89 protein-coding genes and 1 pseudogene are annotated in these 109560 nt (G+C 42.5%); 49 read left to right on the top strand and 41 right to left on the bottom strand.

Annotated features, from left to right (window positions below; all coding sequences use genetic code 11):
• Nucleotides 1–203: 203 nt before the first annotated feature.
• From ald to HMPREF0106_RS05055, 5 genes are all read right to left on the bottom strand, one after another.
• Nucleotides 204–1310, bottom strand: coding sequence for an alanine dehydrogenase (gene ald / locus HMPREF0106_RS05035; protein ID WP_009040811.1), 1107 nt, complete (start codon nucleotides 1308–1310; stop codon nucleotides 204–206).
• Between the two features lie 130 nt (nucleotides 1311–1440).
• The gene (locus HMPREF0106_RS05040) at nucleotides 1441–2124 is read right to left on the bottom strand and encodes a WG repeat-containing protein (RefSeq protein ID WP_009040810.1); all 684 of its coding nucleotides are present in this window, start codon (nucleotides 2122–2124) and stop codon (nucleotides 1441–1443) included.
• A 443-nt stretch (nucleotides 2125–2567) separates the two neighbouring features.
• Nucleotides 2568–3905, bottom strand: coding sequence for a RagB/SusD family nutrient uptake outer membrane protein (locus tag HMPREF0106_RS05045; protein WP_009040809.1), 1338 nt, complete (start codon nucleotides 3903–3905; stop codon nucleotides 2568–2570).
• 10 nt (nucleotides 3906–3915) lie between these two features.
• Nucleotides 3916–7263, bottom strand: coding sequence for a SusC/RagA family TonB-linked outer membrane protein (locus tag HMPREF0106_RS05050; RefSeq protein ID WP_004321435.1), 3348 nt, complete (start codon nucleotides 7261–7263; stop codon nucleotides 3916–3918).
• A gap of 32 nt (nucleotides 7264–7295) precedes the next feature.
• Nucleotides 7296–9929 carry a zinc-dependent metalloprotease gene (locus HMPREF0106_RS05055; protein WP_009040808.1) on the bottom strand — a complete coding sequence of 878 codons (2634 nt, stop codon included), beginning with the start codon at nucleotides 9927–9929 and terminating at the stop codon, nucleotides 7296–7298.
• Nucleotides 9930–10127: 198 nt separating this feature from the next.
• Here HMPREF0106_RS05055 and HMPREF0106_RS05060 point away from each other — a divergent pair, with 198 nt between their 5' ends.
• The 3 genes from HMPREF0106_RS05060 (at nucleotide 10128) to HMPREF0106_RS05070 (ending at nucleotide 15357) form a co-directional block, all read left to right on the top strand.
• Nucleotides 10128–11780: a M23 family metallopeptidase gene (locus HMPREF0106_RS05060; protein ID WP_032851594.1), complete on the top strand. Its 1653-nt coding sequence runs from the start codon at nucleotides 10128–10130 to the stop codon at nucleotides 11778–11780.
• Nucleotides 11781–11808: 28 nt separating this feature from the next.
• The gene (locus HMPREF0106_RS05065) at nucleotides 11809–13452 is read left to right on the top strand and encodes a C69 family dipeptidase (RefSeq protein WP_032812112.1); all 1644 of its coding nucleotides are present in this window, start codon (nucleotides 11809–11811) and stop codon (nucleotides 13450–13452) included.
• 159 nt (nucleotides 13453–13611) lie between these two features.
• Nucleotides 13612–15357 (top strand): phospho-sugar mutase, encoded by a 1746-nt coding sequence (locus HMPREF0106_RS05070; protein WP_004300737.1) that lies wholly within the window; start codon nucleotides 13612–13614, stop codon nucleotides 15355–15357.
• 385 nt (nucleotides 15358–15742) lie between these two features.
• Here the strand turns inward: HMPREF0106_RS05070 and HMPREF0106_RS05075 are convergent, their stop codons facing one another.
• The 7 genes from HMPREF0106_RS05075 to cdd form a co-directional block, all read right to left on the bottom strand.
• Nucleotides 15743–16918, bottom strand: coding sequence for a DUF418 domain-containing protein (locus tag HMPREF0106_RS05075; RefSeq protein ID WP_007749594.1), 1176 nt, complete (start codon nucleotides 16916–16918; stop codon nucleotides 15743–15745).
• 106 nt (nucleotides 16919–17024) lie between these two features.
• Nucleotides 17025–17819 carry an NAD(+) diphosphatase gene (gene nudC / locus HMPREF0106_RS05080; protein WP_255342290.1) on the bottom strand — a complete coding sequence of 265 codons (795 nt, stop codon included), beginning with the start codon at nucleotides 17817–17819 and terminating at the stop codon, nucleotides 17025–17027.
• A 430-nt stretch (nucleotides 17820–18249) separates the two neighbouring features.
• Nucleotides 18250–19950 carry an ABC-F family ATP-binding cassette domain-containing protein gene (locus HMPREF0106_RS05085; protein WP_009040805.1) on the bottom strand — a complete coding sequence of 567 codons (1701 nt, stop codon included), beginning with the start codon at nucleotides 19948–19950 and terminating at the stop codon, nucleotides 18250–18252.
• A gap of 379 nt (nucleotides 19951–20329) precedes the next feature.
• On the bottom strand, nucleotides 20330–21703 hold the full coding sequence (locus tag HMPREF0106_RS05090; protein WP_009040804.1) for an FAD-dependent oxidoreductase: 1374 nt from the start codon (nucleotides 21701–21703) through the stop codon (nucleotides 20330–20332).
• A 99-nt stretch (nucleotides 21704–21802) separates the two neighbouring features.
• Complete coding sequence (locus tag HMPREF0106_RS05095) at nucleotides 21803–22384, bottom strand: DUF417 family protein (RefSeq protein WP_004304234.1); 582 nt, start codon at nucleotides 22382–22384, stop codon at nucleotides 21803–21805.
• Between the two features lie 88 nt (nucleotides 22385–22472).
• Nucleotides 22473–23312: an AraC family transcriptional regulator gene (locus HMPREF0106_RS05100; RefSeq protein WP_004304233.1), complete on the bottom strand. Its 840-nt coding sequence runs from the start codon at nucleotides 23310–23312 to the stop codon at nucleotides 22473–22475.
• A 2-nt stretch (nucleotides 23313–23314) separates the two neighbouring features.
• Nucleotides 23315–23797, bottom strand: coding sequence for a cytidine deaminase (gene cdd, locus HMPREF0106_RS05105; RefSeq protein ID WP_004304232.1), 483 nt, complete (start codon nucleotides 23795–23797; stop codon nucleotides 23315–23317).
• A 110-nt stretch (nucleotides 23798–23907) separates the two neighbouring features.
• Between cdd and HMPREF0106_RS05110 the strand changes: the two genes are divergently transcribed.
• The 26 genes from HMPREF0106_RS05110 to HMPREF0106_RS05235 all read left to right on the top strand — a co-directional run bounded on the left by HMPREF0106_RS05110 (nucleotide 23908) and on the right by HMPREF0106_RS05235 (nucleotide 61105).
• On the top strand, nucleotides 23908–24813 hold the full coding sequence (locus HMPREF0106_RS05110) for a glucosaminidase domain-containing protein (protein ID WP_009040803.1): 906 nt from the start codon (nucleotides 23908–23910) through the stop codon (nucleotides 24811–24813).
• An 81-nt stretch (nucleotides 24814–24894) separates the two neighbouring features.
• Complete coding sequence (locus tag HMPREF0106_RS05115; RefSeq protein WP_004311329.1) at nucleotides 24895–26292, top strand: NAD(P)/FAD-dependent oxidoreductase; 1398 nt, start codon at nucleotides 24895–24897, stop codon at nucleotides 26290–26292.
• A gap of 233 nt (nucleotides 26293–26525) precedes the next feature.
• Nucleotides 26526–27773, top strand: coding sequence for an efflux RND transporter periplasmic adaptor subunit (locus tag HMPREF0106_RS05120; protein WP_004311328.1), 1248 nt, complete (start codon nucleotides 26526–26528; stop codon nucleotides 27771–27773).
• 17 nt (nucleotides 27774–27790) lie between these two features.
• Nucleotides 27791–28456, top strand: coding sequence for an ABC transporter ATP-binding protein (locus HMPREF0106_RS05125; protein ID WP_004311327.1), 666 nt, complete (start codon nucleotides 27791–27793; stop codon nucleotides 28454–28456).
• Between the two features lie 67 nt (nucleotides 28457–28523).
• Complete coding sequence (locus HMPREF0106_RS05130) at nucleotides 28524–29150, top strand: GIN domain-containing protein (RefSeq protein WP_009040802.1); 627 nt, start codon at nucleotides 28524–28526, stop codon at nucleotides 29148–29150.
• A gap of 96 nt (nucleotides 29151–29246) precedes the next feature.
• Nucleotides 29247–30536: an ABC transporter permease gene (locus HMPREF0106_RS05135; protein WP_009040801.1), complete on the top strand. Its 1290-nt coding sequence runs from the start codon at nucleotides 29247–29249 to the stop codon at nucleotides 30534–30536.
• A gap of 29 nt (nucleotides 30537–30565) precedes the next feature.
• Nucleotides 30566–31819 carry an ABC transporter permease gene (locus tag HMPREF0106_RS05140; protein ID WP_009040800.1) on the top strand — a complete coding sequence of 418 codons (1254 nt, stop codon included), beginning with the start codon at nucleotides 30566–30568 and terminating at the stop codon, nucleotides 31817–31819.
• Nucleotides 31820–31903: 84 nt separating this feature from the next.
• Nucleotides 31904–34513 (top strand): PAS domain-containing sensor histidine kinase, encoded by a 2610-nt coding sequence (locus HMPREF0106_RS05145; protein WP_009040799.1) that lies wholly within the window; start codon nucleotides 31904–31906, stop codon nucleotides 34511–34513.
• A gap of 129 nt (nucleotides 34514–34642) precedes the next feature.
• Nucleotides 34643–36121, top strand: coding sequence for a TolC family protein (locus HMPREF0106_RS05150; RefSeq protein WP_009040798.1), 1479 nt, complete (start codon nucleotides 34643–34645; stop codon nucleotides 36119–36121).
• Nucleotides 36122–36422: 301 nt separating this feature from the next.
• Nucleotides 36423–37772, top strand: coding sequence for a sigma-54-dependent transcriptional regulator (locus HMPREF0106_RS05155; RefSeq protein WP_008644665.1), 1350 nt, complete (start codon nucleotides 36423–36425; stop codon nucleotides 37770–37772).
• A 54-nt stretch (nucleotides 37773–37826) separates the two neighbouring features.
• Nucleotides 37827–39119, top strand: coding sequence for a sensor histidine kinase (locus HMPREF0106_RS05160; RefSeq protein ID WP_008644667.1), 1293 nt, complete (start codon nucleotides 37827–37829; stop codon nucleotides 39117–39119).
• Between the two features lie 97 nt (nucleotides 39120–39216).
• Nucleotides 39217–41769: a DUF5686 and carboxypeptidase-like regulatory domain-containing protein gene (locus HMPREF0106_RS05165; RefSeq protein WP_009040797.1), complete on the top strand. Its 2553-nt coding sequence runs from the start codon at nucleotides 39217–39219 to the stop codon at nucleotides 41767–41769.
• 108 nt (nucleotides 41770–41877) lie between these two features.
• Complete coding sequence (locus tag HMPREF0106_RS05170; protein ID WP_004314280.1) at nucleotides 41878–43167, top strand: inositol-3-phosphate synthase; 1290 nt, start codon at nucleotides 41878–41880, stop codon at nucleotides 43165–43167.
• A 161-nt stretch (nucleotides 43168–43328) separates the two neighbouring features.
• Complete coding sequence (locus HMPREF0106_RS05175; protein WP_004326579.1) at nucleotides 43329–43808, top strand: phosphatidylglycerophosphatase A; 480 nt, start codon at nucleotides 43329–43331, stop codon at nucleotides 43806–43808.
• Nucleotides 43809–43822: 14 nt separating this feature from the next.
• The gene (locus tag HMPREF0106_RS05180) at nucleotides 43823–44290 is read left to right on the top strand and encodes a GtrA family protein (RefSeq protein WP_081104589.1); all 468 of its coding nucleotides are present in this window, start codon (nucleotides 43823–43825) and stop codon (nucleotides 44288–44290) included.
• Between the two features lie 103 nt (nucleotides 44291–44393).
• Nucleotides 44394–45044, top strand: a complete 651-nt coding sequence (locus tag HMPREF0106_RS05185) for a CDP-alcohol phosphatidyltransferase family protein (RefSeq protein WP_009040796.1) — start codon at nucleotides 44394–44396, stop codon at nucleotides 45042–45044.
• A gap of 153 nt (nucleotides 45045–45197) precedes the next feature.
• A complete protein-coding gene (locus HMPREF0106_RS05190) occupies nucleotides 45198–46115 on the top strand; it encodes a phosphatase PAP2 family protein (protein WP_004326585.1) in 918 nt (305 codons plus the stop codon).
• 108 nt (nucleotides 46116–46223) lie between these two features.
• Nucleotides 46224–47234: a lysylphosphatidylglycerol synthase transmembrane domain-containing protein gene (locus HMPREF0106_RS05195; RefSeq protein ID WP_032851591.1), complete on the top strand. Its 1011-nt coding sequence runs from the start codon at nucleotides 46224–46226 to the stop codon at nucleotides 47232–47234.
• Nucleotides 47235–47367: 133 nt separating this feature from the next.
• Complete coding sequence (locus tag HMPREF0106_RS05200) at nucleotides 47368–48540, top strand: iron-containing alcohol dehydrogenase (RefSeq protein ID WP_004314277.1); 1173 nt, start codon at nucleotides 47368–47370, stop codon at nucleotides 48538–48540.
• A gap of 219 nt (nucleotides 48541–48759) precedes the next feature.
• Nucleotides 48760–51897: a SusC/RagA family TonB-linked outer membrane protein gene (locus HMPREF0106_RS05205; protein ID WP_008648740.1), complete on the top strand. Its 3138-nt coding sequence runs from the start codon at nucleotides 48760–48762 to the stop codon at nucleotides 51895–51897.
• A gap of 8 nt (nucleotides 51898–51905) precedes the next feature.
• Entirely contained in the window at nucleotides 51906–53465 is a 1560-nt protein-coding gene (locus tag HMPREF0106_RS05210; RefSeq protein WP_004304210.1) for a RagB/SusD family nutrient uptake outer membrane protein, read from the top strand.
• Nucleotides 53466–53477: 12 nt separating this feature from the next.
• A complete protein-coding gene (locus tag HMPREF0106_RS05215; protein WP_004314272.1) occupies nucleotides 53478–54203 on the top strand; it encodes a DUF4843 domain-containing protein in 726 nt (241 codons plus the stop codon).
• A 9-nt stretch (nucleotides 54204–54212) separates the two neighbouring features.
• Nucleotides 54213–55853, top strand: a complete 1641-nt coding sequence (locus HMPREF0106_RS05220) for a PKD-like family lipoprotein (protein WP_008016860.1) — start codon at nucleotides 54213–54215, stop codon at nucleotides 55851–55853.
• A gap of 55 nt (nucleotides 55854–55908) precedes the next feature.
• Nucleotides 55909–56865: a fimbrillin family protein gene (locus HMPREF0106_RS05225; protein ID WP_004314313.1), complete on the top strand. Its 957-nt coding sequence runs from the start codon at nucleotides 55909–55911 to the stop codon at nucleotides 56863–56865.
• Between the two features lie 42 nt (nucleotides 56866–56907).
• Nucleotides 56908–59475 (top strand): zinc-dependent metalloprotease, encoded by a 2568-nt coding sequence (locus tag HMPREF0106_RS05230; RefSeq protein ID WP_008016862.1) that lies wholly within the window; start codon nucleotides 56908–56910, stop codon nucleotides 59473–59475.
• Nucleotides 59476–59749: 274 nt separating this feature from the next.
• On the top strand, nucleotides 59750–61105 hold the full coding sequence (locus HMPREF0106_RS05235) for an ATP-binding protein (protein WP_004314315.1): 1356 nt from the start codon (nucleotides 59750–59752) through the stop codon (nucleotides 61103–61105).
• A gap of 127 nt (nucleotides 61106–61232) precedes the next feature.
• Here the strand turns inward: HMPREF0106_RS05235 and HMPREF0106_RS05240 are convergent, their stop codons facing one another.
• The 5 genes from HMPREF0106_RS05240 to HMPREF0106_RS05260 all read right to left on the bottom strand — a co-directional run bounded on the left by HMPREF0106_RS05240 (nucleotide 61233) and on the right by HMPREF0106_RS05260 (nucleotide 64904).
• A complete protein-coding gene (locus tag HMPREF0106_RS05240; RefSeq protein WP_004314316.1) occupies nucleotides 61233–61682 on the bottom strand; it encodes an N-acetylmuramoyl-L-alanine amidase in 450 nt (149 codons plus the stop codon).
• Between the two features lie 72 nt (nucleotides 61683–61754).
• On the bottom strand, nucleotides 61755–62048 hold the full coding sequence (locus HMPREF0106_RS05245; RefSeq protein ID WP_008648736.1) for a hypothetical protein: 294 nt from the start codon (nucleotides 62046–62048) through the stop codon (nucleotides 61755–61757).
• Between the two features lie 121 nt (nucleotides 62049–62169).
• Entirely contained in the window at nucleotides 62170–62664 is a 495-nt protein-coding gene (locus HMPREF0106_RS05250; protein WP_004314318.1) for an HU family DNA-binding protein, read from the bottom strand.
• A 189-nt stretch (nucleotides 62665–62853) separates the two neighbouring features.
• Nucleotides 62854–64233, bottom strand: a complete 1380-nt coding sequence (dnaB, locus tag HMPREF0106_RS05255) for a replicative DNA helicase (RefSeq protein ID WP_004314319.1) — start codon at nucleotides 64231–64233, stop codon at nucleotides 62854–62856.
• Nucleotides 64234–64280: 47 nt separating this feature from the next.
• The gene (locus HMPREF0106_RS05260; protein WP_004314320.1) at nucleotides 64281–64904 is read right to left on the bottom strand and encodes a hypothetical protein; all 624 of its coding nucleotides are present in this window, start codon (nucleotides 64902–64904) and stop codon (nucleotides 64281–64283) included.
• A 41-nt stretch (nucleotides 64905–64945) separates the two neighbouring features.
• Between HMPREF0106_RS05260 and HMPREF0106_RS27210 the strand changes: the two genes are divergently transcribed.
• Complete coding sequence (locus HMPREF0106_RS27210; protein ID WP_153882625.1) at nucleotides 64946–65251, top strand: hypothetical protein; 306 nt, start codon at nucleotides 64946–64948, stop codon at nucleotides 65249–65251.
• A 156-nt stretch (nucleotides 65252–65407) separates the two neighbouring features.
• Here the strand turns inward: HMPREF0106_RS27210 and HMPREF0106_RS05265 are convergent, their stop codons facing one another.
• The gene (locus HMPREF0106_RS05265) at nucleotides 65408–65677 is read right to left on the bottom strand and encodes a DUF4248 domain-containing protein (RefSeq protein WP_004300655.1); all 270 of its coding nucleotides are present in this window, start codon (nucleotides 65675–65677) and stop codon (nucleotides 65408–65410) included.
• 202 nt (nucleotides 65678–65879) lie between these two features.
• On the opposite strand from HMPREF0106_RS05265, the gene HMPREF0106_RS05270 reads away from it, so the two are divergent.
• The gene (locus HMPREF0106_RS05270; RefSeq protein WP_004314322.1) at nucleotides 65880–66824 is read left to right on the top strand and encodes a tyrosine-type recombinase/integrase; all 945 of its coding nucleotides are present in this window, start codon (nucleotides 65880–65882) and stop codon (nucleotides 66822–66824) included.
• Between the two features lie 371 nt (nucleotides 66825–67195).
• The gene (locus HMPREF0106_RS05275; RefSeq protein WP_009040794.1) at nucleotides 67196–70225 is read left to right on the top strand and encodes a hypothetical protein; all 3030 of its coding nucleotides are present in this window, start codon (nucleotides 67196–67198) and stop codon (nucleotides 70223–70225) included.
• A 430-nt stretch (nucleotides 70226–70655) separates the two neighbouring features.
• On the opposite strand, the gene HMPREF0106_RS05280 is transcribed toward HMPREF0106_RS05275, so the two are convergent.
• The 6 genes from HMPREF0106_RS05280 to HMPREF0106_RS05305 form a co-directional block, all read right to left on the bottom strand.
• Nucleotides 70656–71105, bottom strand: coding sequence for an N-acetylmuramoyl-L-alanine amidase (locus HMPREF0106_RS05280; RefSeq protein WP_009040793.1), 450 nt, complete (start codon nucleotides 71103–71105; stop codon nucleotides 70656–70658).
• A 3-nt stretch (nucleotides 71106–71108) separates the two neighbouring features.
• Nucleotides 71109–71432, bottom strand: a complete 324-nt coding sequence (locus HMPREF0106_RS05285) for a hypothetical protein (protein ID WP_004314756.1) — start codon at nucleotides 71430–71432, stop codon at nucleotides 71109–71111.
• Between the two features lie 259 nt (nucleotides 71433–71691).
• The gene (locus tag HMPREF0106_RS05290; RefSeq protein WP_009040792.1) at nucleotides 71692–72216 is read right to left on the bottom strand and encodes an HU family DNA-binding protein; all 525 of its coding nucleotides are present in this window, start codon (nucleotides 72214–72216) and stop codon (nucleotides 71692–71694) included.
• A 190-nt stretch (nucleotides 72217–72406) separates the two neighbouring features.
• Nucleotides 72407–73768: a replicative DNA helicase gene (gene dnaB / locus HMPREF0106_RS05295; RefSeq protein WP_009040791.1), complete on the bottom strand. Its 1362-nt coding sequence runs from the start codon at nucleotides 73766–73768 to the stop codon at nucleotides 72407–72409.
• A 16-nt stretch (nucleotides 73769–73784) separates the two neighbouring features.
• The gene (locus HMPREF0106_RS05300) at nucleotides 73785–74405 is read right to left on the bottom strand and encodes a hypothetical protein (RefSeq protein ID WP_009040790.1); all 621 of its coding nucleotides are present in this window, start codon (nucleotides 74403–74405) and stop codon (nucleotides 73785–73787) included.
• Nucleotides 74406–74984: 579 nt separating this feature from the next.
• The gene (locus HMPREF0106_RS05305) at nucleotides 74985–75260 is read right to left on the bottom strand and encodes a DUF4248 domain-containing protein (protein WP_008644351.1); all 276 of its coding nucleotides are present in this window, start codon (nucleotides 75258–75260) and stop codon (nucleotides 74985–74987) included.
• A 279-nt stretch (nucleotides 75261–75539) separates the two neighbouring features.
• Between HMPREF0106_RS05305 and HMPREF0106_RS05310 the strand changes: the two genes are divergently transcribed.
• Both HMPREF0106_RS05310 and HMPREF0106_RS05315 read left to right on the top strand, forming a co-directional pair.
• On the top strand, nucleotides 75540–76802 hold the full coding sequence (locus tag HMPREF0106_RS05310) for a putative DNA modification/repair radical SAM protein (protein WP_004314762.1): 1263 nt from the start codon (nucleotides 75540–75542) through the stop codon (nucleotides 76800–76802).
• Nucleotides 76803–77009: 207 nt separating this feature from the next.
• Nucleotides 77010–77783, top strand: a complete 774-nt coding sequence (locus HMPREF0106_RS05315; RefSeq protein ID WP_008644354.1) for a TIGR03915 family putative DNA repair protein — start codon at nucleotides 77010–77012, stop codon at nucleotides 77781–77783.
• Between the two features lie 86 nt (nucleotides 77784–77869).
• Here the strand turns inward: HMPREF0106_RS05315 and HMPREF0106_RS05320 are convergent, their stop codons facing one another.
• Complete coding sequence (locus HMPREF0106_RS05320) at nucleotides 77870–78538, bottom strand: MgtC/SapB family protein (protein WP_004314765.1); 669 nt, start codon at nucleotides 78536–78538, stop codon at nucleotides 77870–77872.
• 175 nt (nucleotides 78539–78713) lie between these two features.
• Here HMPREF0106_RS05320 and HMPREF0106_RS05325 point away from each other — a divergent pair, with 175 nt between their 5' ends.
• A complete protein-coding gene (locus tag HMPREF0106_RS05325) occupies nucleotides 78714–79079 on the top strand; it encodes a DUF2809 domain-containing protein (RefSeq protein WP_009040789.1) in 366 nt (121 codons plus the stop codon).
• Here the strand turns inward: HMPREF0106_RS05325 and HMPREF0106_RS05330 are convergent.
• The 5 genes from HMPREF0106_RS05330 to HMPREF0106_RS27960 form a co-directional block, all read right to left on the bottom strand.
• The gene (locus HMPREF0106_RS05330; protein WP_009040788.1) at nucleotides 79074–79382 is read right to left on the bottom strand and encodes a HigA family addiction module antitoxin; all 309 of its coding nucleotides are present in this window, start codon (nucleotides 79380–79382) and stop codon (nucleotides 79074–79076) included. The genes HMPREF0106_RS05325 and HMPREF0106_RS05330 overlap by 6 nt on opposite strands.
• A gap of 12 nt (nucleotides 79383–79394) precedes the next feature.
• Entirely contained in the window at nucleotides 79395–79709 is a 315-nt protein-coding gene (locus tag HMPREF0106_RS05335) for a type II toxin-antitoxin system RelE/ParE family toxin (protein WP_009040787.1), read from the bottom strand.
• Between the two features lie 91 nt (nucleotides 79710–79800).
• Nucleotides 79801–80649: an ion transporter gene (locus HMPREF0106_RS05340; RefSeq protein WP_009040786.1), complete on the bottom strand. Its 849-nt coding sequence runs from the start codon at nucleotides 80647–80649 to the stop codon at nucleotides 79801–79803.
• A 130-nt stretch (nucleotides 80650–80779) separates the two neighbouring features.
• Nucleotides 80780–81760, bottom strand: a complete 981-nt coding sequence (locus tag HMPREF0106_RS05345) for a lytic transglycosylase domain-containing protein (protein WP_008021109.1) — start codon at nucleotides 81758–81760, stop codon at nucleotides 80780–80782.
• A 21-nt stretch (nucleotides 81761–81781) separates the two neighbouring features.
• Nucleotides 81782–82012: a hypothetical protein gene (locus HMPREF0106_RS27960; RefSeq protein ID WP_032851589.1), complete on the bottom strand. Its 231-nt coding sequence runs from the start codon at nucleotides 82010–82012 to the stop codon at nucleotides 81782–81784.
• Between the two features lie 60 nt (nucleotides 82013–82072).
• Here HMPREF0106_RS27960 and HMPREF0106_RS05350 point away from each other — a divergent pair, with 60 nt between their 5' ends.
• Complete coding sequence (locus HMPREF0106_RS05350) at nucleotides 82073–83386, top strand: TIGR01777 family oxidoreductase (protein WP_009040785.1); 1314 nt, start codon at nucleotides 82073–82075, stop codon at nucleotides 83384–83386.
• Between the two features lie 178 nt (nucleotides 83387–83564).
• Nucleotides 83565–83840, top strand: a complete 276-nt coding sequence (locus HMPREF0106_RS05355) for a GNAT family N-acetyltransferase (RefSeq protein ID WP_004314771.1) — start codon at nucleotides 83565–83567, stop codon at nucleotides 83838–83840.
• An 85-nt stretch (nucleotides 83841–83925) separates the two neighbouring features.
• Here the strand turns inward: HMPREF0106_RS05355 and HMPREF0106_RS05360 are convergent, their stop codons facing one another.
• From HMPREF0106_RS05360 to HMPREF0106_RS05370, 3 genes are all read right to left on the bottom strand, one after another.
• On the bottom strand, nucleotides 83926–84192 hold the full coding sequence (locus HMPREF0106_RS05360; RefSeq protein WP_004314772.1) for a zinc ribbon domain-containing protein: 267 nt from the start codon (nucleotides 84190–84192) through the stop codon (nucleotides 83926–83928).
• 118 nt (nucleotides 84193–84310) lie between these two features.
• On the bottom strand, nucleotides 84311–85042 hold the full coding sequence (locus tag HMPREF0106_RS05365; RefSeq protein WP_008644364.1) for an SDR family NAD(P)-dependent oxidoreductase: 732 nt from the start codon (nucleotides 85040–85042) through the stop codon (nucleotides 84311–84313).
• A gap of 20 nt (nucleotides 85043–85062) precedes the next feature.
• Entirely contained in the window at nucleotides 85063–85362 is a 300-nt protein-coding gene (locus HMPREF0106_RS05370) for a nitrous oxide-stimulated promoter family protein (RefSeq protein WP_008021113.1), read from the bottom strand.
• A gap of 184 nt (nucleotides 85363–85546) precedes the next feature.
• Between HMPREF0106_RS05370 and HMPREF0106_RS05375 the strand changes: the two genes are divergently transcribed.
• Both HMPREF0106_RS05375 and HMPREF0106_RS05380 read left to right on the top strand, forming a co-directional pair.
• Complete coding sequence (locus tag HMPREF0106_RS05375) at nucleotides 85547–85750, top strand: hypothetical protein (protein WP_008771178.1); 204 nt, start codon at nucleotides 85547–85549, stop codon at nucleotides 85748–85750.
• Between the two features lie 120 nt (nucleotides 85751–85870).
• Nucleotides 85871–87244, top strand: a complete 1374-nt coding sequence (locus HMPREF0106_RS05380) for an MATE family efflux transporter (RefSeq protein WP_009040784.1) — start codon at nucleotides 85871–85873, stop codon at nucleotides 87242–87244.
• 96 nt (nucleotides 87245–87340) lie between these two features.
• On the opposite strand, the gene HMPREF0106_RS05385 is transcribed toward HMPREF0106_RS05380, so the two are convergent.
• Both HMPREF0106_RS05385 and HMPREF0106_RS05390 read right to left on the bottom strand, forming a co-directional pair.
• Complete coding sequence (locus HMPREF0106_RS05385; RefSeq protein WP_004304818.1) at nucleotides 87341–88324, bottom strand: fimbrillin family protein; 984 nt, start codon at nucleotides 88322–88324, stop codon at nucleotides 87341–87343.
• A gap of 71 nt (nucleotides 88325–88395) precedes the next feature.
• Complete coding sequence (locus HMPREF0106_RS05390) at nucleotides 88396–90234, bottom strand: RluA family pseudouridine synthase (RefSeq protein WP_009040783.1); 1839 nt, start codon at nucleotides 90232–90234, stop codon at nucleotides 88396–88398.
• A gap of 119 nt (nucleotides 90235–90353) precedes the next feature.
• On the opposite strand from HMPREF0106_RS05390, the gene HMPREF0106_RS05395 reads away from it, so the two are divergent.
• Both HMPREF0106_RS05395 and HMPREF0106_RS05400 read left to right on the top strand, forming a co-directional pair.
• Nucleotides 90354–90881, top strand: a complete 528-nt coding sequence (locus tag HMPREF0106_RS05395) for an SGNH/GDSL hydrolase family protein (RefSeq protein ID WP_008644372.1) — start codon at nucleotides 90354–90356, stop codon at nucleotides 90879–90881.
• Nucleotides 90882–91001: 120 nt separating this feature from the next.
• Nucleotides 91002–91466, top strand: a complete 465-nt coding sequence (locus HMPREF0106_RS05400; protein ID WP_004308264.1) for a MaoC family dehydratase — start codon at nucleotides 91002–91004, stop codon at nucleotides 91464–91466.
• A gap of 115 nt (nucleotides 91467–91581) precedes the next feature.
• Here the strand turns inward: HMPREF0106_RS05400 and HMPREF0106_RS05405 are convergent, their stop codons facing one another.
• On the bottom strand, nucleotides 91582–92562 hold the full coding sequence (locus HMPREF0106_RS05405; RefSeq protein ID WP_009040782.1) for a linear amide C-N hydrolase: 981 nt from the start codon (nucleotides 92560–92562) through the stop codon (nucleotides 91582–91584).
• 158 nt (nucleotides 92563–92720) lie between these two features.
• Between HMPREF0106_RS05405 and HMPREF0106_RS05410 the strand changes: the two genes are divergently transcribed.
• Nucleotides 92721–93395: a MarC family protein gene (locus tag HMPREF0106_RS05410; protein WP_004304823.1), complete on the top strand. Its 675-nt coding sequence runs from the start codon at nucleotides 92721–92723 to the stop codon at nucleotides 93393–93395.
• Between the two features lie 28 nt (nucleotides 93396–93423).
• Here the strand turns inward: HMPREF0106_RS05410 and HMPREF0106_RS05415 are convergent, their stop codons facing one another.
• From HMPREF0106_RS05415 to bla, 3 genes are all read right to left on the bottom strand, one after another.
• The gene (locus HMPREF0106_RS05415) at nucleotides 93424–93951 is read right to left on the bottom strand and encodes a hypothetical protein (protein WP_004325104.1); all 528 of its coding nucleotides are present in this window, start codon (nucleotides 93949–93951) and stop codon (nucleotides 93424–93426) included.
• A 21-nt stretch (nucleotides 93952–93972) separates the two neighbouring features.
• Nucleotides 93973–95385 (bottom strand): GNAT family N-acetyltransferase, encoded by a 1413-nt coding sequence (locus tag HMPREF0106_RS05420; protein ID WP_009040781.1) that lies wholly within the window; start codon nucleotides 95383–95385, stop codon nucleotides 93973–93975.
• Nucleotides 95386–95455: 70 nt separating this feature from the next.
• Complete coding sequence (bla, locus tag HMPREF0106_RS05425; RefSeq protein ID WP_032851588.1) at nucleotides 95456–96337, bottom strand: class A beta-lactamase, subclass A2; 882 nt, start codon at nucleotides 96335–96337, stop codon at nucleotides 95456–95458.
• 263 nt (nucleotides 96338–96600) lie between these two features.
• On the opposite strand from bla, the gene HMPREF0106_RS05430 reads away from it, so the two are divergent.
• The 3 genes and pseudogenes from HMPREF0106_RS05430 (at nucleotide 96601) to HMPREF0106_RS05440 (ending at nucleotide 102042) form a co-directional block, all read left to right on the top strand.
• The gene (locus tag HMPREF0106_RS05430; protein WP_009040778.1) at nucleotides 96601–98346 is read left to right on the top strand and encodes an SWIM zinc finger domain-containing protein; all 1746 of its coding nucleotides are present in this window, start codon (nucleotides 96601–96603) and stop codon (nucleotides 98344–98346) included.
• 86 nt (nucleotides 98347–98432) lie between these two features.
• Entirely contained in the window at nucleotides 98433–99317 is an 885-nt protein-coding gene (locus HMPREF0106_RS05435; protein WP_009040777.1) for a HEPN domain-containing protein, read from the top strand.
• A 634-nt stretch (nucleotides 99318–99951) separates the two neighbouring features.
• A pseudogene (locus HMPREF0106_RS05440) lies at nucleotides 99952–102042 on the top strand (BT4734/BF3469 family protein).
• A gap of 100 nt (nucleotides 102043–102142) precedes the next feature.
• Here the strand turns inward: HMPREF0106_RS05440 and HMPREF0106_RS05445 are convergent.
• Entirely contained in the window at nucleotides 102143–102577 is a 435-nt protein-coding gene (locus tag HMPREF0106_RS05445) for a DUF6078 family protein (protein WP_008021146.1), read from the bottom strand.
• A 261-nt stretch (nucleotides 102578–102838) separates the two neighbouring features.
• Between HMPREF0106_RS05445 and HMPREF0106_RS05450 the strand changes: the two genes are divergently transcribed.
• Genes HMPREF0106_RS05450 through HMPREF0106_RS05460 form a run of 3 tightly spaced genes read left to right on the top strand, consistent with a single transcriptional unit; the run spans nucleotide 102839 to nucleotide 108406 of the window.
• A complete protein-coding gene (locus HMPREF0106_RS05450) occupies nucleotides 102839–105556 on the top strand; it encodes a DEAD/DEAH box helicase family protein (protein WP_008021148.1) in 2718 nt (905 codons plus the stop codon).
• 7 nt (nucleotides 105557–105563) lie between these two features.
• Nucleotides 105564–106994 carry a class I SAM-dependent DNA methyltransferase gene (locus HMPREF0106_RS05455; RefSeq protein ID WP_008651258.1) on the top strand — a complete coding sequence of 477 codons (1431 nt, stop codon included), beginning with the start codon at nucleotides 105564–105566 and terminating at the stop codon, nucleotides 106992–106994.
• Nucleotides 106994–108406 carry a restriction endonuclease subunit S gene (locus HMPREF0106_RS05460; protein ID WP_009040776.1) on the top strand — a complete coding sequence of 471 codons (1413 nt, stop codon included), beginning with the start codon at nucleotides 106994–106996 and terminating at the stop codon, nucleotides 108404–108406. The genes HMPREF0106_RS05455 and HMPREF0106_RS05460 overlap by 1 nt, the downstream gene beginning before the upstream one ends.
• 30 nt (nucleotides 108407–108436) lie before the next feature.
• On the opposite strand, the gene HMPREF0106_RS05465 is transcribed toward HMPREF0106_RS05460, so the two are convergent.
• Nucleotides 108437–109240 carry a tyrosine-type recombinase/integrase gene (locus tag HMPREF0106_RS05465; protein ID WP_008651262.1) on the bottom strand — a complete coding sequence of 268 codons (804 nt, stop codon included), beginning with the start codon at nucleotides 109238–109240 and terminating at the stop codon, nucleotides 108437–108439.
• Here HMPREF0106_RS05465 and HMPREF0106_RS27515 point away from each other — a divergent pair.
• On the top strand, nucleotides 109217–109560 hold a 344-nt coding region (locus HMPREF0106_RS27515), incomplete at its 3' end, for a restriction endonuclease subunit S (RefSeq protein ID WP_009040775.1). The two genes, HMPREF0106_RS05465 and HMPREF0106_RS27515, sit on opposite strands and share 24 nt — an antisense overlap.

The following is a 109560-nucleotide window of genomic DNA, read 5'->3' as shown; positions in this document are numbered from 1 at the left end:
GCCCTGAAAGGGCATAATTGTATACAGTTCCGCCCTTTCAGGGCTTGTGGCTGGTGTGTTTTTTTCGTAGGGCGTTGCCCTACGCTATATAATTAAGCCCTTTCAGGGCACCCCAATAAATATATAATTGTAAGGCTTTCAGCTTAACCGCTAAATTCTCATTCAACCGCTAAATTCTCATTTAACCGATAAATTCCCATTTATTATAGGCTGACAGGTTCGTATTTCAAACCAAATACATCGGCTACAGCTTTATAAACGATTTTTCCTTCTACAATATTCAGTCCAAGAGCCAATGCCGGATTATCTTTGCAGGCTTTTTTCCATCCCTTATTTGATAAAGCGATCACGTAGGGGAGGGTAGCATTAGTCAGTGCAAGAGTGGAAGTATAAGGTACGGCTCCCGGAATATTAGCTACTGCATAATGAACGATTCCGTCTACAATATAGGTCGGTGCACTGTGGGTGGTTGGGTGAGAAGTCTCGAAGCATCCTCCCTGGTCAATTGCTACATCTACTAATACTGTGCCGGGTTGCATCATCGAAAGCATCTCTTTAGTAATCAGATGTGGTGCTTTATCGCCGGGAATCAATACGGAACCGACAACTAAATCAACATCCGGCAATTCTTTTCTGATTCTTAGTTCGGATGCATACAATGTCTTTACATTCTTAGGAAGTGTTTCACTCAAATAGCGCAAACGTGCCAGATTTATATCTGTGATAGTGACGTCTGCCCCCATTCCCGCAGCCATTTGCGCAGCATTGCTACCTACGATTCCGCCACCTAAAATTAATACTTTAGCCGGTTTAACACCTGGTACACCTCCCAAAAGAATACCTTTTCCACCTTGCGGCTTTTCCAAGAAACGGGCACCTTCCTGAATAGACATACGTCCGGCAACTTCGCTCATCGGAATTAATAAAGGTAGTGTATGGTCTGCTTCTTCTACAGTTTCGTAAGCCAGGCATATTGATTTGTTGGAGAGCATGGCAAGGGTTAACTCCCTGTCGGAAGCAAAATGGAAATAAGTGAATAGTAACTGTCCTTTTCTTATTAAGTTATATTCAGTGATTATCGGCTCTTTCACCTTTACGATCATCTCGGCAGTAGCGTAAATATCTTCTATTGTTGGCAGGATATGTGCGCCGACAGCTTGATATGCTTCATCCGGAAAACCGCTATTTATTCCCGCTGTATGTTGGATAAATACCCGATGCCCTTGTTTTACCACTTCAGCCACTCCCGAAGGTGTCATGCCTACACGGTTCTCATTGTTTTTGATTTCCTTTGGTACTCCGATAATCATAATGTTGCGTATTAAAGATTTAACATGTTCGAAAGTACGAAAAATCCCCTTACGTTGTTGTTCGTAAGGGGATGTTTTAGAACAGAATGTCTTCGCGTGTTGAGATGAATAAATGCGTAGAGTGGTTGTTTTATAGACATTCACTGCCCTGCTTGTTGATTTTCATGCTTTTTCCATAGAGACCCACTCGAGCTATGTTGTTATAAAAGGGTTCTGCAATATCGTACTTAAAAGGAAGTACTTCTTCATTATCTTTGTTTATGTATCCCCACTTGGACGACTGGCTTTCAATGCAAACGGCAGCTAATCCTTCAGAAAAAGAGCATCCATTATCATATTCCAGCGGAATGACAACTTCTCCTTTCTTATTAATGAATCCAACTTTGTTGTGTAGTGAGACGAGGGCTAATCCTTCCGCGAATTGCTCCATTTGACTGTAAGTCGGTGGAAGAATGTAGTTTCCTTGTCTGTCAATCAGTCCCCATAATCCATCCTGACATACTCGCGCACATTCTTGCTCAAACGAGTGAGCGGCTGCGTATTTAAACGGAATCCGTATTTGTCCGGTATGGTCGATAAATCCGTATTGAGAATTGAGTACTACCATCCCTAATCCTTCTTTAAACGAGAAAGCCCGTTCATACATTAGAGGAATGACAATGTCATATTCTTTATTAATGTATCCCCATTGGATTTTTCCTTTAACCGGTGCCAATCCTTCAGAGAAACGGCCAATGGCCGAGAAGCGCTTTTTCTTATTAGCTACCCCATAAGCTAAAAAAGAAGCGAAGAACTTTGTAATAGTGCTGCTCATTTTCTTTATTGTTTGTGTGGTAAGCGTCCGGATACCATATATATACAAGAGAAGCGTGGACGTCGTTAGTTCATTCTATTCAAGGCTCTGGTAAACCTATTGGGAAATGAACAACAGAGTCCACGCCCTTGCATATAACAAAGACGTGAACGCTTAGTTGCCATTATCTCCCCAATTAAAGAATTTACCAGATTCTGAATAGAGATAATATTCTAAACGCTTCTACGTTATTAATCGTAATAAGTCGCTACAAAGATATGGATTTTCTGTTAATCGGCAATTCTTTTGAGGGATAAAGATTTAGCGATGGACGAGATGTGTAGATAAAATATAAAGTAGTTAGTGGACAGAATAAAAAAACTCCCCTTACGCTTTTGGTAAAGAGAGTTTTTTATAGTTTGTTATTTAGTGATATCTATGAGAGTATAGATGGTAATATGTTATTAGTTTAATAATCCAGGATTGGCATCAATTGCATCTTGTGGAATACGCAATGTGTAACGGGAATCATCTTGTACAAGTGTGTAGGTTACATCTTCAATTTCTTTTTTGATTTCCGGTCGGGTAGTTCGGCGTAAATCAAACCAACGATGGCCTTCAAAAGCAAGCTCGCGAGCACGTTCTTTCAGAATTTCTGTGACTAGCTTTTCTTGGCTCATCGCATTTATTTCATTCTTTTTCTGCTCATAACCTTCTGATGTATAACGATTCTCTATTAGTTTCAAGAGCCGGGTACGTGCTTCAGGTAATTTGTTTAAATGTGCAGCAGCTTCTGCTGAATTTAAATAAAGCTCTCCGGTGCGGAAAGTACATTTGAATTTAGATTCACCACTTTTGATGGAAGTATAATTTCCATTTTTATTTGCTTGATAATACTTGTTTGGACGTAGATCTTTTCCTTCCTCATATTCTTGTAAAAATGAAGGGTAAAGTAAGAGTGATCCGGCATAATCGCTATTTGGAAAAACTTCATAGGCAGTGATCATTTCTACAGATGTAAATTCATTAGGAAGTTTGTCTCCTTCATCGTTTAGGTTCACTAATGTTGATTTTCCGGCTAGTACACGTTCCGAAGATTCATAAGATTTGTCCCATTCACCCATGTATAAATATACCCGTGATTCCATAGCATCTACTGACAATGTTGAGAAACGGTATGAATATTGAACTTCCCATTCTTTTTTATTAATCAGTTTCCTTGCTGTTTCTATATCAGACAATATGGAGGTATATATTTCTTTTACAGTGTTTCGTGATGGTATTTCTTCTAAATCAGTATTGAGTTTGAGGGGAACTGCTTTGGTTTCTAATGCTCCGGCAGCTGTATAAGGTTGTCCATAAAGATTGACCAATATAAAGTGCATATATGCTCTCATGAGGTAAGCTTCTCCAACTAATTGATTAATATCTTCTTGGCTTCCTTCTGATATTTCATCTTTTTTATCGATGATTGCGTTGGCATAATAGATATTGGTATAATAGGCCGCCCATCCAAATTGTCTCGTACTTGCATTCGGATTAACATCATTCCATTTTTCAACATCTCCTAAAGAATTTTTGGAAGTGGCATCAGACTGTAATATGGTTGCGATATCTGTTCTGATTTCGCATATTCCTCTGTCATTGAGTGCTGTATTGTAAGCTGTTGTGAATAAAGCTCTGTATTCAGCTAGCGTATTGGGAATTACTTGGCCTACTGGTTGTATGTCCAAATAACTATCACAGGAAGATAATAACAGGCTTCCTATTAATGTGAATATATAATATATTTTCTTTGTCATAATATATTTTTTAAAAGTTAAGACTTAGATTGAAGGTAATGGATTTGGGAACTGGGGTAGAGTATAGGTTGCCCATTGATTCCGGATCCATATAATTATCATAATTAGAGCTGATAACGAATAGGTTACGAGCCTCTAATCCTACAGTTGCTCCGCCGATACTTAGTTTATGAAGCCATTCGGATGGAACCCGGTAAGCAAGACGTATATTTTGTAGACGTACAAAGCTTAGCTTTTTTACCCAGATATCCAGTGATCTGTAAATGTCATTTCGAGTACTGAACAAGTAGTAGTCGGCCGGATTGTAATTGTACGTTGCTAATGCAGGGAACTTTCCTGTTGTATTTTCCGGTGTCCATCTATCCAGTATGTCTCTATTCATATTGCGCCCTGGGTCTAAGTCAGATACATTATAACTTGGAGTTGTTTTTACGTGTGCTCCAAAATTATATGAAAAATTCAGATTCAGTTCCCAATTTCGGTAATTGAACGTATTTAGAAAACCGCCTGTGTAGGGAGCATCTGACGTTCCAACATAGCTGTAAAAGTCTCTTTGTTCTTCAGTACTTGGTCCTATTTGGTAAGTGCCAAGACCATCTTCATTCGATGTCATTCTGAATAACTCTTCTACAGTGACAGCTTTCCCCTCTTTATTCTCAAGATAGATTTGTCCTGTATCAGGATTTATACCTTTTGTTTTTAGTGCAAAGATTGCACCTACGGGATATCCTTCCAGACTAGGAGTCACTTGGCTTTTATCTGTAAGTACTTTTAGTACTTTATTTTGATTATATGCGAAGTTGAAAGTAGTGTACCAAGAGAAGTTTTTAGTGGTGATATTACGTGTCTGCAGGTTTATTTCTACACCTTTATTTTCCATACTAGCCCAGTTTATAGACATATTAGTGAATCCATTTTCTAAAGCTAATGCTTTAGAACCAATTAAGTCTGTTCCTTTTCTATAGTAGTAATCTACACTAAGATTGATGGCTTGATTGAGTACAGAAAAATCTATTCCTAGATTGTAAGATGCTGTTTTTTCCCAGCGTAATTTACTGTTGGGAGCACTATTGATAATAATATTTTCTTCACTGTAACCTGGTAAAATATTCACATTATCATATTTTCCGACTAGGAATGGAGAGGTTCCCTTATCAATATTTCCTTGTAAGCCATAAGAAAGGCGAAGAGCTAAATTATCAATCCATTTGTATTGTCTAATGAACGATTCATTAGATAAACGCCACAAACCGCTTACCGAATAGATTGGTAAGAAACGGTATTTCTTATCTACTCCGAATAAATCAGAACCATCCATGCGCACACTTCCTCCCAATGTATAACGATTCATTAAAGTATATGAACCATTGGCAAAGAAAGAAGCAAAAGCGTTTTCCTTGTACGATTTAGTTTTTAGATTCCAATCATTGGCTTGTGCTTCATCTTTAAATATGAGATTCTGGAATGTTAGTTTCTTGGGATCATATCCGTATCCGGTTGAGGCTTGGTTGTCTACCCAGTTTTTGCGAATTTCCGAACCAGCCATTATTTGTATGTCATGTATATCCCCAAATGTGTTTTTGTATTCTCCTTGGATTTTCCATGTGAGTTGTGAGGTTGTACTATTAGTTGTTTTAAGCATGCCTCCTTCTGGTATAAGATAGGTTTGTACACCATTTTTCCAATATTTATTGGTTTCACGTATATTCCTAATATTATATGAATTTATCCCGGCATATTCTTCTTGCGACAATTGATCCCATTGCACACCAATCTGTGAATAAACTTTCCACTGATCGTTAAAACGTAGCTGAACATCAAAGATAGAATTGATGGCTGTGGTGACAGATTCTTTATTGGTGTTTGCTCGTTCTTCGAATATATTAAAGCCTTGCTTTTCATCTGTTTCATTACTTCTGACTACGTCGTAATCGTAAAGGTAGTTTCCTTGTTCGTCAAACGGAGCAAAGTAAGGGTTGGCGATACGTGAATAATATATAGGGTTAATAAGTCCGTAAGTATCAGTCATAAATGTGTTATTCTTGCGTCTGTTGGCAAAAATAGACATTCCAATTTTTAATATTTTGTTGATTTGGTAAGACGTTTTACTGGTCAGATTAAAACGGCTCATGCTTACACCTGGTACATTTCCGTTTTCTTTGACATAACCAAGTGAGTTGTAATAAGTAACCTTTTCACTACCACCGGAAATGCTAAAGTTATATTCTTGCGTGAAAGCATCTCTGAATAATATATCATTCCAGTCTGTATTGATTGTTTTCAGTTTGTTTATAGCATTTTGGGCTTCAGGTGTCAGTCCGTTCCACCCCTGTTCTTTATAGATGTCTATTAAGTTATATTGTTTCATGATAGCAGCAACTTTTCCTTTTTCAGGAAATACCGGTATCGGATCTGTTAATCCCCATAATATGTCAAACCGTGCTTCTTTTAATAATTGAAGTTCCAAATCGACTTTCTCTTCCGAGTTTAGTAAGTTGAGCCGTGAAGTATTGAGATTTGGAGTATAAGTCAATTTAGTATTGAAGTTAATAACAGGTTTTCCGGTTTTTCCTCTTTTGGTTGTTACCACAATTACACCATTTGCAGCACGTGCGCCATAAATGGCAGTAGCAGCTGCATCTTTTAATATCGTAATGCTTTCAATGTCGTTTGGGCTCAAACCTGCGATAGAAGATTGTGACATATTTACAATGTCATTATCGTTATCTTTGTTAATCTCTGGAATATCTGTCCCCTCCAAAGGTATTCCATCCAATACCCATAATGGGTCTTGTGTTCCATTCAATGAAGCTGTACCACGAATACGAATACGTGCAGGAGCTCCTGGTGCACCGGAAGTTGTCGTAACGGCTACACCCGCCACTTGTCCGGCTAATGCCTGGTCGATGCTTTTTGCTGCGCCTACCATTCCGTCTGTAACGTCTACTTTAGCGATAGCGGCAGTCAGTTTACGACGTTCCAGTTCTTGATAACCAGTTACTACTACGTCTCCTAGTGTGTGTGATGAAGCTTGAAGGACAATACGATAAGTATCTTTTCCAGCTTGCAACACGATATTTTGTTCTTCAAAACCTATATAACTACAATGTAGTCTGGTCACCTTTTCCGGAATGGAAATGGAGAATTTACCATCCATATCAGTGATAGTACCTAGAGAAGTCTGTGATACTCCGGCTTTTTTCAAATCGTCTGCATTAACATATACAGAAGCACCGATTAGAGGTTCATTGTCTTCACCGGATATGACGACTCCGGTGATTGTGCGATTAGCAGCGTTGGCTGTAGCCAACGTGCTAACAAGAAAACATATAAGAACGTATAAATATTTTTTTCTCATCAATATAGATTGTTAAAGTGATTGATTTTGTTTTATTTGATTCCCAAAGCCGTATTAATACGTAGAATCATATCCTCATAATGATAGCGTGCAGCAGTATCAGAAGTGCCGAGACGGCTCTGCAACAATTTCTTGATACGTAATAGCTCTCCGCGTTTCACCGAGATAGCATCAGAAATACGGTTGAGCTGACTACCATAGAAGTTAAGCACACGTGGAGCGCCCATTCGGTCTTCTTGGCGAAGTGCCCGTTGTTCGGCTGCATAACAGCTGCAGAAAGGAGTGGCATGGTCAAGCAGGAAATGCTCATTTGCAATCTTCTTGTTGATTTTTACAGCTTCGGGTTCTGCGGCTGCTGTAAGTAATGCATCGAGGAAGTTTTTCTGCAAAGAACGTTCCATTACGTTGGGGATGCCACCACGTTCGGTAATACCGAAAATGTTTTTATGAAGTCCGTCCATAAGCTCCACTACTGTGAAGGCTTTTTTTCCGTTGACAGACTCATTCTCTATCATACGCATCAAACGGGTGTTGCCTAGTAAATCCCAAAGGATATAGGCTTGGGCGTTCTTTAAGATTTGCGTAGGAGCATTCTCCTGTTTTCCGATGGGAGTATTACGAAGTAGATAAGTATATTGTCCTACTTCCGTGTCAAACAGCCATTTAGGATATGTTAATACTTCATCCATCAGAAATTTTAGTGAAGCTTGTTGTTTCTCTTTCTCAACGAATGTATAAGTCTTGACGCCATCTCCAACAATTGTATTTTCAATGTAGATACCGCCAATATTGGCAAGGACATGATATAAATAGTTGTTCCATTGGTTGATTACTGCATAGTAGAGGCGTGATGCTTCTTCATAAGTTTGTCCTTTCTCGCCGGTAGTAGTCCATTGAAGAATTTGCGGAACAATACGTTTCAGATTCTCAATGCCAAGTAAAGAAGAACGAACCGGATCATCACCTAAATCTTCGTTCTGTGCACGTGGATCTACCGCATCACGTACATCCTGTGCTTCACTATATTTATAAAGACGATCAGTATGTTTGCTCAAAAAATCGAATAAAACATCCTTTTCTTCTTCCGGAGTCTTCTTTCCGTACCAACGATAACCATATTCGATAGCAAACATGTCATAAGGACCGATATGCGGAGAAAGAACTTTCACGCCATCTCCTGGTTGTGCGATATAATTGAATCGTGCATAATCCATGATAGATGAAGCGGTAGAATTCATTCTGGAAGTGAATGCTTCGGAACGTAATGAATCCGTCGGGAAAGCCCATGATCCCATCATATTGTGACGGAGTCCCAATGAGTGGCCTACCTCATGGCAAGCAACGAATCGGATGGCATTTCCCATTAAAGCATCGGGTAATTGCACATTGCGTGCTTCCGGACACACAGTTCCAGTTTGCACAGTGATCCATTCGCGTACCATAGAAAGCACATTGTGCCACCACATAATATCAGCTTCCAGAATTTCTCCGGAACGTGGATCTAACAGAGAAGGTCCCATTGCATTTTTCTTTTCTGAAGCTGCATAAGTCAGTACGGAGTAGTTGACATCGTCCATATCTACATGCATACTGTCCGTGATTTCCTTGGCGATAATCGCATTCTTGAAACCAGCCTTTTCAAAAGCAATCTGCCAGTCCTCAATACCTTTCTTAATGTACGAACGCCATTGGTAAGGAGTTGAATTATCAATGTAGAAGACAATCGGTTTGGCAGGTTCTACCATCTGACCTTTCAGATAAGCCTCCCGATCTTCCGGTTTGGGTTCCATACGCCAGCGGGTGATATACTGTGTCTTATCCGTACGCTGCTGCGCATCACTGAAACTTAATAACGGATTCGTGAAATAACCGACCTTCTGATTGTCGAATCGTCCCATCATCGGCTTCTCGGGCAATAAGAGAATAGAAGAACTAACTTCCACCGTTACATAAACAGTAGTAGTACCTTCCGTTACCCGGGTAGTCAACTCGGAAGTTGCCACGACATTGTTTGAAAAGGATTTGATGGATAGAATACGTGATAAATTCTTGATAGCCGAAGTACCCAGATTAATATTGGTAAATACGTTATTGATACTGGTTTCCGTACCATCATAAATATCATTCACCTTGATTACTAATGCCGTAGAATCTGCATTGACTGCTTCGATCTTGAATGCGGCAATCAGCGGAGAGATAAAATTATCCTTTACCGAACGGAAGATAGCGTCCGTTTGGGGGGCCAGAGGTAATGGACGTTGTTGGCGTAACATTAGTTTGCCCGTCGCTTTGTCCCATTCCATGCAAACCATCTGGTTTTCATAGTTTACTCCGCGGTTTACACCCGCATCATTAAGTTCGGCAGGAACTCGTTGCAGCTTATTGACAACTAATAAGTCACGTCCCAAAAGTGAGGTGGGAATTTCAAAATAATAATCATTCTTCTTTTGATGTACAGCAAACATCCCTTTGGTCGTTTTACTGTCTTCCACTAATTTCTCGTAGTCGCTTTTACTCTTCTCTTCTTTCTCTTCTGGTTTTTTCTTTTTCTTTTTAAACCAACTCAGATTTTCTGTAGCGGGGGTAGTTGCAAATGCCGAGAGCGCTTCTCCACTCAGCAATATACATGCAATGACCGCTGCCATTACTTTTACATACATTCTCATTGAGTTTCTAACTTTTAATTATAATTAAAAAACGGCTACAAAAGTACTAATATAAATAACATAATGACTACTAATTTGCAATGAATATAACATTAAAAAGAAATATTAACTAGTATCTACGGTCATCATTCTCCTCGGATATTTCATAGTTTAGTGGGAATAGTGTACATTTGCGGGAGTAAAAAAGTGAACGGAATGATGAGACGATATATCACTGCTTTGATGCTGGCTTGCTGCATCGGAGGGTATGGACAAGAGAAGAAGCAAGTAACCTTTGTACCTCCTTTTGACTTTCCTCTTACATTGAGTGGGAACTTTGGAGAAATCCGCTCCAATCACTTCCACGGCGGACTGGATTTTAAGACAGGCGGAGTTATCGGTAAACCCGTTCGTGCTCTCGCTGATGGCTATATTTCGCGTATTCGCGTCACGAATGGTTCGGGATATGTACTTGATGTCTGTTATCACAATGGCTATTCAACGATCAACCGCCATTTGAGTGGTTTTGTTTCTCCCATTGCCGAAAGGGTGGAGAAACTTCAATATGAAGAAGAAAACTGGGAAGTAGAGATTGTTCCCGAACCGGGAGAATATCCAGTAAAAGGAGGCCAGCAGATCGCATGGAGCGGAAATACCGGATATTCGTTCGGTCCGCATCTTCACCTGGATGTATTTGAAACGGAATCGGGAGATTATATTGACCCTATGCCTTTCTTTCAATCGAAAATAAAAGATACGCGTGCTCCGAAAGCGGATGGTATCCTATTTTTTCCACAACTGGGTAAAGGAGTAGTGGATGGAAAGCAAGAGAATAAAACCATCCTTCCTAATAGCGAGCGTCCGGTGGAAGCATGGGGAGTGATAGGTGTGGGGATCAAAGCATACGATTACATGGATGGAGTGAATAACCATTATGGAGTTTATTCGGTTGTGCTTACGGTAGATGGCAATGAAATATTTCGCAGCACCGTAGATCGCTTCTCGCAGGAAGAGAACCGGATGATTAATTCCTGGACTTACGGGCAATATATGAAATCATTCATTGATCCGGGCAACACTTTGCGTCTGCTAAAAGCATCAAATGATAACCGTGGCTTGGTGACGATTGATGAGGAACGGGACTATCAGTTCTTATATACATTAAAAGATGCTTTCGGAAACACTTCCAAATATAGTTTCACCGTACGGGGTCGGAAACAGCCGATTGAACCGTTGAATCATCGGGAGAAATATTATTTTACCTGGAATAAGACTAATTATCTGCAAGAACCGGGATTGAACCTGGTTGTTCCGAAAGGAATGTTGTATGATGATGTTCTCCTCAATTATCAGGTGAAGGCGGATAGTGGTGCCGTTGCTTTTACTTATCAGCTGAATGATAAGGCGGTTCCGCTGCATGCAGCTTGTGAACTGTGTATCGGGTTGCGTAGAAAACCAATTGCCGATACGACGAAATATTATGTGGCCCGCATAACTCCCAAAGGAGGAAAGTACAGCGTAGGCGGAAAGTATGAAGACGGATACATGAAAGCATCTATCCGGGAGTTGGGAACTTACACTGTTGCCATCGATACCATCCCGCCGGAGATTATCCCTGTCAACAAGAATCAGTGGGGAAGAAACGGAAAAATTGTCTATCGTTTGAAAGATCAGGGCGCGGGAATTGCTTCCTATCGTGGAACGATTGACGGAAAGTATGCGCTTTTCGGACGTCCCAATATTGTGAAATCATACTGGGAATGTACGTTGGACCCCAAACGCGTAAAGAAAGGAGGCAAGCATACTGTTGAATTTACAGTGACCGACTATTGTGGGAATGAAACAGTGGCCCGTGAAAGCTTTGTTTGGTAAATTATTAAAAGTGAATCATATATTTATTATGAAGAGAAGAATTATTCTTTGTGCCGCCGTATTGATGGCGGCTGTGGCGAACACCTTCGCCTGCACCAACCTAATTGTCGGAAAAAATGCGTCTGCCGATGGCTCGACGATTGTTTCCTATTCTGCCGACTCGTATGGCTTATTCGGAGAACTTTATCATTATCCGGCTGCTACCTATCCAAAAGGTACGATGCTGAAAGTTTATGAATGGGATACTGGCAAGTATCTGGGAGAAATAGAGCAGGCACGCCAAACTTATAATGTAGTTGGTAATATGAATGAATATCAGGTTACCATTGGTGAGACAACTTTCGGCGGACGTCCGGAATTGGCCGATTCTACAGGGATTATCGATTACGGAAGTCTGATTTATATCGGTTTGCAACGTTCGCGCACTGCCCGTGAAGCTATTAAGATCATGACCGACTTAGTGCAGCAATACGGCTACTATAGCGAAGGAGAATCCTTTACTATTGCCGATCCGAACGAAATATGGATTATGGAAATGATTGGTAAAGGTCCCGGCATCCGTGGAGCAGTTTGGGTAGCTGTACGTGTGCCCGATGATTGTATTTCGGCCCATGCCAACCAGTCACGTATCCACCAGTTTGATATGAACGACAAGGAAAACTGTATGTACTCTCCGGATGTCGTTTCTTTTGCCCGTGAGAAGGGATATTTTAATGGAGTAAACAAAGACTTTAGCTTCTCATTAGCCTATGCGCCTCTTGATTTTGGTGCACGTCGTTTCTGTGAGGCTCGCGTGTGGAGCTATTTTAATAAGTTCACAGATAACGGAAAAGATTATCTTCCTTACATTGAGGGAAAGACCAATACGCCGATGCCTCTTTTTGTGAAACCGAAACATAAGTTATCCGTGCAAGATGTGAAAGATATGATGCGCGACCATTATGAAGGAACGCCTCTTGACATCTCCAATGATTTCGGAGCCGGACCTTATAAGACACCTTATCGTCTTTCTCCTCTGAACTTCAAAGTAGACGGCCAGGAATATTTCAACGAACGTCCGATTTCCACTCAACAAAGCGGGTTTGTATTTGTTGCACAAATGCGGGCTCATAAGCCGGACCCGATAGGCGGTGTACTTTGGTTTGGCGTGGATGATGCGAACATGGCTGTATTTACCCCGGTTTATTGTTGTGCTACTAAAGTGCCGGTATGTTATACCCGTGTAGATGGGGCCGATTATATTACTTTCTCCTGGAATTCTGCTTTCTGGATTTTCAACTGGGTATCTAATATGGTCTATCCGCGTTATGATTTGATGATCGGTGATGTACGGGAAGCGCAGAAAGAAATGGAAACTACTTTCAACAATGCACAGGAAGGCATTGAAGAAATGGCTGCCAAACTGCTGGCAAAAGATAAGAACGCAGCGGTTGACTTTCTGACAAACTATACAAATATGACCGCACAGAGCACTTTCGATACTTGGAAACAATTGGGTACATTCTTGATTGTGAAGTACAATGATGGAGTGGTGAAACGTGTTAAAGACGGTAAGTTTGAGCGTAATTCTATCGGACAACCTGCCGGAGTGATGCGTCCCGGATATCCGAAAGAATTCTTGCAGGAATATGTCAAGCAGACTGGTGACAGATATAAAGTGCCACAAGAATAGATATTAAGTATGAGATATTAGGTATTAAGTATATCGCTTTTTAATTCTTAATTCTCAAATTTCAATTAAAAGAATAGGAATTATAAACTTATTATTTTACATTTGTGTGCTCAAGAAATTGATAATAAATAATTCATTAACCAATAAATAACAATCGAAATGGAAAATCAGGAACTTATTAAACAGGTCACTGAAAAAGCCGAAAAATGGCTAACCCCGGCTTATGATGCTGAAACCCAGGCTGAAGTGAAACGTATGTTGGAAAACGATGATAAAACCGAACTAATTGAAGCTTTCTACAAAGATCTTGAATTTGGTACTGGTGGTCTGCGTGGTATTATGGGTGTAGGTAGCAATCGTATGAATATCTATACGGTAGGTGCTGCCACTCAAGGACTTTCCAACTATCTGAAAAAGAACTTCAAAGACCTGCCGCAGATTTCTGTAGTAGTAGGTCACGATTGCCGCAACAACAGCCGTTTGTTTGCGGAGACTTCTGCTAATATTTTCTCTGCCAATGGTATCAAAGTATATCTGTTTGACGACATGCGTCCGACACCGGAAATGTCTTTCGCCATCCGTCACCTCGGTTGCCAAAGCGGTATCATTCTGACTGCTTCTCACAATCCGAAGGAATACAACGGTTACAAGGCATATTGGGACGATGGTGCACAGGTATTGGCTCCACACGATAAAGGTATCATCGACGAAGTGAATGCAATTGCTTCTGCTGCCGATATTAAATTCCAGGGAAATCCGGATTTGATTCAGATTATCGGTGAAGACATCGATAAGATTTATTTGGATATGGTGAAAACTGTTTCTATTGATCCGGCAGCTATCGCCCGTCACAAAGATATGAAGATTGTCTATACTCCGATTCATGGTACAGGTATGATGTTGATTCCTCGTGCATTGAAAATGTGGGGATTCGAAAACGTATTTACTGTGCCCGAACAGATGATTAAGGACGGTAACTTCCCGACTGTCGTATCTCCGAACCCGGAAAACGCCGAAGCTCTTTCTATGGCTGTAAACCTTGCCAAAGAAATTGATGCTGATCTCGTTATGGCTTCCGACCCGGATGCTGACCGTGTGGGTATTGCTTGCAAGGATGATAAAGGCGAATGGGTACTGATTAACGGTAACCAGACTTGTATGATGTACCTTTATTATATTCTGACACAGTACAAACAACTGGGTAAGATTAAAGGTGGCGAGTTCTGCGTGAAGACAATCGTTACAACTGAACTAATCAAGAAAATCGCAGATAAGAACAATATCGAAATGCTTGACTGCTACACCGGATTTAAATGGATTGCCCGTGAAATCCGTCTGCGTGAAGGCAAACAGAAATATATCGGTGGTGGTGAAGAAAGCTACGGATTCCTTGCCGAAGATTTCGTTCGCGATAAAGATGCCGTATCAGCTTGCTGTTTGATTGCTGAAGTTGCTGCATGGGCAAAAGATAATGGTAAATCCTTGTATCAGTTGTTGCTGGATATCTACGTAGAATACGGATTCTCTAAAGAGTTTACTGTAAACGTAGTGAAACCGGGTAAGAGTGGTGCAGAAGAAATCAAAGCTATGATGGAGAACTTCCGTGCCAATCCTCCGAAAGAATTGGGTGGCTCTAAAGTGATCTTGAGCAAAGATTATAAGACACTGAAACAGACAGATGATAAAGGTAACGTAACTGCAATCGATATGCCGGAACCATCTAACGTACTTCAATATTTCACTGAAGACGGTAGCAAAGTTTCTGTTCGTCCTTCAGGTACAGAACCGAAGATTAAGTTCTATATGGAAGTTCAGGGTGAAATGGGTTGCCGCAATTGTTATGCTTCTGCCGAATCTGCTGCAATGGAAAAGATTGAAGCAGTGAAGAAATCATTGGGTATCTGATTTTGTTTCTTCTGAAATTTCAGATATAGATAACGAAAGATAAATAAATAGCGCCTCCATGGTCTTTTCGAAGATTATGGAGGCGCTTCTTTTTCTCTATACATAGCTCTGATTCTGCCTATTTTCGGGCTTTTTCCCCAACTTGGCACAGTTCTTTCATTTCCTTTGCATTCTTTAAGTCCACTTGCTAATCCTTCTTGCCCGAATCTTGTTGTATTGACATCATCTCAATTTCAACCCGCAGGCTGCGGATACACATGTTTTGTTGATGCTTTAGAGTGATACGTTCAGTTTCATATTCGTAAGTTGTTCGTTTGTAGTTATGTGTATTTCGTGGCCTGCTTTTTTAGTCTATTTTTCAGTCAGTGCTATTTCTTTTTTTCTGTTATTTCTTCGTGCCTATCCAAGTCCATTTATGCCATATTGTTTCCAATGGTCCTTGTTTATGTTTAGACAGCCACCATTTGCAGAACCGAACCTGCGCCAGGAAAAGAATAATACCGATAATCAGGCTAAGAGTATATCCACAGTAAGGAGCAAGATAGAATCCGAATGGGAAATAGATAATGGCTCCCAAAATAGATTGAGAAATATAATTGGTCAAACTCATTTTTCCGTAGAATCGCAGATTAGATACAGTTTTCTTGAACTGATCCTTCTGATAAAGCAACACGAAAGAAGCAACAAGTACAATCGTAAATGCAAATTTCTGCCACATATCAAAGGCAGTACCTACCGTTTGCTGAATTAAACTGCTGTCACTTTGCATGATCTGTTCTTTCAGAGAATACAGTGGCGCGAAACTGATAGCTGCAATAATAAGTGCTTTCATCCAGAACTTCAAATGAGATTCGGTAGTTACGAACAATTCTTTGCGTCCGATATATAAGCCAAACAGGAAAAGTCCGGCAGTCTGCAAGAAACGTCCGGCACCGATAGCCCAAAACAAGCTTGCTTTCTGTCCTAAAGTAACATTGCCTATCAGAAAATCCCAAAAGTTTCCGGCTTTGGTGTATTCTGCTACTTCAGCATACATGGCTCCGACATTCAAATCGGGTAGGGTATAGGCAGGATTGAAAAGGCTCATTATATAATGAAACCATTCAATCGGTTGCAGTGAAAACAAGATGGCGGTGATTAGAATCGCTTTGTCACTCCATTTACGTACGATAAACAGCACAAGACTGACTACAACAAACAGAAGCAGGACATCTCCTGCCGGGAAGAAAGCGGCATTCAAAGTGGCGAATCCTGCCAGTAATATCATTCTCCATAAAAAGCGGTAACCAAAATCTTTTCCTTTCAACTGCTGGTTGTGCGACTGGATATAGAAAGTGAATCCGAAAAGCAGAGCGAATATGGCATAAGACTTTCCGGCAAGCAGTGAAAATGTCGCATTAAATACTCCGGCATCCAAAATGGTGAGCCATTCAGGAGAACTTTCCGGATATACGGGGAAAATGAAATGCTCCAGGTTATGAACCAGAAGGATGGCCATTACAGCAAATCCTCTAAGAGCATCTACTACTTCAATTCGGGGTGTTTTTGTTGATAATTCCATGGGGCTAATTTATGATTGTTTTTAGTAAATGTTCATTTTACCCATCTCTAAGCAGGCTTCGGGAACATACTGACGGATTCCTTTGATGATATTTTCCATGTTTGATTTATTCATTTGGATGCTCTATCCACCAATCAATCATCTTTCGGGCAAGACTAAGTTTTCTGGGAAGTTCGGGTAAATTGTCTCTTGTATAAAAGTCTCCCGAACTCAATTCTTCATCTTGGAGGTTGATTTCCCCTCCGGCATAATCAGCAATAAAGCCGACCATTAGTCCGCTGGGATAAGGCCAGGGCTGATTACCGAAATAAGTGATATTCTTTACATCCAGTCCGGTTTCTTCTTTCACTTCACGTGCTACACATTCTTCTAGCGTTTCTCCGGTTTCCAGAAATCCGGCAACGAGACTGTTGAATGTTCCTTTAAAATTGCGGGCGTGCACTAAAAGTAGTGAATCTTTTTTTCTCACTAATACAAGAATCGCTGTGGAAATGGAAGGATATACTTCCCGGCCACATTTCGGACAACGCTTCATGATAGATTCTTTCTGTTCCATAGGCGTGCCGCAGGCGGAACAAAAGCGGCTGTTTCTATCCCAATGCAGAATCTCATGTGCTTTTCCTGCTGTCTGATAATGAGACAAAGGAAGATATTCATAGGAGGCACGAAGCCCTATCATGATCCATTGCTCCGATTCTTCAATGGGAGAGGAGAGGGAGAAAGCCTTGCAGTTTTTCCTTTCTAGTGTGGTGATATTGTGTACGGTTGTTTTTTCTTTAATAACAATAGGAGAGCTTTCTCCACACGGGACGGTATATATACCATCCTCTTTTTTCTCAAGAAGCAGTTGGTCTTTGTAAAAGATAAACCACCATGATTGTGCTGTCTGATTCATTTTAATTCTAATTCTTGATCTTCGCGCTGCGAAGTTATAAAAAAACTAGATTGATATTTAGACTTATCAGATAAAATACAGTGCAACCGCACCAAAATTTGATTCATAACTGTGCAGAAACGAGTTAAACGTTGCGCTAATGAATGGGTCCAGGGTGAGGGGTGGTGAGGGTAGATTTATAACTTTCGTATTTTTTTTTGAGGATAAAAAAGGAGATAGTATAGAAAATAAAATAATAAAAGGTTATAAATCTACCCTCACCACCCCTCACCCTGGACCCATATCTTATAATAAAAAGATAACGGGGAATCTTAAAAACTCAATCATCTTTTTCAGATTTACCACAACGTTTCCAGAATACTCCATTATTTTATTCAAAACTGTGCGAATATGAATTAAATATTGGTGCGGTTGCCCTGGATAAAATATCAATAGACTAACTCAATAAAATGCATTGTTCGACACCAATTTCCTGAATAAAATAATTGTCGTGTGAGATTGCTATCACAGTACCTGCATAATTTTTGATAGTAGCAGTGATAATTTCAATACTTTGTATGTCCAAATTGTTGGTAGGTTCATCCAGGATAAACATATCAGGGGTATTGTTACTAATCATCAGACAGCAGAAAGCGAGACGCATTTTCTCACCACCACTAAGTTTCCGGCAGGATTTGTCCCATTCGGATGCAGGAAACAAGTAACGGTGTAGAATAATCTTTATTTCATGCTCCGGCAGATTCCGGCTGTTGAAAGCGTAAGCCTGTTCAAGAATACTGTTCCGGTCGTCAATGATCGAATACTCTTGATTCAAATAGACATAGCTAAAGTCCGTCCGTGTCAGGGTTCCTTCCTGTGGTTGAAGTTGGCCGGTGATTAATTTCAATAGAGTTGTCTTCCCGCTACCGTTGGCTCCTTCTATACGGAGGCGGTCTCCGCTCTTTAGCTGAAAACTGACAGGAGCTTGCCAAAGCTGTTGTTTTGAGATACTATTTTCCTGAATATCATTGCTATTCGGATTGGGAAGATAACCTGTGTCAGACGAATTTATTTCATTATTCGTCAGAATATCATTGTTAACCGAATTGGAATGATAACTGAAGTTAATCTCTTTTGCTGTCACTAATATCTTCCCGGTATGAAGCGAGGAACTGTTGAAGTCGGTTTTTAATGCCGCAGTCGGAGAGAGCGAACCTCGAAGCTGGTTGCGTTCATTTGTTAACTTCTCGGCTTTTTCCTGATGAACGCCAGTCAGTTTACTAGTGCTCTTCTCGGATTTCCCTTGGAGTGCGTTCAATACAATGCGTGGAACTCCTTTTCTTATATTACTCTTTTCGCCGCGTACATTCTGTTTGTCCCTGCGTTCGGCCGTTTCGCGAGCCACTTTACGGGCAATACGTAGTGCCTTTTCTTTTTCTTCAATACGTTGTTGCAATGCTTCCTGCATCAGCGTTTTTTGTTCTTTGTAGAATTCGTAATTTCCGCCATAATAATTGATTTGATGCTTCTCCAGTTCGCAAATCTCGGGGAGAAGATTGAGCAGGGTACGGTCATGACTTACCACCAACAGGGTGGAACGATATTTCTCTACCCAGTCATATAAACGTTGTCTGCCGGAAGAATCGAGATGATTGGTCGGTTCATCCATAAGTACGACAGATGGGTGATGAATGTCCATCCCTGCCAGAAATACACGGGTCTTTTCACCGCCGCTAAGCAAATTCATCGGGTAGGATAGAGTAAACTGTCCTAGCCCCCATAAATCGAGAGCGGCAATGGAACGTTCTTCAATATTCCAGTCATCATCCAGGATGACGAAATTTTCGTTTGAGGCATCTCCTGACAGGATAGCATGTAAGGCTTGTTGCTTACGTTCTATCTGGAGTGCTTGAGCGATAGTCAATGAATCATATTGCCCGAAATGTTGCGGGATATAATATAGGTCGTCCAGACGGACAATGACACCGGAAGAGGGTGAAAGTTGTCCGGCAATAATTTGCAGCAAAGTAGATTTACCGCACCCATTGTTACCGACTAATCCCAGTTTCTGCCCCTTACTGATGGCGAAATTGAGATCACTGAATAATACTTCTTTATCCGGATGGATATAGCTGATTTGCTGAATACTTATAGACATAATGATCTATTGGGTTTGAGGTTGAAAATAGAGTGAGGGAAAATCACAGGATAGGGGGGAACGACAAACACAATACTGGCTAAACAACACGGATTTCGTGATGCTTAACGAAATAGAAAAAGCATATAAGAAAAGTGATGTTTACTTAGAAGTGTTGTCTTACTTACTAATTCTCATTGCGGTAGGTATATAGTTTAACTTGGTTGCAAAGATAACACTTTCTATTAGATTTCACTCTATTAAGACTGAAAAAGAATGAGTTTCATTTATTTAGAGGCTCCGTTTACCTCATTCAGAGCCTCCGATTACTCCAAATAGAGCCTCTGTTTACCCTATTCAGAGGCTCTGTTTTAGAAGTGAGTTATATTCTTTCTTATTCTTATACATCAAACAGTTGATTTAATCCCTCACTCATACTGGGATGCGTGAAGATAAAATCGCGCAAGAATGTAGAGGTTTGCCCTGTTTTTATCGCCATAGCTACGATATTGATGATTTCTGAAGCATCGGCACAGAATAGAGTACAGCCCATAATCTTCCCGTTATGATTATTGATGATAGCTTTTAGCATACCATCAGTCTGCCTTAATGTGCGGGTACGAACGATAGAGGAAGCCGGCAACCGGGAAACCTTAAATGAATATCCTCTTTTCAGAGCTTCTTCTTCACTGATTCCGATATGTGCCAATGGCGGATCAATAAACACTGCATATTGCACAGGATCACGGTCTCCGATATCACGTTTCTTGTCACCGAAGAGCTGGTCACGGATAATCTGGAAATCATCTAGCGAGACATAAGTAAATTGCGATCCGCCTTTCACATCTCCCATTGCCCATATATGAGGAACAGTAGTGCGTAACTGATCGTTTACGATGATAGCTCCGTGAGCATCAACTCCTACACCCGCTGCTTGCAGATTCAATCCTTCAATCATCGGTTTACGTCCCGTTGCGATAAGAATGGCATCTCCATCTACATAATAAGGAGTACCGTCGGATATGTCCGAGTAAGTCAGTGTCACTCCGTCATTCGTGTCATGGATAGACTGTGCACGCGCGTTCAGATGGATTTCAATACCTTTCTTCTCCATCACTTCTTTGACGCTGTTTGCAATATCCCGATCTTCGCGAGGCATAAATTTGTTTCCTCCTTCGAGTATCGTCACTTTACTGCCGAAACCGGCATACATAGAAGCGAACTCCAGTCCGATATATCCTCCACCTATGATAATCAGGTGATGAGGAAGTACACTTAAGTCCAAAAGCGCACTACTGGTATATACGTGCTGACTTTGCTGAATACCATCTATTGCAGGGATAATAGGAGTAGACCCCGTGTTGATAAATATCTCTTTTCCTTTCAGTTCGATTTCTCCTTCGGGAAGTTCCACTTTTATGGTATCGGCGGATATGAAAGACCCCGTTCCAGTATAGATAGTCACATTAGGACGTTTGCTTAGTCTTTCGTAATTATCATTCCTAAGAAAGGAAGTGAGGCGGTTCTTTCGGCCGATGGCCTGTTTGTACATATTCGCCTGCTTCGGAAAATCATCGTGGTAAAGCAAAGCGGAAACCTCGGCTTCATGCACCAGCGTCTTTGTTGGGATACAGGCTACATTCGGACAGCTTCCTCCATACATCATGTTGGAACGTTCTACGATGGCCACTTGCCATCCGCGGTTGGAAAGTTCGGCAGCCAGGGTTTTCCCTGCCTTGCCGAATCCTATAATAATTGCATCATATTGTTTCATAACTTCTTGTATTAATGATTTGTATGAGACTATATAACAGTCTGAAAATACGATTTGTTCCGCAATGGCAAGAAGTCAGAATCCTCTTTAGTGGTTGTCTTAGTCTTTTTTAAGTGTTTTGAGTACGCGTTGTGACGAGTCGGATAATAACACTACGGCACTGGCCAGGATCACAATGTCTTTAATCACCAACCGCCCTGCACCGGATAGTAATGGGAAACCGAATTCTCCGCTTCCCAAGTCGGGAACCCAGACTTCCGGGGTGGTGACAAGAAAAGAAAGTGTGCCGAGCGTCATGATAATGGCGAGGGTGTCGCCTGCCAATCCCACTTTTGGGAAAAAGATTCCCAAGAATACCAGTATGCCGATCCCCATAATAAGAGCTCCCAGTCCGTAAGAGAAAGTATAAGTGCGGTTTGCTTCGTGCCATGCACGATTTTCCGGGACAAAAGCACCTTCCGCATTTTTATGTTCTTTGTATTCGGGTGCACCTTTAGCATAGAAGAAACTCATAAAAGGACTGTTGGCAACAAACGGAACAATCCCGTCGGCTTCATAATGGAAATACTTCAATCCGCCTATCCATACAAATACTACCAGGATGGCAACGCGGATAAATTTCATACCAAAACTTTTCAGACTTGAAGTGAAGGTCAGTAAAGCGATCAATTTCTCTTTCATTTTGTTGGGGTTTTAATGGGTTTATCTTATGTTGCAAAGGTCGTCCATTTCCACTACCCCCAAAATAGCAATACTTCCGTATGCCTTGTCAATTTTTCCCTTCCTGTGTGTTTCTGAATTGCACGGCGCTCTGTCCAGTCATATTTTTGAAGAAACGGCTGAAAGAAGCCTGGTCTTCAAATCCCAGAATATCGGCAATCTCTTTGGCGCTTTTGTTGCTGTAAAGCAGGAGACGTTTAGCTTCCGCTTCCACCCGTTCGTGGATAACCCGAAGCGGCGAAGGCAGTTTGCAGGTAGAAAAGATGTTCGATAGTGTCTTGGGAGATTTATGCAACATATCGGCATAGTCCTGCACCTGTTTCTTCGTCCGGTAATGCTCGTCGACCAAGTTATAGTATTGGCGGACAATCTCAAAACCGGATTCTTTTTCACGGGTGATATTCATGCGGTGACGTGCAATTCGGGTACATTGGATAATGAAACGTTTTAGCAGGATGCGTAGCATCTCCTCCTGCAGGCTGTCGGAAACGGTAAACTCGTTTTCCAGTGCTTCGGTAATGGTGTCGAGTTCTTTACGTTCTTTTTCATTCAGGGTAAAACGGATCAGGTGAGAAGAACCGTTGAACAGGAAACCGCTGCATGACACTTCATGGTCGTTGCCATAGATACAATAGAAATTGCTGTTGAACAACAAAGTCAGGTATTCACCATCAATCGATTTAAATTCGAGGTGTTGCAGATGAGTGAGTGAAATCACTTCATCTTGGGTAAGTATCATTTCCTGATGGTCGATTTCTACTGTGATGCTTCCGTTGCGTACCCATATAAATTTATAAAGCCCTTTTTCTTTTTGCAGTGCTTTTTCTGTCAGATAAGAGTCTGTAAGTGCGAGTGTTCCTTTTAGTTTCGTGTGATATTGTTGTAACATAATTAATCCTCCATTGCTGATGCGTCAAATGATAACGGCAGTAGATCGCCTATACTTTTTACTTCGTAGATACATTCTTTGCCATATAATAGGATGCGGATGGGTTGTTTGTAACGCTTTTCCGTTTCCAGAATCACTTGCCGGCAAGCACCGCAGGGAGGAATCGGATGGTCGATGAAGTCCTTTTCCGTTCGTGCCGCAATGGCAAGAGTGACAACCGGTTGGTCGGGATATTGGGAGTTGGCATAGAATAGGGTAGTACGTTCTGCACAAAGCCCCGACGGATAGGCCGCATTTTCCTGATTGGTTCCTGTCACTACTGTCCCGTTGCCCAATAGCGCAGCGGCACCTACGGAGAAATGGGAGTACGGAGAATAACTACGAGCTGTTGCCTCCATGGCAGTCTTTATAAGTGACCGATCGCCCTCATTCAACTCATCATATTGATATACTTTAATAATAGCGGTAATTGTGAGGTCTTTCATATACGTCAGGGTATTGGTTTCTACAATTAATGTTACAAAGTTAGGAAAGAGATTGATAATCCCAATTATTTTTCAGATTTTTGTGCCATCTAATTCACATCTGAATAAAAATGGAGAATAAACTGCATAGACTTATCTTTTTAACCGTTGTTTTTTTCTTTGCCGTAGGAGTGCAGGCACAGAAACGGAATGCCCGTTACGTCGAGTATATAAATAAGTATAGTGATTTGGCTGTTGAACAGATGAAGCTTCATAAGATTCCGGCGAGTATTACATTGGCACAAGGATTGCTGGAAAGCGGTGCCGGATACAGCCAGTTGGCACGAAAGAGTAATAACCACTTTGGTATTAAGTGTGGTGGCAGTTGGTGGGGACGTACGGTTCGTCATGATGATGATGCCCGTAACGAATGTTTCCGTGCTTATAAGCATCCGCGTGACTCTTACGAAGATCATTCCGACTTCCTTAGAAGAGGTGCCCGTTACGCTTTTCTTTTTAAACTGGACATCACCGATTATAAAGGCTGGGCGCGTGGACTGAAAAAAGCAGGCTATGCTACCGATCCTTCTTATGCTAATCGTCTGATTACAATTATCGAAGATTATGACTTGTATAAATACGACCGTAAGGGGGTATATTCGGAACGGAAACTGAAAAAGAATCCTTGGTTGATGAGCCCGCATCAGGTGTATATCGCTAATGATATTGCTTATGTGGTAGCCCGCAACGGTGATACCTTTAAAGATTTAGGCAAGGAATTCGATATTAGTTGGAGGAAACTTGTGAAGTACAACGACTTGCAGCATGATTATACCTTGATGGAAGGAGATATCATCTACCTGAAGAGCAAGAAGAAAAAGGCTTCCAAACCTTATACTGTATATGTTGTGAAAGATGGAGATTCCATGCATGGCATCTCTCAAAAATATGGTATCCGCCTCAAAAATCTGTATAAGATGAATCGTAAGGATGGTGAGTATGTTCCGGAAATCGGAGATAGATTGCGTCTGCGGTAGAGACTTCTCTCAAAAGTTTCGAATTTCGGAAACTTAATGACTCATTCATGTGTTATTATCTTGATAAAACATGATTAGAATATGAGTCTAAACATTGCAAAAAGTAATAAGAAACGTGTCGTCATAGTAGGCGGTGGTTTCGGTGGCTTGAAACTGGCTAACAAGCTGAAAAAGTCAGGCTTTCAAGTCGTATTGATAGATAAAAACAACTATCATCAGTTTCCTCCTTTGATTTATCAGGTGGCTTCGGCTGGTATGGAGCCAACTTCCATATCCTTCCCCTTCCGTAAAATATTCCAGCATCGGAAAGATTTCTTTTTCCGTATGGCGGAAGTACGTGCCATTTTCCCGGAAAAGAATATGATACAGACTTCCATCGGAAAAGCAGAATATGACTATCTGGTGTTAGCAGCAGGTACTACAACCAACTATTTCGGTAATAAACATATCGAAGAGGAAGCCATGCCGATGAAAAATGTGTCAGAAGCGATGGGATTGCGAAACGCTCTTCTGGCTAATCTGGAACGAGCGCTGACCTGTTCAACGAAGCAGGAACAACAAGAGTTATTGAATATTGTAATTGTGGGAGGTGGAGCTACCGGGATAGAAGTAGCCGGAATACTTTCCGAGATGAAGAAATTTGTCTTGCCGAATGATTATCCTGATATGTCCAGCAGTCTGATGCACATCTATTTGATTGAAGCCGGGCCGCGATTGCTTGCCGGAATGTCGGAAGAATCATCTGCACATGCTGAACAGTTTCTCCGTGAAATGGGAGTAAATATCCTGTTGAATAAACGCGTTGTGGATTATCGTGACCATAAAGTAGTACTCGAAGATGGTACAGAGATTGCCACGCGTACTTTTATCTGGGTGAGTGGTGTCACCGGTGTGACTATCGGAAATCTGGATGCCTCTCTGATTGGGCGTGGAGGACGTATTAAAGTCGATTCATTTAACCGTGTAGAAGGGATGAATAATGTGTTTGCTATTGGCGACCAATGTATTCAGTTAGCTGATGAAAATTACCCGAACGGGCATCCTCAACTGGCACAAGTGGCGATCCAGCAAGGAGAACTATTGGCAAAGAATCTGATTCGTATGGAGAAAGGACAGGAAATGAAACCTTTCCATTACCGCAATTTAGGTTCGATGGCGACTGTCGGGCGCAATCGTGCCGTAGCAGAGTTTAGTAAAGTAAAGATGCAGGGATGGTTTGCCTGGGTGATGTGGCTCGTTGTTCATCTGCGTTCTATCCTTGGAGTACGCAATAAGGTTATTGTACTCTTGAATTGGGTATGGAATTATTTCACTTACGATCAGTCTATGCGTATGATTGTCTATGCCCGTAAAGCAAAAGAGATTCGTGATCGTGAAAAGGTGGAGGAAACTACCCATTGGGGAAAAGAACTGATACAGGAACCGAAGCAACACTCTCCGCAGGAGATTCAGCAAGCTTCCGAACAAGAGAAAAAATAGTCAATGAGAAGTCATTATACCGTAGTTGACAATCCGGCATTATCCAGGTATACTGACCTTCCGCCGACAGGTGGATAGATTCATATTCTGAACAGTAAATTCGTACAGGGTGTCCGATATCGGACACCCTTTGTTTTTTGTTACATTCTATTTATCAATTACTTATGATTTTGGCATAGATTTGGTATATGAAATGCTAAATTGATACATGATAAAATCGTAAACGATCAGATATGGACAGAGAAATTCCTAAAGAAATACGTCAGAAAGAACGTAACAAGAAGATCATTCGTTATTCATCCATCGGGGTGGCAAGTATTGTTGTCATTGGTGTACTTATATCTGTACTAAGGGCAGGAGTGGAGGCAAAAGATCTTGTCTTTTCCACAGTCGATACAGGAGTTATTGAGGTAAGTGTCAGTGCTTCCGGCAAGGTGGTTCCTGCATTTGAAGAAATAATCAATTCTCCAATCAACAGTCGTATTCTTGAAGTTTATAAAAAAGGAGGAGATAGCGTAGATGTAGGTACTCCGATTCTGAAACTAGATCTTCAGAGTACGGAAACCGAATATAAAAAGTTGCTGGACGAAGAGCAGATGCGTCGGTATAAGCTCGATCAGCTTCGTGTCAATAATCAGACGAAGCTTTCCGATATGGCGATGCAGATTAAAGTTTCGGCAATGAAATTGAGTCGTATGAAAGTGGAGTTGAGAAATGAACACTATCTGGACAGTCTCGGTGCAGGAACAACGGATAAGGTACGCCAGGCTGAATTGAGCTATAATGTGGCTCAATTAGAGTACGAACAACTTCAGCAACAATATAAAAATGAGAAGGAAGTAGCTGCTGCCGAACTAAAAGTTCAGGAGCTTGATTTTAATATCTTCCGCAAGAGCCTTTCCGAAAAGAAACGTACTTTGGATGATGCGCAAATCCGTTCTCCGCGCAAAGCTATTCTTACCTATATTAATAACCAGATTGGTGCGCAGGTTTCCGAAGGCGGACAAGTCGCTATCATTTCCGATTTAAGTCATTTTAAGGTAGAAGGCGAGATTGCTGATACGTATGGCGACCGTGTGGCAGCTGGAGGAAAAGCAATTGTTAAGATAGGAAGCGATAAACTGGAAGGAACGGTCAGCAGTGTAACACCGTTATCCAAGAATGGCGTCATATCATTCACGGTTCAGTTGAAGGAAGATAATCACCGTCGTCTGCGCTCCGGATTGAAGACAGATGTTTATGTGATGAATGCCGTGAAGGAAGATGTGATGCGTGTTGCCAATGGCTCTTTCTATGTGGGGCGTGGTGAATACGAATTGTTTGTCTGCAACTCTGACAATGAACTGGTCAAACGTAAGATACAGTTGGGTGATTCAAACTTTGAATATGTAGAAGTTTTGAGTGGATTGCAACCGGGTGACAGGGTAGTGGTAAGCGATATGAGTGCATATAAGAACAAGAATAAGCTGAAGATTAAATAATTTAAATACTAGAAGTTATGATAACATTGAACTCTCTTTCCAAAATTTATCGTACTGATGAGATTGAAACGGTAGCGTTGGAAAATGTGAATCTGACGGTAGAACGTGGAGAATTCCTAAGTATAATGGGACCTTCCGGGTGCGGAAAATCTACATTGTTGAATATAATGGGATTACTTGACGCACCTACCATGGGAATAGTGGAAATCAATGGAATACGTACCGAAGGAATGAAAGACAAAGAATTGGCCGTTTTTCGTAATAAAACGCTTGGTTTTGTGTTTCAGTCTTTTCATTTGATTAATTCGTTGAATGTGATGGATAATGTGGAGTTGCCTTTACTTTATCGCCGTGTTGGCAGTAGTGAGCGAAAGCGGTTGGCGCAAGAGGTATTGGAAAAAGTAGGGTTAAGCCATCGTATGAGACATTTTCCTACACAACTTTCCGGTGGGCAGTGCCAACGTGTAGCTATTGCCCGTGCTATTATCGGTAATCCCGAAATAATCCTTGCCGATGAGCCGACAGGTAACTTGGATTCAAGGATGGGAGCCGAAGTCATGGAACTGCTTCACCGACTGAATAAAGAAGACGGACGCACCATCGTCATGGTTACCCATAATGAAGAACAGGCGAAGCAGACTTCGCGTACCATCCGTTTCTTTGACGGACGTCAGGTGCAGTAGAACCTGCGTTTTATACATGAAACTAAATAGAAAAACAGATTAATATTTCTCTAAATTAAAAACCACCATGACAAAGAATATTTTTATCGTTGCGATAGCTGTCCTGTTAAGTGTTGCTTTTTGTTCGCTATCGGCACAAAATGTGAGTAAAGATTATAATGTAGGCGACTTCTTTGCCATCAACCTGCAATCTGTCGGAAATATTATTTTCGCTCAATCGGCAGAATGTACCTGCCGTTTGGGAGGGCCTTCTGAATTTGTAGAGAAAACCCGGGTAACGGTGAAGAACGGCACACTGGTTATCGATTATAAAGAGAAGAACGTAAAGAATGTCAAGAATCTGATTTTTTACATCACTGCTCCCGATTTGAGTAAAGTGAAAATCGACGGGGTAGGGAACTTTGATGCAAAGGAAAAATTGAATCTTAAAAATATAGCTTTCGAACTTGACGGAGTGGGAAATTGCAACGTGAAAAATCTTCATTGCGATGAACTGAAACTCGATGTCGACGGAGTAGGCAATATGAAAATGAATGTTGACTGTGGCCTTATCAAGGCTAAAGTGGATGGAGTAGGTAATATCACTTTATCGGGTAAGACTGATACTGCATTCTTTAAAAAGGATGGTGTTGGTAAAATCAATCACAAAAACCTGAAATGTAAGGATATAACAAAGAAGGGATGGAATTTCTAATATGGAACGTTCTTTGACGAACTTCTGTGGAACCTAATCGAAGAAGAATAAAAAAGACGGGTAAGAAATATACTGAACTCTATACTGGTAACGATCATGATAAAACTCTATTTTAAACAAGCATTCCATCTGTTGGGAGAAAATAAACTGCTTTCTTCTATTTCTATTATTGGTACAGCTTTGGCTATTGCTATGATAATGGTAATTGTGATTACTTTACGTGCGACTATTGCTCCCTTTGCACCGGAAACCCATCGTGACCGGATGCTTATTTTCCGGTTTGCCGGACTTCAAAGTAAGTCCAATGTGAATTGGCAAAGCAATGGCCCTATCGGATACAATACGGCAAAGGCTTGTTTCAAAGCAATGACAATTCCCGAAGTTGTTTCCATAACCAATATCTGGCAGGAAACAATGCTGGCTGCTAAACCGGCAGGTGAGATGGAAAGTTGTAGTGTGTTGCAAACAGACGATGCCTTCTGGAAAATATTTGAATTTGAGTTTCTATCCGGTAAACCGTATGATAATGCCGATTTTGATGCCGGAGCAGCAAAAGCTGTGATTTCCGAAGATACGGCTCGCCGTTTGTTCGGAACGTCAGAAGTGGTTGGAAAGACATTCCTTCTGAACCATTCGGCTTATATTGTTTGCGGAGTGGTACGTCCGGTCTCTAAACTGGCGAAATACGCCTATGCGCAAATTTGGATTCCTTTGAGTTCAACAAGTGCCTTCACAGCCACTTGGGGCGATGACAATATCATGGGTATGACTGCCGTCTATATACTGGCTAAATCGAAAGATGATTTTCCGGCTATTCGTCAGGAGGCAGACCGCTTGCGGGCTATCTTTATGGCAGGGCATCCCAATTTCGATTTACTCTATCGCGGACAGCCTGATACTTATTTCGTAGCCGCGCAACGCTATTCCGCCAACAATCCTCCTGCTGTGAAAGAAGCAGTACGGCAATACATACTGACATTACTTGTCTTATTGATTGTTCCTGCCGTCAACTTGTCCGGACTTACTTTGTCACGCATGCGTAAGCGTATCTCCGAAATAGGAGTGCGAAAAGCCTTTGGTGCCCCCAGACGGGAGCTTATGATGCAGGTACTATCCGAAAATATGCTTTATTCCCTGTTCGGAGGAATTCTCGGACTGGTATTAAGTTATGTCGCCGCTTTCCTTTTGGGAGGAATGCTTTTTTCCGTAGACTTTGTATCCAATGGTGTGGAGGATTTGCGGACCATGTGTGTCGACTTACTGTTCGATCCTACCGTATTCCTGCTGGCATTTCTGGCTTGCTTCCTACTCAATTTATTAAGTGCCGCCATTCCGGCATGGAGAGTAACTCGCACCAATATTGTGGATGCCATCAACGAAAGATAATTCTTCAACTCATCTAAATTCTAAAGAAAATGCAACTATTAAAACAAATATGGAACGAGCGCCGGTCAAACGGATGGTTGTGGTCAGAACTATTAATTGTTTTTGTGGTCCTGTGGTATGTGGTCGACTGGACGTATGTGACAGCGTGTACTTATTACGAACCGGTAGGATTTGATATTACCGATACGTATTATTTGGAGCTAAGCCTGAAAAACGACAAGAGTAATTCCTATCTTTCGAAAGAGCAAAAGAGTACATCTTTAGGACAAGATATTATCGAGTTGACCAATCGTCTCCGGAGATTGCCGGAAGTGGAGGCCGTTTCAATATCCAATAATGCGCGTCCCTATATCGGGAGTAATTCCGGTAGTATGTTGCGTATCGATACATTGGTTAGTAGTCCGCTACGGCGTTCGGTAACCCCTGACTTTTTTCAGGTCTTCCGTTATCAAAGTGCTGATGGGCGTGGTTATCAGCCGTTGGTGCAAGCTTTAAGGAATGGCAATGTAGTTGTTGGTGAAAATTTCTGGCCCAAAGATTATAAAGGCGATCGTACGCTGTTGGGTAAAGAAATGGTCGATGTGGATGATTCTACAAAAGTGTACAAGATAGGGGGAGTTTCGAAGAAAGTGCGTTACAATGACTTTTGGCCTAACTACAGTGACCGGTATGTAGCCATTGAACTTACTGAAAAGATAATGGTCGAACTTGACGATGAACTTTATCCTTCGAGTGTAGAAGTTTGTCTGCGGGTGAAACCGGGGACTTCCAGAGACTTTGCGGAACATTTGATGAAATTGTCCGCCAACCAGTTGAGTGTCGGTAACTTATTCATCCTGAAAGTGCATGATTATGAAGATCTGCGGAATGACTTCCAGCAAGGAAGTTATAATCAGGTACAGGTACGTTTCTGGATGATGGGCTTCTTATTGCTTAATATCCTGTTGGGTATTGTCGGCACCTTCTGGTTCCGTACGCAGCACCGTCGTACCGAGTCTGCGCTTCGTATAGCAGTCGGGTCCAGCCGGATGCAGCTTTGGCAACGTTTAAATAAAGAAGGATTGCTATTATTGACTCTGGCTGCTTTGCCTGCCGCCGCCATCTGTTATAATATCGGCCATCTGGAGTTGACTGAAGGGTATATGGAGTGGGGAGTAGTACGTTTTCTTATTACATTTGTCATAACCTACTTCCTGATGTCTTTAATGATTCTTATAGGTATTTGGTTTCCTGCCCGTCAGGTAATCCGCATACAGCCTGCCGAAGCGCTGCGCGAAGAATAAAAAACTTGGGCTATCTATTTGTTTTCAATAGATTTAACGTATCTTTGTCGGCATAATATTGAAAACACCGCAGGTTTTAACTATATGAATCGACGCTATTATTGTATGTTTATAGTTCTGTTTTTTGCTGTTCTTACGCAGGCGGCGGCAGCGGAACGTACATTCAATATCCTTTTTATACAGTCTTACACCTCGCAGACTCCTTGGCACAGTGACCTTAATCAGGGCTTGGCTAAAGGGTTTAAAGAGAGTGGTTTGAAGGTGAACATAACAACGGAATATCTTGATGCGGATTTTTGGGCATTCAATTCCGAGAAGGTAATCATGCGTCGTTTTTGTCAGCGTGCCCGCGACAGGCAGACAGATTTGATTGTAACTGCGAGTGATGAAGCTTTTTATACCCTTTTTGCGTGTGGAGATTCGTTGCCTTTGCAGATTCCGGTGGTGTTTTTCGGTATTAAGTATCCTGATACGAAGTTGATTACTGCTCATCCCAATGTTTGTGGATTCACAGCCAATCCGGATTTCGACGTCATATTACGTCAGGCACAAAAGATATTTCCCCGCCGGAAAGAAGTGGTTTGTGTGATAGATAACAGCTTTTTAAGTAACAAAGGGCTTGAAGATTTTGAAGAAGAGTGGAAAATCTTTCAGAAAGATAACCCGGATTATAGAATGAAAATCTATAATACCCAAAATCATACGACTAGTCATATCATTGCGGCAATTTGTTACCCTCGTAACAGCTACGAACGTTTGGTTGTTGCTCCTAAATGGTCGCCTTTCCTTTCATTTGTAGGTAAAAACTCAAAAGCTCCCGTATTTTCAACTCAAAATGTAGGATTGACTAACGGTGTGTTTAGCGCTTATGATGCCGACAGCTATACTTCTGCATCATTGGCTGCTCAAAGGGCTGCTTCGGTCTTAAAAGGTACCTCTCCCCGGGATATAGGAGTGACGGAAATTACACAGGGATTCATCTTTGACTACAAGCAATTAGATTTTTTCCATGTCGACTCTGATAAAGTATCCTCTAGCGGAACCATAGTCAATGAACCATATTGGGAGAAATATAAATACCTTTTTATACTTCTCTATCCGTCTATCCTCGCATTGTTGATAGCCTCTATCGTGTGGCTGATGCGTGCCAACCGGCGTGAATCCAAACGACGGATTCAGGCACAGACCCGTCTGCTGGTACAGAATAAACTGGTGGAACAGCGTAATGAGTTTGATAATGTATTTCATTCCATCCGTGATGGTGTGATAACGTATGATACCGATTTGCACATTCATTTCACAAACCGTTCCTTATTACAAATGCTTCATTTGCCGTATGAGGCAGGTGGGCGTTTTTATGAAGGAATGATGGCTGGCAGTATCTTTAAGATCTATTATAACGGTCAGGACATTCTTCATAAAATGCTGAAGCAGGTAGCTTCAAAAGGAGAAAGTGTGAAGATACCGCAGGGAGCTTTCATGAAAGAAGTGCATAGTGATAAGTACTTCCCTGTGTCGGGGGAAATAGTTCCGATCCGTTCAAAGGACGCGATTACCGGTATGGCACTTTCTGCGCGGAATATTTCGGATGAAGAAATGCAGAAACGTTTCTTTGATATGGCGGTAGACGAAAGCTCCATATATCCGTGGCAGTTTGATATGGAAACGAACTGTTTTATTTTCCCGCAAGGTTTCTTGAAACGTCTCGGATACGATGAATCGGTTACTACCATCCCCCGTGATGAAATGGATCGCACTATCCATCCTGACGATTTGAAAGAAATAAGACCGTTGTTTAACAGAGCATTGACCGGGGAAGATTCCAATACCCGTCTGAACTTCCGTCAGCGGAATGTCAACGGAGAGTATGAATGGTGGGAATATCGTTCTTCCGTAATCACGGGATTGACACAAGATTCATTGTACAATATATTAGGTGTTTGTCAGAGTATCCAGCGATATAAGACTGCCGAGCAGGAGATGAGAGAGGCCCGTGATAAAGCCCTCCAGGCTGACAAACTGAAATCGGCGTTCCTTGCCAACATGAGTCACGAGATTCGGACTCCGCTGAATGCGATTGTAGGTTTCTCCGATTTGCTAAGCGATACGAGTGGTTTTACAAGCGAAGAGATTGCCCAGTTTATCGGAACCATTAATAAGAATTGTGGCCTGTTGCTGGCTTTGATTAATGATATTCTTGATTTGTCACGTATCGAATCGGGAACCATGGAATTTATGTTCGCCGAGCATAACCTGCCGCTGTTATTAAAGACCGTCCATGATTCTCAACGCTTGAATATGCCACCGGGAGTAGAACTGGTGTTGCGTATGCCCGAAAGTGATAAGAAATACCTTACGACAGATAATGTACGCTTGCAGCAAGTCGTGAATAATCTGATAAATAACGCTGCTAAATTTACGAGTAGCGGTTTCATTACTTTTGGCTATGAAGATGATGAGGTTCCCGGCTACACCCGCATCTTTGTGGAGGATACCGGAGTCGGTATTTCTGAAGAAGGTATCCGTCATATATTCGAACGATTCTATAAAGTCGATAATTTCACCCAAGGAGCAGGTTTGGGATTAAGTATTTGTCAGACCATCATCGAACGTCTGAATGGTACCATCTCCGTCACCTCCGAAGTAGGTAAAGGCACTCGTTTCACTGTGCGCCTTCCTAACTACTGCGAATAATCGAACGTTCACTTTTGGGCATAGTGTCCGAAAATGGACACTTTTCTTATTTTCTAATCTGTTGATAATAAAAACTTTACTTTTTTGGCACATCGTTTGATTCTCTCATAGTGGAAAATACTGTGCATAATGAAAAAGAAAAGTATATTGTTTGCTCTTGCTGCCGTTTGCCTGCCGTTGGCATTGTCGGCACAGAAGGAAAGGGAAATAACCTTGAATGAAGCTATTGCTATGGCGCGTATTCACTCTGTTGACGCTGCTGTTGCCTTGAATGAATTGAAAACGGCCTATTGGGAATTTCGTACCTTTCGTGCCGATCTTCTGCCGGAAGTCAACTTGACCGGAACCCTGCCCAATTATAACAAATCATATAGTTCCTATCAAAATTCGGACGGTTCTTACGGTTTCGTCCGTAATAACACATTGGGGCTTACCGGTGATCTTTCTATCGATCAAAACATCTGGCTTACCGGTGGTAAACTTTCGCTGACTTCCTCTCTCGACTATATCAAGCAATTGGGAGCCGGAGGAGACCGTCATTTTATGTCGGTTCCTGTCACATTACAACTTACACAACCCATCTTTGGAGTCAATAATATAAAGTGGAACAGACGCATCGAACCGGTTCGTTATGCCGAAGCGAAAGCAGCTTTTATCACTGCTACCGAAGAAGTGACGATGCGTGCCATCACTTATTACTTTAATCTTTTGTTGGCAAAAGAAAATCTTGGCACGGCGAAACAGAACCAGACAAACGCCGACCACCTTTATGAAGTAGCCCTTGCCAAACGCAAAATGGGGCAGATTTCCGAGAATGAACTCTTGCAGTTGAAGCTCTCCGCTTTGAATGCGAAGGCTGCATTGACGGAAGCAGAGAGTGATCTCAATGCCAAGATGTTCCAGCTCCGTGCCTTTTTGGGAGTAGGAGAGGATGAAGTACTAAACCCGGTTCTTCCCGAAGCTGTGGATGGCCCGAGGATGGAGTACAATCAGGTGTTAAATAAAGCATTGGAACGTAATTCTTTTGCACAGAATATCCGTCGCCGCCAGTTGGAAGCCGATTATGAAGTAGCTACTGCACGCGGAAATTTGCGTAGTGTCGATTTGTTTGCAAGCGTAGGGTATACGGGTGAGAACCGGAATTTTCCGGCCGTTTACAGGAACTTGCAGGACAATCAGATTGTTCAGGTAGGCGTTAAGATTCCGATTCTCGATTGGGGAAAACGCCGTGGGAAAGTCCGGGTAGCCAAGAGTAACCGGGATGTAGTGCTTTCAAAAATTCGTCAGGAACAGATAAACTTCAACCAGGATATTTTTCTGTTGGTGGAGCATTTCAATAATCAGGCACAGCAATTGGACATAGCCAAAGAAGCCGATGCGATAGCCCAGCAACGATATAAAACAAGTATTGAAACTTTCCTGATAGGTAAAATCAATACCTTGGATTTGAATGATGCGCAGAACTCTAAAGATGATGCGAGACAGAAACATATTTCCGAACTTTATTATTATTGGTATTATTATTATCAGATTCGCAGTCTGACACTATGGGATTTTCGTACCAATACCGAACTTGAAGCTGATTTTGATGAAATCATCCGGCAATAGAAAGGGGAGGAAAAAGCTTTTGAATCTTATGGAGGAACTTGCCGGAGATTATGGGAAAAGTTTTTCAAGTCTGCAAACAGACTATTGCGTATTTATGCCTGATTCATTTGGTATTACGAACTATTTATAGTACCTTTGAAACTCGATTTTAACACTCGGGAAATGAAAAATACGTAAATAATACAGAAAAATTCATCCCCCATTATAAATAAAGAAAGAAATAAAAAAAGAAATACTTCTTCTTGGAAGATTGAAAAAACAGAAGAAGTTTTCTTGGTAGAGGAATCTTGCAATTTTAACTATGATTCTGATAATTGATGACGACAGCGCAGTGCGTTCTTCGCTTAGCTTCATGTTGAAGCGGGCAGGATATGAAGCACAGACCGTTCCCGGTCCGCGGGAAGCTATGGAAGTAGTACGTTCCGTAGCTCCGGATTTAATCCTGATGGATATGAACTTCACTCTTTCTACAACGGGTGAGGAGGGTTTGACCCTACTCAAACAAGTAAAAATATTCCGTCCCGAAACACCGGTGATATTGATGACTGCTTGGGGAAGTATCCAACTTGCCGTGCAAGGAATGCAGGCAGGAGCTTTTGATTTCATAACGAAGCCCTGGAATAATGCCGCCTTGTTGCAACGCATCGAAACGGCACTCCAACTTTCGGGCACTCCACAGGAACCAACGCAGGAACAGAGCGATTCTTTCGACCGCAGCCACATCATCGGGCGTAGCCAAGGATTGATGGATGTGTTGAATACGATTGCCCGCATAGCAAAGACCAATGCCTCTGTCCTCATTACAGGGGAAAGCGGGACAGGTAAGGAATTGATAGCCGAGGCCATTCATATCAACAGTCAGCGTGCCAAACATCCCTTTGTGAAAGTGAATCTTGGAGGTATCTCCCAAAGCCTGTTCGAAAGTGAAATGTTCGGGCACAAGAAAGGAGCTTTTACCGATGCTTCCGCAGACCGTATCGGACGTTTTGAAATGGCAAATAAAGGGACGATTTTCCTGGATGAAATAGGTGATCTCGACCCTTCGTGCCAGGTGAAGTTACTGCGTGTATTGCAGGATCAGACATTTGAAGTGCTCGGCGACAGCCGTCCGCGCAAGACGGATATCCGGGTAGTATCAGCCACCAATGCCGATTTGCGCAAAATGGTAGGCGAACGTACTTTTCGTGAAGACCTCTTCTATCGTATCAATCTGATAACAGTGAAACTGCCGGCCTTGCGCGAACGTCGTGAAGATATTCCCTTGCTGGCACGTCATTTTGCCGACCGTCAGGCGGTAACCAACGGATTGCCCCGTACGGAGTTCTCTGCCGATGCCCTGCAATTCTTGAGCCGTTTGCCCTATCCGGGGAATATTCGTGAATTGAAGAACTTGGTGGAACGTACCATTTTGGTAAGTGGTAAACCGCTGCTTGATGCTTCCGACTTTGATGCGCAGTATATTCGCCACGATGACGCAAGAGTGACCGAAGGCGCAGCTCTGGTCGGTATGACTTTGGATGAAATAGAACGCCAGACCATTCTCCAGGCGTTGGACCGTTACAAAGGAAATTTGAGTCAGGTAGCTACGGCATTGGGTATCAGCCGTGCAGCACTCTATCGTCGTCTCGAAAAATATAATATAACAATGTGATAAATTTAGGCACGTGCCTAATAATATTAAGATTAACCGTTAACCACAGATAACGTGCGTATAAAAGGATTCTTTTACATACTAGTCTTTCTGCTGCTGGCATTAGGTAGTGTATTGCTGTTCCTTTCCAGTCAACTGAATACAATCTTTTTCTACATAGGGGAGGGGCTGATACTTTTCATCCTCATTTATCTGACCTTTTTCTATCGTAAGATTGTGAAGCCGTTGAATACAATCGGAAGCGGTATGGAACTGTTGCGTGAGCAGGATTTCAGTAGCCGTCTTAGCCCTGTAGGCCAATATGAGGCCGATCGTGTGGTGAATATCTTCAACCGCATGATGGAACAGCTAAAGAATGAACGTCTCCGCCTGCGTGAACAGAATAATTTTCTCGATTTGCTGATTAAAGCTTCTCCAATGGGAGTGATTATAACTTCCCTTGATGAAGACCTTTCGGAATTGAATCCGATGGCTTTGAAAATGCTGGGTGTTCGTTTGGAAGACGTACAAGGCAAGAAGATGAAAGAGATTGATTCTCCGTTAGCGGTGGAATTGGCCAACCTCCCGAAAGGAGAGAAGGTAACCGTCCGTCTGAACGACTCGAATATCTACCGGTGTACTCATTCTTCTTTCATTGATCGTGGATTTCAACATCCCTTCTACTTGGTAGAAACCCTCACCGACGAAGTGATGAAAGCGGAAAAGAAAGCATACGAGAAAGTGATTCGCATGATTGCCCACGAAGTGAACAACACGACTGCCGGCATTACTTCCACACTGGATACGGTAGAACAAGCCCTTTCCAGCGAAGAAGGAATGGAAGACATCTGCGACGTGATGCGTGTATGTACCGACCGTTGTTTCTCAATGAGCCGTTTCATTACCCGCTTTGCCGATGTGGTGAAAATCCCCGAACCGACACTTTCTTCTGTCAATCTGAATGATTTGGTTTTCACCTGCAAGCGGTTTATGGAAGGAATGTGTAATGACCGTCGCATTACACTCCGCATGGAAATAGACGAAAGTCTGAAAGATGTGATGCTGGATGCCGCTTTGTTTGAGCAAGTACTCGTAAACATCATCAAGAATGCAGCGGAAAGCATTGAGACCGATGGGGAAATAATAGTCCGCACCCTCGCTCCGGCCACTGTTGAAGTGATAGATAACGGTCTGGGGATCAGCAAAGAAACAGAAGCTAAACTGTTCAGTCCTTTCTTCTCTACCAAACCGAACGGACAGGGAATCGGACTTATCTTTATTCGCGAAGTACTGATGCGTCATGGATGTACATTCTCTTTGCGAACCTATGCCGACGGACTGACCCGATTCCGTATTACTTTCCCCTAATTGTGTCAAATAAGAACATTTCTTCCGTCAAATAGACCTTTTTTTGTCTTGAAATCACTCCTACCTTTGCCCCGCTCAATTCAATAGGATTTAAGGTATGAGATTAATGAAAAAAGGCACATTGACGCTCTTTCTTTTATTGGCTATCAGTATTCCGCTTTGTGCGCAGTATGTGGTACAAGGGGTGGTGACTGATTCTCTGACCAAAGAACCTTTGCCTTATGCATCTGTACGCTTAAAAGACACGACCGAAGGAACTGCTACCGGAAGCGACGGACGCTTTTACTTCAAAACCCACCGCTCCGAAGCAGTGCTTGTAATCTCTGTAATCGGATATAATGACTATGTCCGCACCATTCGCCCTGCCCGTAATGCATCCTATAAAGTAGCACTTGCGCCTACCGAATACGCGCTTGGTGAAGTGGTAGTCAAACCCAAACGTGAGCACTACCGGAAGAAAGATAATCCCGCCGTAGAATTTGTCCGCCGTATGATTGAAAGCCGTGACAACTACTCTCCCTACGAGAAAGACTTCTGGCAACGCGAACGTTATGAAAAGACCACCTTTGCGTTGAATAACTTCGATGAAGAGAAACAGAAAAAATGGTTATATCGTAAATTTGATTTCCTGACGGAATATGTAGATACCTCAGCCGTTACCGGTAAACCGATTCTGACGGTATCAGCCCGTGAACTGCTTGCCACAGACTATTACCGGAAATCTCCCCGTTCCGAGAAGCAATGGGTGAAAGGGCGCAAACAGGCCGGTGTCGATGAGTTTCTCTCTAAACAAGGGATGCAGGCAGCCATCAATGAAGTCTTTAAAGACGTCGACATTTACGAAAACAACATTTCCCTGTTTACAAATAAGTTTGTCAGTCCCTTGTCCCGTATCGGTACAGGCTTTTATAAATATTACCTGATGGACACGTTGCAGATTGCCGGAGAGCCTTGTGCAGACCTCGCTTTCACGCCTTTTAATTCCGAGTCTTTCGGTTTTAACGGACACCTGTATGTGACGCTCGACTCTACCTACTTTGTCAAACGTGCCGTATTTAACTTTCCCAAAAAGATAAACCTGAACTTTGTAGACTACATGTTGCTCGAACAGGAATTTAAGCGTGCCGAAGACGGCACACGCCTGCTCGATCATGAAAGTATCACTGTTGAGTTTAAACTGACCGAAGGACAGGACGGTATTTTTGCCCGTCGTGTAGCGGATTACAGCAACTACACCTTTACGCCGACTGCCGAAGCCGACAAAGCCTTTACCAAACCCGAACGTATTATTGAAGAGACGGAAGCCCTGTCGCGTCCCGAAACATTCTGGGCGGAGAATCGTCCGCAAGCCGCCATCTCCCAGCAGGAAAACTCGGTAGACCGCCTGATGACACAATTACGCAGTTATCCGGTGTATTATTGGACGGAGAAAGTGCTTTCCATTCTCTTTACGGGATATATCCCCACCTCCAAAGAAGCGCCACTTTTCTATATCGGCCCGATGAATGCCACTATTAGCGGTAACACATTGGAAGGTCCTCGTATCCGTGCCGGAGGTATGACTACCGCCTGGCTCAATCCGCACCTGTTTGGCAAAGGATATGTGGCTTACGGGTTTAAAGATGAAAGAGTGAAAGGATTGGCGGAACTGGAATATTCTTTCAAAAAGAAGAAAGAATACGCCAACGAATTTCCTATCCATTCATTGAAATTGCGTTACGAATCAGATGTGAACCAGTACGGACAAAATTACCTGTATACAAGCAAAGACAATGTGTTCCTGGCCTTGAAACGTGAGAAGGACGACCGTATCGGCTATTTCCGGCAGGCGGAGATGACCTATACCAATGAGTTTTATTCCGGCTTTTCTTTCCAGTTGACAGCACGTACACGGAAAGATGAGTCCTCCTGCCTGATTCCTTTTTTAAAGAAAGAAGGAGATACCTACACCCCAGTAAAAGATTTCTCTATCAGTGCTGCAGAGTTGAAGTTGCGTTATGCTCCGAATGAGAAATTTTTCCAGACCCAATGGAACCGTTTTCCCGTATCGTTGGATGCACCGGTGTTTACCTTGTCGCATACCATTGCCGGAAAAGGAGTGTTGGGCAGCGATTACACCTACAATCATACCGAAGCCGGTATTCAGAAACGTTTCTGGTTTTCCGCGTTTGGCTATACGGACGTTATACTAAAAGCAGGTAAAGTGTGGGATAAAGTACCTTTTCCGTTGCTTATCATGCCTAATGCCAACCTTTCTTATACCATCCAACCGGAATCTTACTCGTTGATGAATGCGATGGAGTTTATGAATGATGAGTATTTCTCGTGGGATGTTACTTATTTCCTCAACGGATGGTTGTTCAACCGGGTGCCGTTGTTGAGAAAACTTAAATGGAGGGAAATAGTTTCCTGTCGTGGATTATATGGACATTTGAGCGATAAAAACAACCCGGCTTTGAGTGACGGTTTGTTCGCTTTTCCGATAGAGAACACACAAACAATGGGAAAAACACCTTATGTGGAGGCGGGTGTAGGTATCGAAAACATTTTCAAGGTGTTACGTTTGGACTATATCTGGAGGCTCACTTATCGTGATTCGCCCGGGATTGACAGATCAGGCTTGAGAATAAGTCTCCATATGACCTTTTAAAAGTTAAATCCTGCTAATTGCAATGTTTATATGACAAATAAAGACTGTATTAGTAATTAATTAATCTTATTTTTGCATCAATTTTAGTTTAATTTTAATAGAATAGAAATGAAACAAGAAATTAAACCCGCTACCGGGCGTCTTGGCGTACTGGTAGTCGGAGTGGGTGGTGCGGTAGCTACCACGATGATTGTAGGTACACTAGCCTCTCGCAAGGGACTGGCAAAACCGATAGGATCTATTACACAGTTAGCCACAATGCGCATGGAGAACAACGAAGAAAAACTCATCAAGGACGTTGTGCCCTTGACGAATTTGGAAGACATTGTTTTCGGAGGATGGGATATTTTCCCGGACAACGCATACGAAGCTGCTATGTACGCCGAGGTTTTGAAAGAAAAAGACCTGAATGGAGTAAAAGAAGAGTTGGAAGCTATCAAACCGATGCCGGCTGCTTTCGATCACAACTGGGCAAAACGTCTGAACGGTACACACGTGAAGAAGGCTGCTACCCGTTGGGAAATGGTAGAACAACTTCGTCAGGATATCCGCGACTTCAAAGCTGCTAACAACTGCGAACGCGTAGTGGTGCTTTGGGCTGCAAGTACTGAAATTTACATTCCGCTGTCTGACGAACACATGTCACTCGCTGCTTTAGAGAAAGCAATGAAGGAAAACAATACAGACGTGATTTCTCCGAGTATGTGTTACGCGTATGCTGCTATTGCAGAAGGTGCTCCGTTCGTAATGGGGGCTCCTAACTTGTGTGTGGATACTCCTGCTATGTGGGAATTCTCTAAACAAAAGAATGTACCTATCTCCGGTAAAGACTTCAAGAGTGGTCAGACACTGATGAAAACCGTATTGGCTCCGATGTTCAAAACCCGTATGCTGGGTGTGAACGGTTGGTTCTCTACCAATATCCTCGGTAACCGCGACGGTGAAGTGCTCGATGATCCGGACAACTTCAAGACAAAAGAAGTCAGCAAGCTGTCTGTAATCGACACTATCTTCGAACCAGAAAAATATCCTGATCTCTACGGAGATGTTTATCATAAAGTACGTATCAACTACTATCCTCCCCGCAAAGACAACAAAGAAGCATGGGACAACATCGACATCTTCGGATGGATGGGCTACCCGATGGAAATCAAGGTGAACTTCCTTTGCCGCGACTCTATCCTTGCAGCTCCTATCGCTCTTGACCTTGTGTTGTTCAGCGACTTGGCAATGCGTGCAGGCATGTGTGGCATCCAGACTTGGTTGTCATTCTTCTGCAAGAGCCCGATGCACGATTTCGAACATCAGCCCGAACACGACTTGTTTACACAATGGAGAATGGTAAAACAGACATTGCGTAACATGATTGGTGAAAAAGAACCTGATTACTTAGCTTAATCAGTAACCCCAAATAATAAGTTGAGATTGAGATTTACCATCCTATAAAGACTGGTGGATGCTCAACCTCAACTTTTACTTTTTTATTGTACAAATTCCCCATTCGTTGGGGGACTCGTGACACAACCGACTCGTAGTTTGTAATTAGTAATTAGTAATAAATGAAGCGTCCTCCCTTTCTACCTGTTTTTATAGGCACGGGCTTTGGCTCCGGTTTTTCTCCTTTTGCTCCCGGCACGGCTGGGGCGTTACTGGCTTCTATCATTTGGATTGCACTTTATTTTCTCCTTCCTTTCTCTTGGGTATTATGGCTGACTGCCGCTTTGGTGATTGTATTTACATTCGCCGGCATTTGGGCTGCCGATAAGCTGGAGACTTATTGGGGAGAAGATCCTTCGCGTGTGGTAGTAGATGAGATGGTGGGAGTGTGGATACCGTTGTTGGCTGTTCCCAATGATGACAAATGGTTTTGGTACGTGATTGCGGCTTTTGCCTTGTTCCGCATCTTTGATATAGCCAAACCGTTGGGCATACGTCGTATGGAAAGCCTGAAAGGTGGAGTAGGGGTCATGATGGACGATGTTTTGGCGGGAGTGTATAGTTTTATATTGTTAGTGGGAGCGAGATGGGTGATTGGCTGAAAAAAGTTGCACGGATGATTTCCCAGAAAGGCGGCATCTTCATGTTTTTGAGGGCGCAGCTTTCTGCTCAAATGGCAACTATTGCAGACTTTCTCGTTACGATTCTTCTGGTCAGGCTGTTTGATGTCTACTATGTATATGCCACCCTGGCGGGAGCTATCTATGGAGGAATCGTTAATTGCGTTATCAACTATAAATGGACTTTTAAATCGAAAGGAAAGAAAACACACGTTGCTGTAAAATTTATCCTTGTATGGGTTTGCAGTGTTTGGCTCAATACGTGGGGAACGTATGCACTGACGGAATCATTAGCGAAGATTCCCTGGGTACGCAACACACTTAGCCTGTATTTCGGAGATTTTTTCATTATTCCTAAAGTGGTAGTGGCAGTCATCGTGGCACTGTTCTGGAACTATAATATGCAACGCTTTTTTGTTTACCGGAATATAGATATAAGAAGTTTGTTCGGAAAAAGAAACTGAAAAACGGATTGAAAAGACTGATGAGAAAACGAAAGAATTAGATATATACAGATTGAGAAAACAGAAGATTTAGATAAAAATAGCTATAAACAGATTTAAACAGATGAATTACAGAGATTATTTACAACAGTTGATTTATAAGATTATCAATCCCCTGATACGCGGAATGATTAAAATAGGAATCACTCCTAACTTTATCACCACTACCGGATTTATCCTGAATGTAGTAGCGGCAGGTATGTTTGTATATGCCGGCATATATGGCGGACAGAACGATTTGGCCATTATCGGCTGGGCAGGAGGTGTGATTTTGTTTGCCGGACTGTTCGATATGATGGACGGACGTGTAGCTCGCCTAGGCAACATGAGTTCCAAGTTCGGTGCGCTTTACGATTCAGTACTCGACCGTTATAGTGAATTGATGACTTTCTTTGGTATCTGTTACTATTTATCAATGAAAGATTATTTCCTTTATGCACTCATTGCATTTGTGGCACTAATCGGCTCACTGATGGTAAGCTATGTGCGTGCCCGTGCCGAAGGCTTAGGAATTGAATGTAAAGTCGGATTCATGCAACGTCCGGAACGCGTAGTGCTGACCAGTCTCGGAGCTTTGTTCTGTGGCGTTTTCAAAGATATCACCGTTTTCGAACCAATCCTGATTATGATTGTTCCTCTGGCTTTTGTTGCCCTGTTTGCCAATATCACGGCATTTGCTCGTGTGAGACATTGCTACAAAGTGATGAAAGAATGAATTAATTTACTGTTGGACGATTTACTATTTACATCGTACATCCTAAATAGTACATCCTAAATAGTCCAATAGTAAATAGTCTAATAGTAAATAGTCTAATAGTAAATAGTCTAGTTGTCTAATCAAAACATTATAATGATAAAGAATATTCAAATGCCGTCGAAGAGAGAAGCCCTGACTGTGACAGTCATTATGGCTCTTTTCCTTTTGCTGACAAGTATCTTCATCGGGCTTCGTTCCGAGCACCTGTTAATGGCGGTACTCTATTTAGTTTTATTTTTTGCCGGATTACCTACTCGTAAGTTGGCTGTGGCCCTGTTACCTTTCGCCATTTTTGGAATCTCGTATGACTGGATGCGTATTTGCCCCAACTACGAAGTGAACCCGATTGATGTGGCCGGACTGTATAATCTCGAAAAGTCTCTTTTCGGAGTAATGGATAATGGTCTTCTGGTTACTCCTTGCGAATACTTCGCTGCACACAACTGGCCGATAGCGGACGTTTTTGCCGGAATCTTCTACCTTTGTTGGGTTCCCGTTCCCATCCTGTTCGGTCTTTGCCTGTATTTCAAGAAAGAAAGAAAAACCTACCTTCGCTTTGCGTTAGTATTCTTGTTTGTCAATTTGATTGGTTTTGCCGGTTATTATATTCATCCGGCCGCTCCGCCTTGGTATGCCATCAACTACGGTTTCGAACCGATATTAAACACACCGGGTAATGTTGCAGGATTGGGACGCTTTGATGCATTCTTCGGAGTAACCATCTTTGATTCTATCTACGGGCGTAATGCTAATGTTTTTGCGGCAGTGCCTTCACTGCATGCGGCCTATATGGTAGTTGCATTGGTGTATGCCATTATTGGTAAATGCAGGTGGTATGTGGTTACTCTTTTCTCTATTATCATGGTCGGCATTTGGGGAACAGCTATTTATTCATGCCATCATTATATCATTGATGTATTACTTGGCATCTCTTGCGCGTTAATCGGTTGGCTGGTATTCGAATACATATTGATGAGAATCCCGGCGTTCAAAAGATTCTTCGAAAGATATTATACGTATATAAAGTAAGATTATATGTGAATAAAGTGAGATATATACCCATACAAAAAGCAAGTATATACTCATATAAAAGCAGATATATACCCATATAAAAAATAGATATAAGTCTCACAAATAGTGAAGAACAAGTACCGTAATATATTTCTCGCTTTTGGTATCATTGCCGTTCTGATAATGATATTCACTTTTGATATGGATTATCAGGAGCTTTGGCTGAATTTGAAGCGTGCAGGGGTATATTTACCTTTGGTTTTGTTGCTATGGCTGTTTGTCTACCTTATTAATACAGTATCGTGGTACATCATCATCCGTAGTGGTGGTAAGACGGGGTTTTCATTTGTCCGGCTCTACAAATTCACAGTAACAGGTTTTGCGCTTAATTACGTGACTCCTGTTGGGCTGATGGGAGGCGAACCATATCGCATTATGGAGCTGAAACCCTATATAGGAATAGAACGCGCCACCTCTTCCGTGATTCTTTATGTGATGATGCATATCTTTTCCCACTTTTGCTTTTGGTTAAGTTCAGTGTTGCTTTACGTTTGTCTCTATCCGGTGGGGTGGATGATGGGGATAATCTTAGGAGCTATTACTGTCTTTTGCTTGCTGATTGTTATTCTTTTTATGAAAGGCTATCGGCAGGGGATGGCTGTGGCTTTTGTCCGTATGGGTGGTCGTATTCCTTTTCTGAAAAAGAAAGTATTTCATTTTGCAAACGCGCATAAAGAGAAGTTGGAGAATATAGACAAACAAATTGCCCTTCTCCACCAACAAAAGAAACAAACCTTTTATAGCGCCCTCTTACTGGAATATACCGCCCGTGTAGTCAGTTGTCTTGAAATATGGCTGATACTGAACGTGCTGACCACCCATGTCAGCTTTGCCGACTGCTGCCTGATTGCGGCTTTCTCTTCTTTACTTGCTAATCTGCTGTTTTTCCTGCCTATGCAATTGGGAGGTCGTGAAGGTGGCTTTGCCCTCGCCGTAGGCGGTCTTTCCCTTTCCGGAGCTTACGGAGTCTATGCCGCTTTGATTACCCGTATACGCGAAATGGTCTGGATTGTAATCGGACTTGTACTAATGAAAGTAGGAAATTTTAAACAATCAAAAGAAAGATATTCTGCTTAAATTTATAACTTTGTCTGATCTATAAAGACTCTTATGAAGGGCTCTATAAAAGAACTTATAGAAAAACTTGTCAAAGGAGTTCTATTTGGATCTATAGAAAAGACTGACGAAAAGACCTATAAAGAAAACGACAATGAATAATTTTATCTTTTACAGCCCTACTGAATTCGTGTTCGGTCGGGATACGGAAGCGCAGACCGGAGTGTTAGTACAGAAATACGGTGCACGCAAAATAATGATTGTTTATGGTGGCGGTTCCGTGATACGTAGCGGCTTGTTGGCCCGTGTTGAGAAATCATTGCAGGAAGTAGGTATTCCCTATTGCATGCTGGGTGGTGTACAGCCTAACCCGATAGACACGAAAGTGTATGAAGGAATCGATCTCTGCCGGAAAGAAAACGTAGACATGATGCTCGCCGTTGGTGGTGGCTCTGTGATTGATACGGCGAAAGCCATTGCAGCCGGAGTTCCTTACAACGGAGATTTCTGGGATTTCTACATCGGAAAAGCCATTGTGACGAAAGCATTGAAAGTAGCCGTTGTGTTAACGATTCCTGCTGCCGGAAGCGAAGGTTCCGGTAACACCGTCATCACGAAAGTCGATGGCTTACAGAAATTAAGCCTCCGTGCTCCCGGTGTACTACGTCCTGTTTTTGCCGTGATGAACCCTGAGCTGACCTACACACTTCCTCCTTTCCAAACCGCCTGCGGCATTGCCGATATGATGGCACACATCATGGAACGCTATTTCACCAACACGAAAGATGTAGAAATAGGCGATCGCCTGTGCGAAGGTACCCTGCTTGCCATCATCAAAGAGGCAACTACCGTCATGAAAGACCCCGAAAACTACGGAGCCCGTGCCAATCTGATGTGGTGCGGAACGATCGCCCACAATGGAACCTGTGGTGTAGGTTGTGAAGAGGACTGGGCTTCCCACTTCCTCGAACATGAAATCAGCGCCATCTATAACGTGACTCATGGTGCCGGACTCTCCGTAATCTTCCCTGCCTGGATGACATGGATGACAGAACACAATGTGGATAAGATAGCCCAATACGCCATCCGAGTGTGGGGAGTGGCAGAATCAGACGATAAAAAGGCGGTAGCCCTTGAAGGAATTTCCCGTCTGAAATCCTTCTTTACTTCCATCGGCCTGCCTGTGACCTTCAAAGAACTTGGCATTGAGAATCCCGACATCGACCGCCTTGCAGATAGTCTGCACCGGAATAAAGGTGAATTGGTAGGCAACTATGTCAAATTAGCGAAACAGGACAGCAAAGAGATATACCGTCTGGCATTATAAAAAAACAGATATAACCGACAGCTGCATCATTTGCCTTTTGATAGAGGATAAATGATGCAGTTATTCTTTTTGCTATTGATTAATACCTAAACAGAAGCAAAAAGATTTTGCTTTAATTATATTTTGGTATAATAGTTGTGTAAAATACCTAAAATTCGTGATTGCTCCGTCTATCATATAAGAATACTTTTGCGGGTGTAATAACTATATATATCCGTTATGCAAAAGCTAAATTCCGGGGCTTTGAATAGAATCTTATTGTTTGTATACATTTTATCACTATCTACTAATGCAATAGCCCAAAACAAAAATAATTCAAAAGAGACATATCTTCTTCCTCCACACGGAAATTATGTTTATGGCCGGGTGATTGAGAAACTCTCTAAAGAACCGATGGTAGGAGTGACGATTCGTTTGGATGGTCATTCTACTGGTGTAATTACCGATATAAACGGTTGCTATGTATTGACTCTGCCCGAAAAAGGCGGTCTGGTTATCTATTCCTACATCGGTTTTGAAACCCGTAAAATCAAAGTCACTTCCCGGCAGAAAGTCGATGTGCAGATGGTAGAAGCTACCGAAAGTATTCAGGAAGTGATTGTAACCGGCTATAACTCCATACAGAAAGAAAGTTTCACTGGAAATACCACAAAGATAGAGAAAGAAGACCTGTTAAAAGTCAACCCGAACAACCTGATTTCGGCCATTCAGACTTTCGATCCCTCTTTCAGAATACAGGAGAATCTGGCTGCTGGTTCCGATCCCAACAGCCTGCCTCAATTCGTCTTGCGTGGTCAGACCGGTATCGGAGAAACGACACTTGGGCAGACCTCCACCTCCTCCATTTCGCGGGAAGTGCTAAGCGGTAATTCCAACCTGCCTATCTTCATACTGGACGGCTTTGAAGTCGATGTAGAAAAGATATACGACCTCGATATGAATAGCATCCACAGCATCAATATCCTGAAAGATGCTGCCGCCACTGCCATGTACGGTTCACGTGCGGCCAACGGAGTAATTGTCATTGAACGGCGTGCGCCTGAAGCCGGAAAGTTCCGTGTACAGTATTCCGGAGTACTTTCTGCCGAACTGCCGGATTTATCCTCCTACAATCTGGTGAACGCCCGTGAGAAGCTGGAAACCGAACGCCTGGCAGGACTATATGACAGCAACACCCCGGAAATAGACCCCTATACCAACGGTTACTACCAACGACTCAATAATGTACTGACAGGTGTCGATACCTATTGGCTTTCTCAAGGACTACGCACGGCTCTGAACCATAAGCACTCCGTTTTCATAGACGGTGGAGAAAACGACGTGCGCTGGGGAGTGGAACTGGGATTCAGAGGAACGGAAGGAGTGATGAAACACTCTTCCCGTAAGAATGCCAATGCCGCTTTTTATGTAGACTACCGCATTGGCGGACTACAAATAAAGAACAAAGTGACCTACACTTATAACAAAAGTACAGATGTCCCCTTCAATTCATTCAGCGATTACTCCCATTTACTTCCTTATATGCGTCTGTATGATGAAAATGGCGATTATGTGCGCCGTCTCGAAAAGTTCGACGGGGCTAGCGGCACACAAGTAAATCCACTGTACGAAATCAACTTCTACAACAGCTTCGACCATTCCGGTTATGATGAAGTAACCGATGATCTTAGTCTGAATTGGCGTATCACCGACGGTCTGCGTCTGCGCGGTCAGTTTTCCGTCCTGATGAGAAATTCTACCGGTGATCTGTACAAAGATCCCGCATCGGCCAGTTATTCAGCCAGTACAGGCAACATCAATGGTGAAAAAACAGAATCCACACAAAAGAGAACAGTGATAGACGGAAGCCTGTCACTCATGTACAACAATACCTTCAAGGGACACAATCTCAATATCTGCTTGTCCTCCAACATGAGACAAACGCAGAGCACTGCTTCCGAAACACGTTACCGGGGATTTCCGGGTGGCGACCTTGTCTCTTCAAACTATGCGGCAGAAGTATACGGAAAGCCCAGCAGCTCCGATAATACCACCCGCTTGGTAGGAGCCTTGCTCACTTCCAACTACACCTACAACAATATCTATCTCGCCGACCTTACAGGACGTATCGACGGTTCTTCCGAATTCGGTTCCGATAAAAGATGGTCCATGTTCTGGTCAACAGGAGCAGGAATCAACATTCATAATTATGATTTTATGAAGTCGAATGAACTCTTTTCCATGTTGAAGTTCCGTGTCTCCTACGGACTGACCGGAAAGACCAACTTCTCCCTCTATTCGGCCAAAGATATGTATCAGCTGCAAACAGACAGCTGGTATCCCACAGGCTACGGTGTATTCCTCTATCAGATGGGAAATCCGAACCTGAAATGGGAACGTAAATACACCCTCGACTATGGAGTTGAAATCGGACTGTGGCACGATAAAATCTATCTGAAAGCCTCTGCCTACGACGAGCGTACCATCGACCTGATAACCGATTATACCATCCCTTCCTCTACCGGATTCACCTCCTACAAAGAAAACATGGGAAAGGTGAAAAACACCGGCGTCGAACTGGAACTGCGGGCACGACTTTACAGTGACAGAAACTGGCTCTTCCAGCTCTACGGCAGCTTTGCAAGAAACAAAAACACGATTATTGAAATCTCCCAGGCAATGCGCGACTATAATAAAAGAGTGGAAGAACTGTTCAGCGGATATAACCCCGAAAGCAGCTCCGATTCAAAATATGCTAAAACATACCTGAAATATTACGAAGGAGCCTCTCTGACCTCTATTTACGGGATGAAGTCATTGGGAATCAGCCCCACAAACGGCAAAGAAATCTACCTTCGCCGGAATGGTGACGTTACCGATGTATGGTCTGCCGACGAATGGACCATTATTGGCGATACAGCTCCCAAGGGACAAGGCTCATTCGGTTATACCCTGTCCTATAAACAGTTATCCATGTTTGCTTCTTTCCTCTATACTTTTGGTGGAGATGCTTACAACAATACCCTCGTCTCCTATGTAGAGAATGCCGACATTAAAAATGACAATGTAGATAAGCGGGTATTGCTCGACCGTTGGCAGAAACCGGGAGACATAACCACCATGAAAGATATTCGTGACCGTAATGTCACCACCGGCGCATCTTCGCGTTTTGTACAGAAAAACAATACCCTGCAATGGAGTTCATTGACAATGAGCTACAATTTCCGTCCCGAACAATTAAAGAAACTCCATCTGTCCGGCCTGCGTCTTTCGTTCACGATGAACGACCTGTTCTATTGGTCTACCATCCGTCAGGAACGGGGACTGGATTATCCTTATTCGCGTTCATTCAATCTGACTACTAACATCATATTCTAACCATACAAATGAAGAAACTAATCAGCCATATACTAATAGCCCTGACAGGAATGTTAGCCGTTTCCTGCAATGCCTGGCTGGACGTAACACCAGAAAATGCGATAGCCGACGACGATCTGTTTTCCACCGGTTTCGGCTACCGGAATGCCCTGAATGGTATCTACACCAATCTGGCGTCCGACGAACTTTACGGTAAGCAACTAAGCTGGGGATTCCTTAGTGCCATCTCCCAGCAATACAATCAAAAGGCGGGAACCATCTCTCCGATGTATGCCGACGCTTCCGAACTTATCTATAACACGGTCGACACCGAACCCGTCGTGACAGCTATCTGGGAAAAAGGCTATAAAGTGATAGCCAACCTGAACAAGCTCATCGAGAACATCCGGCCCACGGACATCTCTTTGTTCGAATACGGAGAAGAAGAGAAAAACCTCATTTACGCCGAAGCCTTGTCATTAAGAGCCATGATGCATTTTGACCTACTTCGCTTGTTTGCTCCTGCAACGGCAACCAATCCTTCGGGCGCCTATCTTCCTTACCGCGATAAATACGAAGCCGCAGTGGTAGAAAAATGTACCGTTACCGATTTTATCGAGAAAGTCCTGAAAGACCTGCTCGAAGCGGAAGACATTCTGCGTAAGTTTGACACCGAATACCATCCCGAAGCGATGTACGCTTCACAAATGTACGAACCTACTCCCGAATGGAATGCCCGCTACCGCTTCAACTCCGGTTCCTATATAGACGATATGGGAGCATTCTTCTGGTATCGTGGCATCCGCTTCAACTATCTGGCATTGCTGGGGTTGAAAGCCCGTGTCTGCATCTATGCCGGTCCTGCCTACTACAAGAATGCCGAGACAGCCGCCAAAGAACTTTACAACACCTATTACCAGCAGAAACGGTGGATAGGCTTTACAGAAGGAGAGAACATTACCTGCAATCTCAATTCCCGATATACAAAAGTCTCCCACGACATATTGTTCGGCTTGTACAAGAAACAGCTGGCTACGGATTATGAACAGGCCGTATGGGGCTCTTCCTCTTCTTCGTCAACCACCCGTTTGCCGTTGGCAAATATCCCTTCCCTGTTTGCTTCGGACAATACGGGCGTATATACCGACTATCGGCTCACCTACCTGATCGGGACTACCAATGAAACCCAGTCGAAGTATTACACACTGAAGTATAACCCTTCCGTAGAATCAGTAGTAGAAGCAATGGAGAATCCGATGATACCAGTGATCCGGTTCAGTGAAATCTGTCATATCCTGGCGGAGATCAGTAGCTATAATGGCAAGATAACCGAAGGAATCAACTACCTCGAAACAGTTCGAAAAGCCCGTGGAGCTGAACGTACCCTTAGTCTGACAGTCAGCACCCGTGAACAACTGGATGCCGAAATACTGCTCGATATACGGAAAGAAATGATAGGCGAAGGTGGAACCTTCTACACCTACAAACGGATGAACCTCTCCACCGTGCCCGATTCCGACGAGGAAGGAGAAATCAACATGACAGGTTCTTATGTACTTCCATTGCCTACCAGTGAAACAACCAACTAATGCCCGGATAAGATGAAACGAATATTGACATATACCATCTTCTGCCTGCTGTTCGTTCTCACCTCTTGCAGTGAAGAGCAGCTGGACGTTTATAATGGAGACAATTACGTCTATTTTACTTACATGAGCGATAAGTCTCCACAGAAAATAACATTCAACTTTGCTACAGATGCACCCTTGCTTCGAGAAGGAACCGTGAAAGTGAAAATGACACTTCTTGGCTACCTGCTCGAAGAAAATGCCACCTGTGATATTTCCGCAGTGGGAGAGAAAAGCACCGCCCGTTCCGGCATCGACTATGCCCCTTTGACCTCCGGCATCTTCCATAGCGGACTGGCGGAAGACACCTACGAAGTCACCGTCTATCGCAATGAAGACCTGCTCAACACAGACTACACCCTTACCCTTTCACTGGATGCAGTGGAAAACTGTCTGGTGGGTCCGGCAGAATACAAACACGTCACGATTCAAGTGACCGACCGGATTTCCCAACCTGTTTGGTGGAACCAGAGTTCGGCAGCCAATCTGGGTACTTATTCGGATATGAAATACCGTGTTTTTATCATTTTCATGGATGGTGAGATACTCGAATCATTGGATAAATACACCGGTATTGAGTTTGTCAACCTGATAGCCGACTTCAAGGCCTGGTGGAAAGACCAGTGGCAGCAAGGCAATTACCAATATTATGATACAGACGGAGTGACACCGCTGTATGAAACCATTCTCGATAACTGATAATAAATTATGAAGCGAAAAACAATACTATTCATTTCAATCCTGCAGCTTCTCGTGATAACCGGCTGTTATGACGATTTGGGAAACTATGACTATACAAACTCTACCAAAGTTTCTTTTGTGAACTCCGCTTCATCGGACTACACGTTTATGGTAGGCGACCTTTTCGAGATGGATGCGCCCATCAACTTCTCAACGGACATCGGGAATGTTGATGAACTTTTCACCGTTCAATGGTATCTGAACCGTGAACTGATCTACACAGGTTATCATCTGAAGTATCAGTTCGAAAAAGGCGGAACGTACGAACTGATACTGAAAGTCATCAATAAGGAAACGAATGAAACATACATCAGCAATAAATATACCTTGACGGGAAAGAACAGTTTCGACTGGGGCTGGATGATTCTCTCCAACAAAGGAGACGGAAAATCTTCTTTATCTTTCATCAATCCCGGCCTCCGGGCTACGCACGATGTAGAAAACATCATCGAAGATGGTCTGGGTACAGACCCGCTCGGGATCTATTACTATTATGTATTAGGCTCTATCTCCGGTTCCTACGTGTCAGGTTTGCCGAAAATCCTGATAAATCAGGGTAGTGGAAGTGTCACGCTAGATGGCAATTCGTTGCAAAAAGACATGTGGCTTGCCCACGAATTTGAAAACCGTAAAGAGCCGGAAGGCTTGAAGATAATGGACTTCGCATTCAAGGAAGAATATTACGTGATTTGCTCCGAACAGGGGGAAGTGTATATCCGTGCCGTAGGCACTGACAATAAAGCGATTCCTTATTACGGGAAGTACGGCGCCATGCCGTATGAGTTTGAGGGAGGTAGCCGTATCACCTGTTTCGCACCGTTCCACAACGTCACTTATTGGTGTGCCGACGAAGAACGTTGTATCTTGTATGATGAGCAAAATGCCCGTTTTATCGGCATTACACATTATCCGCAGTGGGGAGCAGTTTATACTCCTGCCATCGTCTACTTCAAAACATACGATCAGGATTTGGAAGTTCCCTCCGGTGTGTTGCGGGTGAACAATATGGGAGCGGGAACCCGCTGCCTGGCAATAGGGGCTTACGAAAAGAAAGATGTAGCCTCCAACGGCGGGCTGACATTTTGGTCAAACTACGTGTCGCTGATTGACGTGCAGGGAACCGGAAATTATGATTTGCACGAGTTTGCCGTAAAAGACATGGATAATAACTCTCACCTGATAACCGGTACGGATCAATACGGATTCAGCGGCAGCTCCTTATTGACTCCGCAAAGTGTCATTAAGATGTCCTCCAATTTTGAAAAGAACCCTTATTTCTACTTTACCGATGGAGATAAGAATCTCTATATATACAGTATGCAGATGCGCAGCCATATGCTGGCTTACACAGCAGGCAGCCGTATCACCGGCATCAGTGGAAGTCCTGTTGTTTGTGAGTTTTATGGCTATGGGGGAAATAGCACTGATCCGAATTTCCGGCTGGCACTTTCGCAGGAAAATGGGGATATCGCCATCATCGATGTAAACACGAGCCAGATGGTACGTCTCTTCGAAGGTTTTGCTCCCGATTTGGAATTGAAGACTTTTAGCGGGTTTGGCGATGTGAAAGGCATGGTATGGTGCACGAACTATGAAGGAGAATATTAATTGGAAAAAGAAAATAACCTATCAGTAAATAATTAATCATTTAAACGAGAAAAGTATGAAAAATAGACTGTTTTATTTTGCTGCTTGTGTAGCTTTAGTATTGTCTTCAGTAAGTTGCAGCAGTGACGATGGTGAAGAAGAAGATGCAGATATTCCCGTAGTGGGGAAAATTGCTGTTTCCGGTGCTTATAATGTGTATTCCCATGGAAGCCAGGGATGGATTGAAGCGGACAAGATAGGAATATATGTGTTGTCCGATGGCAAACCGCAGGATAACTTGCCGTATGCTCCGTCGGAAGTAGCGGTGGCTACTACTACAGAATTGGATGGTAAAACGTATATAGTATATGATCGTGATAGTCGTGTGACTGAAGATATTACGCTGAATCCTTCTTCCGAACTTGCTGCAGGATTTAAGGGTGGCGATCACACTATTTATGCCTATACGCCCTATAACGCAGCTTCACAAGATTATAAGGCTGTCGCTTTGCCCAACTTAGCTGTGCAGGAGTATTATGAATCAGAGTTTATGCCGCATCGTAATTATAGCTTTGCTTATGCTTCGGCTACTACATCTAGCTATTCTGCTGCAACTGTTTCTTTGGGAGAATTCAAACCATTGTTTTCTCAAATCACTTTACCGGGTGCGGGATGCCCGGATTCTTTTGTCGGTAAGAAATTTACTAAAGTGGTGGTGAGCTGTGACCATCCGATTGCCTACGAAGATGGAGCAACTGTAGATTTGTCGACAGGTAAAATTTCCGGTACTCCGATAAACAGTATTACTTATAATCTTCCTAATGGCGGCTTCGAGATAACTGCCGGGTATTTTGGTGCCAGTTTGGAGACCTGTTATATGATGATTGCCGTACCTTTTGAAACAGGGCTAACTTATACCTATAATTTTACTTTGACAATTGATGGACAGGAATATACTATTTCAGGCAAACCGAATGAAAAGATGTCTAGTATCAACAACTTAAATATGTATGGCATTGCCGGTATCGAATAATTATTATCTTTGTATCTGTATATAAATATTAAAAAAGAAAGCATGAAGAAATTAGTTTCAATTCTGATGATTCTGGCAATGATCGTTCCATTGGCCGGAGCACAATCGACGGACATCTTCAAGAAAAAGAAGAAAAAGAAGAGCAAGACGGAAGCGGTGGATAAAGCCAAGGCTGACTCCATTGCCAAGAGTAAGAAAGATGCTCTGCAACCTTACGCAAAAGTAATCACCGGCAAAGCCAAAACAATGGACGGCTTTTTTAAAGTGCATTACGTAGATGGTAAATATTTCTTCGAAATAGCCGACTCTCTTTTCGGACGTGATATTTTGATTGTGAACAGAGTTGTGAAAGCACCGGTAGACGCGCAGAAACGTAAAGTAGGCTATCCGGGAGATTACATCAGCGACGAAGTGATCCGTTTCGAGAAAGGACGCGGCGACAAACTGTTCGTGCGTGAAATCTCTTATCTCGAACATTCTGCTGATACACTGGGTATGTATCAGGCCGTATTGAACTCCAATGTTCAACCCATTGTGGCCACCTTCCCGCTGAAAACTGTCCGTAAAGAAGGAGAAACTACCAACTATGTGATCGACATGACCGACTATATCCGTAAGGACAACGAAATGTTTTCATTCACCAGCCGGGTGAAAGACAACATCGGAGCGAGCAGCATGGTAGACGACGCCAGTTATATCGACACACTGAAAGCCTTTCCGCAAAACATCGAAATACGTACCGTGCGTACCTTCCAGCGGAAGAAAGGAGGAGGCAGTGGACTTGAGAAACTGCTGGCAGCTTTCTTTGCCACCTCTACCACTCCGTTGACTTACGAACTGAACAGCTCTATGCTATTACTTCCCAAGGAACCGATGAAACCGAGATTGCACGACGACCGGGTAGGTTACTTTGCTGTGAGCTATAAGGATTTTGACGAGAATCCGCAAGGAGTGAAGTATAAAGCGAATATCACCCGCTGGCGTCTCGAACCCAAAGACGAAGACCGCGAGAAATACCTGCGTGGCGAATTGGTGGAACCAAAGAAACCGATTATCATTTATATCGACCCTGTCACTCCGAAGAAATGGGTTCCGTACCTTATTCAGGGAGTGAACGACTGGCAAGCCGCTTTTGAGAAAGCAGGATTCAAAAATGCAATCTTCGGCAAAGAAGCACCGACGGACGATCCTACCTGGAGCTTGGAAGACGCCCGCCATTCGGCTATCGTGTACAAGCCTTCCGATATTCCGAACGCAAGCGGACCTCACGTGCACGACCCTCGCAGCGGTGAAATTCTTGAAACGCATATCAACTGGTATCACAATGTGATGAGCCTGCTTTACAACTGGTACATCGTGCAGGCAGGAGCCATTGATCCGGGAGCACGCAAACCGATGTTCGACGATGAACTGATGGGCGAACTGGTACGTTTTGTATCTTCCCACGAGGTGGGACATACATTAGGACTGCGTCATAACTTCGGTTCTTCCAATACCGTCCCGGTAGAGAAACTTAGAGACAAAATATGGGTGGAAGCCAACGGTCATACACCGTCTATCATGGACTATGCACGCTTCAACTATGTGGCACAGCCGGAAGACAACGTTTCACGTTCGGGAATATTCCCCCGTATCGGTATGTATGATAAATGGGCGATTGAATGGGGCTATCGTTGGATGCCTGAATATGAAACGGCGGAAGCCGAAATACCTCATTTGAATAAGTGGATCATTGAGAAGCTGCGGGAGGACAAACGCTATACGTTCGGAACGGAACTCGACAGAAACGATCCCCGCAACCAGAGTGAAGATTTGGGAGATGATGCCATGCTGGCAAGCTCGTATGGAATCAAAAACCTGAAACGTGTGATGCCTGAAATCATGAACTGGACTTATGAACCGAATGAGGGTTATATGAAAGCTGTCCGTTTGTATCAGAATGTGGTGGGACAATTCGACTTGTACATGGGCCATGTGGCTACCAATGTGGCCGGTATCTACCACAATCCGATTTCTGTGGAACAGACAGACATGAAAGCGGTGGAATATGTTCCGAAGGATATTCAGAAGAAAGCGGTCGACTTCCTGAACAAGGAACTGTTTACCACACCGACCTGGCTGATGGATGATAAACTGTCCGAAAGAACTGGTATCAATACTTTCAATTCGATCTACCGTGTACAGAGCAGTACATTGAAACAACTGCTTAGCAGCCGCACACTTGATAAGATGACGGACAACGAACTGGTCAACGGAGCGAAGGCATACACAGCCAACGATTTGTTCCGTGATTTGAAGAAGAGTATCTGGAGCGATATGCAAGGAGGAAAGAAACCGGATGCTTCCCAACGTAGTTTGCAAAAGACTTATGTCAATGCGTTGATTGGAATGCTTGATAAACCGAAGAACAGTTCCGGTTCGCTCGGAAGTCTGGGTGGTTATTCGCTCGTAGCTTTCGATTTCCCTTCTGAAGCACCGACTATTGCACGCGGACAGTTGACTGATCTTAGAAGAGACCTGACCAATGCGGCAAATGCTTCCAGTGGAATATACAGAAGTCATTATCTGAACTTGAAAGCGTTGATTGATGCTGCATTCGACGTGAAGTAGAAAAATAATTTACGATTAAGTTCATTTACGATTAGACGATTTACGATGTACGATTGGAGTTAGTACATGGTAAGTCGTCTAATTTGTAGATTAGCTGATTGTAAATACGTTCTTTTTGCCCCATATTTACGACAGTATTAGGTGGCTTTGCCCCATTTTTGAAACATGAACGATAGACTTTTGCCCCATCTTTGAAACAAAATCAATGGTATTTTGCCCCATCTTTGGAAATTCTTTATAACTTTGTTGCTGAAAATCAATAAATTTGTGGTTTATGTTTAAAAGAGATATCTTATTTCATCTGGAAAGATGGAAAGACGATACGCATAGAAAGCCTTTGATATTGCGTGGAGCAAGGCAAGTCGGTAAAACAACGGTAGTCAACGAATTTGGAAAGCAGTTTGACAATTACCTGTATTTGAATTTGGAGAAACGGGAGGCAGCATCCTTGTTTGAGTTGAATGTATCTCTAAAAGATTTGATGCCTTTATTTTTTGCACATTGTGGAAAGATAAGGAATGAAGGAACTATATTACTTTTTATTGATGAAATTCAAAATTCAGCAAAGGCAGTAGCGTTATTACGCTATTTCTATGAAGAATTACCTGATATTTATGTAATTGCTGCCGGTTCATTATTAGAAAACCTGATAGATGTACGTGTTTCATTTCCGGTGGGAAGGGTGCAATATATGGCATTGCGTCCTTGTTCATTTCGCGAGTTTCTGGGTGCTGTTGGAGAAGAACCTTTATTATCCGTTTTAGATAAGCCTGAAATCACTCTCGCTTTCCATGATCGTTTGATGTTATTGTTTAATATCTATACGTTGATTGGAGGTATGCCGGAAGTTGTGCAACTCTATGCGGAGCGCAGGGATATTTTATCCTTGGAGTCCACTTATGAAACTCTTTTGCAAGGCTACCGGGATGATGTGGAAAAATATGCTTTGGGAAAACAACTTCCGGAAGTGATTCGCTTTATATTAAAAGAAGGATGGCATAAAGCTGGACAAATTATAACTTTAGGAGGATTTGCTGGTTCGTCTTATAATGCTCGGGAAGTGGGAGAGGCTTTTCGTTTATTGGAAAAGGCGATGTTGCTGGAATTAGTTTATCCGACTACGGCAACGGAAGTTCCGGCCACTCCTGAAATAAAGCGTATGCCCAAACTGGTCTGGTTAGATACAGGATTGGTGAATTATGCGGCACAAGTACAGAAAGAGGTTTTGGGAGCAAAAGATATAATGGATGCTTGGCGTGGTATGATAGCGGAGCAGATTGTAGCGCAAGAACTGTTGACACTGACAGATAAAGTCAGTCAGAAACGTTGTTTCTGGGTGCGTAATAAAAGTGGTTCTAATGCAGAAGTCGATTATGTGTGGGTGCAGGATTCTATGGTTTATCCCATTGAAGTCAAATCAGGGCATAACGCCCACTTGCGTTCCTTACATTCTTTTATGAATCACTCTAATCAGACTGTTGCAGTCAGAATATGGTCGCAGCCTTATGCTGTGGATGAGGTAAAGACGGCAGACGGAAAAGAATTCAAATTGATAAATCTACCTTTTTACCTCGTTGGAAAATTAGACAGCATATTGCGTCGGTTTGAAACAACCTTTGATAACGCGTAGTCTAGCAAAATCATAAGTTAAAGATTAGGCACGGATTACATAGATTTCACGGTTAGTGCTATGCTTGTACAAAGCAACCGTGAAATCCGTGTTATCCGTGCCTAAATTATAATAAAGCTATTTTTTTTTAGACTTTATCCCAATCCGTTTCAGCATTAAAACAGGGACAGGCCTTGATCCATTCTTCCGGTTCTATTTCGCCGTTTCCGTTCAGGTCGGGACTTAGATCCCGATGTCCGCAGATCCGGCAATTCGGATAATCTTTCAATAAAGCGAGAATCAATACCCGGAGCGAATGTTTCTGCCATTCGGTACGGGTATCTTTCGGTTGTCCTTTGCAATCGAGTCCGCCCTCATAGCAGATACCTATACTTTCTTTGTTGAAACCGCGGCTGTGCGCACCAATTCGTTCTATCGGACGGGTAGATTTTATATCCCCGTTCTTGCGGATATAGAAATGATAACCCGTTCCGTTGAATCCTCGTCTGCGATGACAGACGTCCAGGTCATATTCTGTGAAACTCTTGTCTTCGCGCGTAGCGGAGCAATGGATTACTATCAGGTTTATAGTTCTCATGAATGGATTAAATAGATTGAATAGGTTCTGTAAATTGCACAGGTTCCATAATTTGCATTAATTGAATCATTATCATGCCTCTGCTGCACTACGTTGTGCACATTCCTTATTAATACATTGTAAGGCAGCAGCCTGTGCCAGCTGATCTCTTAATGAGAATATCTCCGTATGCATCTCTTTCACTTTCGAGCTAAGGTCGAAATAATCCTTCAACACTTTTTCCAATTGCTGCATCAGAAAAGTATATTGGTCTTTCACCAGTTCGCTGAACTCTTTTACTTCTTGCGCCATTACTTTGCGCTTTTTGCGATTACTGCCCAGAAAGGGCAGGATCGTCATAATGATCTCTATGATTTTATCGAGCATTTTAATAAATTGAGGATTGAAAATTGAGAATTAAAAAATAAATGTAGAAGAAAACAGAAACCGCATGGAGAGTAACTGTAGAAATCACTCTGTAATACCCATGCGGCACTGTTTTTAATGATTAAGCTGCCGGGTCCGGAGCTTCTCCGCTTCCACCGCTACCGCTGTTTCCACCATCCGCGTCTTCTCCGTCACCCTTTCCGGCCAGGATGAAATCGACATTATTCTCGCCTCGGGTAGTGGCATGACTCGTATTCACCAGCTGAAGTGCCTTGTCTGCCACAAAACGAACATTTACTCTGCGGATATTGCGCACCGTGCAATCCTTCTCCTTTTCCGCCCCTTCGCTGCTCAACGTGATATGGAACGTGCCCAATCCGTCGATCTTCACCTTGTCGCCCTGGGTAAGCGACAGGCGCAACTGCTCAACAAAAGCCTCGATGGAATGCTTCACATCTCCTGCTGTAAGCGATGAGTTCGCTTCGATGGCATCGGCCAGCTTGTTGATGTCCATCACTCTCACTGTACCCGATTTCTGGCGTACATAATACAACATCTGTGAATCCGGCTGATTCACATACTTTCTGCGCTGATAGCGCTCCACTAATACATTCATACAATTAAAAAAGTTAAGGTTTAAGTAATAATATTTTCTGTCCTTGTTGACATTACAAATATACGAAATTTGAAAGGGAAAGTCAAGTATTTTGCTATTTATTTTATATCAATAATGAAATAAAAAAAGAAATTCCATACAGCTATATATTGTAATATAAAATTGTATGGAATCGGGGTGAATCTGTATCTATTTAGCATGTTTCAGCATGTATTCCAGCGGTGGGACGTATTCGGTGATTTTTGTCATTGCCGAATTATGCCTGAAGTATACGTTTCCCGTCTCTCCGTTGCGTTGTTTGGCTATGATTGCTATGCCTAGTTCTTCGGTAGGGTAACCGCTTTCGCGGTCGGTTGTTATTCGTGCGAGGGCGGGGCGGTAGAGTAATATCACGACGTCCGCATCCTGCTCGATTGCGCCACTTTCGCGGAGATGTGCCAGTTCGGGGCGGCCTGCGGGGCGGTTTTCCGATTCGCGGTTTAGCTGGCTAAGCAGTACCACCGGTACGTTTAGCTCTTTGGCCAGCAACTTCGCTTTGCGGGTGGCTTGTGCCACTTCCTGTTCGCGGTTGCGGTTGTTTTGGCCGGTTGTCATGTCGCAGAGTTGCAGGTAGTCTATAATGATCGCGTCGCACGCATGTTGGCTTTGCAGCAGTCGCGCGCTGGATCGTACGTGTTCCATGTTGACCGAGGTGCTGTCGTCTACGTGTATCGGCAGACGTTTGAGGTCGGCGGCTGCCGTGCGTGCCTCTGCAAGCTCTTGCGGGCTGACGGTTCCCGACCGCCAATGGCGGGCACTGACTTCGCTGGCTGCTGTCAGCCATCGGTCGGCCAGTCTTTCTCCTTGCATTTCGAGGCTGTAGACGGCTACGGCATGTCCTGCCATGGCTGCGTTTCGTGCCAGATGTAGTGCGAATGCCGTTTTTCCTACGCCGGGACGGGCGGCGATTACCACTAGTTCGCCGTTTTGGAGTCCGGACGTCATGCGGTCCAGGTCTGCCAGTCCGGTAGGGATGCCGGTCACTCCGTTTATGTTGTTGGCAATACGTCCTTCGGCTTCGGTCATGGTGGCGGTCATCAGTTCATCCATGTCCCGCATGTGGTTGTTGTGGCCGAATTCGCCTTCCAGACGGTCGAGCAGGTTGTGCGCGTCCATCAACGAGTCGTCGATGTCCATCGTTTCGTCTAGCGAGCAGGCGAGTAGTTTGTTGAATCCCAAGGTCATTTCGCGTCGTAGATATTTCTCGTGTACGATCTGCGCGTGATATTCGAGGTGGGCGGAAGTCGCCACTTTGCTGCTCAACTGGGTGATGCCGAACGCTCCGCCCGCCTCTTCGAGCTTTCCGCGGTGGGAAAGCTCTTCTTTTACGGTGAGGATGTCTATTTTCATTCCGGCGTGGTACATAGCCAGTATGGCGGCGTAGATCAGTTGGTGGCGCAGGACGTAGAACATTTCGGGGCGCAGCTTGTCGGCTATCAGTGGTATAGCCCTCTGCTCTATCAGGCAGGCGCCGATGATGGCTTCTTCTATTTCGGGAGCCTGTGGTGAAACTCTGTTTTCGGTATTCATAATCAGTGTTTGTTTAATCAGTCTTCGTTTAATTGGGATTCGTTTTATCAGTATTCGTTTAGGAAAGCTTTGTTGGATAAATAGCTGGCGGCGTGGAGCAGGTAGTTGATGTTTGTTTGGTGGAAATAATAATCTTCTACCTTGTCGATGGCGAGTTGCTGTTCCTTGTCGCTTAATTTTTTCCATTCGCGTTGCGCTTTGGCGATGTTTTCTTTGGGAAGCTGCGTGATGCTGTGAAACTCATTCCAAAACAGGCGGAACTTCTCGTTGACGGCTTTCTTTTTCTGCTTGCCGCTGTCGGGGGCTCCTACCCATTTGTCGTATTCGACGACACGGATATGCAGGGACGAGTTGTTGGGATGGGGGACGATTTCGATGATCCCCAGGATGGCAAGGGCGTGTATGAATCGGAAGGTTTTTCCGACAGACCAGCGGAAAATGCGGCTCCAGTCGCGGTAGCTGAACATGCTTTCGCCTCTTTTGCACAGGTAGTCTTTGTGCTGCCGGTCGCTGTATAACGTGTCCGAATAGTTTACTTTCATCAGGATTTTCAGGAGCGCTTCTATTTCTCCGGCTTCTATGTTCGGGTCTTCTATCTGTTGTTGTAGCAGGGCTTTGGGGATAATGAGAAAACCATGTTCCATCATGGCTTCAAAATTGAAATTGTTCATTGGGTTATCGTTTTAAATTTCTGTAAAGGTACGCCGTTCTTGTGCGATGCGCAAGGGGTGTGGTTCCGTGCGGACGGGTGTGGATGAATAAAGGGTGCCGCGATGCGCAAATGGCTGTTTTTTTCTTCTTTCATGAAGCCGGGGAAGGAGTGGGGATGGAACGAATGCTCTGTTGGTGGTTGGCGGAGCTTCTGTTGGTGGTTGGTGGAGCTTCTGTTTGTGACTGGTGGAGCTTCTGTTGGAGAAAAAACAAAGCCTTCGTTTGGGGGGATTCGAAGGTCTTGTTTGTAGTGAAAAAACGGTCATTTTTGCCGAACGCTTTGTGGAACGCTTTTTTCTTTCTGTAAATAGCTGTATGATTGGTAGTTATCTTCGTTTTGAAAAAAAGTGATGAACGCAAAGTGGAATACATAATAAACAATAAAAGATAAATGATATATTTAAAAATATATAGTTCGATTTTCCTTTTATTTCTTGTCCGTGTTTTCGTTTTCTGTTACGCGCTAAACGTTTGTCGGCAAGTCAATGTGGGGAGGTCCCCAGTGTCGGTAGATGATTAGCTGCATTTCAGGACTGACATCGATTGTTTGGCTGGTGTAATACGCAGCAACCAGTTGTTCGTTCAATGTCTTGTTTGCTTTAATGCGTTTGCGCATTTTTTTGCTGGCGGAAGAAGCGTTTGCCAGATCGGGAAAATACTCCTTCGCCAATTCGGAGAAATACTTGAATCCATTAATGCTGTAGCGTTCGGCAGCTGGTTCATTGTTGTTCATAATTTTTTTATACTTTAAATGGTTAAAATAATATGTTGTTTGAAAAATTGCGCAAATGTATGAAATTTACTTTGATGATTAATGTAAATGTTTTAGTTTTTATTTTTTAGATTTTATGTATGTAAATTTTTGAAGATATATTTTTGTATTTTACTAAAGTAAAATGTGGGAAAAGTAAATATTAATTATTAATTTATTTTTAATGAAAAAGGAAAGTTTTACTTTGTTTATGAAACAAGTGGCTGTTGATTTGCAGCAGAGTGGAAATTTAGGGACTGCTCATGTATACAGAAGTACGTTGAATGCGATTCTTACTTTTCAGGGTTCCGATCGTTTGTCGTTTCGGGAAATCACTCCGGAGTGGCTGAAGCATTTTGAGGGTAGTCTTCGTGCACGTGGGTGTAGTTGGAATACGGTGTCTACGTATCTTCGCACGTTGCGTGCGGTTTACAATCGCGCTGTCGATCTTCGGAAGGCATCATACGTGCCGCATCTTTTTCGCTCCGTATATACAGGTACGCGGGCAGACCGCCGTCGGGCATTGGATATGGAGGATATGAAGAAGGTATTTGCCCGTCTGTTGCAGTCGGACGCCATCACTCCTGCCATGAAGGGGGCGCAGGAGTTGTTCATTCTTATGTTCTTGCTTCGGGGACTGCCTTTTGTCGACTTGGCTTATTTGCGCAAGAGTGATCTCCGGGGAAATGTGATTAGTTATCGTCGTCGTAAAACGGGACGTCCGTTGTCTGTGACGTTGACGACGGAAGCGATGTTTCTTTTGCAAAAGTATATGAATCGGGAGGAACAGTCGCCTTATTTGTTCCCGATTCTTCATAGTGACGAAGGTTCGCCAAAGGCGTATAGGGAATATCAACTGGCATTGCGCAATTTTAATTATCAGTTGGAATTATTAGGAAAGGCATTGGGACTCAAAGACCGGTTGAGCTCGTACACCGCCCGCCATACCTGGGCTACGACTGCGTATTATTGCGAAATTCATCCGGGTATTATTTCCGAAGCGATGGGACATTCGTCCATCACCGTGACAGAAACTTATTTGAAGCCTTTCCGAAATAAGAAAATTGATGAAGCAAATATGCAGGTACTTGATTTTATAAAACGATCTGTGGTCGGCGTAAGTGCTTGATTTTTATTCTGTTACTTTGTAGGTAACGGGTTGAAATATCGGTGCAAATATGAGCATATTTCTTAAAACAACCAAACGAAATCATACATTTTTTCTAATAAACTACTCAAAACAGGAATTAAACAAATAAAACACGCGGATTCTTTGTATTAGGGCTTTGTTAACTTCTAAATTTTGCAAAAGGTCTCCCGCCCCTCTGCCGCTTCTAAGAAGCAGGGGTAAAAATGTAATCGCATATTGTTTCATTTTTCCGTATTGACTACTCCAAAAGAGCAGGAACAAAGGTTTCTCCGTTACCTACAAAGTAACGGGTGGCTATTATTGAAACTTAGTGTTTAATAATATATTATTAATGTAATTTTTAAGTAGTTATGAAGAAAAATTTTGTTAGGGTAATGCTTTTCGGGGCATTGGCGCTTACAGTAAGTACAACCGTTACAAGTTGTAAGGACTATGACGATGACATCAAAAATCTGCAAGAGCAGATTGATAAAGTAACGTCCACTAATCCGGTGAGCACAGAGGACATGAAAACGGCCATATCTAGTGCCATTCAGACTTTGCAGACACAGTTACAGACAGCTATTGATGGTAAAGCAGATGCTAAAGCAGTACAGGATTTGCTGAAAACAGTAGAAGCATTGCAGACTGCATTGGAAAACAAAGCAGACGCAAGTACTATTAAAACATTGGGCGACCAGATCACCGCTCTTTCAGAACAAGTGAACTCTATTGAGGGAACTTTGAACAAAACGAAGGAAGACCTCGAAGCTAAAGTTGCCGACCTGACAGAGAAGCTGGCTGGTGCTGCATCTAGCGAAGACCTGAAAAAATTAGCTGATGAACTGGCAGAAGCTAAGAATGAATTGAAGGCTGTGACAGAAATGGCCGAGAATAATGCGGCTGCTATCGTTAGTATACAAGCTGATATTTTAGAATTGCAAAAATTGGATGGCAGAATCACCGCATTGGAAACATTTAATCAAAACGCTGCATCGAAGGATGATTTGGCTGATTACGTAGCCCATTCTGAACTTGCAGGATTGGTTGATGGCGAAGTTCTGGAGTTGCTGAAAGACAATGGCTCTATTGCTAAATACGTAAACGATGCTATCGAATCACAGGTATTGGCGGAAGCCTCTGCTATCAATGTTTCTATCAAAGGTGTAGACGATAAATTAGCAACGTTGAGCACTAACTTTGAAACATATAAACAAGAACAGGCAACTGCTTACCAAACTGTGACTGGTAATATCACTACGCTTACCACATTCAAAACGACTATCGAGACAGCTTTAACTGATGGTGGTTATGAAAATTTTGCGGCAGTATTGACTGAAATTACCACGATTAAAACCAGTTATGGTTATTGTGCTACTAAAGAAGTTTTCGATGGGAAAGTAGAAGCTTATTTTGCTGATTATAAAAAAACGGTAAATGATAAATTCGCTGCATTGGAAAAACGTCTCACGGCACTTGAAAACCAAATTCAGAGCATTGTTTATATTCCTGAATACGAAGATGGACAGGTGAAATTCATGTCTTATTATTATGGTGAAGGAGAAGCTAGAAAAATGATTGCGCAAGCCGATCCTATCCAGGTGAAGTTCCGTATTTCTCCGGCAACAGCTGCCGCCAGCTTTGTAGCCAACTATACTCCTTCATTCGACGCACAGGAAATAAAGACTCGTGCAGCAGAAGAGATTTATAGCATTGAAGGCACGCCGACAGTGGACGAAGCTACAGGTATCGTAACCTATACTCTTTCTACGACTACAGACAAGAGCTATGCTATTAGCCTGAATCTGAAAGCTAAAGATGCAACTAAGAATTTGACGGATATCAGTTCTAATTATTTCCCTGTAATTGCGGATTATAGAGTGATTACATCTGTAACATTGAATTCACCGAACCAGGACGTGGCTACTATGCTTTCTGATAACGCTGCTTCAAAAATCGACTATGGTACAGGTGCTAAAGTGCTGATGACTGGTAAGGACAGAGCAGGAAATGCTATCATCGACGAAGCTATTAGCGAGAGTGCGGTGAATAAGAGTTTTGCGGTGAAATATACACTAAAAGCAGCGGACGACTACAACGACTTCAAAATTGGAGAAACTAATGGTGTTCTGGAACTAAAATCCTATAGTTCTTCGTTCAATAATAAAAAAGTAACTGCCCAAGCAAGAATTACAATGAAGGATGCTGCAGGGGATGCTGTATCTACTTTTACAAAAGAATTTGCGCAAGTAACAGCTGGTGAACAGGTTATTAAGACTTTAGCAGTGAATCCTTCCGGAATCGGTACCGTAGAATTCAAAAGTAAAGGAGAAGAAGCATCGGTATTTGATGTTGACTTAACTGGTCCTAATTACTCTACTCTTGGCATTACAGAGGCTGATTACCAGGCTCTTGGAAGTGAATGCTTCGACTTTGAGACAGGTGCTAAGAGCGGTATTAAATTTGCATTCAAGGAAAATACAACTACGAACGAGTTAACAGTGGTTGTTCCGGCAGGTATACCGGTTAATACTTATAATGATGTGACACTGACAGTAACAGTATCGCCTACCCAGAAATTTACGATAACAGCTAATGCTACGGTTCAGATAACTAATGTAGATTATGCTTTGAATTTCAATACGGATATAGCAGCTGGTGGTACTATGACACTCCAGCCTACTTATGCTCCGTTTGATAAGCCGACATTAGTGAGCTTCTCATCTGATTTGAAAAATGCATTTAATAATTATGCTACAGTTGAAGGTAACGCAGATAACGCAGGCGCTTCCATTAAGTTTGCAATAGATAATGCTCCTATAGCAGGTGTATCTATTAGCGAAGATCATGTATTGACGGTTGATGGCAGTAAATATAAAGGAGATAATATTGCTGTTAAGGTGAATGTTGTAGGTAAAAATAACGAAGATGCTGATGTTACATTATCATCAGCAGAAAAGACTTTAAATATCACTCCGACTAGTCTTGCAGGTTCATGGACTGCACCGGCAAGCACGACAGTGAAGATTGGTAGGGATAACTATCAAAGTACGTTTGATCTGGCAAATGGTTTCTCATGGAAAGCGACTAATGATAAGACAATCTGGAAAGATGGTAGCGCAAACACTACTGATTGGGGTGCATCTCCGTTAACTGTATTTGGAGTAGATCTTCCTACTTTCACAGTGGCATCTGCTGATCAACAATATGTTTCTATTACTGAATCGGGCGTATTGTCACTTACTGAAACTGGTAGGAATTTGGATCCTAGTGCTAAGAAAACAATTACCGTAACCATCAATGCAGCTCCCGGATGGGGAACTATTACTGGCTATGATGCAGGTAAGATAGTTACAGTAGAGATTAAATTAGGTACAGCATCAGACCAACCTTTTGACTAATAGCTGTTTCTAAGATCATCTCTCCCTTACATTCATTCTAACATCTCGAATAGAGGGAGAGATGATATCTCTTAAATAGATAATTTTTTATAAACAATAAAACCATTCTTCACTTGTGTGTGAAGATATTTTTACCCCAGAACAAAGCGAAGGACACAGCTTGTGAAAGTCCATCCTTCCTCTTTGTTCTTATTTAGAAAAGGGATACCTCCCACATTTCCCACAGGTATTCCTTTTTATTTTTACTCTCGGAGCGTCTTTTTGTTGTACTGGAATCAAATTGCTAGTCCCCCATTTCCCTATAGGTAAAAGAGGCGTTCCCAAGATGCAGAAAACCCGGGCTTGCGAAAGTCCGGGTTTTCTTGATTAATAACCAATAACAATTAACCAATAACAACTAACAATAGAATATGTAAATGAAAAAAGAAACCTATTCTTTATCCCACTCCTTGCTCGCTTCGAAACAGGGGCAAGCCTTGATCCACTCTTCCGGTTCAATCTCACCGTCTCCGTCAAGATCAGGACTAAGATCACGATGTCCCCAGACACGGCATCCCGGAAAATCCTTTAATAAAGTCAGGATAAGAACCCGTAGCGAGTGTTTCTGCCAACAAGTGCGCGTGTCTTTCGGCTGTCCCATGCAGTCCAGTCCGCCTTCATAGCAGATACCGATACTTTCCCGGTTGAAACCACGGCTATGCGCACCGATCCGTTCTAACGGACGGGTAGACTTAATATCCCCGTTCTTACGAATATAAAAATGATAACCCACACCATTGAAGCCGCGGCGACGATGACAAACGTCCAAATCATGTTCGGTGAAAGATTTATCCTCGCGGGTAGCGGAACAATGCACGACAATCAGATTAATAGTTCTCATGCGTTAGGCAGGTATTAAAGAAGTGGATGATGATGCAGATTCGGAACCATTGTTGCGCTGAATACACTCTTTATTGACACACTGTAAAGTGACAGCTTCCGAAAGTTTGCCTTTTAATGAAAAAATCTCCGAGTGCATTTCCTTCACACGGTCGCTCAAATCGAAATAATCCTTGAGCACCTTTTCGAGCTGTTTCATAAGGAAGCCATACTGCTCTTTCACTAGTTCGCTGAACTCTTTGACGTCCTGCATCATTTGCTGACGTTTTTTGCGACCTCCGAAAAAAGGGAGGATGGCTGTAATAATATCAATGATTTTGTCTAACATCTTTCTTGAATTAAAGATTAAAAATTAAAGATTGAGAATTAAAAAATAAGAGAAACTAAAAATAGGAAAACTAAAAAACACGAGAATGAAAGAAAATGGAGAAATAAAGAAAATGAGAAAATGCGGGAAAGAGAAAAACAGAAAAACAGCAACCACATGGCAAGGAACCATACATGGATCAGTTCCTGAAACCATGTGATACTGTTTTTTCTAAGGATGAAGTTTCATTCTGCCAAAGAAGATAGAGCGGGCAGCTTATTTACGCTGCTGGATCCGGTGCTTCTCCACCGCCCGGTTTATTGCCCCCCGAACCGCTGCCGGAATCATCGTCCGAACCACCGTTTCCGGAATCGCTTCCATCGCCCTTTCCGCCCAGGACGAAGTTCACGTTGTTTTCGCTTCGTGTACTCGTATGGCTCGAATTCATCAGCTTCAACGCTTTGTCGGCAACAAAGCGGACATTGACACGGCGGATGCTGCGCACCGTACAATCTTTCATAGTCTCCGTACCGTCACTAGTCAGCGTGATGTGGAACGTACCCAATCCGTCAATCTTCACCTTATCGCCCTGGGTGAGCGACAGACGCAACTGTTCCACAAATGCCTCAATGGTGTGTTTCACATCTCCGGCAGTCAGTGACGATTTACTTTCGATGGCGGTAGCCATCGTATCAACGTCCATCACTCTTACATTGCCCGATTTCTGACGTATGTAATACAGTAACGGAGCATCCTCCTGATTTACATACTTTTTGCGCTGATAGCGTTCTACTAATACATCCATAAATTTGAAAAGTTAAGGTTTAAGTGAATAATTATATGTTTTCTTTTTGATACTAAAAATATACAAAATAAGAGAGGAGAAGTCAAGTAAATATGGTTTTATTTTCTCTGATAATATAAAAAGTTTTGCACCAGATATGTATCAATACTATTTTGATAAATTGTCTTGATTATTTGTACAATAGATTGTTTTATTTAGCATGTTTTTCCAAATATTCCAATGGCGGAACATAGTCATATATTTTTGTCATCGACGGATTATGTCCGAAATATACATTCCCAGTCTCTCCATTACGCTGCTTGGCAACGATAACCACCCCCAGTCCTTCTGTCGGGTAACCGCTTTCCCGGTCAGTGACGACGCGTTGCATCGCCGGTCGGTAAAGCAACATCACGACGTCTGCATCCTGTTCGATAGCTCCGCTCTCGCGCAGGTGTGCCAGTTCCGGACGTCCTCCGGGGCGATTCTCCGACTCGCGGTTCAGCTGACTAAGCAGTACGACGGGAATATGCAGCTCCTTGGCCAGCAACTTGGCTTTCCGGGTGGCTTGTGCCACTTCCTGTTCGCGGTTGCGGTTGGCCTGCTTGGTAGCCATGTCGCAGAGTTGCAGGTAGTCGATAATAATTGCGTCACACTGATTGCGGCTCTTCAGTAGCCGGGCACTTGAGCGAATGTGATCCATGCTGACAGAAGTGCTGTCGTCCACGTAGATGGGGAGTCCCGATAGTTCTGAAGCTGCGGTGTGGGCATTTTCCATCTCTTGTGAGGTAGGTATTCCGTTCCTCCACCGGTAAGGATTGATGTTGCTTGCTGCTGCCAGCCATCGGTCGGCAAGGCGTTCCCCTTGCATCTCAAGGCTGTAGACGGCCACCGCATTGCCCGCCATTGCCGCACTGCGTGCCAGGTGTAGGGCAAAAGCCGTTTTACCTACGGAAGGCCGGGCGGCAATCACTATCAGATCACTATCCTGCAAACCGCCCGTTTTTTGGTCGAGTTCGGTCAGACCGGTGGGGATGCCGGTGACGCCGTTCACGCTTTTGGCAATACGCAATTCAGCTTCTTTCAGCGTGTCGGTCATTAGGGTGTCCATGCAGCGTATATGGTCGTGGTGTCCGGATTCGCCTTCGAGACGGTCGAGCAGGTTGTGCGCGTCGATGAGGGTGTCGTCAATGTCGATTGTTTCATCCATGGCGCAGGTGAGGAGTTTGTTGAAGCCGACTACGGCTTCGCGTGCCAGATATTTCTGGTGGACGATTTGCGCGTGATACTCGATGTGGGCGGAGGAAGCTACCCGGCTGCTTAGTTGTACGATGGTATACGGCCCGCCTATCTTTTCGAGCACTCCGCGACGGGTGAGCTCTTCTTTGACGGTGAGAATATCTATCTTTTTGTTTGCCTGATACATGGCTATCAAGGCGGCGAAGATCAGCTGATGATGATCGTCGTAGAACATTTCGGGACGTAGCTTGTCGGCTACGAGTGGCAGAGCCTCCTGTTCTATCAGGCAGGCTCCAATGATGGCTTCTTCGAGTTCGCTGGCGTGTGGTTGCATTTCTTTTCGATGTTTTTTAGTCTATATATTCGTTTAAGAAAGCCTTGTCTTTCAGGTAGGTGGCGGCAAGGGGGATGAAACGTGTGTCGTTGGTGTGGTAGTAGACTTCCTCGATGTGGTCGATGGCTGTCTGCTGTTCCTCTTGGGTGAGCTTGTCCCATTCGCGGCGGGCACGGGCGACGTACTGTTTGGGTTTTTGCATCGTTTCATGATATTTATCCCAGAAAACGTCGAACACTTCGGATTTTTCTTTCTTTTTTTCTTCGCGGGCTTCCGGAGAGATGCAGCCGGTCCAGAAATCATAGTTGTTGATATGAATGTGGAAGATTCCTTTCTGGTGTGGGATGATCTTGATAATGCCCTCTTCCTGGATTTTTTGAAAGAAGCGGAGGGTTTTGGATCGGCTCCATTGGAAGAGTTGGCTCCAGTGTTGCTGGCTGATGACGGATTCTCCGCGTTGGCATACGATGTCGATCTGCTGAATCTTGTACGTGGTTTCCGAGTAGTTGGCGTGTATCAGGACTTGGAGGAGCGCTTCCAGTTCTCCCGGCGCTTTGTCGTTTATCTGACGTTTTAACAGTGCTTTGGGAATCAGGATGTAGCCTTCGTGCAGGAGATTGTTTGAAAGTTGTTTCATTGAGGCGTATTTTTATTTACTTGTTGTTGATTGCGGGTTATCCCCATTGTGCATACATTGTCGGATGCGGCTGCGAAGGTAGTGTATGAATGGCTGTTCGTGCAAATCTTTTTTGGCTGGAATGGAGGTGTTTTGGACGGTATGGTGGTATTTGGACTGTATTGGGGGCTGTAGGACGGAAATAATGTTGTTCTGTGTGACACCGCGCGGGTGTAAAAGATGAGATTGGGGGAATGAATAGAAAAACAGAGGTTCTGTTGGGATGAAACAGAGCCTCTGTTTATTAGAAATAGAACCTCTGTTTGCCGTAAATAGAGGCTCTGTTCGGGAACATGCGGCTTTCTTTTTAGTATTTTTTTTGACAAAAAATCGAACAGCCAAACGAACACCCCCTGAAGGTGGCTCAACTGCTTGTCTGTCATGCGTTTGCAACGCTCGAAAAAAAAGTAGGCGAACCACCAACCGAACATATATAAATACTAAAATATAATAATCTATATAATATAGTTCGTTCAACACGTTTTTTCTGTGTTTTCGGAGGTGTCAGGATGCAGTAAATCTTTACTTATGGGTGATGCGCTAACGTAGGATTATTTTTTCCGGTCCCCAGGTCATGAAAAGGATCTGCTGTTGCTTCGGACTTAGACGTGTTGTTTCGTGTACGTAGTGTGCGGCTTTTAATTCGTCGAAGAGCAGTTTGTCGAGTTCTATTTCGTTTCTCATTCTTTTGCTGGCTGTGTCAGCGTTAGAATATTCGGGAAAATACTCCTGCGCTACGGCAGAGAAGGTTTTAAAACCATTGATAACCCATTCTCGTTCTTCCATTTCTTCTTCGTTTTCGTTTGAAGTCTTCATTTGTGTAAAATTAAATTGTTTATTAATGCAACACTTCTTGTGTTGACTTTGCAAAGTTAATGAAAATATATTTGTTGTGATAAAATAATCGATTTATTTTATTATCATATTTGATCTATGTAATAAAATATTGTATCTATTAAACTCCTTTTTTAAGCGTAGCTTTTTGTATCATAAAATTTGACTTGTTTTGTATTGATATATTTGCTAAACTTTTTTTCTTCTATACGCGTCTCAAATTAAATCGTATATTTGCGAAAAGAATCAAGATTGGGAATTATGAACGAAAACGTCTTAGCTAAACTGAAGATACTTGCGGAATCTGCCAAGTACGATGTTTCCTGTTCTTCCAGTGGTACGGTGCGCTCCAATAAGCCGGGCACGCTGGGAAACACTGTCGGAGGATGGGGGATTTGCCACAGCTTTGCCGAGGACGGGCGGTGTATCTCGCTATTGAAAATCATGCTTACCAATTATTGTATCTACGACTGTGCCTACTGTATCAACCGGCGTAGCAACGATCTTCCCCGCGCCACATTTTCCGTTTCGGAATTGGTGGAACTGACGATGGAATTCTATCGTCGTAACTACATTGAAGGGTTGTTTCTTAGTTCCGGAGTGGTCCGCAATCCGGACTATACGATGGAGAGACTGGTGCGTGTAGCCAAAGATTTGCGGCAAGTGTACCGGTTTAACGGTTATATTCATCTCAAGAGTATTCCCGGTGCCAGTCGTGAATTGGTGAATGAGGCCGGGCTGTATGCCGACCGTTTGAGTGTCAACGTCGAAATTCCCAAAGAAGAAAACCTGAAACTCCTTGCACCGGAGAAAGATCATAAAAGTGTATTTGCTCCGATGAAATACATTCAGCAAGGTGTGTTGGAGAGTAAGGAAGAACGGCAGAAGTTTCGCCATGCACCCCGTTTCGCGCCTGCGGGACAAAGTACCCAGGTGATTGTGGGCGCTACCTCCGAGTCGGATAAAGATATTCTTTTCCTTTCGTCGGCTCTTTACGGACGGCCGACCATGAAGCGTGTCTACTATTCGGGCTACGTTTCTGTGAATACATACGATAAACGTCTTCCGGCATTGAAGCAACCGCCTTTGGTACGTGAAAACCGGCTCTATCAGGCTGACTGGTTATTGCGCTTTTACCAATTCAAGGTGGACGAAATTGTGGATGATGCCTATCCGGATCTCGACCTCGAGATAGACCCGAAACTCTCGTGGGCTTTGCGCCATCCCGAACAGTTTCCTGTCGACATCAATAAAGCGGACTACGAAATGTTGCTCCGTGTGCCGGGAGTGGGAGTGAAGTCGGCGAAGCTGATTGTCGCCTCCCGCCGTTTTTCGCGACTGGGTTTTTATGAACTGAAGAAGATAGGAGTGGTGATGAAGAAGGCGCAATATTTCATCACCTGCAAAGAGCTGCCTCTCCAAATGCTGACTGTGAACGAACTTTCGCCGCAACGGGTACGTAGCTTATTGCTCCCGAAACCAAAAAAGAAAGTGGATGAACGCCAATTACGATTTGATTTCTGATTTATGATTTATGAATTCTGATTAAACGAATTACTAAGTATGTTAATTAGCTTATATAATAATTTAGGTACGGATTACACGGATTACACGGTTTTTAGTGTTGTCATTGCTGCAAAGAATCCGCATTCATCCCTGTAATCCGTGCCTAAAAATAAATCATAACCCGGAAATCATAACCCATAAATCATAAATCATAAATCATAACTCTTGAACATTTTTGTTTACGATAAAAGCTTTGATGGTCTGCTGACTGCCGTGTTCGACGCCTATTTTCGCAAGACCTTTCCCGATGATTTGTTGTCGGAAGGAGATGCTTTGCCCTTATTTTATGATGAGTTGCATACCGTAGTCACCGATGAAGAGAAGGCAGGGCGTGTGTGGCGGGGATTGCAGAAGAAAGTCTCTGTATCTGCTTTGGGCTGCCTCACACAAAGTTGGCTGTCGGAGCTTCCGGAGGTAGGGATGCTCATTTTTCGTTATATCCGTAAAGCGATCGACTCACCCCGTTCTATCGAAACCAATTTTGGCGATCCGGACGTTTTGCGATTGGCGCAAATATGGAAGAAAGTGGATGGTGAACGTGTGCACCTGATGCAGTTTGTCCGTTTTCAGAAAGCTGCGGATGGTACATTCTTTGCGGCTTTCGAACCGCAGTATAATGCGCTTCCTCTTACCGTCCACCATTTCAAAGACCGTTTTGCCGATCAGAAGTGGATTATCTACGACATGAAACGCCGTTATGGTTTTTATTATGACTTGCAGGAGGTGACAACCATCTCGTTTGATGATGACAGCCGTGAATCCCATCTGATTACGGGGATGCTGGATGAAAGTCTGATGGACAAGGATGAGAAACTTTTCCAACAACTCTGGAAAACTTATTTCAAGGCCATTTGTATCAAAGAACGTATGAATCCGAGAAAGCACAGGCAGGATATGCCTGTACGTTATTGGAAGTATCTGACGGAAAAGCAGAAATAGGTTTTCATCTCTTTATATTTTAGAATTAAAATACTCCTCCTTGTTTCTTCTGCTTTTCTTGTCTCTATTGTTTTTTGTAAAGGGACTTATTCAATTCGCTGCACTGTTACCTCCGGAAACTCCTGTATCAATGAAAGCAAATGTCCTTCATCGTTATTTCGTTTCGACTTGATTACCATGCTCACCTGATAAAACTCTGCTTCACCCTTATGCAACGTTTCCATCTCGTAAGAGACTATCAGGTAGTCTTTAGAGTTGAATCTGTCCGCTATCTGTTTCAGAGTGTCTTTGTTGGAAGTAGAGAAAGAAACCATCGAGCTTTTCATTCCGATGCTTTTAAACAGGTAACTAAGTAATTCCAGTCCGATGAGGGTCAATACCATGGCAGCAATGCCGATGGTGTACATTCCTGCGCCTACTGCCAGTCCGATACCGGCAGTTGCCCAGATTCCTGCGGCGGTAGTCAGGCCGCGTACAATCTGCTTTTGGAAGATGATGGTTCCCGCACCGATAAATCCGATACCACTGACGACTTGAGCCGCCACACGACTGGGGTCGAGCGTGACACTGCTTTCTTTTATAATCTCCTGAAATCCGTATTGGGAAACAATCATAATCAGGGCACTGCCTAGCGATACGAGGAAATGAGTACGGTATCCGGCTTCTTTGGCACGGTATTCACGATCCAGTCCGATGATCGCCCCCAGTATGCCGGCGACCAATAAACGAATGACGAAATCTATGTTCAACATCATGTGTTCAATCTCCTTTCTGTTTTTTTATTGTTTGTGGAAAAATACTTGGAACTATAAATATACAATTATTTCTCTTTTATGGATCAATCATTTAGTAATATTTGAACGTATTCGATCTATTTTATCGTATATTCGCAGACTCAAATGAATGTTTAACCCTGTGATTGAGTGAATAATGAAGAAAAGATTTTTTTATATAATCAGCTTTCTGCTGATCTTTTGCATCGAGGTATTGATAGCTTTGTATGTGCGTGACAATTTTATACGTCCTTATGTCGGAGATATGCTGGTGGTAGTGCTGGTGTATAGTTTTGTGAGGATATTTCTCCCGACAGGAATTCCGCGGATGTCGTTTTATGTCTTTCTTTTTGCCTGTTTTGTGGAAGTGCTGCAATACTTCCGGTTGGTGGAAACATTGGGGATCACGAACCGTGCAGCCAGAATCATTCTGGGCTCTACGTTCGATTGGGCGGACATAGCTTGTTATGCGGTAGGCTGTGTGTTTATTGTTTTATTCGAGCGTATTGGCAAGAACTCATAGCAATGAGGCACACATTTTTCGTATTTCGTTTAATCGGTTTGAAAGTGCTTTCTTTTCACGTGCCAGAGCCATATTATATCGTGCTTGCATATTGATGAGTAGTTCTGGATTAATGTTTAGAGCGGCTTCTATCATTAATGCAAAATCACTGGTAATAGGTCTTTTCCCATTTAAAATCTCATTAAGCATTGTATAGGGAACTCCCAGAATTTCCGAGAATTTCTTTTGAGAGATTCTGCGACATTCCAATTCTTCTTTCAATATATCACCTGGGTGTGTTGGTAATCTTTTTATTGTATCCATAATTTAATCTTTTTATTGATAATGATTGGTTATATCTGTCACTATGCAAATGGTTGATATGATTTCTGTACCTTCAGTGCGAGTTTTAAATTCCAGTCGATAGTGATAGTCTATGCGAATGGAAAAGTAGTCCGCACGGCCTTGAAGAGCTTCGAAGTTCAGAGAGTTGAAGACAAATAAATCTTCTATTCGGGTAGCGGCGATTAATGTGTCGATACGCTTCTGGTATTTTTTTATAATAGCCGCATCAAACCGATATTTTTTGCTTTTACACTTGCCATTCTCATATAACTCTTTTAGATACTCTTTCTCATATTCTATAATCATATTCCGTTTGTTTCTGCAAATATAGCATTTAATTTGTGATTCACGAAAATAGTGAATACCTTTTTCGTGTTAAATAAAGAATAGATATTGTTTAGTCATTATTCAATTTATGTCCGCAATATTTGCAAAACTCGGCATTGTCTTCGTGTCCGGAGCGATGGCAGTTGGGACATTCTTTGTCTCTTCTGCGTTTGTAGTCTTTCATCATGGAGGCAGATACGATCCCTGTCGGTACGGCAATAATTGTGTAACCGATTAGCATGACACAGGCGGAAAGGAACTTCCCAAGACCGGTGACGGGGGTGATGTCTCCATAGCCTACGGTAGTCATGGTGACGATAGCCCAGTAAATGCTGTTCGGGATGTTGTTGAACTGGGAGTTGGGTTGTGTTCCTTCAATCATATACATCAGCGTGCCGATGGAAGTCACCAGGATGACGACAAATAAGAAGAATACCGCAATCTTCTTGCTGCTTTCGCGTAAGGCGGTGAGTAGTCGTTCGCCTTCATTCAGAAAGTTGAAGAGCTTGAAGACACGGAATACCCGTATCAGGCGGAAAGCACGGATGATGAGCAGATAGCGTGCACCGGGGAAGAGCAGGCCGATGTAGAGCGGAAGGGTGGCTAGCAAGTCTACGATTCCGAAGAAGCTGAATATGTATTTCCGGGGACGGGGCGAGCAGTAGATTCTCGTCAGGTACTCGAAAGTGAAGAAAGCGGTGAAAAGGTACTCCATAATGACGAACGGAGTCGTCAGAAAGCTGGGAAGTCCTTTCAGGCTTTCGATGATGACAAGCAGTACGCTGACTAGAATACAGCCGATCAGAATCACGTCGAACAGTTTTCCGGCGGGAGTGTCCGATTCGAAGATGATGACGTACAACTTTCGTTTCAGTTTTTCGTCATGTAAAAAACGATGGATTCTTTCTTTCAGTTTCATACTAACAGTTCATACTAAATGCTATTTGGGCGTTCCTCCGGCATCTTCTTGTAGAAAGAGGTTGTTTGGCTGTGAATGGGCAGTGCAAACTCCGTTTTCCGCTATGAGAAGAGGTTAGGGGGGAGGATTTTCAGTCAATCACCCATTGTTTATTATAGGCCTCTGTTTTTTTCGGATCGTAATACATACCTTCTTGTGTAGGAATATAGAGGGTGTATGTCTTTCCGGTCTTGTTCCTTAATGAGGTGTCGCGCAGCCAGGGGTTGGCATCACGGAGTTGTGCGTATGTGATACCTTGTGATTTGGCATAATCATTCAAATCATTGATGCTAGTGGAGACGGTCACCTTTTTGTAGGGAATGGGCGGATACAGATGTTCCCGCTTCAACAGAAACCCGTAACGTTGCGGGTTGTTGAATATCTCTTTGGCTGCCAATATGCGGAACATATAGCGGGAAGTTTCTTCTACCAGCCATAAGTCCATGGCATGACTTGCCAGTTGTTTGTCGAGTTGGGAGGAGATACGTCCCTGTCCGGCATTGTAGGCGGCGGAGACAGCCATCCAGTCTCCATATTTGGCATACGCTTGTTTGAAATATTTGCAGGCGGCTACGGTTGCTTTTTCAATGTGGTAGCGTTCGTCTACGTTGTCGTTCACTTCCAGTCCGAATTCCCGTCCGGTGGCGGGCATAAACTGCCACAGTCCTGCTGCTCCTGCCGGAGAGCGGGCGATGTTGTTCAGGTTACTTTCGATTACCATCAGGTATTTGAAGTCGTCGGGGATGCCGTTGGCTTTCAGTATCGGTTCTATGATGGGGAAGTATCGGTTGGCACGTTTTATCAGTAGCATGGTGGTGGAATGCATATAGGTGAAAGCCATCATCTCACGATCCATCCGTTCGCGGCGGTCATAGCGGCGGAGGTCAATGGTTTCTCCGTCAAAAGTAACCTGGGCGGGAACGGTGGGCGAGGTGACACAATAAGGAACTTCCGATTTGGCGGAATGTTGTTCGGTCACCTGGCTGCTGCCTGTCAATACAGGAATGGATGCGCCGATGCAAAATACTAATATGAGCGTAAGAATATAGTTGATTTTAGTTTGTTTCTTCATTTATTTATTTCATTATTTCAGTTAATACCATTCAGTTTCTTGTTCAGACTTTGTCGGACTGTTCACATACTTGCCATTCTCTCCAAACAGATCGCTTTCTGTATTCCGTCCGCCCTGTTTGTAGATGCCGTTCATCGTCTCCTTTATTTGATAGAACAAATTTTCTCTCTCTTTGTCAGTCTGTTCAGAGATTTTTTTTCTTTCAGTATTAAAGTCTGCCTTGCAAAGATAGCCCCATTTTGTTTTTTTCAAAGAACTTTTCTTGCATTTTATACGTTTTTCTAATAGAGTTAAAATAAATAATGAATCAAGATGAATATAGCAATGACCGGAGCTACCGGATATATAGGTAAACATCTTTCCAATTATCTCACAGAAAAGGGCGGACACCGGATTATTCCCTTGGGAAGATCGATGTTCCGCGAAGGTATGTCCGGACATTTGATTCAGACATTGACGCATTGCGACGTAATCATCAACCTGGCTGGCGCACCCATCAATAAGCGTTGGACACCGGAGTACAAACAGGAATTGTTCAACAGCCGCATTGTGGTGACGCACCGTATTATCCGTGCGTTAAATGCCGTCAAGACAAAACCGAAACTGATGATTTCAGCTTCCGCCGTGGGCTATTATCCTCCGGAAGTGGAAGCGGACGAATATACCCGTACCCGCGGCGACGGTTTTCTTTCCGATCTCTGTTATGCATGGGAGAAAGAAGCCAAACACTGTCCCCAACCTACCCGGCTCGTCATTACACGCTTTGGCGTAGTGCTTTCTCCGGATGGGGGAGCGATGCAGCAGATGCTTCGTCCTTTGCAAGCCACGAAGGTAGCTACCGCCATCGGTCCCGGCACCCAGTCTTTCCCGTGGATAGCCATGCACGACCTTTGCCGTGCCATGGAGTTTTTTATCGCCCACGAAGAAACGCGGGGTGTGTATAATCTGGTCGCTCCGCAACAGATTTCGCAATATTCTTTTACCCGTGAGATGGGAAAAGCTTATCAGGCATGGACAACGATTGTTGCTCCGCAGCGGGCTTTCCGTATATTTTACGGTGAAGCGGCTTCTTTCCTTACAGCCGGTCAGAAAGTCCGCCCGACACGTCTGACGGAAGCCGGGTTTCGTTTTTCCATCCCTACTGTCGAACGTCTTTTTAAAGGTACGGATCACACCACGGTCTCCTCTCTCGACCTGAACCGATATATGGGACTTTGGTACGAAATAGCCCGCTACGAGAACCGTTTCGAACACGGACTGGTAGATGTCACGGCCACTTACACGCTTCGTCCCGACGGTACGATTCGTGTGGAGAACCGGGGATGCAAGCGCAATTCTCCTTATGATATCTGCAAGACTGCCAACGGACACGCCAAGATACCCGATCCCGCGCAACCGGGTAAACTGAAAGTCTCTTTCTTCCTTAATTTCTACTCTGATTATTACATATTGGAGCTGGATGAAGAGAATTACAACTATGCCCTTGTAGGCAGCAGCACCGATAAATATCTCTGGATACTAAGCCGCACGCCGCAACTGCCCGAGGAAATCAAAAAGAAACTCGTCACCGCTGTCGAACGCCGCGGTTACGATACCAACCGGTTGCAATGGATAGAACAATTTTGATTATAAATATGCTTTCATAATTAGTTTATATAATAAATCTAGGCACGAATTACGCTGATGAACACTGTTGCTTTATCTATGCGTCATTTTGAAAAAAACGTAAAATCCGTGCCTGATAATAGATAATTATTAGGCAAGAGTACTTAAAATAATAATGAACTTTAGAACAATATAGATTATGGATTACGAAATTATTCATCAGCCCGAACAGCATTTGTTTAAGACAGAAGTAGACGGTCGTACCGCCTTTGTACAATATCGCCTCTTAGGTGATTCTCTCGACATCATTCATACCATCGTGCCCCGCCCGATAGAAGGTCGCGGAATAGCCGCTGCATTGGTGAAAGCTGCGTACGACTATGCAATAGCCAACGGAATGAAACCGAAAGCCACCTGTTCTTATGCGGTAAAATGGCTGGAACGCCATCCGGAACTGAATGGCAATAGTGATTGATTTCAGTGAAAAAGCTTTAGAATGTAAAAATGTGTCGAGATATGGTTTTAGGTTATTTTCGACACATTTCTATATTCATGATTGATTATTTCCATCTCTTCAACTGTGGGAAGAACTCTTTCATCGTTTTACGTGCTTCTTCCACCGTGTATTTCACTTCCGAGTCTTTATTAAACTCATCGAGGTAATTCAGGTTGAGTTCGATCATTTCGTCCATCGTACACTCTTTCGTGAAATGTCCGTCCGCATAGCAATAGTGGCAATAATCCTGATTCTTGCTACCGTCTGCTTCTTTTCCAAAAGTTGAGTCGTCTATCGGCATACCGCAACTCTGACAAATTTTTTGTTCCATCTTTTTTTGTTAGATTATAAGTTTATGTTACAGGACAAATATAGGTAGAATTATTGGAATAGGAGTTATCTGATCTTGCTAATTACCTGTTCATTTCCCGGCTTGTTCACTTTTGGGGTTAATTTGTTTTCACCGGCAGACGTTTCCACATCCAGCGGGGAGTCATTTTCCAGAAAAACACCAGAATCCGGTAACGCCAGTCGATTACTGCTACCCGTTGTTTGCGCTTCAGCGACCAAGAGATATGACGGCCCACTTCGGCGGCATCCATCAGCAGTGGATAATGCTTTCCGTCATTCAGTAAATCGGTGGCTACAAATCCGGGACGAATATCGGTAAAACGGATATGTAGCTTTTGCAGGTATGACAGTTGTTCAAGCGCATCTATATAAGTGTTTTGAAAACGTTTGGTGGCGGAATAGGCAGGAGCAACTCCGAGCCCTTTCGTTCCGGCAATGGAACTGATAACGGCCAGATGTCCGCCTCCGTTTTTCTTGAAGTACGTGAAAGCGGTATCTACCATTCGGATAAAGCCTGCTACATTGGTGTGTGCTGTGTTCAATTCTACTTCCATGTTCAGGTCCATATTCTGGAAACCGATGCCGGAACTAAGAAGAAACAAATCCATGCCGCCTAGTTTGTCGATGAGCAGATTCAGCTTTTCGCTTGCATCCTCTTGGGTTACGTCTAATGCTTGGATTTGAATTTGATCCGGTGCTGCCCGTTGCAGGTTTTCGAGAGAAGATTGCCGTCTGCCGGCTACTCCGATTTTCCAGCCTTCCAGTAACAGGCATTTTGCAACTTCTTGTCCGATACCGGAGGTGGCCCCTATGATAATGGCTTTTTTCATTACTGATTTTTTTTAGTAAGTTATAGGTTCAATAAATGTCGTATGGTTTGCCAGGGTGCATAGAACAACATTCTCGGTCCGGAAAAACGCATTACCTGTCGCATTCGTTCGCGCAGGACAGGCTTGTAACAATGTACCGTGCACTCTTTGCATGCACCCTTTTTCTCTCCAAACGGACAACGGTCGAGACGGGCATGTGCATAGCGAAGCAACTCTTCACAGTCGGTACAAAGAATCTTGTTTTTTTCTTTTTTCCGACAATAGAGGCGGATCATTAACTCTACTGTTTTCTTTTCGTGTGCGATGCGTGATACCTTCATCTCTTTCTTCTTTACACTTTGGATTGACAAAGATAGCGAAGATTATGCAGAATCACAGGCGTATTTTGTTAAAATGTATCTTTCTGGTGGGTATTTTCTTTTCTGATGGTAAATCATGAACAGGCTTTTTGAAACATCTTCTGAAGAGCTTGTGGATGACGGAAACAATCTGTATCTTTGCGGCATGAAAAAGTTATTATGTCCGCAATGCAAGATTGCAGCCATGTATGTGAAGAATGAACAGGGTGAAAGGCTGTTGGTTTATGTGCTCGAAAATGGTGAAGTCGTTCCCAAATATCCGGAAGATTCGATGGAAGGGTTCGACTTGACAGAGGTTTTCTGTCTGGGTTGTTCGTGGCATGGTTCGCCTAAACGACTTGTTAAATGATTAACTGTTTAGTGTTTAATCACAATTTTTTGATTTATGTCAACTAAAAGAGGGACGGGAAACAAGGATTAATTCGTTGAATATTCCGTATCTTTGCGCCCAATTTTAGAACATAGACGTATGGCAACTTCTAAAGAAATGACGGCAGGGCCGGCATTACCTCTCATTTTAAAGTTTACACTGCCGCTTTTACTTGGCAATCTGTTGCAACAAACGTATTCGCTTGTTGATGCTGCAATTGTAGGAAAGTTCTTGGGAATAAACGCGTTAGCTTCTGTTGGAGCCAGCACGTCAGTGGTATTTCTCATTCTCGGGTTCTGCAATGGATGTTGCGGAGGGTTCGGAATACCCGTTGCGCAGAAGTTTGGGGCGCGGGATTACAGTACGATGCGCAGTTATGTGGCTGTCAGTCTGAAACTGGCTGCGGGAATGTCGGTGGTAATTGCACTTCTCACCTGTATTTTATGTGAGGATATTCTTCGGATCATGCGTACGCCGGAGAATATTTTTGAAGGAGCTTATGCTTACTTGCTTGTCACTTTCATCGGTGTGCCGTGTACGTTTTTCTATAATCTTCTTTCGAGCATTATCCGTGCGTTGGGAGACAGTAAGACGCCTTTCTGGTTTCTGTTGTTTGCGGCTGTTCTGAATATCATTCTCGACTTGTTCTGTATTCTGGTACTTGACTGGGGAGTGGCGGGAGCTGCTATTGCTACTGTCTTTTCGCAAGGATTGTCGGCTGTTCTCTGCTACATTTATATGTACCGGAAGTTTGAAATATTGCAGGGTACTCCGAAAGAGCGCCGGTTCCAGTCGAAACTGGCTAAGACGCTGCTCTACATCGGTGTGCCTATGGGATTGCAGTTTTCTATCACGGCTATCGGCAGCATCATGCTTCAGAGTGCGAATAATGCCTTGGGAACGGCGTGTGTGGCAGCCTTTACGTCTGCTATGCGCATCAAGATGTTCTTTATCTGTACGTTCGAGAGTTTGGGCATTGCGATGGCTACATATAGCGGACAGAATTACGGAGCGGGTAAACCGGAACGTATTTGGTTGGGAATCAAGGCTAGTGCTCTGATGATGATTATTTATGCGGCTTTCACGTTCCTTCTTCTGATGATAGGGGCTAAATATTTCGCGTTGATCTTCGTAGACCCGTCGGAAACGGAAATTCTGCTGGATACGGAGTTGTTCCTGCATGTCTCCTGTATGTTCTTCCCAATGCTTGGTTTGTTGTGCATCTTGCGTTATACCATTCAGGGAGTAGGCTTTACCAATCTTGCCATGTTCTCTGGAGTGGCGGAGATGATTGCTCGTATTCTTGTCAGTCTCTATGCCGTACCGGTATTCGGTTTTATTGCTGTCTGCTACGGTGATCCGATGGCTTGGATAGCGGCAGACTTATTCCTCGTGCCGGCCTTTATCTATGTTTATCGCAGGTTGAAGAAGCAGGTATTTACGAATAGTCAGGTTACGCAAACGGTGGCATGATTGCCGGTTGGTGGCTTGCGTAACCCGACTTGCAGTTTGCATAACCCGGTTTGTGGCTTGCGTAACCTGGTTTGCTTTGATTTTATTTCGGATATTTTAATCTTGTACAGGGTATAGCGGGTTTCCGCTTTCGTCTACCTCTGTCCATTCTTTCACACTGACATTGGCGAATGAGATGGAGTTTTCATTGATAACTGCCCGGAAAAGGTATGAATTTCCGGCTGACAGGAGGTTGTTGGGTGGAGTGAGCGGAGTGGTGTAGGTACGTGAAAAGCTTTCTCCGTTTACCATCAGCTCCAGTGTCAAAGTCATGGGAGAGGAGCTCTTTACGGGTAACATGATATATTGTACGGTGAAGTCGTTGATTCCCATATCGGCTGCTTTGTCATAGCTGACTTCCGAAGTGATGATACCTGTTGACAAATCCATGATTGCGCCCGGTTTCGGTGGGGTGATGGTAGCGGAAAGTATCTTGTTTAAAGTGATATTTTCTCCTCCGGCGATCGCTACAACTACTTGCGTGGCTGCGTGTTGGTAGGTTATGGGGATATTTATCTGTGAACTGGCGATGTCCTGATGAACTGCGTGCCACCAAAGATAATCTACTCCGTTGGATAAAGGTTCGGATAGTCCGTTGGTGAAAGTAGGCGCCGGGCTGGTGGAATTGCATGATACGGCATAAAAGCTATAGATAGCATTGCTCAAATACATTTTATATCCTAGATTTCCTGTCAGTACACCGGGGGAGGAGGTGACATAGTTGCCTTGAGCAACGGGAGCGCCTGTGATATTGTTCGATGTGTTGGCTGTATAGGCACACAACCAGCTTTGAAGTCCTTTTCCCATGGGGGACATGGCTCGTGTGATGTTTCGTCCTTCTACGGAAGCACTGAAAGTAATCAGCGCATTCTCTTTGGCCGGATTACCGTTGTTGTCATCATTGCCGGAGCCGGATGAGCCTCCGTTGTTTTCTTCGTCAGGATAGTTGATGTAGATATTGTTTTTGGAGCAGGCTCCCAGTAGCAGCATTGCTAAAGCAGATACGGCTAAATACTTTGTAATGCGGAATTTGATGTCCATAGTCAGGTTCTTTTTGAAAATTAGTAATTACCCCTATATACATTTCAAAAAGAATTTGGTTCATAGCTTAATCATATTTTTTTATGGAAATCGGCCTCTTTCTGTATGCAGAGAATGTCTCCGTATATGGGATGGCGGAACTCTATATATTCGGCATGGAGGTATAGTCTGTCTGCTTTCTTTCCGTAGAGTTCGTCTCCAAGTATGGGGCATCCCAAGCCTTCCGGATGGGCGGCGTGTACTCTTAACTGATGTGTGCGTCCGGTCAATGGATAGAAGATAATCCGGGTGTATTTTCTTGACTCATTGATACTCCGTTCTGATTCATCAATCCTGTTTGATTCGTTGAAAGTGTTTTCAGATTCACTGGTAATTCTTTCAGACTCACTGATTATCTGATATTCTGTAATCGCTTCTTTCCCGTGTTCGCTACTGACCATTTGCCGAGGACGGTCGAGAGGATTCAGACAAAGAGGGAGTTCGATTCTTCCTGTACTTCCTGTTCTTTCTGCTTTTGCTGTTTTTTTCGTTGATACAGTGTTCTTTGCTATTAATATAGCTTTCTCTGCTATTGGCTTTGTCTCTTTCTCTGTTTTTATTATCGCCCCATCCAGCACAGCCACATAGCGTTTCTTAATACTTCTGTTTGCAAATTGCGCCTGTAAATCCTGATGTACCTCTTTTGTTTTGGCAACGAGCAATAATCCTGAAGTAGCCATATCGAGCCGATGTACAATCATGGGACCGGTAGCTTCGGGATATTTTTTCTTCAAACGATGATAGACTGAATCTCTGTCCTCCGCTTTTCCTGGAACGGACAACATCCCTGCCGGTTTATTGACTACCAGCAACCATTCATCTTCAAACACGATTTCCAGTTCTTCCTCTTCATGAACAGGATTCAGCAGTGAATTTTCGTCTACCTCCAATCCTTGCAACATGTGTTGCAGAATCGGTTCGCACTTCCCTTTGCAGGAAGGATAATAATATCCGTGATGCCGGATTTCGTTTTTAGGAGAGTCGCCCCACCAGAATTCAGCCATAGCCAATGGCTTTAATTGATGAAGATACGCATATTGTAATAACTTAGGCAAAGCACATTCACCCGCACCGGCAGGAGGAACTTTCTGAACCGTTTGCTCGAAAATAGTATATAAGTCTTTCACCTCTCCTTGGGCATTTAGCATCCGGAATTGCTCGAATAACTTTCTTTGTAAAGCTGCTGAACGTTCTTTTCGTTCGGTTTTCAATCGCTCTATTTCAATATCGAAGTGCCTGACTTCCGTTTCGAGCTCTTCCAATCGTTTTTTCCATTCCTTTTCCAGTCGTTTGTATTCCGCTTTTTGGTATTGGCTTTCCCGAATCAGGGAGGCTTGTTCTTCTTCGGAAAGCTCCGGAGATGACTGGCGGCGAATCTCTCTCGCCTCCTTTGCCATTTTAAGCTCCGCTTTTGCTTGATTCAAAACAGCTTTAGCCTGTTCCGTTTCTATCTTCCATTTCTCTTTTGAATCGAGATAAGAACTACTGTTTTCCAATTCACGAATACGGATATTAATGGCAGAAATCTGTTCTTCTTCGATTTTGAAGAATCCCTCTGGTTGTAATAGGTCATAAACAGGAGGAACGAAATAAGGATGCAGATTCTTTCCGTCCAGATTGCCGGAGAAAGCTGCAAGATAACCAATCTGATTTTCTTCGTTGTTTGTTATTCTGTTGTTCGTTTGCACAATCAACACTCCAAACATCTTTCCGGAAGCCAATTCCTCTTGCCATTCTTTCCGGCTTGCAATATATTCTTTCACTTCTTCCGCAGCCAACACACACAATGGATGAGGTGTATAATGGAAAGGATAAGTGAATTTTTCCGGCAACGCAAGGTGAGAAACGGGTTTCTTGAAAAAATGTATCATCGGTTTATATATATGAATGAATGTGATTACCTTTGCAAAAGTAACGTAAATCCGCGAATTTTATTCTATATTTGTTTGAGAGTTTGAGTGAGATAACGTGGACGTTTGAATGAAATTGTATGGATAGGATAGAAGAAAAACCAAAATTTGCCTTTCTTGGTAACAGTCACATGGCTTTTTGGGCACTAGATATCTATTTCCCACAATGGGAATGTCTGAACTATGGTGCTCCCGGTGAAGGGCTGGCCTATGTGGAGTCTTTTGCGGTAGACACTTCCGATTGCCAGGTCGTCGTTCAATTCGGAACCAATGATATTTATCAGTTGAACGATGAAAATATAGATGAATATGTAGAGCGTTATGTAAAAGCGGTTCTTGCCGTCCCTTCACTGAAAACATATCTTTTCTGTATTTTTCCGCGTAATGATTACGATGATTACAGTACGGCTGTGAATAAATTTATCCAGATCCTTAACCGGAAGATACACGAAAAATTGCAGGGAACAGATATTGTCTATCTGGACGTATTCAATCGTTTATTGCAGGATGGCAGGCTGAATCCGGAGTTGACTCTCGACGATTTACATTTGAATGGTAAGGGGTACAGTATTCTGACAGAAGCACTGAAACAGGCTTCCAGTTTGTAAAACATACCTAAATACTTCATTCCTTGCTTTTATTTATAAATTTGGTGGCATATCAGTTTATTTTTCCTATTTTTGTCCCCAATTTAATAGTAAATAACCCCCATAAAAACGATAAGACTTATGGAAAAAGTAATTATCAATTCGTACGAAGAATTCGAAAAACTAGTAGGCCAACAGATAGGTGTTTCCGATTATGTGGAACTCTCGCAGGAACGTATCAATCTTTTTGCTGATGCAACGCTGGATCATCAATGGATTCATGTAGATACGGAACGTGCGAAAGTAGACAGCCCTTATCATAGCACGATTGCTCATGGCTACCTGACATTATCCATGCTTCCTTATTTGTGGAATCAGATTATCCAGGTGAATAACCTGAAAATGATGATTAACTACGGCATGGACAAAATGAAATTCGGTCAGGCTGTATTGTCAGGACAGAGCATCCGTCTGGTGACTACTTTGCACTCGCTGACTAATCTGCGTGGTGTGGCAAAAGCGGAAATCAAGTTTGCTATCGAAATAAAAGACCAACCAAAGAAGGCGCTGGAAGGAATTGCTGTGTTCCTTTATTATTTCAATTAATGGCAAGCTGTTAAAGAAACAGATTTTATCCCCGGAAATGATCGAAATACGTCTTAAAAGTTAGATACAAAAACTTTTGGGATGTGCTTCAGATGGATCGTTTCCGGGGATAATTTTATCCTTTTACTCCCATAAATCTGAACGGCTGTGCCGGTTTAAACTCTTTCGTTGCATTTCCATGATAAGTTTCACCGTTTGCGATAGATAATTTGAGTACCGGAGCTCCTTCCGACAAGTCTGTTTCCCGTAAGTTTACCCAGAATGTATTAGGTGTCAGACTTGATTCGAAGAAGTAGAGCAAATTCTTACTATCCGATACCGTTCTCCATTGTGTGGTGGAAATTTCCGGAAATTCGGGAGTGGATATGCCATAAGGAACAGAAGTATTACGGATAACGCTGAATACGCTTGCCACGGCTATTCTCACATCATCTGTTGGGGGCAGGGCATTGATATAAAAACTGGCTCTTGCAAAACGGTCGGACGGACGGTTGGTTCCGGGCAGGAAGCTCAATCCACCTATTGATTTCCAGTATTCGTTTAGTGCCAGTTGCTTGTTGTAGGTAGGGGAGTTGGTCATTACTTTGTACTCCTTGCTGTGGTAAACAGTCAGCTTTCCACTCGTATATTCGAATATTGCACAATCGCCCGTTGCGTCGGAAATAGATAAATGCAAGGTTGCCAGGCGGGAACCATCCGGCATCAGGTCCGATACCACTTGGAAAGTGTTTTCATCAATGAAAGCGACAGCCTCGTCTACGGTGGCGAAGTTATCCAGCATATATTGCACCCATGCAGTAATGGCAAGTCCCGGTTTACTTTGATCTCTGACCGGATACTCCGTTTCGGGCAACCATAACAGATTGGCAACCAACCCTTTTTCATTCATCCCGTCTGTACTGGCAATCTCGAAAGCCGAAGTCACCACGCTGCCATACTTGGACGTCCATTGCAGGGAGTTGGCTCCCGTTTCTCCATTTCTTTCCATACCTTTGGGAAATACCCAAAGATTGCTGTGCATTTCTGTTTTCCAGTCCATAGACCGGCCGGTTACCACCATTCCATTTTTTCCCGAATAAACGACTCTTGTACACATAATTTTAATTTCTAGTTAAAGGTTTATTATAAGCTGCTTTCACGAGGTATTCAACCGATGCGGATTCATCTCGCAAAAGCATATTCTCAAAACAATAACGTTTCATTTATGTTTTAGATACATATCAGATATTAATAAAGTATCAAAAAACAGGTATTATGTCATTAAGTAATCTTCTCATCATATTTTCGTCATCGTTTATGGCGCTGTTTCCGGTGATAAACCCTTTGGGGAATGGTTTTGTCGTCAATGGATTCTTTACAGACCTCGATCCTCAACAACGGAAAGCAGCCATTCAGAAGCTGACGCTCAATTTTATAATGATCGGTGTAGGGACATTGGTGATAGGACATCTGTTTCTATTGATTTTCGGTTTGGCTATTCCTGTTATTCAGTTAGGAGGTGGAATATTGATTTGTAAGACGGCAATGGAGCTGTTGGGCGATTCAGGTTCGTCTGATAAAGAAGAAGCCAGTAAGAATGTAGACGGTTTCAGATGGAAAAACATCGAGCAGAAGATATTTTATCCCATCACGTTTCCTATCAGTATCGGACCGGGCAGTATATCGGTTATCTTTACTTTGATGGCGTCTGCCAGTGTTAAAGGCAAATTGTTGCAAACTGGGATTAATTATTTGGTCATTGCGCTTGTTATTATTTGTATGGCGGCCATCTTTTATGTATTCCTTTCACAAGGGCAGAGGTTTATTCAGAGGTTGGGACCGGTGGGAAATCAAATTATTAATAAGCTTGTTGCTTTTTTCACTTTCTGCATCGGTATTCAGATTTCGGTGACGGGTATATCCCAGATATTCCATCTGAATATACTCTAATTGAACGGTGAGATAAAAGCGATAGAAATTATCTGTTTTTCTTTGCTTTCATGGCTTTCAGGGTGTTTTTTCGTACGGAACGGATAGCGGGAACCAGTAAGTCGGGCTCCATGATTTCCAGTATTGTGCGTAATTCCTGTTGCAGTTCCGGGATGGAGCGTGTCAGTTGATAAGCCAGTTTCATGCAGAGCGATTGCACGCCCGGTGGTTCCTCGCGGGATATCATGCGTTCCATGCAGAAATCAAGGAAATCCACTCGTGGCGGATCGGCGGCAGGTTGCTGGCATATCAGGTTCAGGATCATTCTCCGTTTTCCCGAGTGTGGGCAGGTCATGGCAGCGTCAATCAATTCTTCTTGTTTCCGGCTCAACCATTCTACATCTGCCTTGGAGAAATGAGTACATACCCACAATGCCTGATAGGAAACAATGTGGTCTTTGTCGAATATCAGCTGGTAGACTTCTTCTCTAAGACGCTCGTCGTCCTGTATGAAATGGAGTACTTCTCTGATATCTTCAATGTGTACACGTTCGGATAATCTGGCACGTAAGTTCATGTTTCTTTCGTTTTTGGGAAATTAATCTCTATTAGTGGAATCAGCTTCCGGCAGTTGCAAATGAAGAATAGGGAAAGGTTTACCCATGCTGTCCGTTTCATCTCTGCCGATGACTTGGAATCCCAAATGGAGATAGAACTGGAGTGCTTTTTCATTCTGCTCGTTTACGTCCACCTTATCCATATGTTTTTTGTCTCTTGCATATTCCATTAATCGTTTGCCATATCCTTTTCCCTGTTCGTCGGGGTGTACGAATAACATTTCGATCAGTTCGTCGCTCAATCCCATGAAGGCGGCAATCTTTCCGTTGGCATTCCGGATAACAAAAAGTTCAACAGCGGGTAGATAATGCTTCCGCACCAGTGGTTTATAGAACTGGATATGTTCTTCCGTCAGGAAATCATGCGTGTGGCGAACGGACATTTCCCATACATGGAGGATTTCATCATAGTCTTCCGGAGTAGGTTGGGAGATGCCGGGCAGGTAGTAGCACTGGTGGTCGTAGATGTTTCCGTTGTAAGTCAGTTCTGCCTGATGAAGTGTACCTTCATAGATGAAACCGTTCTTTTTCAGTACTTTCTGCGAACGTTTGTTGTGCGGATAACAGGTAGCTGTGATGAGGCTAAGCCGCAATTCTTCAAAGCCATAGTTGAGGACACCCTGCACTGCTTCGGTCATGTATCCTTTGCCCCAATAAGATTCGTCGAGCCAGTAACCCAACATTCTCACTTGCGGATTTTCGCGTTTAGGGTCGGGGATAATTCCTACGGAACCGATTAGCTGTTTTGTATCTTTTAGTATCACTGCCCATATTCCCTCTTGGTTGATAAATGTGGAATGAAGTATCCGGCGGGATTCATCCAACGTACGATGGGGTGGCCATCCGGCATTGTTTCCCAAATTCGGGTTCTGGCAGCAAGCGAAAAACGTTTCTGCATCTCTTTCTTCGAAAGGGCGGAGAAATAAACGTTCTGTATGGAGCGTCACGGGGGGAATATTTTCTATGTCAGTTTCCTGTCTTGCTTTGTTTTTCGATTCGTTTGCTGTTTTCCGATATACGCACTCAATCCGGTTTCCGTCAGGATCGAGGACTACACTTTCAAAGTATCCGTCTCCCGAAGTGCGCGGTTCGCCGGCGATGGTATATCCTTCCGAACGCATTTGTTCGGTGAAGCGTAATACTTCTTCCTGGCTGGGGAAGGTGAAAGCAAAGTGTGTCAGTCCAACCCTGTTTTCTTCAATGGGAGTGTTCTGTACATCTGTACGGCTCATCAGTTCCAAGTCTGTTCCCTCTCCAAAAGAGATAAAATAGGACTCGAATCCTTTCTTGGGATTGATATATTTTTCGTTGCTTTTTCCTCCGAAGAAGCGGACATAGAACTCTTTTAGTTCTTCCAGACGAAAAGTCCAGATAGCGATATGATGTAGTTTCATATAAATGAATTTTCTAATTTCTATTACTTTGTTTCAATCTTCATTCGTACCGAATGTCTTTGTCTCCATCTTAATGCTGCATTACATATTCGTAAACGATACGGGAAATATCAGCGATAATTTTACTGTTCGCTTGATTATTTTCTTCAGAATCCTTCACGAAGACAGCTATACTATAAGTACGTCCACCGGGCAAAAGAACGAAACCGATGTCATTACAACCGATTTGTTGTCCTTTCGCATTAAGATCTCCCGTTCCGGTTTTATGGCCTACGGTTACTTTTTTGTCGAGCAACGGAGCAACCAGACGGTCTTGTCCGGTTTGACACTCCACCATTGTTTGAAATATGAAGTCTTTGTACACTTTGGGAAACAATGGCTTCTTACGGAATATTTCCACTAATTCGGCTGCGGCTAACGGAGTAGTCCAGTTTTCATAACATAGGTTCAAGTCTTCGTGCATGGCAGTTTCCGTACCGGCAATGGCACATTCCCGAATTCCCAGTGAATGGATATACTTGTTTACGGCATCCGGACCTCCCTGATAATCAAAAAAAATATCGCAGGCATTGTTGTCACTCTGTTGGAGTGTATATTTTAGCAGGTCGGCAATACTCATTTCAATTCCGCCCTGCGGATATTTATCCCGTAGCGGACTGTAAGTATCCGGCTTTAAATCTGATTTTTTGATTGGCAACCGGGTGTCCAGTGATTGTTTTTTCTTTCCCATATAATCGGCCAATGCCAACGCCTGATGAAACTTGAATACGCTCATCAACGGGTAGTGAATGTCATTATTGACAGTTACCGTATCTTTTCCGTTAATAATAACGGCAATCCCTATTTCAGCTTTCTTATCTTTGATTGCCTGTTTCAACTGTGTTTCAAGTTTGCTTTGTTGGGCAAGCAGGAGGGTGGGTACTAAACAAAGAAGCACTATGAATGAACGCATAATCAATTTCCTCTTTTAACGGGTTACTAATTCTCTATTGAAATCACATTCTCTATTGAAGTCACAAAGGTATAAATAGTAATTGCCTTTGCAAATTCTCATCCCAAAATAGTGATGTCGGATAAGAAATTCCTACTTTTGTGAATAAATTGATAAGTGAATAGATGTTATGATAAGATGTCAGTCGGCATTGTTTCAGCATGTAACATAAATACAGAAGGAGATACGAATAAGAGGGTTATATAAAAGAGTAAATATTCATTATGATTACATTAGATAATTTTGAGAGCTGTGTGCCATATAGAATATTAGTGCGCGGAGAAGAGTATTATGAAACAGGGGCTGTTTCTGAATTGGAAGAAGATTCGCCCGGTGAATGGACTGCGACAGTAGAGGGTACGGAGAATTATAACGTAGAGATATCTATGGACGGAAAAGAAATAGAGTCTTGGTACTGTGATTGTCCGTATGATGGGGAGATTTGTAAACATGTAATAGCCACCTTACTGGCAATTCGTGATAATGAGAAAAAGGTGAATCGCAGTGCCTTTTCCAAGATGAAAGTAGAGGTAGAGGAAGCCGTCGTTATAGATGAAACTGTGGACATACAACAATTGCTGTCATTCGTTAACCCACAAGAACTTTCACAATTTATATATGAATATGCCACTATGCATCTTGAGTTTAAAACAGCCCTTTTGAATCGTTTTATGGCTAAAGAGTTGTCTGCAACATCAAAAGAAAAGGATTACAGAGTAGAGATTCAGAAAGTGTTTAATGACTCTTATTATAACAAAAAGCCTCGTTATCATAATCGTTATGATGATTTTGACTGTGATTGGGAAACTGTTTTCAATCGGATGGACACTTTTTTGGAGAAAGCAGACTTCTTTTTGAATGTGGGAAACATAGATACTGCTATTGATATAGCTCTTCAAACTCTTCGTTCAATCGGTGAGAATTATGAGGATGAACTTTTGTATAATGATGATCTCTATCCTTCTGATTATTGTGAGCAGGCAGGAGATTTGCTGATAAAAGTAATTGAGCACCCTAAGACCACCCAAAAGCAAAAGACGGCGATTCTTCAGGAACTAGGTCAGCTGGCTAAACTATCTACTTATCGTGATTATGACCTTTATGATATAGACGAATTGCTGATGCAAATAAATCTTTCCATTCAACCGGCAGAAAAAGCGTTGGAATTGATTGACAAACTCTTGGAAGAAAGAAAAGATACTTACGACTTATATCAAATCGTTCTTCGGAAAGTCAATCTGTTAACCGAACTGCATGAAGAGCAAAAAGCAGCTGATACGATTTGTCAATACCTTTATTTAACTGAAATTCGAGAAATGGAGGTGGATAAATTGATTGCCAGTTGTCAATATGATGAAGCTATCCGTTTGCTGAATGAAGGAATAGAGATTGCGGAAAAAGAAGAACATATCGGAACCATAGAGGAATGGTTGAAAACTAAATTGAGGATTTACGAGATGACTCATCAAACTTCTGAAGTCATTAATACATGTCGTTTATTGTTTGTGTCAGGTGGGGATAAGTTAGAATATTATAGGAAACTTAAAACTCTTGTTCCGAAAGAAGAATGGAAGAGCTTTCTGGATGCAATGATGGAAGAGACTCATTTTAGTGAATATTTTTCTTTTGGCGCGAATGATGAGGCTGAAATTTATGTGAATGAAAGGGATAATGAGCATTTGTTCAAATTGCTATCATCAACCAGGTATCATCAACTGGAAGCATTGATGAAGTATTCTTATTATTTGAAAGACACTCATTCGGAGCAATTGATTGCTATATATACCTCTTTGTTGAATGATTACGCAGAACAAAATGTGGGGCGGACTCATTATGAATTGATAGCACAAGCGTTGTTGTGTGCAAAGAAACTTAATGGGGGACAGGCGGCAGTGAAAACGTTGGTTGCAGAGTTCCGGATAAAATATAAACGTCGTCCGGCAATGATGGAAGTATTGGCGAGGTTTTAAAATACTTAGTTATAAGTTTTTTTGTATCTCTGTTGTTTGGGGATGACAAAGTTCGTACCTTTGTAAAGTTACAAATAAGAATGATAATGAAGAAGTCTATAAAACGTTTACCCAAACGTACACAGGAAGAATTGACAGTCTTGCTGGATTTAGTGTGTAAAAACATCGAGAATTGTCAGATGGTTATCCTGTTCGGAAGTTATGCAAGGGGAAACTATGTTTTATGGGACAGTAATATCGAATTTGGTGTTCATACTTCCTATCAGAGTGATTACGATATTCTTGTCGTCGTGACCGGACAGACTAAATATGTGGAAAGAAAATTGCATCGTATTACGAATCAATATCATGATTTGTTTGCTGGTCGTCGTCATGCTTTTCCACAATTTGTTGTAGAACATATTAATACCGTAAACCGTAATCTGGAAATCAGCCAATATTTCTTTACGGATATAGTAAAGGAGGGTGTTATGCTTTATAATAGCGGCAAACACGAATTGGCTAAACCACGGAAGTTGAGTTTTAAGGAGATTCGGGATATTGCACAAAAAGAATTTGATAGATTATATCCTTATGCGTGTAATTTTTTTGACTTAGTGAAAATATGTTTGTCCAAAGAAGATTATAACTTATCCGCTTTTTTGCTTCATCAAACTTGTGAAAAATTATACTATACTATTCTGATGGTCTTTACGAACTATCTTCCAAAGACTCATAAGGTTAAAGAACTTGGTGGGATGGTGAAGCGTTTCTCACAGGAATTGACAACAGTCTTTCCTCAAAATACAGGTTCAGAAAAAGAATGTTTTGATTTGTTATGCCGTTCTTATATTGAATCCCGCTATAACAAAGATTTCAGTATCTCACAAGAACAATTGGAATACCTTATTTCCCGTGTTGATATTCTGCGAGATGTTACTGAACGCTTGTGTAAGGAGAAGATTGCGGAATATGATACAATGACTGAATAATTGTTCCCTGTGAAATAAGTCGGTGTCACATTTATAATTTGAACTCAGAATTCAGCTCTCTATGAAATGAAAAAACAAAATATATCTGTCATCTGTCACAGACTATAATCTAACTTGCAGAGTATAAGTACTTAATGCTGTGATAGCACAAGGTGACAGCAGTGTGATAGCAATAATGCTATCACCTAAAAAACAAAGACAAAATAAAGACGCTGTTCGAAAATAAATGGTATTAGCCATAAATGGATAAGTCGTTCATTTTATTACCCCCGTACTAATGAATTGTGTCCTGCCTTGAAACCAACAGTTTCAAGGTGCGAAACTGTTGGTTCTGCGGTTTGAAACTTTAGTTTCATACGCTTGAAACTCTAGTTCCAATTACTTGAAACCATTGGTTTCTCACCGATGAAACTATAGTTTCCCTTCGCTGGAACTGTAGTTTCAAGCGGAGAAAACTAATTTGCCCCGTAATTAGGTGGTGACAATCCCGTTTCTTTCAGCTAAATAGATGCTTGATATATCAATAATTTTCTGTATTAAAAACTTGTTTTCTTTGCTGGTTTCGGATATTATGACTAATTTAGCAGTCTCAACGATCACAAAGGCGCTGACAAAACAATTTATTATCAAATTAATGAAAATTACTCAATTTCGTAAGAATGAAGATACGATAGCGCTCAGCGTAATGGATCTTGATATACTGGTAAATAAGATAAAGACAGAAATAAAATCCCGTCCTGTTTCTACATTCAGAGAGCATCTGCGATATACTCTTCCCGATGAACGGTGTATGTTTGCCAATAAACTTCCCCAAATAATTCCTGCCGTCGAATTTCGAAAAGTAAACGGTCAGAAACAGATGAAAAACTACAACGGTATTGTAGAACTGACCATCGGTCCTTTATCCAATAAGTCGGAAATCGCTTTAGTGAAACAAAAAGCCTGCGAGCAACCCCAAACCCGTTGTGCTTTCATGGGTTCAAGTGGCAAAACGGTGAAAATATGGACTACCTTCACTCGACCGGACAACTCCCTTCCCAAAACACGGGAAGAAGCGGAACTATTCCACGCCCACGCCTATCGACTGGCTGTGAAATGTTATCAGCCCCAAATCCCGTTCGATATACTTCCCAAAGAACCGACTTTGGAACAATATTCGCGATTATCCCACGATCCGGACATCATATATCGTCCGAATTCAGTCCAATTTTATCTCTCTCAACCATCATCAATGCCCGAAGAAACCACTTTCCGTGAAGCGGTTCAGGCGGAGAAATCTCCATTGACCCGTGCCGTACCGGGATATGATGCGGAAAATGCCTTCCTGATGCTTTTCGAAGCCGCTTTTCGGAAAGCTTATGCCGATCTCCGGGAAGCGGGGCTCGAATTGAGCGAAGACACATGGCATCCTTTAGTTGTTCAACTGGCTAAAAACTGTTTTGCTTCGGGACTTCCACAAGAAGAAGTTGTGAAACGTACTGTTTTCCACTTCTATATGTATAAACAGGAAGAGCTTATCCGGCAAATGATTGGCAATATATATACCGAGTGCAAAGGCTTCGGTAAGAATATCAGCCTAAGCAAAGAACAGCAACTCGCCTTGCAGACTGAAGAATTTATGAAACGCCGCTATGAATTCCGTCATAATACCCAAATTGGTGAGGTAGAATATCGTGAAAGGCTTTCTTTCCGTTTCCGCTTCAATCCTCTCGACAAACGTGCGCTGAATAGCATTGCTTTGGATGCACAAATGGAAGGTATCCCGTTGTGGGATAGGGATATTAGTCGTTATATTTACTCCAACCGCGTCCCTGTATTCAACCCGTTGGAAGATTTCCTCTACCGGCTTCCCGCATGGGACGGTAAAGACCGTATTCGTGCATTGGCAGCCACCGTCCCTTGTAAGAATCCGTATTGGATGGATTTGTTCCACCGTTGGTTCCTCAATATGGTTTCTCATTGGAAAGGAAGCAATAAAAAGTATGCAAACAGTGTTTCGCCCTTACTTGTCGGACCGCAAGGGACACGTAAATCCACCTTTTGTCGGAGCATAATGCCTCCTTCCGAGCGTTCCTACTATACCGACAGTATTGATTTTTCCCGGAAGAAAGATGCCGAACTTTACCTCAATCGTTTTGCGCTTATCAATATCGATGAATTTGACCAGGTGAGTTCGACACAACAAGGCTTCCTGAAACATATTCTGCAAAAGCCTGTACTGAATGTGAAGAAACCTCATGGCAGTGCCGTGCTTGAAATGCGTCGGTACGCCTCATTCATAGCTACAAGTAACCAGAAAGACTTGTTGACCGACCCTTCCGGCAGCCGTCGTTTTATTTGTATCGAAGTGACCGGAGTGATTGACACCAACCGTCCGATAGACTATGAGCAGCTTTACGCACAAGCTATGTACGAATTGGAACATGGCGAACGTTACTAGTTCGACCAGGAGGAAGAAAAGATCATGGTGGAAAACAACCGTGAATTTGAACAAGTCCCGCCGGAAGAGCAACTTTTCTTCCGTTATTTCCGTGCCGCACAGCCTGAAGAAGGGGAGTGGTTGTCTCCAGCGGAGATTATGGAAGATATTCAAAAAGGCAGTTCAATCCCGATGTCTGTCAAGAGGGTTAATTCCTTCGGAAGAATACTGAAAAAGCAAGAAATACCTTCCAAACATACGCGTAGCGGTACACTCTATCATGTTGTAAGACTAATAATCAGGTGACGGCAAAAATGCCATCACCCTGCCGTCACCTCTTGCTGTCACAGTCTTATCGGTTCATTACTAAACTATTAACCCCTAAACTGTGACAGATGACAGCAACTTACCAAATATATTCTTCTGTGTAACGTTGGTAAGTTGGTTCTTCTTTTATTCCTTTATTACGGAATAGTTGTCTGATGTAGGCTTGGTCTTTAGGCATAAGCCCCCGTTCTCCGCGATAAAACCTGTAATATCCTGTTTTTCCATAGTGCCCCACCAATTGTATTCTGATACTGACCGCATCTTCATAAGGGATTCTGTCGAGCAACCGTTTTAGTCCCCATGCCACATGAACTTTGACAGCAGTTTTGAAACATTCGCATTGGTTTCCATCCGCAGGATAACGTGCCGGATTAACGATGGAGATATAAAGATAGTCGGCTATTTTATCTTGCGTAACTACGTGGCGCAAGCATTTCGAGGCTTGTGGACATTGGTCGTTGAAACACCGGGAGAAATTGTAGGGGACAGACGGGCTGTCGGATTCTTCTTTCATCTTGTAGGGTTTATTTTATTTGTGAGATACTGTTGTTTATATGTTAATATACGGGAAAATATTCTTCGCAAAAGTAGGGCTTTATTTTGGAAATGGGAAGTGTTTGGGCAAATATTACTAATATGCAAAGAATCTTTTATAGAGAAATTGTGTTGTGATGTATCAAAAAATCTCTATTTCTTTCTCATATTCTATATTTTTACCTATTTTTGTAACTTCCGATAATATAGCCTTATCGGAAGTTACAAAAAAGACACACACATGAAACCGGAAGAAAAGGCTCGAATAATAATTGACCGTATGCTTAATGATGCGGGTTGGGAAGTAGTTGATAGAAATCATTATTCTCCTGAAGTATCTGCTATAGCAGTCGAAGAAGGCTTGCTGAAAGGTAATCGTGAAGCTGACTATTTACTTTTTTTAAATGGTAAAGCTGTTGGCGTATTGGAAGCAAAGAAAGAATCTGTGTCAATTTATTCTGAAATTGTGGCAGACCAGGCTGAAAAATATACTAGAGGTGTACCTCATTGGTGTCAGGCTTGGATGAATCCTTTACCTTTAGTTTATTTGTCAAATGGAAGGGAACTGTTATTCAGAGATACCCGTGAAGTTGATTCTGAATATATTTCTTTGAATAAAATTCATTCTCCTAAAGAAATAGTAAAACTATTAGGACTTAAAGATGATTTTGCAGGACTTCCAACTTTAAAAAGGAAAGGATTAAGGGATTGCCAGTATGAAGCAATAACAAAATTAGAAAATAGTTTTCGTAGCGGGCATGATCGTGCATTGATGGTTTTGGCTACGGGAGCGGGAAAGACTTATACCGCATGTTTGGCTGCCTATCGTTTGTTGGCTTTCACTTCAATGAAGAGGGTTTTGTTTCTTGTTGACCGTAATAATCTTGGAAAACAGGCAGAAGGAGAATTTGGAACATTCCGTTTGACAGAAAATGGTGATCCGTTTAATACCATATTTGGGGTAGAAAGATTGAAAACCGCGAAAATCCCAAATGATGCCAATGTTGTTATCGCTACTATACAGCGTTTATTTTCTTTATTGTCCGGAGACGATTTTATAGATGATGATAATGAAGCGGATTATGTTGTCGACGGCACTAGAAATATGAATTTGCCAGTTCATCCTAACTTGCCCCCGGATTACTTTGATTTGATAATTATTGATGAGTGCCATCGCTCTATTTATGGTAGTTGGCGAAGTGTGCTTGAATATTTTAGTTCTGCAAAAATGATTGGGTTAACAGCTACTCCTGCTGTTGAAACATTAGCCTTCTTTAATAACAACTTAATAGTGAACTACACTCTTGAAAAGTCAATAGTTGATGGTGTCAATGTTGATTATAGGGTGTTCCGTATTAAAACACAAGTAACCGAAGATGGCGGTGCAATTCGCGAGGGGGATAAAGTACGTAAAATAACCCGCTATACAGGTAAAACTGAAAATATCGAAACACAGGAAACGACTACTTATACAAGACAAGAACTGAATAGGAGTATTATTAATCCTGCTCAAATAAAGTTGATTTTAGAGACATATAGAGATGCGGTTTATACAGAAATGTTTAATGATCCCCAAAGAGAACCTAATTTTGACTATTTACCTAAGACATTAATATTTGCTTTGAATGATGCTCATGCAAGTAATATTGTTAAAATAGCGAAGGAAGTCTTTGGACGTGAAGATGATACGTTTGTGCAGAAAATCACTTATTCGGCTGGAGATAGTAATGAATTGATACGTCATTTTCGTAATGATAAGGAGTTCCGCATTGCTGTAACTGTGACTTTGGTTGCTACTGGAACAGACGTGAAGCCTTTGGAAGTGGTGATGTTTATGCGTGATGTCGAGTCTGACTCTCTTTATACTCAGATGAAAGGTAGGGGAGTACGTACAATTGGTGATGAGCAACTGCGTAATGTTACTCCAAATGCTCATAGTAAAGATTTGTTTTTCTTAGTCGATGCGGTGGGAGTAACAGAACATGAGCATTATGTAACAACTTCTGGAGCGGGAAGCAATGCTGAAACATTATTGTCTTTAAGGCAACTTTTAGAGCGTATCTCTCATGGTGAACTGCCGGATGAACATCTGCGATTGTTGGCTAGCCGTCTGTCAAGAATACATAATAAGGCAAATGAAGAACAGAGGAATGAGTTTATAAGATTGGCTGGTACAGATATGCGGGATATGGCATCTCGTATATATGAAGCTTTGGATAATAATCTGTTGCCGGAATATGTGAATATAAACGAACCGAATAACGAACGGAAAGGCTTGGTGCGTCCTCTCGCTATTCATCCCGATGCCCGTGAATATCTGTGTATTCTGAACGCCGGATTTGTCACAATTTTAATGCCCGGTGAAGATACATTGATTGAGAAAGGATTTTCCATAGAGGAAGCTCACGACACGACTCAGGCGTTTGAACAATATGTAAATGAACATAGAGATGAGATAGAGGCTTTACGCATTATTTATAACAATAACGGAGAATCTATCACTTATGCAATGCTTAAGGATTTGGAGAATCGGATGAAAATGGAGAATTACAAGTTTACTCCTTCTCAATTATGGAATACATACTCTATTGTTAACCCTTCCAATGTAGTACATTTTGGGACGAAAGAAGAAAAAGAAGCTTTGACTAATATTATTCAGTTAGTCAGATATGCTTATCATCAGGTGACAGAACTTCGTAGCCTGTCATCAATGGCTGCCCAACGTTTTGAATTGTGGTGTGGGCAGATACAGCGTACAATGACTGAGGCTCAAAAGAATACTATCCGTCAGATTGTGAACTATATTGTAGCGAATGGTTCTTGTACAATAAAAGAAATAAAGGAAGATGATAAAACAATAGCGCTTCAGATGATACGTAAGTTTGGTACTATAGCAGCGGTGAATGAGGCTATTGTTTCATTATCTCAGTTTTTAATTTATAATAGAAAAGTAGCATAAAATTAATATGGCAAAATCAAATTCGAATGAGCAAGGTCTGACTAAAAAGGTCTGGACACTTGCCACTACGTTAGCGGGTCAAGGTATTGGATTTACCGATTATATAACCCAACTGACTTATTTGTTATTTCTGAAAATGGATGATGAAAACGTTAAATTGCTTGACGAAGAATCAGCCATACCTGAAGGATATCGTTGGGAAAACTTGATAGAATTAGATGGTCTTGATTTGATAGGTCAGTATGAAAATACATTGAAAATACTGAGTGAGCAGGATAATCTAATTGGTACTATCTATACGAAAGCTCAAAATAAAATAGATAAGCCTGTATATTTGAAGAAGGTCATAACTATGATTAATGAGGAGCAATGGCTTATAATGGATGGTGATGTTAAGGGGGCTATTTATGAAAGTATTTTAGAGAAGAATGGGCAAGATAAAAAGAGTGGTGCAGGTCAGTATTTTACTCCTCGTTCTCTTATATCGGCAATGGTTGATGTAACGCGTCCTCAGATTGGGGAAACGGTTTGTGACCCGGCTTGTGGAACTGGTGGCTTTCTTTTGGCAGCTTATGACTACATGAAAAAACAATCACAAGACAAAGGCAAACGGGATTTTTTGCGGAATAAAGCTCTGCATGGTTCGGATAATACTCCTTTGGTTGTTACATTAGCTTCGATGAACTTGTATCTTCATGGTGTTGGTACTGACCGAAGTCCTATTATATGTCAGGATTCATTAGAAAAGGAACCTGATATACTAGTGAATGTCATTCTTGCTAATCCGCCTTTTGGAACCCGCCCTTCTGGCTCTGTCGACATTAATCGAAGTGATTTTTATGTTGAGACGAAAAATAACCAATTGAATTTCTTACAACATATAATGCTTTCGCTCAAAACAGGCGGACGTGCAGCGGTTGTTTTGCCTGATAACGTACTGTTTGAAGGGGGCGCTGGAGAAGTGATTCGTAAGAAACTACTTTCAGAATTTAATTTACATACTATTTTGCGTTTGCCGACTGGTATATTTTATGCTCAAGGTGTAAAAGCTAATGTGTTATTCTTTACAAAAGGTAGTAGAACGAAGGATATTTGGTTTTATGATTATCGTACAGATGTAAAGCATACATTGGCTACTAATCCAATGCAAAGGCATCATCTTGATGATTTCGTTTCGTGTTATCATGCGGAGGATATAAATGCTCGTGTAGAAACATATAATGCTGAGGATAATCCGAATGGGCGTTGGCGTAAATATACTTGTGATGAAATAATAACTCGTGACAAGACTAGTCTTGATGTATCTTGGATAAAACAGGGCGGAGATGAAGTAGACTATTCATTATCAGAATTAATTGATATTCTCAAAGAGAAAAGTGATAACATAAGTAAAGCGGTGGCTGAACTTCAAAAATTAATGGCAAATATCGAGGACTAATGGACACAAAGAAACTACGACAGAAAATATTAGACCTCGCTATTAGAGGAAAACTTGTCCCACAAGATCCAAATGATGAACCTGCATCTGTTTTACTTGAACGTATTAAGGAAGAGAAAGAACGTTTGATAAAGGAGGGGAAGATAAGGAAAAGTAAGAGAATGGCTTCTTCTGATATGCCACATTATGAGAATGTGCCGTTTGAGGTGCCGAAAGGATGGGTGTGGACGACATTTGGTAATGTCTGCAAAAAACTCACAGATGGTTCACACAATCCTCCTCCAAAATGCTCTAATGGGTATACCGTCATAAGTGCTCAGAATATAAAAAATGGTAAGATTGTTTTTACGGACAAAGATAGATATACTGATGAACTTGGATTCCAAAAGGAAAACCCGAGAACTCAAATAACTAATGGGGATATAATATTAGGTATTATAGGAGGGTCTATTGGTAATGTTGCCATTTATGATTTATCTGTTCCTGTAATAGCTCAAAGAAGTATATCTATAATAGATACATACGTATCAAATATATATTGTTTCTATTTACTGCAATCTACAATTTTTCAATCTCTCTTTTTAGAAAAAAGTATTGGTAATGCACAAGCAGGTGTTTATCTTGGAGAACTTGATAAATTGTATATACCACTTCCACCCCTTTCCGAACAACAACGTATTGTGACAGAAATCAAGAGATGGTTTGCGTTAATTGAGCAAATAGAATTTGACAAAGCAGATTTACAAACAACCATCAAACAAACCAAGAGTAAAATACTTGATCTTGCCATTCACGGTAAACTCGTTCCGCAAGACCCGAATGACGAGCCAGCCATTGAACTCTTGAAACGCATAAATCCCGACTTCACACCTTGTGATAACGGACATTATCCCATTGGATGGCTAGAAACTATTTTAGGGGAACTTTTTAATCATAATACAGGTAAAGCTCTTAATTCGTCCAACAAGGAAGGTGTAATGAAAGATTATTTGACTACTTCAAATGTGTATTGGAATAAGTTTGATTTTACAGTAATAAAGCAAATGCCATTCAAAGAAATTGAATTGGATAAATGTACTGTAACAAAGGGAGATTTACTTGTGTGTGAAGGTGGAGATATTGGACGCTCTGCAATTTGGAACTATGATTACGATATTTGTATTCAAAATCATATTCATAGACTTCGTCCAAAGATTGATTTATGTGTACCATTTTATTACTATACATTGGCGTATTTGAAAGAGAACAATTTGATAGGAGGGAAAGGTATAGGATTACTTGGACTATCTTCTAATGCTTTGCATAAAATTGAAATGCCGTTACCTCCACTTACCGAACAACAACGCATTGTTCAAAAGATAGAAGAACTATTCTCAGTTCTTGATAATATTCAAAATGCCTTAGAAGTGTAAACGAATACACTTCTAAAGGCTGATGTGACTTTACCAGTTCACCACTTTATCCACAATCTTCTGCTGTTCGCTGGCAGTGCGACGAAGATAGATACGAGTGGTCTCTATGCTTTCATGCCCCATAAGGTCGGCAAGTAGAGCAAGGTCGTTAAAGCGGTCAAGGAAGTTCTTGGCAAAACGGTGACGGAATGAATGGGGATAAACTACCTCCTTGTTCATTCCGTATTTTTCGGCAAAATGTTTGAGTTGAGATGCAATTCCACGAGTGGTAATGCGCTGTCCGAAACGGTTCAAGAAGATATAGCCGGATGTTAAGCCTTGATTCTTCAACCATTTTTCTGCTTCTGTTCGTAGATTCTTGGGAATGTATAGCCGTCGAACCTTTCCACCTTTGCTGTACAGGTCAAGATAGCCCACATTGATATGTTCTGCTTTGATGTGGAGTAATTCGCTGACACGTGCTCCCGTAGCGGTCATAAACCACACGATAAAATACCACTCCTCGTAACCATCAGCTTTAAGCTGGGCTTTGAGAAATTTGTAATCTGCATCGCTAATAACATTTTCCAAGAAGTTCTTTTGCTGTACTTTTACGAACTTTACTTTGAGCTTTTCTTGTTTTGTAAACTCCAGATACTTGTTGATACCCTGTAACCGTAGATTGACTGTCTGAGGTTTGAAATTCTCTACCAAATACCCTTTGTACGCCAAAAGGTTCTTCTTGTTCACCTCTCCATAATGATTAAGGAAATACTGTACCGTCCACACATATGATGTGACGGTGTTCTTGGCAAGATTCGTCTTTACCAAATGATTTTTGAATTTTGTTACCATATTGCATTGATTTATAATGAATACAGTAACAATATAGCAAAACGTATCGGACATTATACGCAGTTGCCTAAAGGATGGACAACAATCAAAGTTGGTGATGTTGCTATTTATACAAATGGCCGAGCTTTCAAACCTGAAGATTGGATGCATGAGGGGTTGCCCATTATTCGTATTCAGAACTTGAACGATAATAGTGCAAGTTATAACCGAACTCCAAAAACTTACGAATCTAAATATTTAATTCATAATGGTGACTTGCTGTTCGCATGGGCTGCTTCATTAGGAACATATATCTGGAACGGTGGTAAAGCTTGGCTTAA

It is taken from the genome of Bacteroides sp. D22 (assembly GCF_000163675.1).
In the GTDB taxonomy this organism is placed as follows: domain Bacteria; phylum Bacteroidota; class Bacteroidia; order Bacteroidales; family Bacteroidaceae; genus Bacteroides; species Bacteroides xylanisolvens.
The sequence above is the reverse complement of the archived record's forward strand: the minus strand, read 5'-3'. Positions and strand labels throughout refer to the sequence as shown.

What these genes read in the sequence shown, in the direction of transcription:
- ald (WP_009040811.1), bottom strand. Translation starts at nt 1,310, where the DNA reads ATGATTATCGGAGTACCAAAGGAAATCAAAAACAATGAGAACCGTGTA.
- HMPREF0106_RS05040 (WP_009040810.1), bottom strand. Translation starts at nt 2,124, where the DNA reads ATGAGCAGCACTATTACAAAGTTCTTCGCTTCTTTTTTAGCTTATGGG.
- HMPREF0106_RS05045 (WP_009040809.1), bottom strand. Translation starts at nt 3,905, where the DNA reads ATGACAAAGAAAATATATTATATATTCACATTAATAGGAAGCCTGTTA.
- HMPREF0106_RS05050 (WP_004321435.1), bottom strand. Translation starts at nt 7,263, where the DNA reads ATGAGAAAAAAATATTTATACGTTCTTATATGTTTTCTTGTTAGCACG.
- HMPREF0106_RS05055 (WP_009040808.1), bottom strand. Translation starts at nt 9,929, where the DNA reads ATGAGAATGTATGTAAAAGTAATGGCAGCGGTCATTGCATGTATATTG.
- HMPREF0106_RS05060 (WP_032851594.1), top strand. Translation starts at nt 10,128, where the DNA reads ATGAGACGATATATCACTGCTTTGATGCTGGCTTGCTGCATCGGAGGG.
- HMPREF0106_RS05065 (WP_032812112.1), top strand. Translation starts at nt 11,809, where the DNA reads ATGAAGAGAAGAATTATTCTTTGTGCCGCCGTATTGATGGCGGCTGTG.
- HMPREF0106_RS05070 (WP_004300737.1), top strand. Translation starts at nt 13,612, where the DNA reads ATGGAAAATCAGGAACTTATTAAACAGGTCACTGAAAAAGCCGAAAAA.
- HMPREF0106_RS05075 (WP_007749594.1), bottom strand. Translation starts at nt 16,918, where the DNA reads ATGGAATTATCAACAAAAACACCCCGAATTGAAGTAGTAGATGCTCTT.
- HMPREF0106_RS05085 (WP_009040805.1), bottom strand. Translation starts at nt 19,950, where the DNA reads ATGTCTATAAGTATTCAGCAAATCAGCTATATCCATCCGGATAAAGAA.
- HMPREF0106_RS05090 (WP_009040804.1), bottom strand. Translation starts at nt 21,703, where the DNA reads ATGAAACAATATGATGCAATTATTATAGGATTCGGCAAGGCAGGGAAA.
- HMPREF0106_RS05095 (WP_004304234.1), bottom strand. Translation starts at nt 22,384, where the DNA reads ATGAAAGAGAAATTGATCGCTTTACTGACCTTCACTTCAAGTCTGAAA.
- HMPREF0106_RS05100 (WP_004304233.1), bottom strand. Translation starts at nt 23,312, where the DNA reads ATGTTACAACAATATCACACGAAACTAAAAGGAACACTCGCACTTACA.
- cdd (WP_004304232.1), bottom strand. Translation starts at nt 23,797, where the DNA reads ATGAAAGACCTCACAATTACCGCTATTATTAAAGTATATCAATATGAT.
- HMPREF0106_RS05110 (WP_009040803.1), top strand. Translation starts at nt 23,908, where the DNA reads ATGGAGAATAAACTGCATAGACTTATCTTTTTAACCGTTGTTTTTTTC.
- HMPREF0106_RS05115 (WP_004311329.1), top strand. Translation starts at nt 24,895, where the DNA reads ATGAGTCTAAACATTGCAAAAAGTAATAAGAAACGTGTCGTCATAGTA.
- HMPREF0106_RS05120 (WP_004311328.1), top strand. Translation starts at nt 26,526, where the DNA reads ATGGACAGAGAAATTCCTAAAGAAATACGTCAGAAAGAACGTAACAAG.
- HMPREF0106_RS05125 (WP_004311327.1), top strand. Translation starts at nt 27,791, where the DNA reads ATGATAACATTGAACTCTCTTTCCAAAATTTATCGTACTGATGAGATT.
- HMPREF0106_RS05130 (WP_009040802.1), top strand. Translation starts at nt 28,524, where the DNA reads ATGACAAAGAATATTTTTATCGTTGCGATAGCTGTCCTGTTAAGTGTT.
- HMPREF0106_RS05135 (WP_009040801.1), top strand. Translation starts at nt 29,247, where the DNA reads ATGATAAAACTCTATTTTAAACAAGCATTCCATCTGTTGGGAGAAAAT.
- HMPREF0106_RS05140 (WP_009040800.1), top strand. Translation starts at nt 30,566, where the DNA reads ATGCAACTATTAAAACAAATATGGAACGAGCGCCGGTCAAACGGATGG.
- HMPREF0106_RS05145 (WP_009040799.1), top strand. Translation starts at nt 31,904, where the DNA reads ATGAATCGACGCTATTATTGTATGTTTATAGTTCTGTTTTTTGCTGTT.
- HMPREF0106_RS05150 (WP_009040798.1), top strand. Translation starts at nt 34,643, where the DNA reads ATGAAAAAGAAAAGTATATTGTTTGCTCTTGCTGCCGTTTGCCTGCCG.
- HMPREF0106_RS05155 (WP_008644665.1), top strand. Translation starts at nt 36,423, where the DNA reads ATGATTCTGATAATTGATGACGACAGCGCAGTGCGTTCTTCGCTTAGC.
- HMPREF0106_RS05165 (WP_009040797.1), top strand. Translation starts at nt 39,217, where the DNA reads ATGAGATTAATGAAAAAAGGCACATTGACGCTCTTTCTTTTATTGGCT.
- HMPREF0106_RS05170 (WP_004314280.1), top strand. Translation starts at nt 41,878, where the DNA reads ATGAAACAAGAAATTAAACCCGCTACCGGGCGTCTTGGCGTACTGGTA.
- HMPREF0106_RS05175 (WP_004326579.1), top strand. Translation starts at nt 43,329, where the DNA reads ATGAAGCGTCCTCCCTTTCTACCTGTTTTTATAGGCACGGGCTTTGGC.
- HMPREF0106_RS05180 (WP_081104589.1), top strand. Translation starts at nt 43,823, where the DNA reads ATGATTTCCCAGAAAGGCGGCATCTTCATGTTTTTGAGGGCGCAGCTT.
- HMPREF0106_RS05185 (WP_009040796.1), top strand. Translation starts at nt 44,394, where the DNA reads ATGAATTACAGAGATTATTTACAACAGTTGATTTATAAGATTATCAAT.
- HMPREF0106_RS05190 (WP_004326585.1), top strand. Translation starts at nt 45,198, where the DNA reads ATGCCGTCGAAGAGAGAAGCCCTGACTGTGACAGTCATTATGGCTCTT.
- HMPREF0106_RS05200 (WP_004314277.1), top strand. Translation starts at nt 47,368, where the DNA reads ATGAATAATTTTATCTTTTACAGCCCTACTGAATTCGTGTTCGGTCGG.
- HMPREF0106_RS05205 (WP_008648740.1), top strand. Translation starts at nt 48,760, where the DNA reads ATGCAAAAGCTAAATTCCGGGGCTTTGAATAGAATCTTATTGTTTGTA.
- HMPREF0106_RS05210 (WP_004304210.1), top strand. Translation starts at nt 51,906, where the DNA reads ATGAAGAAACTAATCAGCCATATACTAATAGCCCTGACAGGAATGTTA.
- HMPREF0106_RS05215 (WP_004314272.1), top strand. Translation starts at nt 53,478, where the DNA reads ATGAAACGAATATTGACATATACCATCTTCTGCCTGCTGTTCGTTCTC.
- HMPREF0106_RS05220 (WP_008016860.1), top strand. Translation starts at nt 54,213, where the DNA reads ATGAAGCGAAAAACAATACTATTCATTTCAATCCTGCAGCTTCTCGTG.
- HMPREF0106_RS05225 (WP_004314313.1), top strand. Translation starts at nt 55,909, where the DNA reads ATGAAAAATAGACTGTTTTATTTTGCTGCTTGTGTAGCTTTAGTATTG.
- HMPREF0106_RS05230 (WP_008016862.1), top strand. Translation starts at nt 56,908, where the DNA reads ATGAAGAAATTAGTTTCAATTCTGATGATTCTGGCAATGATCGTTCCA.
- HMPREF0106_RS05235 (WP_004314315.1), top strand. Translation starts at nt 59,750, where the DNA reads ATGTTTAAAAGAGATATCTTATTTCATCTGGAAAGATGGAAAGACGAT.
- HMPREF0106_RS05240 (WP_004314316.1), bottom strand. Translation starts at nt 61,682, where the DNA reads ATGAGAACTATAAACCTGATAGTAATCCATTGCTCCGCTACGCGCGAA.
- HMPREF0106_RS05245 (WP_008648736.1), bottom strand. Translation starts at nt 62,048, where the DNA reads ATGCTCGATAAAATCATAGAGATCATTATGACGATCCTGCCCTTTCTG.
- HMPREF0106_RS05250 (WP_004314318.1), bottom strand. Translation starts at nt 62,664, where the DNA reads ATGAATGTATTAGTGGAGCGCTATCAGCGCAGAAAGTATGTGAATCAG.
- dnaB (WP_004314319.1), bottom strand. Translation starts at nt 64,233, where the DNA reads ATGAATACCGAAAACAGAGTTTCACCACAGGCTCCCGAAATAGAAGAA.
- HMPREF0106_RS05260 (WP_004314320.1), bottom strand. Translation starts at nt 64,904, where the DNA reads ATGAACAATTTCAATTTTGAAGCCATGATGGAACATGGTTTTCTCATT.
- HMPREF0106_RS05265 (WP_004300655.1), bottom strand. Translation starts at nt 65,677, where the DNA reads ATGAACAACAATGAACCAGCTGCCGAACGCTACAGCATTAATGGATTC.
- HMPREF0106_RS05270 (WP_004314322.1), top strand. Translation starts at nt 65,880, where the DNA reads ATGAAAAAGGAAAGTTTTACTTTGTTTATGAAACAAGTGGCTGTTGAT.
- HMPREF0106_RS05275 (WP_009040794.1), top strand. Translation starts at nt 67,196, where the DNA reads ATGAAGAAAAATTTTGTTAGGGTAATGCTTTTCGGGGCATTGGCGCTT.
- HMPREF0106_RS05280 (WP_009040793.1), bottom strand. Translation starts at nt 71,105, where the DNA reads ATGAGAACTATTAATCTGATTGTCGTGCATTGTTCCGCTACCCGCGAG.
- HMPREF0106_RS05285 (WP_004314756.1), bottom strand. Translation starts at nt 71,432, where the DNA reads ATGTTAGACAAAATCATTGATATTATTACAGCCATCCTCCCTTTTTTC.
- HMPREF0106_RS05290 (WP_009040792.1), bottom strand. Translation starts at nt 72,216, where the DNA reads ATGGATGTATTAGTAGAACGCTATCAGCGCAAAAAGTATGTAAATCAG.
- dnaB (WP_009040791.1), bottom strand. Translation starts at nt 73,768, where the DNA reads ATGCAACCACACGCCAGCGAACTCGAAGAAGCCATCATTGGAGCCTGC.
- HMPREF0106_RS05300 (WP_009040790.1), bottom strand. Translation starts at nt 74,405, where the DNA reads ATGAAACAACTTTCAAACAATCTCCTGCACGAAGGCTACATCCTGATT.
- HMPREF0106_RS05305 (WP_008644351.1), bottom strand. Translation starts at nt 75,260, where the DNA reads ATGAAGACTTCAAACGAAAACGAAGAAGAAATGGAAGAACGAGAATGG.
- HMPREF0106_RS05310 (WP_004314762.1), top strand. Translation starts at nt 75,540, where the DNA reads ATGAACGAAAACGTCTTAGCTAAACTGAAGATACTTGCGGAATCTGCC.
- HMPREF0106_RS05320 (WP_004314765.1), bottom strand. Translation starts at nt 78,538, where the DNA reads ATGATGTTGAACATAGATTTCGTCATTCGTTTATTGGTCGCCGGCATA.
- HMPREF0106_RS05325 (WP_009040789.1), top strand. Translation starts at nt 78,714, where the DNA reads ATGAAGAAAAGATTTTTTTATATAATCAGCTTTCTGCTGATCTTTTGC.
- HMPREF0106_RS05330 (WP_009040788.1), bottom strand. Translation starts at nt 79,382, where the DNA reads ATGGATACAATAAAAAGATTACCAACACACCCAGGTGATATATTGAAA.
- HMPREF0106_RS05335 (WP_009040787.1), bottom strand. Translation starts at nt 79,709, where the DNA reads ATGATTATAGAATATGAGAAAGAGTATCTAAAAGAGTTATATGAGAAT.
- HMPREF0106_RS05340 (WP_009040786.1), bottom strand. Translation starts at nt 80,649, where the DNA reads ATGAAACTGAAAGAAAGAATCCATCGTTTTTTACATGACGAAAAACTG.
- HMPREF0106_RS05345 (WP_008021109.1), bottom strand. Translation starts at nt 81,760, where the DNA reads ATGAAGAAACAAACTAAAATCAACTATATTCTTACGCTCATATTAGTA.
- HMPREF0106_RS05350 (WP_009040785.1), top strand. Translation starts at nt 82,073, where the DNA reads ATGAATATAGCAATGACCGGAGCTACCGGATATATAGGTAAACATCTT.
- HMPREF0106_RS05355 (WP_004314771.1), top strand. Translation starts at nt 83,565, where the DNA reads ATGGATTACGAAATTATTCATCAGCCCGAACAGCATTTGTTTAAGACA.
- HMPREF0106_RS05360 (WP_004314772.1), bottom strand. Translation starts at nt 84,192, where the DNA reads ATGGAACAAAAAATTTGTCAGAGTTGCGGTATGCCGATAGACGACTCA.
- HMPREF0106_RS05365 (WP_008644364.1), bottom strand. Translation starts at nt 85,042, where the DNA reads ATGAAAAAAGCCATTATCATAGGGGCCACCTCCGGTATCGGACAAGAA.
- HMPREF0106_RS05370 (WP_008021113.1), bottom strand. Translation starts at nt 85,362, where the DNA reads ATGAAGGTATCACGCATCGCACACGAAAAGAAAACAGTAGAGTTAATG.
- HMPREF0106_RS05375 (WP_008771178.1), top strand. Translation starts at nt 85,547, where the DNA reads ATGAAAAAGTTATTATGTCCGCAATGCAAGATTGCAGCCATGTATGTG.
- HMPREF0106_RS05380 (WP_009040784.1), top strand. Translation starts at nt 85,871, where the DNA reads ATGGCAACTTCTAAAGAAATGACGGCAGGGCCGGCATTACCTCTCATT.
- HMPREF0106_RS05385 (WP_004304818.1), bottom strand. Translation starts at nt 88,324, where the DNA reads ATGGACATCAAATTCCGCATTACAAAGTATTTAGCCGTATCTGCTTTA.
- HMPREF0106_RS05390 (WP_009040783.1), bottom strand. Translation starts at nt 90,234, where the DNA reads ATGATACATTTTTTCAAGAAACCCGTTTCTCACCTTGCGTTGCCGGAA.
- HMPREF0106_RS05395 (WP_008644372.1), top strand. Translation starts at nt 90,354, where the DNA reads ATGGATAGGATAGAAGAAAAACCAAAATTTGCCTTTCTTGGTAACAGT.
- HMPREF0106_RS05400 (WP_004308264.1), top strand. Translation starts at nt 91,002, where the DNA reads ATGGAAAAAGTAATTATCAATTCGTACGAAGAATTCGAAAAACTAGTA.
- HMPREF0106_RS05405 (WP_009040782.1), bottom strand. Translation starts at nt 92,562, where the DNA reads ATGTGTACAAGAGTCGTTTATTCGGGAAAAAATGGAATGGTGGTAACC.
- HMPREF0106_RS05410 (WP_004304823.1), top strand. Translation starts at nt 92,721, where the DNA reads ATGTCATTAAGTAATCTTCTCATCATATTTTCGTCATCGTTTATGGCG.
- HMPREF0106_RS05415 (WP_004325104.1), bottom strand. Translation starts at nt 93,951, where the DNA reads ATGAACTTACGTGCCAGATTATCCGAACGTGTACACATTGAAGATATC.
- HMPREF0106_RS05420 (WP_009040781.1), bottom strand. Translation starts at nt 95,385, where the DNA reads ATGAAACTACATCATATCGCTATCTGGACTTTTCGTCTGGAAGAACTA.
- bla (WP_032851588.1), bottom strand. Translation starts at nt 96,337, where the DNA reads ATGCGTTCATTCATAGTGCTTCTTTGTTTAGTACCCACCCTCCTGCTT.
- HMPREF0106_RS05430 (WP_009040778.1), top strand. Translation starts at nt 96,601, where the DNA reads ATGATTACATTAGATAATTTTGAGAGCTGTGTGCCATATAGAATATTA.
- HMPREF0106_RS05435 (WP_009040777.1), top strand. Translation starts at nt 98,433, where the DNA reads ATGAAGAAGTCTATAAAACGTTTACCCAAACGTACACAGGAAGAATTG.
- HMPREF0106_RS05445 (WP_008021146.1), bottom strand. Translation starts at nt 102,577, where the DNA reads ATGAAAGAAGAATCCGACAGCCCGTCTGTCCCCTACAATTTCTCCCGG.
- HMPREF0106_RS05450 (WP_008021148.1), top strand. Translation starts at nt 102,839, where the DNA reads ATGAAACCGGAAGAAAAGGCTCGAATAATAATTGACCGTATGCTTAAT.
- HMPREF0106_RS05455 (WP_008651258.1), top strand. Translation starts at nt 105,564, where the DNA reads ATGGCAAAATCAAATTCGAATGAGCAAGGTCTGACTAAAAAGGTCTGG.
- HMPREF0106_RS05460 (WP_009040776.1), top strand. Translation starts at nt 106,994, where the DNA reads ATGGACACAAAGAAACTACGACAGAAAATATTAGACCTCGCTATTAGA.
- HMPREF0106_RS05465 (WP_008651262.1), bottom strand. Translation starts at nt 109,240, where the DNA reads ATGGTAACAAAATTCAAAAATCATTTGGTAAAGACGAATCTTGCCAAG.